This is a genomic window from Flavobacterium sp. DG1-102-2 (genome assembly GCF_033042555.1).
Taxonomy (GTDB): Bacteria; Bacteroidota; Bacteroidia; order Flavobacteriales; family Flavobacteriaceae; genus Flavobacterium.
Genome location: NZ_JAWLIK010000012.1, coordinates 57,050 through 138,072, shown reverse-complemented (window position 1 = coordinate 138,072; position 81,023 = coordinate 57,050). Strand labels below are relative to the sequence as shown.

The 81,023-nt window shown below is 39.1% G+C and carries 76 protein-coding genes and 1 tRNA gene; 34 read left to right on the top strand and 43 right to left on the bottom strand.

Annotation, left to right across the window (positions count from 1 at the left end; translation table 11 throughout):
- Window positions 1-226 precede the first annotated feature (226 nt).
- From R1T16_RS15950 to R1T16_RS15895, 12 genes are all read right to left on the bottom strand, one after another.
- A complete protein-coding gene (locus tag R1T16_RS15950; RefSeq protein ID WP_317502122.1) occupies window positions 227-544 on the bottom strand; it encodes a hypothetical protein in 318 nt (105 codons plus the stop codon).
- A 185-nt stretch (window positions 545-729) separates the two neighbouring features.
- Window positions 730-1,311: a hypothetical protein gene (locus tag R1T16_RS15945; protein ID WP_317502121.1), complete on the bottom strand. Its 582-nt coding sequence runs from the start codon at window positions 1,309-1,311 to the stop codon at window positions 730-732.
- 65 nt (window positions 1,312-1,376) lie between these two features.
- On the bottom strand, window positions 1,377-2,090 hold the full coding sequence (locus tag R1T16_RS15940) for a hypothetical protein (RefSeq protein WP_317502120.1): 714 nt from the start codon (window positions 2,088-2,090) through the stop codon (window positions 1,377-1,379).
- 27 nt (window positions 2,091-2,117) lie between these two features.
- Complete coding sequence (locus tag R1T16_RS15935) at window positions 2,118-2,846, bottom strand: DUF4369 domain-containing protein (protein WP_317502119.1); 729 nt, start codon at window positions 2,844-2,846, stop codon at window positions 2,118-2,120.
- Window positions 2,847-2,996: 150 nt separating this feature from the next.
- A complete protein-coding gene (locus tag R1T16_RS15930; RefSeq protein ID WP_317502118.1) occupies window positions 2,997-3,320 on the bottom strand; it encodes a hypothetical protein in 324 nt (107 codons plus the stop codon).
- A 45-nt stretch (window positions 3,321-3,365) separates the two neighbouring features.
- The gene (locus R1T16_RS15925) at window positions 3,366-5,198 is read right to left on the bottom strand and encodes a peptidase M61 (RefSeq protein ID WP_317502117.1); all 1,833 of its coding nucleotides are present in this window, start codon (window positions 5,196-5,198) and stop codon (window positions 3,366-3,368) included.
- Between the two features lie 85 nt (window positions 5,199-5,283).
- Window positions 5,284-5,592, bottom strand: a complete 309-nt coding sequence (locus R1T16_RS15920) for a DUF3784 domain-containing protein (RefSeq protein ID WP_317502116.1) — start codon at window positions 5,590-5,592, stop codon at window positions 5,284-5,286.
- A gap of 4 nt (window positions 5,593-5,596) precedes the next feature.
- Entirely contained in the window at window positions 5,597-6,988 is a 1,392-nt protein-coding gene (locus R1T16_RS15915) for an alpha/beta hydrolase family protein (protein WP_317502115.1), read from the bottom strand.
- 6 nt (window positions 6,989-6,994) lie between these two features.
- Window positions 6,995-7,573 (bottom strand): YIP1 family protein, encoded by a 579-nt coding sequence (locus tag R1T16_RS15910; protein WP_317502114.1) that lies wholly within the window; start codon window positions 7,571-7,573, stop codon window positions 6,995-6,997.
- Between the two features lie 16 nt (window positions 7,574-7,589).
- Window positions 7,590-7,871: a DUF2089 family protein gene (locus R1T16_RS15905; protein WP_317502113.1), complete on the bottom strand. Its 282-nt coding sequence runs from the start codon at window positions 7,869-7,871 to the stop codon at window positions 7,590-7,592.
- Between the two features lie 130 nt (window positions 7,872-8,001).
- Complete coding sequence (locus tag R1T16_RS15900; protein WP_317502112.1) at window positions 8,002-8,274, bottom strand: TIGR03643 family protein; 273 nt, start codon at window positions 8,272-8,274, stop codon at window positions 8,002-8,004.
- A 206-nt stretch (window positions 8,275-8,480) separates the two neighbouring features.
- On the bottom strand, window positions 8,481-8,834 hold the full coding sequence (locus tag R1T16_RS15895; RefSeq protein ID WP_317502111.1) for a DoxX family protein: 354 nt from the start codon (window positions 8,832-8,834) through the stop codon (window positions 8,481-8,483).
- Window positions 8,835-8,879: 45 nt separating this feature from the next.
- Here R1T16_RS15895 and R1T16_RS15890 point away from each other — a divergent pair, with 45 nt between their 5' ends.
- On the top strand, window positions 8,880-9,836 hold the full coding sequence (locus tag R1T16_RS15890; protein WP_317502110.1) for a hypothetical protein: 957 nt from the start codon (window positions 8,880-8,882) through the stop codon (window positions 9,834-9,836).
- 115 nt (window positions 9,837-9,951) lie between these two features.
- Complete coding sequence (locus R1T16_RS15885; RefSeq protein WP_317502109.1) at window positions 9,952-10,554, top strand: murein L,D-transpeptidase catalytic domain-containing protein; 603 nt, start codon at window positions 9,952-9,954, stop codon at window positions 10,552-10,554.
- Window positions 10,555-10,604: 50 nt separating this feature from the next.
- Here the strand turns inward: R1T16_RS15885 and R1T16_RS15880 are convergent, their stop codons facing one another.
- The gene (locus R1T16_RS15880) at window positions 10,605-11,012 is read right to left on the bottom strand and encodes a DUF2721 domain-containing protein (RefSeq protein ID WP_317502108.1); all 408 of its coding nucleotides are present in this window, start codon (window positions 11,010-11,012) and stop codon (window positions 10,605-10,607) included.
- 157 nt (window positions 11,013-11,169) lie between these two features.
- Between R1T16_RS15880 and R1T16_RS15875 the strand changes: the two genes are divergently transcribed.
- The gene (locus R1T16_RS15875; RefSeq protein WP_317502107.1) at window positions 11,170-11,706 is read left to right on the top strand and encodes a pyridoxamine 5'-phosphate oxidase family protein; all 537 of its coding nucleotides are present in this window, start codon (window positions 11,170-11,172) and stop codon (window positions 11,704-11,706) included.
- Window positions 11,707-11,754: 48 nt separating this feature from the next.
- Here R1T16_RS15875 and R1T16_RS15870 read toward each other — a convergent pair whose 3' ends face one another.
- The gene (locus tag R1T16_RS15870) at window positions 11,755-12,534 is read right to left on the bottom strand and encodes a Fic family protein (protein ID WP_317502106.1); all 780 of its coding nucleotides are present in this window, start codon (window positions 12,532-12,534) and stop codon (window positions 11,755-11,757) included.
- A 100-nt stretch (window positions 12,535-12,634) separates the two neighbouring features.
- Window positions 12,635-14,515 (bottom strand): molecular chaperone HtpG, encoded by a 1,881-nt coding sequence (gene htpG / locus R1T16_RS15865; protein ID WP_317502105.1) that lies wholly within the window; start codon window positions 14,513-14,515, stop codon window positions 12,635-12,637.
- Window positions 14,516-14,877: 362 nt separating this feature from the next.
- Here htpG and R1T16_RS15860 point away from each other — a divergent pair, with 362 nt between their 5' ends.
- The 4 genes from R1T16_RS15860 to R1T16_RS15845 all read left to right on the top strand — a co-directional run bounded on the left by R1T16_RS15860 (window position 14,878) and on the right by R1T16_RS15845 (window position 17,639).
- Window positions 14,878-15,330, top strand: coding sequence for a lipocalin family protein (locus tag R1T16_RS15860; RefSeq protein ID WP_317502104.1), 453 nt, complete (start codon window positions 14,878-14,880; stop codon window positions 15,328-15,330).
- Window positions 15,331-15,356: 26 nt separating this feature from the next.
- The gene (locus tag R1T16_RS15855; RefSeq protein WP_317502103.1) at window positions 15,357-16,055 is read left to right on the top strand and encodes an OmpA family protein; all 699 of its coding nucleotides are present in this window, start codon (window positions 15,357-15,359) and stop codon (window positions 16,053-16,055) included.
- Between the two features lie 107 nt (window positions 16,056-16,162).
- A complete protein-coding gene (locus R1T16_RS15850) occupies window positions 16,163-16,723 on the top strand; it encodes a TetR/AcrR family transcriptional regulator (RefSeq protein ID WP_317502102.1) in 561 nt (186 codons plus the stop codon).
- A gap of 37 nt (window positions 16,724-16,760) precedes the next feature.
- Window positions 16,761-17,639, top strand: coding sequence for an alpha/beta hydrolase (locus R1T16_RS15845; protein ID WP_317502101.1), 879 nt, complete (start codon window positions 16,761-16,763; stop codon window positions 17,637-17,639).
- A gap of 36 nt (window positions 17,640-17,675) precedes the next feature.
- Here the strand turns inward: R1T16_RS15845 and R1T16_RS15840 are convergent, their stop codons facing one another.
- Entirely contained in the window at window positions 17,676-18,293 is a 618-nt protein-coding gene (locus R1T16_RS15840; RefSeq protein ID WP_317502100.1) for an outer membrane beta-barrel protein, read from the bottom strand.
- Between the two features lie 424 nt (window positions 18,294-18,717).
- Between R1T16_RS15840 and R1T16_RS15835 the strand changes: the two genes are divergently transcribed.
- Entirely contained in the window at window positions 18,718-19,677 is a 960-nt protein-coding gene (locus tag R1T16_RS15835; protein ID WP_317502099.1) for an ABC transporter ATP-binding protein, read from the top strand.
- 83 nt (window positions 19,678-19,760) lie between these two features.
- Here the strand turns inward: R1T16_RS15835 and R1T16_RS15830 are convergent, their stop codons facing one another.
- Window positions 19,761-22,175 (bottom strand): prolyl oligopeptidase family serine peptidase, encoded by a 2,415-nt coding sequence (locus R1T16_RS15830; protein ID WP_317502098.1) that lies wholly within the window; start codon window positions 22,173-22,175, stop codon window positions 19,761-19,763.
- Between the two features lie 180 nt (window positions 22,176-22,355).
- Here R1T16_RS15830 and R1T16_RS15825 point away from each other — a divergent pair, with 180 nt between their 5' ends.
- A complete protein-coding gene (locus tag R1T16_RS15825; RefSeq protein ID WP_317502097.1) occupies window positions 22,356-23,369 on the top strand; it encodes a beta-ketoacyl-ACP synthase III in 1,014 nt (337 codons plus the stop codon).
- Between the two features lie 215 nt (window positions 23,370-23,584).
- Complete coding sequence (locus R1T16_RS15820) at window positions 23,585-24,088, top strand: murein L,D-transpeptidase family protein (protein WP_317502096.1); 504 nt, start codon at window positions 23,585-23,587, stop codon at window positions 24,086-24,088.
- Window positions 24,089-24,250: 162 nt separating this feature from the next.
- Here R1T16_RS15820 and R1T16_RS15815 read toward each other — a convergent pair whose 3' ends face one another.
- Complete coding sequence (locus R1T16_RS15815) at window positions 24,251-26,650, bottom strand: outer membrane beta-barrel family protein (protein ID WP_317502095.1); 2,400 nt, start codon at window positions 26,648-26,650, stop codon at window positions 24,251-24,253.
- 357 nt (window positions 26,651-27,007) lie between these two features.
- On the opposite strand from R1T16_RS15815, the gene argS reads away from it, so the two are divergent.
- The 5 genes from argS to R1T16_RS15790 all read left to right on the top strand — a co-directional run bounded on the left by argS (window position 27,008) and on the right by R1T16_RS15790 (window position 34,889).
- Window positions 27,008-28,789 (top strand): arginine--tRNA ligase, encoded by a 1,782-nt coding sequence (gene argS, locus R1T16_RS15810; RefSeq protein ID WP_317502094.1) that lies wholly within the window; start codon window positions 27,008-27,010, stop codon window positions 28,787-28,789.
- Window positions 28,790-28,812: 23 nt separating this feature from the next.
- Window positions 28,813-30,288 carry a hypothetical protein gene (locus R1T16_RS15805; RefSeq protein ID WP_317502093.1) on the top strand — a complete coding sequence of 492 codons (1,476 nt, stop codon included), beginning with the start codon at window positions 28,813-28,815 and terminating at the stop codon, window positions 30,286-30,288.
- On the top strand, window positions 30,275-31,708 hold the full coding sequence (locus R1T16_RS15800) for a GDSL-type esterase/lipase family protein (RefSeq protein WP_317502092.1): 1,434 nt from the start codon (window positions 30,275-30,277) through the stop codon (window positions 31,706-31,708). Before R1T16_RS15805 ends, R1T16_RS15800 begins: the two co-directional genes overlap by 14 nt.
- On the top strand, window positions 31,708-33,375 hold the full coding sequence (locus R1T16_RS15795) for an MBOAT family O-acyltransferase (protein ID WP_317502091.1): 1,668 nt from the start codon (window positions 31,708-31,710) through the stop codon (window positions 33,373-33,375). The genes R1T16_RS15800 and R1T16_RS15795 overlap by 1 nt, the downstream gene beginning before the upstream one ends.
- Before the next feature lie 113 nt (window positions 33,376-33,488).
- Entirely contained in the window at window positions 33,489-34,889 is a 1,401-nt protein-coding gene (locus tag R1T16_RS15790; protein WP_317502090.1) for a peptide-N-glycosidase F-related protein, read from the top strand.
- 61 nt (window positions 34,890-34,950) lie between these two features.
- On the opposite strand, the gene R1T16_RS15785 is transcribed toward R1T16_RS15790, so the two are convergent.
- The 3 genes from R1T16_RS15785 to R1T16_RS15775 are packed head-to-tail and all read right to left on the bottom strand — an operon-like array spanning window position 34,951 to window position 38,948.
- Window positions 34,951-37,482, bottom strand: a complete 2,532-nt coding sequence (locus R1T16_RS15785; RefSeq protein WP_317502089.1) for a TonB-dependent receptor plug domain-containing protein — start codon at window positions 37,480-37,482, stop codon at window positions 34,951-34,953.
- A complete protein-coding gene (locus R1T16_RS15780; RefSeq protein WP_317502088.1) occupies window positions 37,482-38,384 on the bottom strand; it encodes a FecR family protein in 903 nt (300 codons plus the stop codon). Before R1T16_RS15780 ends, R1T16_RS15785 begins: the two co-directional genes overlap by 1 nt.
- Before the next feature lie 42 nt (window positions 38,385-38,426).
- Window positions 38,427-38,948 carry an RNA polymerase sigma factor gene (locus tag R1T16_RS15775; protein ID WP_317502087.1) on the bottom strand — a complete coding sequence of 174 codons (522 nt, stop codon included), beginning with the start codon at window positions 38,946-38,948 and terminating at the stop codon, window positions 38,427-38,429.
- 220 nt (window positions 38,949-39,168) lie between these two features.
- Between R1T16_RS15775 and R1T16_RS15770 the strand changes: the two genes are divergently transcribed.
- The 3 genes from R1T16_RS15770 to R1T16_RS15760 all read left to right on the top strand — a co-directional run bounded on the left by R1T16_RS15770 (window position 39,169) and on the right by R1T16_RS15760 (window position 42,407).
- Window positions 39,169-39,852 carry a hypothetical protein gene (locus tag R1T16_RS15770; RefSeq protein ID WP_317502086.1) on the top strand — a complete coding sequence of 228 codons (684 nt, stop codon included), beginning with the start codon at window positions 39,169-39,171 and terminating at the stop codon, window positions 39,850-39,852.
- A 229-nt stretch (window positions 39,853-40,081) separates the two neighbouring features.
- The gene (gene ffh, locus R1T16_RS15765) at window positions 40,082-41,422 is read left to right on the top strand and encodes a signal recognition particle protein (protein WP_317502085.1); all 1,341 of its coding nucleotides are present in this window, start codon (window positions 40,082-40,084) and stop codon (window positions 41,420-41,422) included.
- A gap of 103 nt (window positions 41,423-41,525) precedes the next feature.
- Window positions 41,526-42,407, top strand: a complete 882-nt coding sequence (locus R1T16_RS15760; protein ID WP_317502084.1) for a bifunctional 5,10-methylenetetrahydrofolate dehydrogenase/5,10-methenyltetrahydrofolate cyclohydrolase — start codon at window positions 41,526-41,528, stop codon at window positions 42,405-42,407.
- Window positions 42,408-42,455: 48 nt separating this feature from the next.
- On the opposite strand, the gene R1T16_RS15755 is transcribed toward R1T16_RS15760, so the two are convergent.
- Window positions 42,456-43,298: an SDR family oxidoreductase gene (locus tag R1T16_RS15755; protein ID WP_317502083.1), complete on the bottom strand. Its 843-nt coding sequence runs from the start codon at window positions 43,296-43,298 to the stop codon at window positions 42,456-42,458.
- A gap of 440 nt (window positions 43,299-43,738) precedes the next feature.
- Here R1T16_RS15755 and R1T16_RS15750 point away from each other — a divergent pair, with 440 nt between their 5' ends.
- Together R1T16_RS15750 and R1T16_RS15745 are read left to right on the top strand one after the other, a co-directional pair.
- The gene (locus tag R1T16_RS15750) at window positions 43,739-44,812 is read left to right on the top strand and encodes a sensor histidine kinase (protein WP_317502082.1); all 1,074 of its coding nucleotides are present in this window, start codon (window positions 43,739-43,741) and stop codon (window positions 44,810-44,812) included.
- A complete protein-coding gene (locus tag R1T16_RS15745) occupies window positions 44,809-45,540 on the top strand; it encodes a LytTR family DNA-binding domain-containing protein (RefSeq protein ID WP_317502081.1) in 732 nt (243 codons plus the stop codon). Before R1T16_RS15750 ends, R1T16_RS15745 begins: the two co-directional genes overlap by 4 nt.
- 60 nt (window positions 45,541-45,600) lie before the next feature.
- On the opposite strand, the gene rluF is transcribed toward R1T16_RS15745, so the two are convergent.
- Window positions 45,601-46,464 (bottom strand): 23S rRNA pseudouridine(2604) synthase RluF, encoded by an 864-nt coding sequence (rluF, locus tag R1T16_RS15740; protein WP_317502080.1) that lies wholly within the window; start codon window positions 46,462-46,464, stop codon window positions 45,601-45,603.
- Between the two features lie 87 nt (window positions 46,465-46,551).
- On the opposite strand from rluF, the gene R1T16_RS15735 reads away from it, so the two are divergent.
- Window positions 46,552-48,198, top strand: coding sequence for a S8 family peptidase (locus R1T16_RS15735; RefSeq protein WP_317502079.1), 1,647 nt, complete (start codon window positions 46,552-46,554; stop codon window positions 48,196-48,198).
- A gap of 50 nt (window positions 48,199-48,248) precedes the next feature.
- Here the strand turns inward: R1T16_RS15735 and R1T16_RS15730 are convergent, their stop codons facing one another.
- The 4 genes from R1T16_RS15730 to R1T16_RS15715 all read right to left on the bottom strand — a co-directional run bounded on the left by R1T16_RS15730 (window position 48,249) and on the right by R1T16_RS15715 (window position 51,443).
- On the bottom strand, window positions 48,249-49,097 hold the full coding sequence (locus R1T16_RS15730; RefSeq protein WP_317502078.1) for an alpha/beta hydrolase: 849 nt from the start codon (window positions 49,095-49,097) through the stop codon (window positions 48,249-48,251).
- A 47-nt stretch (window positions 49,098-49,144) separates the two neighbouring features.
- Complete coding sequence (locus R1T16_RS15725; RefSeq protein WP_317502077.1) at window positions 49,145-49,924, bottom strand: zinc ribbon domain-containing protein; 780 nt, start codon at window positions 49,922-49,924, stop codon at window positions 49,145-49,147.
- Between the two features lie 119 nt (window positions 49,925-50,043).
- Window positions 50,044-51,135, bottom strand: a complete 1,092-nt coding sequence (locus R1T16_RS15720; RefSeq protein ID WP_317502076.1) for a Nif3-like dinuclear metal center hexameric protein — start codon at window positions 51,133-51,135, stop codon at window positions 50,044-50,046.
- Between the two features lie 71 nt (window positions 51,136-51,206).
- The gene (locus R1T16_RS15715; protein ID WP_317502075.1) at window positions 51,207-51,443 is read right to left on the bottom strand and encodes a hypothetical protein; all 237 of its coding nucleotides are present in this window, start codon (window positions 51,441-51,443) and stop codon (window positions 51,207-51,209) included.
- A gap of 163 nt (window positions 51,444-51,606) precedes the next feature.
- On the opposite strand from R1T16_RS15715, the gene lpxK reads away from it, so the two are divergent.
- Both lpxK and R1T16_RS15705 read left to right on the top strand, forming a co-directional pair.
- Window positions 51,607-52,632 carry a tetraacyldisaccharide 4'-kinase gene (gene lpxK / locus R1T16_RS15710; protein WP_317502074.1) on the top strand — a complete coding sequence of 342 codons (1,026 nt, stop codon included), beginning with the start codon at window positions 51,607-51,609 and terminating at the stop codon, window positions 52,630-52,632.
- Window positions 52,604-53,416 (top strand): purine-nucleoside phosphorylase, encoded by an 813-nt coding sequence (locus R1T16_RS15705; protein ID WP_317502073.1) that lies wholly within the window; start codon window positions 52,604-52,606, stop codon window positions 53,414-53,416. The genes lpxK and R1T16_RS15705 overlap by 29 nt, the downstream gene beginning before the upstream one ends.
- A gap of 73 nt (window positions 53,417-53,489) precedes the next feature.
- On the opposite strand, the gene gap is transcribed toward R1T16_RS15705, so the two are convergent.
- The 3 genes from gap to R1T16_RS15690 all read right to left on the bottom strand — a co-directional run bounded on the left by gap (window position 53,490) and on the right by R1T16_RS15690 (window position 56,523).
- Window positions 53,490-54,491 carry a type I glyceraldehyde-3-phosphate dehydrogenase gene (gap, locus tag R1T16_RS15700; protein WP_317502072.1) on the bottom strand — a complete coding sequence of 334 codons (1,002 nt, stop codon included), beginning with the start codon at window positions 54,489-54,491 and terminating at the stop codon, window positions 53,490-53,492.
- Between the two features lie 42 nt (window positions 54,492-54,533).
- Complete coding sequence (lipA, locus tag R1T16_RS15695; RefSeq protein ID WP_317502071.1) at window positions 54,534-55,424, bottom strand: lipoyl synthase; 891 nt, start codon at window positions 55,422-55,424, stop codon at window positions 54,534-54,536.
- 265 nt (window positions 55,425-55,689) lie between these two features.
- Window positions 55,690-56,523: an energy transducer TonB gene (locus R1T16_RS15690; protein WP_317502070.1), complete on the bottom strand. Its 834-nt coding sequence runs from the start codon at window positions 56,521-56,523 to the stop codon at window positions 55,690-55,692.
- 129 nt (window positions 56,524-56,652) lie between these two features.
- On the opposite strand from R1T16_RS15690, the gene bla reads away from it, so the two are divergent.
- A complete protein-coding gene (bla, locus tag R1T16_RS15685; RefSeq protein ID WP_317502069.1) occupies window positions 56,653-57,381 on the top strand; it encodes a BlaB/IND/MUS family subclass B1 metallo-beta-lactamase in 729 nt (242 codons plus the stop codon).
- Here bla and R1T16_RS15680 read toward each other — a convergent pair.
- The 5 genes from R1T16_RS15680 to recF form a co-directional block, all read right to left on the bottom strand.
- On the bottom strand, window positions 57,378-57,944 hold the full coding sequence (locus R1T16_RS15680) for an RNA polymerase sigma factor (RefSeq protein WP_317502068.1): 567 nt from the start codon (window positions 57,942-57,944) through the stop codon (window positions 57,378-57,380). The two genes, bla and R1T16_RS15680, sit on opposite strands and share 4 nt — an antisense overlap.
- The gene (locus R1T16_RS15675; protein ID WP_317502067.1) at window positions 57,935-59,041 is read right to left on the bottom strand and encodes a glycosyltransferase; all 1,107 of its coding nucleotides are present in this window, start codon (window positions 59,039-59,041) and stop codon (window positions 57,935-57,937) included. Before R1T16_RS15675 ends, R1T16_RS15680 begins: the two co-directional genes overlap by 10 nt.
- A gap of 81 nt (window positions 59,042-59,122) precedes the next feature.
- Window positions 59,123-60,145 (bottom strand): UDP-N-acetylmuramate dehydrogenase, encoded by a 1,023-nt coding sequence (murB, locus tag R1T16_RS15670; protein WP_317502126.1) that lies wholly within the window; start codon window positions 60,143-60,145, stop codon window positions 59,123-59,125.
- 38 nt (window positions 60,146-60,183) lie between these two features.
- Window positions 60,184-60,855 carry a DUF2461 domain-containing protein gene (locus R1T16_RS15665; protein ID WP_317502066.1) on the bottom strand — a complete coding sequence of 224 codons (672 nt, stop codon included), beginning with the start codon at window positions 60,853-60,855 and terminating at the stop codon, window positions 60,184-60,186.
- Window positions 60,856-60,928: 73 nt separating this feature from the next.
- Window positions 60,929-62,008: a DNA replication/repair protein RecF gene (gene recF, locus R1T16_RS15660; RefSeq protein ID WP_317502065.1), complete on the bottom strand. Its 1,080-nt coding sequence runs from the start codon at window positions 62,006-62,008 to the stop codon at window positions 60,929-60,931.
- A gap of 145 nt (window positions 62,009-62,153) precedes the next feature.
- Between recF and R1T16_RS15655 the strand changes: the two genes are divergently transcribed.
- The gene (locus R1T16_RS15655; protein ID WP_317502064.1) at window positions 62,154-62,930 is read left to right on the top strand and encodes a tetratricopeptide repeat protein; all 777 of its coding nucleotides are present in this window, start codon (window positions 62,154-62,156) and stop codon (window positions 62,928-62,930) included.
- Between the two features lie 5 nt (window positions 62,931-62,935).
- On the top strand, window positions 62,936-63,427 hold the full coding sequence (ribH, locus tag R1T16_RS15650) for a 6,7-dimethyl-8-ribityllumazine synthase (protein WP_317502063.1): 492 nt from the start codon (window positions 62,936-62,938) through the stop codon (window positions 63,425-63,427).
- Between the two features lie 268 nt (window positions 63,428-63,695).
- On the opposite strand, the gene R1T16_RS15645 is transcribed toward ribH, so the two are convergent.
- Entirely contained in the window at window positions 63,696-64,067 is a 372-nt protein-coding gene (locus tag R1T16_RS15645; protein ID WP_317502062.1) for an iron chaperone, read from the bottom strand.
- 45 nt (window positions 64,068-64,112) lie between these two features.
- A complete protein-coding gene (locus R1T16_RS15640; protein WP_317502061.1) occupies window positions 64,113-64,586 on the bottom strand; it encodes a VOC family protein in 474 nt (157 codons plus the stop codon).
- Between the two features lie 190 nt (window positions 64,587-64,776).
- Between R1T16_RS15640 and R1T16_RS15635 the strand changes: the two genes are divergently transcribed.
- The gene (locus R1T16_RS15635; protein WP_317502060.1) at window positions 64,777-65,640 is read left to right on the top strand and encodes an NmrA family NAD(P)-binding protein; all 864 of its coding nucleotides are present in this window, start codon (window positions 64,777-64,779) and stop codon (window positions 65,638-65,640) included.
- A 45-nt stretch (window positions 65,641-65,685) separates the two neighbouring features.
- Here R1T16_RS15635 and trxB read toward each other — a convergent pair whose 3' ends face one another.
- The gene (trxB, locus tag R1T16_RS15630; protein WP_317502059.1) at window positions 65,686-66,651 is read right to left on the bottom strand and encodes a thioredoxin-disulfide reductase; all 966 of its coding nucleotides are present in this window, start codon (window positions 66,649-66,651) and stop codon (window positions 65,686-65,688) included.
- A gap of 239 nt (window positions 66,652-66,890) precedes the next feature.
- Between trxB and R1T16_RS15625 the strand changes: the two genes are divergently transcribed.
- A tRNA-Pro gene (locus tag R1T16_RS15625) sits at window positions 66,891-66,965 on the top strand.
- Between the two features lie 300 nt (window positions 66,966-67,265).
- Window positions 67,266-68,363: a site-specific integrase gene (locus R1T16_RS15620; protein ID WP_317502058.1), complete on the top strand. Its 1,098-nt coding sequence runs from the start codon at window positions 67,266-67,268 to the stop codon at window positions 68,361-68,363.
- Window positions 68,364-68,473: 110 nt separating this feature from the next.
- Here the strand turns inward: R1T16_RS15620 and R1T16_RS15615 are convergent, their stop codons facing one another.
- The 3 genes from R1T16_RS15615 to R1T16_RS15605 all read right to left on the bottom strand — a co-directional run bounded on the left by R1T16_RS15615 (window position 68,474) and on the right by R1T16_RS15605 (window position 71,887).
- A complete protein-coding gene (locus tag R1T16_RS15615; RefSeq protein WP_317502057.1) occupies window positions 68,474-69,034 on the bottom strand; it encodes a hypothetical protein in 561 nt (186 codons plus the stop codon).
- Window positions 69,035-69,271: 237 nt separating this feature from the next.
- The gene (locus R1T16_RS15610) at window positions 69,272-69,907 is read right to left on the bottom strand and encodes a hypothetical protein (RefSeq protein ID WP_317502056.1); all 636 of its coding nucleotides are present in this window, start codon (window positions 69,905-69,907) and stop codon (window positions 69,272-69,274) included.
- Between the two features lie 261 nt (window positions 69,908-70,168).
- Window positions 70,169-71,887: a hypothetical protein gene (locus R1T16_RS15605; RefSeq protein WP_317502055.1), complete on the bottom strand. Its 1,719-nt coding sequence runs from the start codon at window positions 71,885-71,887 to the stop codon at window positions 70,169-70,171.
- Window positions 71,888-72,315: 428 nt separating this feature from the next.
- Here R1T16_RS15605 and R1T16_RS15600 point away from each other — a divergent pair, with 428 nt between their 5' ends.
- From R1T16_RS15600 to R1T16_RS15590, 3 genes are all read left to right on the top strand, one after another.
- Window positions 72,316-72,696, top strand: a complete 381-nt coding sequence (locus R1T16_RS15600) for a hypothetical protein (protein ID WP_317502054.1) — start codon at window positions 72,316-72,318, stop codon at window positions 72,694-72,696.
- A 258-nt stretch (window positions 72,697-72,954) separates the two neighbouring features.
- Window positions 72,955-74,052 (top strand): Fic family protein, encoded by a 1,098-nt coding sequence (locus R1T16_RS15595; RefSeq protein WP_135525450.1) that lies wholly within the window; start codon window positions 72,955-72,957, stop codon window positions 74,050-74,052.
- A gap of 37 nt (window positions 74,053-74,089) precedes the next feature.
- Complete coding sequence (locus R1T16_RS15590; RefSeq protein ID WP_317502053.1) at window positions 74,090-74,836, top strand: hypothetical protein; 747 nt, start codon at window positions 74,090-74,092, stop codon at window positions 74,834-74,836.
- A gap of 286 nt (window positions 74,837-75,122) precedes the next feature.
- On the opposite strand, the gene R1T16_RS15585 is transcribed toward R1T16_RS15590, so the two are convergent.
- Both R1T16_RS15585 and R1T16_RS15580 read right to left on the bottom strand, forming a co-directional pair.
- Window positions 75,123-77,042, bottom strand: coding sequence for a hypothetical protein (locus R1T16_RS15585; protein ID WP_317502052.1), 1,920 nt, complete (start codon window positions 77,040-77,042; stop codon window positions 75,123-75,125).
- Between the two features lie 616 nt (window positions 77,043-77,658).
- A complete protein-coding gene (locus tag R1T16_RS15580; RefSeq protein ID WP_317502051.1) occupies window positions 77,659-78,945 on the bottom strand; it encodes an NAD(P)/FAD-dependent oxidoreductase in 1,287 nt (428 codons plus the stop codon).
- 269 nt (window positions 78,946-79,214) lie between these two features.
- On the opposite strand from R1T16_RS15580, the gene R1T16_RS15575 reads away from it, so the two are divergent.
- Window positions 79,215-80,057 (top strand): alpha/beta hydrolase, encoded by an 843-nt coding sequence (locus tag R1T16_RS15575; protein WP_317502050.1) that lies wholly within the window; start codon window positions 79,215-79,217, stop codon window positions 80,055-80,057.
- Between the two features lie 144 nt (window positions 80,058-80,201).
- On the top strand, window positions 80,202-81,020 hold the full coding sequence (locus R1T16_RS15570; protein WP_317502049.1) for an alpha/beta hydrolase: 819 nt from the start codon (window positions 80,202-80,204) through the stop codon (window positions 81,018-81,020).
- Window positions 81,021-81,023 lie beyond the last annotated feature (3 nt).

Genomic DNA, 81,023 nt, shown 5'->3' with positions numbered 1-81,023 from the left:
TAGCTCAGCTGGCTAGAGCAGCTGATTTGTAATCAGCAGGTCGTGGGTTCGAGTCCCTCTATCGGCTCAATAAAAAACCGCTTAAGTAATTAAGCGGTTTTTGTGTTTTTTGGTCTTTAGCCCAGCGGTCTCCAATATAGAGAGGACGACTTCAGATGAATTATAGCGGATAGGACCTTGCTGTTTCTTCAGGGATATTTTAACTCCAGTTCATTAACTTCTTTATCTACTTAATCCATCCGGTATTATTTTCAGATTCAAAATCCACCTGTTCTGCTATAATAAGTAAAGAAGCCAACCTGTATGCTTTTACATATCTCTTGGCATAACCGAAAGCTCCTATGTCTCTCATCTGGAATTCTATAGTACTGTTTGTAGAGTTTTTATTCTGATAGGCAATAAACTGAGTTTTCCACCTTCCTTTACGAATAAGGATAAACATTGGGTCTTTAGTATAGATAAACAAAGCCACAAGCGCAGGAATCGTCAGTGCTATACCTTTTTTTAAGCCCTTTCGAAATAAAATAGCGTTTGATGCTATCATTAAAGGAGTTCCTGCCAGTAATCCCCAATATGCAAAAGATTTTAATGGCTCGCTTTTGATTTCTACACAGGTATACTAGTCCGTAAAAAACAGGAAAAGTACAATAGCATAAAGCGAATTAAATAGTATGGCGGCCGTTTTCTTCTTTGGATTCATAGATATAAACTCAATTTGAGATTTTTAGATTATTTATCAATTTCAAAGTGATTTAAAAAATTCTTTTCTCGAATGAACTTTTTCTCTTGATCTTTCTCGATAAATAAGGCTTTTTGCTCTCTGTCATATAAGATTGTATCAGGAATGAAACCAACATTATCATATGGGACTTTTGAAAATATGATAGTGTCGCCTTTAAATTTGTAGTTGCCCTTAAAGGATTCCTCATACCCAAACATGCCTGCACATTGGGTTTCGCATTTGCCACCTTCTCTCAGGATCAAAGTATAGTGATAAAGGTCATCCTTTAGCGTCGCGGAAAGTATTTTGTTGTTTTTGAATAGTTCAGAATCATAAAGGTTAAACACTATGATAAGAACAAATGTAATTAGGTGCATGTTTATTTTTATTCTGCTTTTATAATATCCGCCATCAAATAAATCTGCAACAGCACTGAAAAATGATATAATGTAAATTATTAATAGAGGGACAATAATAAACCAATAACTTAAGGTCCACAATATCATCCCACCAAAGAAATGCGTTGCCATAAAACCAATAATACCCACACAGGCTATAGCTGCTAAGCTATATGATTTTTGTTTTTGCATAGTAAGTTATCTTCTTGATCAAATCTAAAAAAAAACCGCTCAGTTATCTAAGCGGGTAGTACGTTTTATTTCATTATTTGTGGTTTCCCTGTTATGGGATAAAGCACTTTTATATGTTGGTTATATTTATAACCGGCCCAAACATAATGCTGTTTGTTATATGTTTCAGATAGTTTTTTATCCAGGTAGAGTACGTTTTCGCATTTGTAAACCATATAAGGGCTGTAAGTACCTATGTCACCTTTGGTTTTTCTATCAGTATTGAAAATTTCGTAATCATTACGGCAAATAAGTTCAGCCTTACCATCGTTGTCTAAATCTGCAAATTGTATCGGGTTTTGAATGTTGTCATTTGCCAGCTGTATTAATTTACTACCTGTCACGGCAATAACATCAAGCTCATCTCTTCCTGAACCATAGGTAAAGCCAAAAAGCACTATATACGATGTGTCATTTTCTTTATATACAAATATCCGTTTAGACTTCACTGCATTTGCATTGTTCTTTAAAAAGGTTGTGTCAATATCGTCCCACGCATCTTTAGCGGTAAATGTATTTCTTCCGGCAGTACCAAGAGAAATATTTATTTTCCTGAATTGCCCCGGATCTCCTTCAACAGGAGGCATGGAGATAGCAATAGTGTCTGGTATACTGTCGTTATTAAGGTCGGTAATGATGGTTTCAAAAGGAGCATACATGGCGTTTTGCCCATCTTTTTCCTGTGCATTTGCAACTGCAAATACAAAAAGGGAAAGGATGATCAATAGGGTACTTTTCATACTGTAACCTTTAAGGCTCAAAACCGATTATTTAACTTCGGCAGTCTCTGCTTTTTTCCTGTCGGCGATGTATTTTGAAAGCATTTTACCGTAAAGCGATTTAGCCACTTTAGGCGACATGCTTTTTTGAATCGTGTCAAGGTATCTCAGATTGATATCAGGAATTTCCGATAACGCAAGATAAGGAGCCACCTCGCTTTTAGCATTGTTAAGCGCAAAGTTTGCAGTGTACAGGTACCGTCTTTTTATAAGGTGTTCTGATGCTTTAGCGATGCTGTCAAGCTGCTGAACATTACTGTTTTTTGTAGCCTCCATGTTCTTTGCAACAAGGTCAAGGTTCTGGTTACTGAATTTAGATTTTATCTTCAGGAAATCTTCATATAGCTTTTGGTTCTTAGAACCGGTAACTTTAGCTTTATAGAAGAACTCATCGTTAGATGTTTCAATTTTCATTTCTCCCGGTTCTGCAAAGAAAGGGAGGTTATTGTCTACAGAGTTGGTCTGCCCCCTGTCAAGGAAAAGGTACAGCATCTCAGGAGAATCTATTTTCACCCAGCTTTCAAACTCCGATTTTCCGTTTATTACGATAGTATCTACGGCAACAAGCGCAGTGTCTACAACTTTCTGGATATACAGCTTGCCTTGTCTAAGGCCTTTAACGTTCCCGGTAATGTGCAGGTTGGCATCGCCGTGGTCTTCTTTCTGACAGGAAACAAACAGTGTTATCGCAAAAAGGGCAAGAATAATTTTTTTCATATACGTAAGAAAGCGGTTTAAAAAATTTTCCGCAAAGTAATGAAAATAAAATACTTTTTGTTAGGGCAGTTTTAAGAAAATTGCGGATAGGTCTAAAAATATAATAGCTCCCGTAAAGGAGCCATTATAGATTTATTATCGATGCATTCTTTAATCGAGAAGCATATTTACAAGCTTGACGTTACTGCGGTGTACAAAATCGGCAAAGTAGCCGCTAATGCCAAAAGAAGAACGCTCAGGTGTGCTGCATACTTTATTAGTAGCCGTTGGCCTGTGTGCCTTTTCTTTTTTTTCAGTTTCTTTAAATTCTGCGGCAGCTTTTGCAGTTTCCTGTGTTTTTAGTGCCTTGCAGATCGTTTTTTTTGAACCTCCCATTGTCTCGTGATTTTCTGAGGCCGGAGCCGGAGCATCGTCTGTATTGGCAAATGCCACAGATCCAACAACAAGGAGCAGTAAGGTTAATACTTTTTTCATAATGTCAATAATTTTTGTTGCGTAATAGATTGGTTGGTTTTTAGGTTAGCCTTTAAGCCATGCTTCCCTTAGTTTAGCTTTTGCCGATCCTGTAGCGTGATAGCCTTCGCTGTTTTCTACCGGTAGTTTTATTTTGCCCTTTACGGTCTTTTCTGCTCCTTCACGTTTGTAGGTAACAGTAATGTCGTTACCGTCTTTCCATGTTTCGGTAGCACCTATAAGGTCATAAATGTTGTCAAGGTTATACGCAGTTCCGTTAACTGCTGCTATAATATCGCCGCCTTTAAGTCCCAGGGTTGTCATAAATACATTCGGTTCAATGCCCGGTATGATAACGATTTCCTTCGTAGCAGGATTAACAGTGATTAAAGGCTCCTGCATATTTTTAAGCAATGGGTTGCCAGGCGTTTGCAGTGTTGTTTTGGTAACACCCATTTTAGCAAAATAATTTTCGTAAGGAATAGGCGTAGAGCCTGCTACATACGTTTTAAGGAATTCACCTACCGATGGGTAACTTAATCTTGTAATAGTAGCAAACAGGTCTTCGTCATTAAACGGTTTGTTGCTGCCATATTCTTTAGAAAGGTCCTGCATAAGATGAAGGATACCTTTTTGACCGTTGCTTTTCTCCCTTATTTCAATGTCTATGCACATTGCGATAAGTGCTCCTTTTAGATATACATTATAATACGCTTCTTTATAAGGCTGCTGCAATATGTTTTTACTCATATTGGTAAAATCCATAGTGTCATCAAACTGCCTTGACTGCGTAATTTTTTCGGCGATCCTTCTAAAGAAATCATCTTCGTCAATAAGCCCTTGGTTCACCTGAAACAGGTTAGCAAAATATTCGGTAACACCTTCGTACATCCACAGGTGCTCACTCATTTTTGGCGTGTTGTAATTAAAGAAATGAATCTCTTTTGAGTGCACGCTAAGAGGTGTTACAATGTGGAAGAACTCATGAGAAACCACATCTTTAAGTGTAGAGAGCAGCTGCTCAAGCGGATAATCTTCCGGCATTACTACCGTTGTGGATGTAGTGTGCTCTAAAGCACCATAACCGTGTGCATCTGTTTTAGAACCATCTGTAAGGTAAATAAGAACGCTGTATTTTTTTGTGCTGTTTATTGGGCCAAGAAACTTCTTCTGGGCACGCATCATCCTTTCCATTTCGGGTGTAAGGTCTTTAGCGGTTATCTTTCCTTTAGGCGAATACACAGCAATAAGGATTTCCATGCCATCTACGGTAAACGTAGTGTAGTCGGGCTTAGAATACATTATTGGGTGGTCCACAAGGTCTGGGTAGCGCGGCGATTTAAACACATCAATCTCGTTGCCTGCATTAGTATCTACCAGCGATGTTGCTCCCCAAAGTGATGATGGATGCGTAACAGTAACTTCGTAAGGAAGTTCTCCCATATCCTGAAAGTAGCCCACAAAACCATGTATATTCAGTACAAAGTTTTTATCGGCTGCAATGTTAGTACCTGCAGGAGAAAAAATCTCGTGCGTACCTTCTATGTCGTAGGTATCATTAACAAGGTAAGTAACCTTTGCAAGTTTTTTGGCACCTTCAATTTTCCAGGAGTTATCATCTGGTTTGGTAACCTTAAGTTCTTTTCCTTTTTTGTCAAAAGCCTTAAACTCTTCAATATATTTTCCGTAGTTGTCTTCAGAGTAAGTACCCGGAACAATTTTAGGAATAAAGAATGTAGTCGTTTCGGTAGTAAAAACCGGAGTGTTTATAACAACAGAAACCTTGTCGTCTTTTACATTTTTAAGGTCTATAGCAACTTTAATGTCTTTACCGTCCTGGGCAAAAGCAGTGCTGCTAAGGGTTAGCACAAAGGAAAGCGTGCAGATAAATTTTTTCATAGTTTGTATCTTAATACTATGTAAGTCGAGCAGTGCGCGATTTTGTTACAGCATAAAGATAGAAAATATCTTAATATGTTGAAGATTATCTCTTAATCCTATACTTTTTTGAGTTAGATCGTATAATTAAAAGCAAAATGCCAATAAACAGAGTAGGGAAAAAGATATAACCTTCTGCCTCAGGCCAGTTGAATAAGTAGTTAAGCAGGCTGCCAATAAGTATAAGGGCAGCCATGCTGAACATTACAGTACCAAGAAGCGAAGCTATTCCTTTGATGTCATAGTTTGCTTTCTCTTTGGCAGACATGGTGTTGTAGCCTGCAATAAGAAAATACATTTTGGCATATTTTATCCCAAAACCGATGACGATAAAAAAGATAGCTATTAGATACATATCTTTATTGTTTGGTTAACCATTCGGTTATATCTTTCAACACTATCGGCGAAATTGTTTGCTCTATAGTTTCATATTCCTGTATGCTGCCCGTAACTGCCTCCTGAAATAAGTGGTTAAGGTTAGGATAGCTTTTAGTCACCACTTTTTTGTTGCCGCTTTTCTCTGCTGCTCTTTTAATACCATCAAGATTTGCCTTTGCAGCAACCTGTATATCTTTCTCACCGTTAAGAGCTAGCACAGGGCATTTAATTTTTTGGATAACAGGCGCAGGATTGTATCTCAGAAAATAAACAAACCATGGCGAAGTAACCTGTTCAACCTGGCCTAACACCACACGGCCTATATCATCTTTAGGTACACCTTTTGATTCAAAGAAAGGTCCAAATTCTTTTTCAAAGATTTCAGATACCGCTGTTTTTCGTGCAGCCTCATCGTTTTCGGTAAGTATAACATTATATGCCTTGCGCAGGGTATTGCCCATTGTCGTAAGTTCGTTTTCGGGAATACCGTCAGCCTTGCCTACAAGGTAGTTTTGCAATACCATTAGTTCGCTGCCCTGAATCCCCGGACCTGCAAGGGTAACGATATAAGCAATATCAGCATTTTTTTCGGCAAGCATTTGTGCGATCATGCCGCCCTCGCTGTGGCCTATAAGGCCTATTTTCTTTTTATTGGCTTCTTTTCGTGTTTTGATATAGTCAAATGCTGACTGTGTATCTGATGCAAAATCTTCAGATGTGGCATCTGCAGGATTGCCCCCCGATTTACCAACACCCCTGTCGTCATAGCGCAGTACTCCGATACCATTTCGCGTAAGATGATCTGCAATAACAAGGAACGGCTTATGGCTAAATATCTCCTCATTACGGTCTTGTGCTCCGCTGCCTGTAATAAGGATTACAATAGGGTAATTACCTTCTTTTTTAGGAAGCGTAAGCGTACCGCCCAGGGTGATACCGGCTTTAGTGTTTTTAAAGCTTACCTCTTCGGTATAATAAGGGAATGGTGCTTTAGGCTCCTGCGGACGTTTTAATGCCGGCGCCACGTGTGATTCATTTTTGCTAAGTTCCAATGGCAGTACATATTCGCCCTGTGTGAAAGTTCCTTTTATGATACCATTATCATACGTGCCTTTATAGCTTATGCCACCCGATGCAATAGAGAAGGTGAGGGTGTTTGCCGTAAAGTCAACTTTATCTATGGCCACACCTTTAGCACCCTGATCCGGGCTGTCCATGGTTGCAGTATAGCCGTTAAGGCCTTGAGAAATGTTAAGTACCAAACGCAGTTTTCCTCCAGGCACTACAAGGCTTCCATGCCATTTTCCGGCGATATCCTGGGCAAAAGATGCGATGCTGAATAATACTGCAAATAATAAAATGATTTTTTTCATGAGTGTTTATGAGTAAAGAAGGTAGAATGTAATTTTAGATAGTATTTCTGCGGCAATTAATGCAAGTGCAAACGACCATTTATGCTGGGTTGTCTTTAAGTTGGTTGCGGTCTTAAAACCATTATATAGCAATGCGATATACCATATTAAAAGCGGAAGTGTAAGCAATCCAAGCAGTGCAGGCAACCAAAGATCCACAGGGTCAAGATTTTGTAGATTGGGTCCTGCCTCCAGTATTTTTTTTCCAAATTCGTTCATGTACCCGTTAATGTTGGTTAGGGTGTCAAAGTAAAAGGGAAGCCGGGCCAGCATTACAGTTCCAAGTATATCTATGGGCCTTGTTTTTTTGTTGATCATGTATCCTGCAATATAAAGGGCAGCAAACAGGGCTGCTATGTTAAATACATTGTCAGTAAAAGGTTCAACGTAATTTGCACTATCAACAAAATGCATATCTAAAACGCCATCAAAGCGGGCATTAAAAGCATAGCCCAAAGCACTGCCTATGACTGTTGCCAAGAGGCCAAGAACAAGTATCGGGCGTCCGTCATATTTTTCAAACGGGTTGAATAGAAGTTTTTTCATATTGGTTAACTGGTGTTTATTCTGTTGGTGTAAGTTGTTTTATTTTTTCTATAAGGTCATCCACGCGGTTTCTCATGGTGGGGTAGCTGACGCCGGTTTGCGAGGCCATTTCTTTCAGGCTGCCACCCGATAAGAAAAACTGAAGTATAAAAGACTGTTCATCGGCGGGTAGCCTTAGCAACACCGGTAACGGATAATTGCCTGAAACCTGCGTGCTGCACGATGGGCAGGTAAGCTGAGATACGTGCAGTGAGCCGGAACAGCTTGGACAGGCAATGGGGAGTTTATGATGCTGCATGGTAGATTTGTTTAATTTATCACAAATTTATATTAATAAAATTAAACAACAAATAAATAAAGTGAAAATTTATATTATTTTTATTTAAGTTTATGCATAAAAAAAGCTTCCGTTGAGCGGAAGCTACTATTTAAAATTTGTTCTTTATATAATATTTAGAATCCAGTTCATCATCTTCAAAACTGTTCATCGGTTTCGGCTTGGGCTTTCTGGCTGCCACCTTTTTCTTCCACAATTCAAAATCATCCGGAGACAATCTCTTATGCATAATCTCTGTCACTTCCTTTTCAGATAAACCAAATTCTTTTTTGATCTCTTCAAAAGGCTTTTTTTCCTCCTGGGCCAGCGTTACAATCCTGTCTATCGCTTCCCTTTCCAATTCGTTGCGGCTACTTTTTTTCATCAGATGAAAAACTTTAATCAGATAATGTTTTAAATGTTTAAGATTCGTTAATCAATATTACTAAAAAAAACAATTAAATGTAAGACCAGCTTCGTTTTTAGATTTTTTGTAAAAATTTAATGGTTTTGATGAAAAATTTTAATTTGATACGTAAATCATTGAAAATCGTTCAAGGTTATGGTTGATGTTTTAGTATAATTTGCTGTCTATGTGTAACGATAAGCCCAGTAAATAAACAGCAATTGCAGGGGGAGTCGTATGAGCCTTACCCATTTAGGCAGTCCAAGGGCAGCATTTTCATTAGTATACATATATATGTTAGCTGGAAATACAGCGATGAGCAGCGCGATAATTCCCCATGCTCCATAAACAGATGTGGCAGGAATGCAAAGCAGTATACCAAATGCAATTTCGGCAAGTCCGCTTAATGTGTTCAGAGTTTTTGGGGATGGCAGCGAAGGCGGAATCATTTTTATATACAGCCTTGGCATCCTGAAATGATTGACGCCTGCAAAAATGTAAATTGCAGCCATTAGATATAAATGCCAGGGTAATGCCATAAGATAGTGTTTTACCCAAAGTTAATTCTTTTATATCTTTGTTTCATGATAAAAAATACCCTTTACCATATAATTACAGCATTCTGTTTACTGACGGTGCTTTCATGTGCCAAAGAAAAAGAAACCAAAGAGCAGGAGGCAGCGGAGACCACAGAGCAAAAAAAGGCACAAGAAACAAAAGAAGAAAAGGCATACGACTTCTCTAAATTTGCAATAGGTAAAGCTAAACTTGGACCTGTAAAAATAGGGATGACGATTGCCAAAGCAGAAACTTACCTTACCGACTTTACACAGCAGGACGCTGAAGCACTTGATTTTGGTTTTGACGGCGGCGGCAAGGCTTTTATCTATAATTATAAAGGTAAACCGGTGTTGGCACTTGTGCCTGCACTTAATTCCGATGTTATCATCGGTATCGCTGCTATCGACAAAAATTTGCAGACATTTCTTTACACCCATCCTAAAATGGCGATAAAAGATATGCTGCCTGTGTATCCTAACGTAAAAGTTCAGCTAAACCAAATGATGGAGTGGGAAGAGATTTTTGATGATGTGAACGGCTGGAATTATGTTTTTATGACCAACGATAAAAACAGGGTAGGCGCATATAAAAATGAGAGTGAAGCTACATTGCCTGCAAGGCTTACTGCACAATCTGACTGGATAACCATAAGAAAGCCTGCATCTAAAAATGATTGCACACTATTACACAGCGGCACATTTACTTATAAAGACAGCGAAGGAGACGATGTGCTTGTAAAAATAAATGATAAAGTATGGACTGAAGAGCACAAAGGCGGTAAGTACGTAACTCTAGCCCAAATGAAATGGGTTAGCAAGTGCGAATATGAAAATACACTTATCATGTCGTCCATTCCGGGATTTAAGCTGGAGCCGGGTACGGTCATGAATGTGACTATAGACAAAATTAAAGGGTTCGATATCTATTTTACCGCTACTGCAGAGGGTAATAGCTATCACGGGATACTTACTAAAATATAGATTTTGGTAATTCTGTACTCATTTGAAGCGACACAGCACGAATAAACAAATTACCAAACAAATATAATATTCAACTACTTTTATAGTTATAGGTTTAACCCTACGCCTATACTATATGATTCGTCCACTCATTTTATTGCTTTTTGGCCTGATCAACTGTAATGATACAGCTGATTCTGATCCGCTTACTGCCCCTAAAGTCTATACCTCAAAACATGCCGAAGCACTTGCCTTTTGTAAAAAGAACGGCTATAGCCAGGATTATTATTTTCTGGTAGACCTTAGTATTCATTCGGGTAAGAAGCGTTTTTTTGTGTACGACTTCAACCAGAAGAAAGTCAGCGACAGCAACCTTGTTACACACGGCGCCTGCGATGCCTTTGATAATAACGATACCAAATATGAAAAGGTAAAATTCAGCAACAAAAATGATAGTCACTGCTCGTCTGTCGGTAAGTACAAGGTAGGTAAGCGTGATTACAGCTCGTGGGGCATAAAGGTAAAATACTGGCTGGACGGACTTGAACCTACGAATGCCAATGCCCGAAACAGGGTAGTGGTACTCCATTCCTGGGAAGCCGTTGCTAATACAGAGATTTATCCTAAATACACGCCCTTAAGCTGGGGGTGTCCTGCAGTATCTGATGCCTTCATGGAAAAACTGGACGCAAAACTACAAAAAACCGAAAAGCCTGTATTACTTTGGATTATTGAATGATGTGCATTTGTTTCATTTGTGCTTGCGGCTTCATATAACCAAATCCCAAACTATCTATGTGTCTTCGCTTCTTCAATAAGGTCGTTAAGGTGTATGCGCAGCGCTTTTACAGAAATGCTTATCTCCCAGAATGAAACTGCAAGCGAGCCAAGAAGTAGTAAAAGGCTCAGGCCAAAAATATAAGCGCCCCAGTCCTTTATGCCCCCAAAAAGCAATGCCATGGCAAACACCGAAAAGAACAGGCTTAACACCCCATACATTTGCATGTGGCGGATAAGTGTCAGCCTTTTGTTGAGGTTGGCAATTTCAAGCAATATGCTTTTGGTTTGGTTGGCTTCGTAGTTGGCTTTAAGTCCGCGTACTATGGTGGCAATGGTAAGGAAACGGTTGGTGTAGGCTAACAATATAAGGGATGTAGCCGAAAAGAGCAGGGCAGGGGTTTCTATCGGGAGGTTCATTTAATGATGGTTTTTGGATAGGTAAAGTTATGAAACTTTTGAAACGCCGAACATAATCTTGAATATTGTGATACTTTAAGGTTAATTAGGATTGTACTAACAACTGTCTAACGCTAATTGGTTTACTTTTAGGATACAAACAAATAAACAATTAACTATGGACTCTATCAATCAACAACAGAAAGAAGATAATTTTAAAAATCTCATCGGTCAGGAAGCCCTTGATAAAATTAAAGATTTGGCTAAAAAAGCAGGGGGATGCTTTTTCTGCACCAAAATTGAAACCGGACAGCCGTTCCAGACCAGGCCAATGGCACCTGAAAAAATTGACAATGAAGGTAACTTTTGGTTTCTGAGTGCAAACGACTCACACAAAAATAAGGAGCTTGAAGCCGATCCATCAGTACAGCTTTTATTTCAGGGGTCGTCATACAGCGACTTTCTAACCATTTACGGAAAAGCAACCATAAGCACCGATAAGCAAAAGATTGACGAGCTATGGGATGCCCAGATGAAAACCTGGTTTACCGAAGGTAAAGACGATCCAAGGATAACAGTGCTTAAAGTAACGCCAACCCAAGGGTATTACTGGGATGTAAAAACCAATATGGCGGTTGCGATGGTAAAACGACTTTATGGAGCAGCGGTAGGCGAAACCTATGACGACTCGATAGAAGGAAATATAATACCTTAAAGATTAGTGGTATGTTAGTGAAAAAGCCATCCTGAGAGGGGTGGCTTTTTATTTTACTGACGATTGCAGCATTAACAAAAAAGGTAATGCCTTAGTATATTCGAGATCATCATATTCTAAGCCTAATCGTCGTATGTTGTTGTAATAGGTTTGATGATTGTCATAATAATTACTTTCAGATTCTATGAACCAGGCTTTATAGCCTAATTTTTCTGCTAAAAACCATTTTTCCAGCAGGCGTGCTGTTCTGCCATTGCCATCGTTAAGCGGGTGTATCTTTACAAATACCAAATGCAGTAGTGATGCAAAAAAGAAAACTTCTTTAAAATCCAGTTCAGCATCTAACAAACTATTCAGGTCTGTATAAAATTTTTCCATTTCTGCACTTACCTTATCCGGTTCTGTTGCTACATATTCAATTCTTCCGTCATTGGTCATAACAAACATATTCCCGGTGCGGAATTTACCCTGTTGTGACGGTTGCAAGATATTTTTGGTAAGAAGAGTGTGCGCCTGCATAAGTCTATCTGCCGAAATTGCATTCACTTTTGCAAATTCATACGCGTTGTAGAGATCATCAATTTTTTGGGTGTAGTCAGGTTGGTACTGTACCCCCAGCGTTTTATGCTTTAGGTAAGAATCAAGCTCAATATCTTCGCCTTCGATCTTTGAAGAAAATACAGCCGAAACCGATGTGTAAAAACTAAAATCACCTACACTCAAACTGCTTTCATGCAATTTTTCAAAACTGTTTTCGACGGAATCGTCAACAGCTGCTTTGAATTCTTCAAGTAATTGCGTCGGAATTATTTTTAAGGATAGGCTCATAATCTTCAATCTTGACCAAAGGTATAAATATAAACAAAAAAACCTGTAGCGGGAGCTGCAGGTTTTAAGTCTATTATCTAACGTCTAAAATCTAAACGTCTTATTTTATCAATTCAAAACTACGCTTTACAAACGCTGTAAGCTCTTCGCCTTTCAGCAGGTTTTGCGATAGTTTTGCCAGGTCAAGTGCCTGTTTTACCAGTGCTTCCTGATGTGTTTTATCGGTGCTGTTCAGTATCGCTGAAGATAATTCGTGGTTACTGTTCACTACAAGATTATACATATCCGGGAAATTGCCAAACATACCTTGTGCACCGCTTGCGCTCATTTCTTTCATACGGCGCATAAACTCAGGCTGTGTAATCATGAATGGCGATGCGTTGCTGTCCATAGCTTCAACCTGTACAGAATAACCAGAAGAAGGAAGGAATTCCTGAATAGTAGTTTTAAGCGTTGTTTGCTCAGTGTCGCTCAGCATAGAGATCTGCTGCTCGTCTTTTTTGATGATCTTATCAATATGGTCTGCATCTACACGAGCAAATGTAAAGTTCTCGTTATCGGCCTCCAGTTTCTGGATTAGGTGCGATACAATAGGTGAGTCAAGAAGCAGTACTTCATACCCTTTATCCTGTGCAGCGGCAATATAGCTATGCTGCGCATCTTTGTTAGACGTATACAACACTACCAGCTTACCGTCTTTATCAGTTTGCGTAGCAGCAAGTTTTTCTTTAAGCTCTTCAATTGTAAAGAATTTGCCATCTACTGTTGGGTACAATACAAACGATCCTGCTTTTTCGTAAAACTTGGGTTCGCTAAGCATACCGTATTCAAGTACGATTTTAATATCATTCCATTTTTGCTCAAAATCCTCACGGTTTTCGGTAAACAATGATTTCAGTTTATCGGCAACCTTACGGGTAATGTAGTTAGATATCTTCTTAACTGCGCCGTCTGCCTGAAGGTACGAACGCGATACGTTAAGCGGGATATCCGGAGAATCAATCACACCACGAAGCATGGTAAGGAATTCTGGTACGATGCCCTCTACGTTATCGGTAACAAATACCTGGTTCTGGTATAGCTGTATCTTGTCTTTCTGCACCTGAAGGTCTCCTGCAAGTTTAGGGAAGTATAAAATACCTGTAAGGTTAAAAGGATAATCTACATTAAGGTGTATGTTGAATAACGGCTCCTCAAACTGCATAGGATACAGTTCGTGATAAAATGTTTTGTAATCTTCTTCAGAAAGATCAGACGGTTGTTTTGTCCACGCTGGGTTAGGGTTGTTGATGATGTTATCAACCTCTACAGTTTCGGCAACAAAATCTTCAGGGGCATCTTCCGGTTTAGGAAGCGTTTCTGTACGTGTACCAAATTTGATAGGCACAGGCATGAATTTATTGTATTTACTAAGAAGTCCGCCTATTTTGTTGTCTTCAAGAAACTCAAGAGAATCTTCTGCAATGTGCAGGATTATTTCAGAACCTCTGTCGGTTTTGTCAGACGGCTCAAGTGTAAACTCAGGGCTGCCATCGCAGGTCCAGTGTACTGCCGGCTCATCTTTGTATGATTTAGTGATGATCTCAACTTTTTCTGCCACCATAAATGCAGAATAGAAACCAAGGCCAAAGTGGCCAATGATGCCCGAATCTTTAGCAGAGTCCTTATATTTTTCAAGGAATTCTTCAGCACCCGAAAATGCTACCTGGTTGATGTATTTTTCAACCTCTTCGCCAGTCATACCGATACCCTGATCTATAATGTGCAATTTTTTGCCTTCTTTATCAATTTTAACCTCGATAACCGGGCTGCCATATTCTACTTTAGCTTCGCCAATACCTGTAAGGTGTTTCAGCTTCAGTGTAGCATCGGTGGCATTGGAAACCAATTCACGTAAAAAGATCTCATGATCGCTGTATAAGAATTTCTTGATTAAGGGAAATATGTTCTCTACCGAAACATTAATTTTTCCTGTTGTCATAGTTATAAGTGTTTTAAGAAGATTAGTTCGGTTCAAACGCAGTCAAATAAGATACCAATTCTGTTTCGGTGACAAATTGGCATTTGTTTTTTCATGTTCGGATTGTCGTAAATGTGAGTTCTTATGTTAAAGAAAATCTGCTTTAAGAAAAGATTAATAGCACTCCTTCGAAAAATTTGATTGTTGATGATGTTACTTTGTTTACGGGTATTTGCGTAGTATTCAGTTTAATACGGCTTACAATTTATTAAATTAATTCTTATTAAAAAAATGGTACGGATGTTGTAAAGTAGCCTGCATATTTACTACTTTTATAGTACAAAATTACAACAGATAAAACCCTTTAAAACCTCATTAACACTATGAAAAAATTTCTTTTTTTAAGCATGTTTGTCATGATACTGGCATCTTGCGGATCACTAGACCAAAAATCCCAGGTGGGTATTAAAGGAAACTGGACTATAAGCGAAGTTACTTACCCGGGTTCTGATTATATTAAAGTAACATCGTTTGATGTTGCCGACTCAAAATGTTTTGTAGGCAGCAGCTGGAACTTTGTTTCTAACAACAATAAAGGTACAATGAATGTAGGCGGAAGCGGAAGCTGCCCTTCTTTTAGCAGCCCAATCGTATGGACTGTTACCAAGGCAGGCGATTTTACATTAAAAATAACTGAAGGCGAAAAAGCTAAAAGAGTTTCACAGGGCTACTTCCTAAAACTTAGGAATCAGACTGAAACATCTTTTGAACTTACAGACAATGTAAGCGTAGGCGGTAAAACTGTAGAAGTTGTTTACCATTTTTCTAAAGTATAATCAATAAACACAAATAATAATTAATCATGAAAAAGGCAAAAATTTATATGCTTACACTTGCAATGATTGCAAGTTTAGGTTTCACATCTTGTGAGGCAGTAAAAAATACCAACAATACACAAAGAGGTGTTGCTATTGGTGCTGCATCGGGAGCTGTACTGGGCGGTGTTCTTGGTAACAACGTAGGTAAAGGTGGTAATACTGCACTTGGCGCTATCATTGGTGGTGTTGTAGGTGGTGCTGCCGGTGGTGTTATCGGTAACAGGATGGACAAACAGGCACAAAAAATTGACGAAGCACTTCCTGGTGCTGAAGTTGTAAGGGAAGGTGAAGGTATCAAACTAGTATTGGGTGAAAACTCAGTAAACTTTGACCTGGGTAAAGCGACACTTACTGCAAAAGCAAAAACTAACCTTGACAGGCTTGTTCCTGTGTTCAATGAATATCCTGATACAGATATCCTTATCGTAGGACATACTGACAGTTCAGGTGGAGCTGATCTAAACCAGAAACTTTCTGAGCAAAGGGCTGCATCTGTAAAAACTTATCTTGCAAGCAAAGGACTTAAAGGCGGACGTTTTGTAACTAAAGGTATGGGCCCTGCTGAACCTTTAGCTGATAACGCTACTAAAGATGGTATGGCAAAAAACAGACGTGTAGAGTTTGCCATTACTGCTAATGAGAAAATGGTTCAGGACGCAGAAAAAGAAGCTGCTAAGAAATAATCATTTACTGATATAATTTAAAAAAGGCTCTCGCAATTTGCGAGAGCCTTTTTTTGTGCCTAAAATTATTTGGCACTTTTTTGTGTCAAATTTACTATATTTACGACATGATAAAATCGAAGGAAAAAATAATCAGTGCGGCGATAGTATTGTTCAATAAGAATACATCTTTTAATCTAGAAGATGTTGCGCAACTTGCTGGCGTAAGTCGACGAACCCTTCATAGGTATTTTACAGGTAAAGATCAGCTGCTCGATGTCTGTAAAGAGACAACGATGGCTATTTGCAATGCTGCCATGGTTAAAGCTTATTCTTCCACAGATGACATCCTGAAAAAACTCGAAGCTATGCTTTATGCAGTGATAGATACCGGAAGCAATTCTGTATTTGTAAAAAAGTTCTATGAACGAAGTTCGTATTCCGAATCAGAAGGAAATAATGATTTTAAGAATGATGATATTAAATCCAAATGGTTCAACATTATAATGGAATTGCAGGGACAAAACATTATAAGCAGGCAGTTGTCTATAGCTTGGATATTTAATTTTTTTGGAAGTATTGCCGATGTGGCGATACTTGCAGTGGATAACGGAGATATAGCCAAAAATGATGCGAGGCGTTTTGCGTGGTTTTCGTTTAGTAACGGAATAGGTATAAAAAAAGCATAAAGGCAGTCGTGAATAAGTAGTAATCAATCAAAATAGTATGAGTCAGTTAGTATCAGATGAAGAATTGGTAAAATTATTGCCGGGTTTTTCTAATCATTATGTTGAGGTTAATGGCATAACACTCCATTATGTTGAATCAGGTAAAGGGGAGCCTTTAGTGCTTTTGCCGGGGTGGCCACAAACATGGTGGGCTTATCATAAACTAATGCCTGCGCTTTCAGAAAAATATCATGTAATAGCGGTAGATATAAGGGGGATGGGCAGTAGCTCAACCCCGGAAGGAGGTTATGATAAAAAGAATATGGCTAAAGATCTATCTGATCTAATTAAAGTTATTGGCTATAGTAAAATAACTGTCGCAGGTCACGACATAGGAGCAGCTGTAGCATTTAGCTTTGCAGCAAATCATCCTGAGCAAACCGCTAAACTGATTATGCTTGATACTCCGCATCCCGACCAAAATATGTATAAGCTCCCTATGCTTCCCGTTGGTATGCCGGTTTATCCGTGGTGGGTAGCTTTCAACCAGGTAAAAGAGTTGCCTGAGGCGTTACTTGAAGGCAGGTATGCAATATTGCAGGAATGGGTGTTTAATTCCCTCCTTATAGATAGGGATGCGATAAATGACTTTGATAGGCTTGTCTATGCGCATCATTATAATAAAAAAGACAACATACGTGCAAGTAATGGATGGTACCAGTCCTTTGTTCAGGATATAGAAGACGTAAAAATGTATGACAAGATAAATATTCCTGTGGCTGCTATAGGAAGTAAAACTGGCTGTCAAATGCTGGGCTATTTCCTTTCCCCTTTTTCAGATTCAGTTACAATTACAGAAATCGAAAATAGTAGCCATTTTGTGATGGAAGAAAATCCATTACAGGTTATACAAGCTATAAAAGTTTTTTTAGCATAAAAAAGGCTCTCGCAATTTGCGAGAGCCTTTTTTGCATTACCACCAGTCTGATCTGTTTTTGTTTCTTCCAAAATAGTAGGTGATACCTATTGTAGCTGTCATCATTTTTCCTGTGTAGCTTTCACCTATCGGCGAACTGTCAAAACGTACGTGCTGCCTGAAGTTCAGTATTCCCGAAAGATCTCCTCTCAAAGCAAACGAGTCGTTTATGTAAACCTGGGCCGTTCCGCCTATTATAAAATTTCCAATGTTATCGTATCTTTTGTTCTCGTAAGGGTCAAGCCTTGAATAACCCACTCCGCTATGCAGCAGCAGTCCAACAGTACCATTGGTCAGGTCTCTAAAGTTTAGACAGCGCCCGAGGTTGTATACCGCCTGGACAGAACCCCTGTCATAAAGGCTTCCGGTACCACGTTTTCCGGTATCTTCTATCTTATCGTGTGCATAATCTACCTTTACACCCCAGTACTCGTTAACCATATACCTAAAGCCCACGCCTATGTGTTTATAGTCGGTTTGGTTAGGGTTCCGTGTGTAGGTAAGTCCGTAATCTGCCTCAAAAGAAAATTGGTTAAATCGGTTGCGGTTTACAGACATTTGGGAAAAAGCCTGCATAGACAGCGCCAATGCTAAAAATGTGATTGTTTTTTTCATAAATATCAGGCAGAGCCCCTACTGTTAAATTATACAAATACAAGATCCATAGTGCTGACAGTTACGTATATCTAAATATCAGCTTGCTTAAAGTGCTGCGGCTTAAAAAGCAGCATGTATATAGTAAGGGATGTTTATTATTGGTTAGGTTGGTAAAGGCGCTTTTCTTATGGGGAAGCGCCTTTAATAGTTAACCTTTGCCAATAAAAGTTTTTTGAGTATAGGTGATAATTCTACAACGAATTATGTTAATTTATATTGAACGGGAAATAGTTAAAAGAATATTAAAATTTAAGAAAGCGTTATCTCTGCCTGTTTAACAGAACACTTTAAATGCGGTAACAGATTATTTAGGTTTATTATTTGTTAAGCAATGCCTTTGTTATTTAGTAATTGAATATTTTTGCATAATAATAAATTATAGATGCTTGCAGTTAAGAACATATCATTCGGGTACACCGATAAGATAATTCTCCACAATATAAATTTTACAGTAAAAACAGGCCAGAACATTGCTGTCATTGGCGAGAGCGGGTGCGGAAAAAGTACGCTGCTTAAGCTTATTTACGGCTTATATGATCTTAATGAAGGAGAAATAACCTATAAGGGTGAAGTTGTGACCGGTCCTAAACATAACCTTATTCCGGGTATGCCGTACATGAAGTACCTTGCACAGGATTTTGACCTTATGCCTTTTGTTACTGCTGCCGAAAACGTAGGCAGTTTTCTTTCTAATTTTTATCCTGAAGAAAAACAACGACGCATTCACGAACTGCTCCAGATCGTAGAAATGGACGGCTTTGCCGATGTTAAGGCAAAATACCTTAGCGGAGGCCAGCAGCAGCGTATAGCCCTTGCAAAAGTACTGGCGCTAGAACCTCAGGTGTTATTGCTCGATGAGCCTTTTAGCCATATTGACAACTTTAGGAAAAATGCTTTGAGGCGTAACCTGTTTGCCTACCTTAAGCAAAAAGGAGTAACGGTCATTGTGGCAACCCACGATAGTACCGATGCTCTTTCTTTTGCCGATGAAACTATAGTTGTCAAACAAGGGGTTATGTTGGATAAGGCACCTTCTAAAGAAATATACTATCATCCGCGCGATAAATATACAGCATCATTGTTTGGGGAAGTAAACGAGATAAAGCTTGAACTGCTTACACTTACGCAAAACCCGGAAGAAACGGTGCTTATCTATCCGCACCAGTTGAAGATAACAGAGGGCGGTCCGCTAAGAGTAACCGTTAAGCAATGTTATTTTAAAGGTAACCGATACCTGGTAAAATCGGCATTAAACAAACAGGTTATCTTTTTTGAAAACCAAAAAGAACTTGAGGTAAACGAAGAGATAACTCTTGCAGTAGACAGGGAAGCTTTTGGATAATCTCTGAGTTTACAGTTTTAAGTTTCGTATAAATAAAAAAATACCCGCTATTGCAGCGGGTATTTTTTTGGGACGCGGTAAAACTATTTCCTGTTTTTTACATATTTTTCAAGCCATTGGTCCTGTTCCCATAAGAGGTGTAGTATGCTTTCTTTTGCACTGTACCCATGGCTTTCCTTTGGTAATAGTACCAAACGGGTTGGTGCGCCAAAACCTTTAAGCGCATTAAAATAACGTTCACTCTGCATCGGGAAGGTACCCGAATTGTTATCGGCTTCACCATGTATAAGCAATAAAGGTGTTTTCATTTTATCGGCGTGCATAAATGGCGACATCGTATTGTAAATTTCAGGGGCATCCCAATAGTTTCTCTCCTCGCTCTGGAAACCGAAAGGTGTCAGTGTCCTGTTGTAGGCACCGCTTCGGGCTATACCCGCCGCAAAAAGGTCAGAATGGGTAAGCAGGTTCGCAGTCATAAAGGCACCATACGAGTGGCCTCCTACGGCTACGCGTTTCCTGTCTATATACCCAAGGGCATCTACAGCGTCTATAGCAGCTTTTGCATCGGCAACAAGCTGTGGTATAAATGTGTCGTTAGGTTCTTCTTTACCTTCGCCAACTATAGGAAACGAAGCGTCATCTAAGATAGCGTAGCCTCTTGTAACCCAGTATACGGGCGACCCATAATTAGGATATGTAAAATCGTTTGGGTTTGTAGTGCTCTGTGATGCACTGCTTTTATCTTTAAATTCGGCAGGATAAGCCCACATGATCATTGGCAGCTTCTCTTTTTTAGCTTTATCATACCCCGCAGGCAGGTAAAGCGTACCTGTAAGCTCAAGGCCATCCGCCCTTTTATATTTTATAAGTTCCTTGCTTACCTTCTCAATTTTTTTAAACGGATTCTCGAAAAATGTAACCTGTAAGGGCTTCTGTTTTTTTATGTTGTTGATATAGTAGTTTGGGTATTGGCTGCTGGCTTCAAACTGTACAAGCACTTCGCCCTTTTTGATATCAAGTATACTATTGATGGTTTCTTTTTTATCAGTGTACTTAGACTGGTATAACCTGGTTTTCTTTTTGGTCTTCAGGTCAAACTGGTCAATGAAGGGAAACTGCCCTTTAGCTGTAAAACCATCTCCTGTAAGGTAGGCGTTGTTTCCTTGAAGGTTAAGCACGTAACGCCCATACTGATTTCTTTTTGTATCAAAATCTCCGGGGTCGCTGTAAACATCCTGGTAGTTGTAATCAAAAATAACCTCCGGTTTTTGTGCTGCATCTGCAGGGTTAAAAATATAACGTTTTACATTACGCGTGTTCCACCAGTTGTCACTTAGCACAGCAGTATTGTCGTTACCCCATGTAATGCCGCTATAGCGGTTAATGGTTTTTACCATACTTCTTGGGCTGCCGGTAAAGGGAGCAGCCAGTTCAAATACCTCGTCACGATAAGGTACTTCTATAGCAGGGTCGCCGCCATCAAGCGCTTCTGCCCAAACAAGCGTGGCGGGTTTGTCTGCCCTCCAGTTTATGCTTCGCTTTCCTTTTTCGGTAGACATAAAACCTTTAGGCATATCTTCTACAAGCGGTTTTTCGTTAAATGTTGTAAGTGCCTTTCCGTTAGTGTCACAAATAACACTTTTGGTAGGGAAACGATCCAGTGTAACAATGTATGAGAATGGTTTTTGCAGTGTCGTTACCAGTGCATAGCTGCCATCGGGCGAAAAGCTCACTCCCGAATACATGGCGGCAGGCGCCCATACCGATTTTTGCCCGTTCAGGATAACCTTTTGCAGTTCAGATGAGGTAAGGGTTTCAAAATTAGCTTCGTCATTTTTATTTTTTAGCAAATCCTGATAGGTCCTGTTTTGTGCCTTAGTACCATCGCTAACTGTAACAGTGGGACCCGAAGGTACGGCATCAGTAGTGTTTACAAGCGCGGGCCTGTTGGCAGGGAGCATTTTTATAAGTAGTGACTTCCCGTCCCTGAACCATGTTATGGCACTGCCCATATTTGCATTAACAGTGGCATCGGTCAGTTTTTTTGCTTCCAGCAAAGCAATGTCAAGAACCCATGCTTCAACACCTGTTTCGGTGGTATGGGTAAAAGCAATTTTAGTTTCGTCCGGCGACCAGGCAAAGCCCGACAGCTTTGGGTTTTGCGGAAGGCCTTTCACCTGAACGGCATCTTTATCCCTTAGTTTTTTATATTTCAGGTTGTTTGTGTAGGTTGCGGTACTGGAAATATTTGTTTTAGGATTAATGCGCAGCCCGCCCAGCTTCAATTCGGTTTCAGAGAGATCGGCAATAGATCTATAGGCGTTGCGGTACATTAGCAGCATAAAGCTGTGTTTGCTGTCCATAAATACCGATGGTGCCCTTTGTACATCTACCAGCTCCACGATTTCGGCAGGTGGTTGTTGATAGGTAACATTTTCCTGTGCCCTGAGGTTAAGTCCTGCAAGTAAAAAAAGCAGCGAGGTAAAAAGTATTTTCATAAGTGTTGAGCTTTGGTTTACGTATATGTATGTTTTGAAACCGCTATGTTACAATAAATTCGATTTATAATTTTAAAACCGCCAAAAAAATACAATAAGTTAAAAATTAAAGGTGCTTTGCATTTTACTTTTAAGGAATGTTTATTTTTACAGTCTGATTTTTAACAAAATAATCAATACATGTATCATTCAAAAATTTCAGGCTTAGGCTATTACGTTCCCCAGAATGTTGTTACAAATGATGATCTTTCCAAGATCATGGAAACTAACGATGAGTGGATACAGGAGCGTACAGGTATTAAAGAAAGAAGGCACGTTATAAAAGGCCATGGCGACACTACAACCACTATGGGCGTAAAGGCAGCTAAAATTGCCATAGAGCGTGCTAACATAGATAAAGAAGATATCGATTTTATAGTGTTTGCAACCCTTAGCCCTGATTACTATTTTCCTGGGCCCGGAGTACTTGTACAACGCGACCTTGGTATGAAAAAGACCGTAGGTGCTCTTGATGTGCGTAACCAGTGTTCTGGTTTTATCTATGCACTTTCGGTAGCCGATCAGTTCATTAAAACCGGTATGTACAAAAACATACTTATCATAGGTTCAGAGCTGCATTCTACAGGTCTCGACATGACTACGAGAGGCCGTGGTGTTTCGGTGATTTTTGGAGACGGAGCAGGAGCAGCAGTGCTTACCCGTGAAGAAGATACGACTAAAGGTATACTTTCTACCCATCTGCATTCTGAAGGGCAGCATGCCGAAGAGCTTTCTCTTATTGCGCCGGGTATGGGCAAGCGCTGGGTGACAGATATTATTGCTGACGCGGATCCTAATGATGAAAGCTACTATCCATACATGAACGGCCAGTTTGTGTTCAAAAATGCAGTTGTGCGTTTTAGCGAAGTGATAAACGAAGGGCTTAAAGCCAATAATCTTGAAGTGAGCGATATTGATATGCTTATTCCTCACCAGGCTAACTTAAGGATCTCGCAATTTATTCAGCAGAAATTTGGACTTACAGATGACCAGGTGCACAACAACATAATGAAATACGGTAATACGACGGCAGCATCTATTCCTATTGCACTTACTGAAGCGTGGGAACAGGGCAAAATAAAAGAAGGGGACACAGTAGTACTTGCTGCCTTTGGTTCAGGGTTTACATGGGGAAGTGCCATTATTAAATGGTAGTCCTTTTAGTCTAAGTCTTAACAATTGTAAAGTTGTAAAGTTGGCCATCGCTTAGTAAATATAGGTTCCACTTTTTAGTCGTTACGATTAGAAAGTGGAATTTTTTTGGCGTTTGAGTGAAGCTTTCCCTTCTACAGAGAGGTTAGGGTATGTTTTATTTATATTTTTGAAATATAAAATTTAATCTTCAACAACTCAAAACTACAAGAAAATATATGCTTTGGATATTGTTCCTCTTACCTGTAATAGCAATTGTCTGGTATTGGTATCCGGACAAGCCGTTGCCGAAAGACGTGATTATAGATAAACTCGTCGTGCATAAAGCAAAAAGGGTAATGGAGGCTTATTCCGGAAACACAGTAATTAAGACGTACAATATCGCATTGGGTAAAAATCCAATAGGGCATAAAGAGTTTGAAGGCGATAAAAAAACACCTGAAGGCCGTTACACTATCAATGCCAGAAACCCGCGTAGCGGTTACTATAAAAACTTAGGTGTTTCTTATCCTAATGAAGCCGATAAAGTCCATGCGGCAAAACTGGAAAAATCTCCCGGAGGTGATATCAAGATTCACGGACTTCGAAATGATCGCGGATACATTGGAAAATTCCACCGCATGAAAGACTGGACTAACGGATGCATCGCCGTAACCAATGATGAGGCTGATGAGCTATATGTGGCAGTTAAGAAAGATGCGGAGATAGTTATTCTAAAATAGTTTTAAGTCGCAGTCGCAGTTTCCATATTTTTTGGCTTATTCCCCCTTTGGGGTAGGGGGCTGCATAAAAAAACAAAACCCCGGGCGCAACTCCCGGGGTTTTTACTAACCTAAACCTAATTTAATATGGAGATCATATTAATCTGTTTGCAGCAGCGATATTTAAAACATTCCGCCGCTGCCTTGTTTTGTATTGTCATCACGCTGTTTGCGCTGCATAGCCCTGTTCTTGCCACCGCCAAACATATAGTTGATGCCCACATATACGGTACGGCTTTCCCACCTGAATTCACCTTCCTGAGGGAATGGGTTTCTTGAGTCAAAGCCATAACGCATGGTCTTGAACATATCGCTGAAACGAACGCTAAGTGTCATTTTATTGTCAAGCAGTGTGTATCGTGCACCACTGTCTATTTTGTACATATCTCTTGAGTCGTTCTGAACTCCGTTTACCGCCCCCCTGTAAAAGCCAAACAGGTTAAGGCTAAAGCGGTTGTTTACCTTAAAGTTACTGTTTAGCCTTGCATTAAAGGCGTTGGCTGTAATGCTTTTTACTTCAGTTATAAAGCTTCCATCAGTCTGCTCAATGTTAACCACACCTTTTTGTGATATGCTCGAAAAATCGATTGCCGGCTGGATATCCCACCATTTAAGTATTTTATAATTTGCAGATACCTCAAAACCAAAAGCATTGTTATGATTAAAGTTAGCGTAGCTCATTATCTGGTCCTGTGTGTTTTCGGTGCTTTCGTTAGGATATAAAACCCTGCTTATCTCGTCGTTTATCAGCCTGTAGAAAACACCTCCTGTTATAGAAGATCCCTGACCGAACATTTTAGTGTAGTTAAACTCAACTGAATTTGTAAACTGCGGCTTAAGCTCAGGGTTACCTAAAGAAGTTACAAGCGGCGTTGCAAATTCCCTGATAGGCTTTGTCTGGTCAAGGCTTGGCCTGTCTACACGACGACTGTAGCTTAACTGAAGCGTGTTCTTATCGTTAAGGCTGTATGTTAAATATGCCGACGGATAAACTGTGATATAATCGTCTTTAAAAGCAGATGCGCCATTATAGTTGGCATTCACTTTATAGCTTTCAAAACGAGCACCAAGCTGATAGCTGAATTTCTCAAACTTTTGCCCGAAAGTTGCATACGCCGAATAAATATCCTGATCGTACGTATAGCCTACATTTCTTTGATCTTCCGGAATCTGGGTATTTGTAGAATTATAGTTGTTGTCAGAGCGTATAAGCCTGGCCTCTGCACCAAGCTCTAACGTCGACTTGTCGTCCAGCGGATTGATGTAATCAAGGTTAAAGGTTGCATTCTGGCGTTTGTCTATAACATCGTCATTGTAAAGCCTTAGTTCGTTTGCAGTAGTGGTTGCATAGTCAACATGTTGTGTGTCTTTAGAGTCGTTGTAGTTCCCTTCAAAATCAAGTGTATGTCCCTCTTTTTCAAACTTATGCTTAAAGGCTAAGTTATATGAGTTATTGTGGTTGTCGCTGTCCAGTTTAGAAAACTGGTTGATATTTGGCATATTTTCTTCAGGGCCATATTTAATGTCAGTGCCTATGGTGGCCTTACCTGAACCATAATTTTGGTTGGTGTAAACAGATAGTGTGTTGCTATCGTTGATATAATAATCGATACCAAATTTACCAAGTACACTTTCGTTATCGTTTACAACATCAATAAGCTGTTTAGAGTCTATGTCAAGACGATTTACATAGCCTCCGTTAAAATACTTACCTGAATTGCTTCCGGCAGTTCCAAAGAAGTTCACTTTACCTGTGCGGTAGTTCATGTCTATAGAATTGTTCACTTTAGGCGTTTCACCAAAAGTAAGTCCGGCATTAAAGCTTCCGTTAAAACCATCGTTAGCATTTTTATGCAGTACGATATTTATTATACCGCTCATCCCTTCAGGATTGTACTTCGCGCTTGGATTGGTAATAAGTTCAATCTTTTTTATAGAGGTAGAAGGTATTTGTTTTAATAGCTGTGCAGGGTCAAGGTTTGTAGGCCTGCCGTCTACCAATACCCTTACATTGGTATTGCCGCGAAGAGAGATATTGCCATCCTGATCTACGTTTACAGATGGTATGTTGTTCATGATCTCAGACGCTGTGCCACCGGCCGTGGTAAGGTCTCGCCCTACAGTAATAACCTTACGGTCAAGTTTCTGTTCTATAGTGCTTACCTCTTTTACAATGCTTACTTCATCAAGTGTTGTAGCTTCTTCTTTAATAGATACTGTGCCAAGGCTCAGTGTTCTTTGAGATTCGCTCAGGGCAGCAGGTAATGTTTGGGTTTTGTAACCCATGAACTGCACTTCTATACTGTATGTTTTAAGGGGAAGATTTTTTACGGCAAAGGTTCCGTTATCTTCTGTAATTCCACCGCCTACTACGGTACCATTTTCTTTCACTACAATACTAACATAAGGTAGTGCCTCTTTAGTTGTAGCGTCGATTACTTTTCCTGTAATGCTGCCCGGGTTTTGGGCAGTCATAGTCATGATGCTCCCGAGCAGGAGCATGCACAAAAACTTCAATTTCATGTCGATTTGATTTGATTGATGATTGGCAGATAAAACAGCATAAAAAAAAGAATGCTGCCGACACCTGCTTCTATCGATAAGACAACAACACGCTTGTTTTGTTACATAAAAATGTGAAAAAAATATTATTTAGAATAAAACAAAATAATTTTCGTAAAATGTTTCGCTGCTAACTATTCTAATTGTCTTACTTTTAAAGGTAATATAAGGGTGTTGTAAACTGCCTGTTTTCGGTATATTCAGCATGTCTTTTAAATTGGGGGAGAAAACGTTTTAATTAACATTTTTTTTAAAGTTTTTCCTTTCAGCAGGTTGCTAAAATATGCTTATCTTTGCACGCTTAAAAATAATACAAAAATGACATTATCTAAAATCCTCACTTTCCAGATCGAAAAAGCCATAGATGCTTTGTTTGGCGTAACTGTAGAAAAAATAGAACTGCAGGCTACACGGAAAGAATTTGAGGGCGATGTTACCATGGTTATTTTTCCGCTGCTTAAAGTTATAAAAGGCAGTAATCCGGCCGAACTTGGCGGTAAAATTGGTGACTACCTGGTTGCGAATACCGCCGAGGTAGAAAAGTTTAATGTGGTAGGAGGTTTCCTTAACCTCGTTATTGCAGATGCTTACTATATCAACTATTTCAACGAAATAAAAGGAGACGATAATTTCGCTTTTCCTGCACCTGCCGAAAACGGCAAGGCGGTAATGGTAGAATTTGCTTCGCCTAATACAAATAAACCGCTTCACTTAGGCCACGTGCGTAATGTTTTGCTTGGATATTCTGTGGCAAATATTGTTGAGGCATCAGGTAAAAAAGTATACAAAACCCAGGTTATAAACGACAGGGGAATACATATTTGTAAGTCGATGCTGGCTTATGAGAAATTTGGGCATAATGAAACACCTGAAACTGCAGGCCTTAAGGGCGATAAGCTTGCGGGTAACTATTATGTAGAATTTGATAAAGCGTATAAAAAAGAAATCAGCCAGCTTGTAGAAAGCGGCCTTACTGAAGACGAAGCTAAAAAGAAAGCGCCAATATTACTTGAAGCGCAGGATATGCTGCGTAAATGGGAAGCCGGAGATGCCCAGGTAATGGAGCTCTGGAACAGGATGAACGGATGGGTGTACAAAGGTTTTGAAGAAACTTATGCTAATATTGGCGTAAGCTTTGATCAGAATTATTACGAAAGCAATACCTATCTTTTAGGCAAAGATGTGGTAGCTGACGGCCTTGAAAAAGGTGTTTTTGAAAAAGACCCTGATGGATCGGTTTGGATAGACCTAACATCTGACGGCTTAGATCGTAAGATTGTATTGCGTTCTGACGGTACATCGGTATATATAACACAGGATATCGGTACAGCCATTCAGCGTGTAAAAGATTTCCCTGATGTAGGCGGTATGGTGTACACTGTAGGTAACGAGCAGGATTACCACTTTAAAGTGCTTTTCCTTATCCTTAAGAAATTAGGGTACGACTGGGCACAGCACCTGTATCACCTGTCTTACGGAATGGTAGACCTTCCGTCAGGAAAAATGAAAAGCCGCGAGGGTACTGTAGTAGATGCAGACGACCTGATGGCCGAAATGACAGCTACCGCAAAAAGCATCTCAGAAGAATTAGGAAAGCTGGAAGGCTACTCTGACGATGAGAAAGGTAAATTATATGAGACTATCGGCCTTGGTGCCCTTAAATATCAAATGCTTAGGGTAGACCCTAAGAAACGTATCCTGTTTGACCCTAATGAGTCTATCGACTTCAATGGAGATTCGGGTCCGTTTATCCAGATGTCGTATGTAAGGACAAGAGCTATACTGCGTAAAGCAGATTTTGATCTTGACCGTGCTATAACTACCGTGCCGTTGCATGCTAAAGAAAAAGACCTTATAAAACAGGTTGAACTTTTTGCTGCCGTGGTTCAAAATGCGGCGCAGCTTTACAGCCCTGCCATCATAGCTAATTATGCATATGATCTTGCTAAGGAATTCAGTTCATATTACCAGGTTGTATCTATACTTGGCGAAGAAGACTTTGATACTAAAGTGTTCAGGGTACAGCTTTCTAAAAAAGTGGGAGAAACCATAAAAGCGGCATTTGGCCTGCTGGGCATCAATATGCCTGAGCGCATGTAATCTTAAAATCAAGCTATTTTCCTGTGAGCCAGAATAAGCCTTATTTCTTTCAGTCCTATGCCATTATAGTAATTGCTGTAATAGCGCTTATTGGATTTAAGCAAGTGTTGCCAAAAAAGATATTTACCGAAACCCCGGGAAATACCAAAAATGTAGTGGTAGACAGCCTGGCACTGGAAGCAGCTGCCGAGGTGACTGATACCGTTGCAGAAAACGACACGCTTAAGGATAACAGCCAGATTAATTTTGCTGCGGTTAACGGTATAAAATTTGCTGCCGAAAATTTTGACGATTATAAAGGTTACCAGCACCTTGTTATGTTTTATGAAAAGCTGCTTCAGCTTGAAACAAAACAACAGGGTAATGTGAGGATCGCTTACTTTGGCGATTCCATGACCGATGGCGACATGATAGTAAAGGAATTCAGGAGCAGCCTGCAAAACAGGTTTGGAGGAGAAGGTGTGGGCTTTGTTAATATAACCTCAGAGTCGGCACCATCAAGGAGTACGATTTCGCACCAGTTTTCTACCAACTGGAAAACGCTTTCTTACCTTAATGTAAAACATCCTAAAAAGCCATTTGGTGTAAACGGTCACGTTTTCTTTGTGAAAAAAGATACTGTAGATCCTGTTTGGGTAAAATATAAAGCCAGCAACGTTTCGCATTTAACTTCACTCAACAACCCGACGCTTTTCTACGGGAATTCGGGCAACAGACAGGGTGCTGTAGATTTTATTGTGGGTAAAGATACGATTCGCAAAAAACTGAATCCGGTTAGCAGGGTAAACACCCTTGCTGTAGGAATGGGCGACCTTAAGTCTTTTAAAGCTAACTTTTTTGCTGCAGATTCCATTCCATTCTACGGCTTTAACTTTGACGATGGCAAAGGTGTGCACGTAGATAACTTCTCTAACAGGGGGAACTCAGGATTACCGATCGCAACTTTTGATACCAATGTCATGAGGGGCTTTAATGACAGGCTGGGTTACGACCTTATTGTGCTGCAATATGGTACTAACGTTCTTAACTACGGCTCGCTGAATTATACATGGTACGAAAAGAAAATGTCGCGTGTGGTAGAGCACCTTCGCGAATGTTTTCCGGGTGTAGCAGTACTTATCATTTCTACCGCAGATAAGTCAACCAAATATGACCTCGCAATGAAAACCGATTCGGCTGTTGTGCCGCTTACCCGGGCACAAAAGAAGTATGCAGTAAATACAGAGGCGGCTTACATTAACCTCTATACGCTTATGGGTGGCGACGGCTCTATGGTAAAATGGGTAGAAGAAATTCCGGCAAGGGCTAACAAAGATTATACTCACTTTAATTTCAGGGGAGCAAAACAGATCTCTGACCTTATATACAAACAGATAAATAACGGTTACGAAGAATACAAAAGGCTAAGGGGCCATAAGACGCCTGAGCCTAAAAAACCTGAAGTGAAAAAACAGGATTCTATTATCCAAAAACCAGATACTACAAATGCACCGCAATAAGCTGTTTACTTTTTTATGCCTGTTGTTGTGTTTTGCAGCTTCGGCACAAACAGATTCTACCTATATACAGGTAGATTCCATATTTGCCGATATGGTAGATATAGACACCACCGAAATTGTAGGTGGTAACAATATCATTACCAATACATCTGCCATGAAGGTATTCTTCCAAAAGCTCTATCAGCTGGAAGTAGAAAAAAAGGGGAGGGTAAATATTGTACATATTGGTGATTCTCACATACAAGCTGACCTTATGACGGGGTTCATAAGAAAAAGGATGCAGGAACGATTTGGTAATGCAGGTGTCGGTTTTGTATTTCCGCACAGCCTTGCAAGGACAAATGGCAGTTACTACGTGAGGTTCAATTCTAATGCATCATGGCAGGTAAGAAGGAATATTTATCCTGTGGAAGATGATATGAAAGTAGGCCTTAGCGGCATAGCACTTAAAACCAGGGAAAATTTTGCAGTAGAACTAAATGTGCGCGACAGTTCGTATGACTTTAATACCATTAAGGTCATCACGCCTAAAAATGTACCCTCTATAGATCTGGCTACAAGTTCTAAGACCATAGTGTTAGAGTCTAAAGTGCCTAAAAAGATAACGCATAAAATTAAAAATGGCGAGGTTCTGGGTAGCATTGCCAATAAATATGATGTAAGCATCGCTCAGCTTAAAAAAATAAACGGACTTAAAAGCGATAACATACGAGCCGGTCGAACACTAAAAATACCAACGGGCCAGATGCAGACCAGGGAAGTGAAGCGATCAGAGTTTATTCCGCTTGACCTGACTGCTGACGCATTTTCTAACAGTTATCACAGCGATACACAGCTGGATAAAATATACCTGCTGCCGGCTAAGAACTATAAAGAATACACGTTAAGCGGGCTGGTTCTTGAAAAAGATGATGCTGGTGTAGAATATCACAGCATAGGTGTAAACGGGGCTAAATGTTCAGATTATAATAAATATCCTTTGTTCTTTGATCAACTGCCTGCACTAAATCCAGATTTAGTAATTATATCACTTGGCACAAACGAATCTTTTGACAAGATGGGAACTCTGGCGTACAAAGACCAACTGAACTTATTTATTACAAATGTAAGGGCTAAGAATCCTGATGCTGCAATACTTGTAATGACACCGCCGCCATCTTTATTCAGACGCAAATACCCAAATACCTTTGTAGCAGATTATGCTAAAAAGATACTGATACAGGAAACAGAGAAGAATTATGCTACATGGGATCTGTTCTCTGAAATGGGGGGATTGTTCAGTGTTAATCGAAACGCATCCCAGGGGCTTATGAGTGGCGATAGAGTACACTACTCTAAAGCCGGGTATGAGAAACAGGGAGCAATGTTTTGTGAGGCTTTTTTTAAGGTATACGATAATTTTAAATCAAACAGGGACTAATGCAGTTTTCAGATATAGTGCCACAATTTACAGTTGAAAATCTACAGGATTGGTTTTACTATAATCCTGAAGAACCTATGCTTTTTAATACAGCAAAGTTCCTTAGGTTATTCCTGATGTTTTATTTTGTGTATATGCTGGTAAGAAACACCTTTAAGCCAAGGATCGTTATTACAGCTGCATTCTCGATATATTTTTACTTCCTGTGCAGTGGGCCGTTGTTTGTCCTGCTGTTGATATCATCTGTGGTAGATTATACGCTGGGTTTTTTCCTTTATAGGGAAACCAGCTCTGTCAAAAGAAAAATTTATTTGTGGTTTAGCGTTATAATTAATCTCGGCTTTTTGGGATATTTTAAATATGCTAATTTCCTTATAGGTACATACAATGACCTGTCTGGCTCGCATTTTGATTTTTATAAGGTTATACTTCCTGTGGGCATATCGTTCTACACATTTCAGTCCATTAGCTATATCATAGAGATTTACCGCAAGGAGATTGCGCCAACTAAAACATACATGGAGTATTTGTTCTTCGTGTCATTCTTCCCGCAGCTTGTTGCCGGGCCTATTGTAAGGGCAAAAGATTTCCTGCCTCAAATCTACACTAAGCTAAATGTTACTAAAGAAGAAATAAGCTATGCCTTGTTCCTTATCATTGGCGGACTTATAAAGAAAACAGTAATATCAGATTATATATCTATAAACTTTGTAGACAGGGTTTTTGACCTGCCAAATGCCTACACGCCGTTTGAAAACCTCATGGCTGCTTATGGGTACACCATTCAGATTTACTGTGATTTTTCCGGGTATAGTGACATGGCGATAGGTATTGCGCTGTTATTAGGGTTTAAGCTGCCTACCAACTTCCGTACACCTTATAAATCTTCGTCTATAACAGAGTTTTGGAGAAGGTGGCATATTTCGCTTTCTACATGGTTAAAGGATTTCCTTTATATATCGGTAGGGGGTAACCGTTACGGTACTTTTGCGGGATTCTTTTTCCCAGCGTTATTCTTTGTAGCACTTATAATATGGGGAGCTACTTATGGTCCTACAAGTAATGTTCCGTTGTTTTTAGGTATAGGTTCTCTTATTATATTTACCCTGACGTTTGTGCTGTCTAAAGGAAAAGAAAGGACAATGTTTACTAACGTAAACCTTATGACTACAATGCTATTAGGCGGTCTTTGGCATGGCGCGAGCCTTCGTTTCATAATATGGGGAGCGCTGCATGGTATGGCGCTTGCGGTACACAAACTGTTTTCAGAATATTTTCCTGAACGAAAAGACATGCCTAAAACCGGTGCTTTAAAAGTATGGAACTTTATTGCCGTGATACTAACATTTCACTTTGTGGCATTCTGCTGGCTTTTCTTCCGTGCTAAAGATTTTACTACCGCGCTGGATGTAATTAATAACATTAGCCTTGTAACGTTTAGCCCAGACCAGTGGCAAACTATAATTTTAGGTTATAAAAATGTATTTATGCTTATGCTTGTAGGATATGTTTGGCACTTTTTACCGGATAGTTTCTCTACAGGACTTAAGAATACATTCTACAAAATGCCACTTGTAATTAAGGGAATAATTTTAGGGCTCACGATGTGGCTTGTCTATGCAGCCGCGGCCGCAGGCCCGCAACCCTTTATCTATTTCCAGTTTTAAATATAACATTTTGCTTTAAATTCGTTTTTTTACTTAAAAACCTTGTTTAAAGAAAGTAAAGTAAACATTAAGTTAATTTTTTTTGAGTAATTTACCGCACTAAATTAACTATGATGAAAAAAACTTTACTTATTTTATCTCTGTGTGCCTCTATGTTTGCTTCGCATTCGGCAAAGGCACAGGATGAAACGCCTTATACCCTTACGGTATTTAATCAGGCGGTTTACTACGGAATGTATGAAGCCACAGTGAGTGAACCACTTCCTGAAGGTGCTATACGCCATTCAAATTCGTCTTACGGAAAGAAGCTTACGCAAGATCAGCTTGATTCTTTCGGTAATACACTTACTATGACAGTTACCCTAAATCCTCTTTGTGATAATTATGACAGGATAGGAAACGTTAACCTTGCATTTGTTCCTAAAAATGCCGAATCGTATGTTTACGGCGATGTAAAGCGTATCGAGCTTGGCCGTTTTATAACACCTTTCATGGACAAGAATGAAACATCTGTAACAGAAGTTCCTTATGTATATGACCTTAATGAACTGGCTAATGTTTTTCATGATGCCGCTATTACTGCTCAGTATGACTTTTGGGTAGAGCTTGAAGTATATGGCTATCAGGGAGGTCCCGGCCAGGGAGGTGCAGCTGTAGAAATACCTGGCTGCTCTAATCGTAATGACGTATACATGGGATCATTAACTTTTGAATCTACTACAAATCCTGAACTTCCTGCGCCTGCAGCATCTTTTATAGGTCCTCTTTCATTTAAATATGAATTAAAGAATTATACTCTTGACGGAACAGATGAAATAGGTGAAACTACTAAAAGTATATATTTTAATCTTAGCGCACCTGTAGAAAATGCAAAACTGCATGTTATAACTTCTAACCATGGTTCTAATACTAACGGCGAAGAATATATCAGAAGAAATCACTTTGTATACCTTGATGATGTGTTAAAACTTCAATATAAACCGGGAGGCGTATCATGTGTGCCTTACAGAGATTATAACACTCAGATAAACTGTATCTATTACCTGTGCAACGGTACGTCAAATCCTCCTCCAAGGCCTGATAATAATGCATCATGGAGCTGGAACAACTGGTGTCCGGGTGATAAAATCCCAAACCGTGTCATAGATCTTGGTACTTTGGCAGCTGGTGGTCATACTTACAAGATTGATGTTCCGGATGCTCAATTTGCCGGTGGTCAGGGCTATTTCCCTATGTCTGTTTATTTAACAGGAGACGGATCTGCAGTGCTTTCAGGTAAAGCTTTTGAACAGACAGCTGTAAATGTGTATCCTAACCCGGTTAACGATATTGCAACAATCAGCGCCGCAGATCAGACAGTAAAAGCATACGAAGTTGTAAATACTGTAGGACAGACTGTGTTGAAAGGATCATCTGAAACTATCAATATGTCACAGCTGCAAAGCGGTATTTATATTGTTAAAGTTACATTTGACAACAATCAGACTATTACAAAGAAAATTATTAAGAATTAACTATTTTCTCATAGCATAAAAACCGTCGCTTTGCCGGCGGTTTTTTTATGCACATTGATTTCTAAAACGTAAATTTTATCAGTGCATTTGGTGTGCGCTGCAGTGCATACGTGTTTACTTCCTCTACAATGTTTGAACTGTTAATACGATAATAGCGGCTTATTATGTTTTGCCTGTCAAAAATATTAAGAATAGATATGCCCAGTTGTAGCTGCGATTTATCTGTAGCCTTGATGATATACGAGGCTGAGAAATTAACCTGAAAAAAACCTGCAATGTTAGCCGAGTTAGGAGAAGCATAACTTATTTCAGGCCTTGCGAGTGATGTAAACCCAACAGTACTGCTCAATGGCGGTGTAACAGGTCTTCCTGTATTCCATCGTGATCCCAGTGCAATCTTAAAATTATTCCACTCATAGATTGCAGCGCTGTTTATAGTATGGCTGATCTCAAAATTGCTCGGAAATTTTTGAGATGAGAATCCGTCAAATCTGTAGCTGTTGTTATTAAAGCTGTAGCTAAGCCAGGTATAAAATCCATTAAACTGCTTTTGTACCAAAAACTCTGTGCCGTAAACGGTGTAGCTTCCAATATCGCTTCTAAGCTCCAGCTGATCCTGAAAACCCTGCCCGCCTGTCGTAATACCGTTTACTTTTTTATAGAAATTTTCAAGTGAAAGAAGCCATCCATTTTCTTTAAAAGTTACGCCTGCCGATAGCTGCCTGCTTTTTTGTACAGGTAGTTCATTGTTATCCGAAAGTACCCATCTGCGTTTTTCTATACCCAAAAAATCGCCCTGAAGCTCTACAACCTGCGATGTCGACTGGCTTTTCATTTCCGCAAGGGCTTCCAGTTGCCAGCTTGGCGCCAGCATATAGTTAAGCTGTAACCGCGGCTCGGCATACACCATACTAAATTGTTCAATATAATTTAATCGTAATCCACCCCTTGCATGGAGCCTTGCGTTTTCTGAGTCATATTCAAGCTCTCCTATAACCGCATGGTTACGCAATACATCTTTTTCTTTTCTACTGTAAGAAGGTTCGTTAACCTTATCACTATTTGTAATGCCTATTTCATTAAACTGGTAACCTGTATGCAGGTTGTATTTAGTGCTTAGCCTTCTGCTGTCACTTAACTTAAAACCGATGTCTACTATGGAATTGCCTTGTTCCATTATCTGCTGCGACTCTACAGATGCATTCCTTCCGTCTACGTTATAATATGAAGTATAAAATCCCGCTTCGCTGCTGTGTGTATCATTCCATTGGGTTTTCCATCCTGCCGATGCACCCAGCGTAAGCTGCCTGAGGCTGCTTATTTCGGTAACAACAGTTTGTGTATTTATGGTACCCTGCGTAAAATCAAGATTATTATTAATGCCTATTACATCAACATACAGATTATGGTTTTGTCCTATCTTCTGATGATACTGCCCTGTAAAATCGTAAAAATAAAATTCCTTGTCGCTTTTGTAGTTAACATCTGTGCTGTTGTCAAGGCTGGTTACAACAGTATTTTGGAAAATTCTCTTGGAATATTTACTGTAAGTAGGAAAGTCAAACACATCTGTAAATGATCTTCTGGCAGACAGTTCAAAATTTGCCTTTTCAGAAGTTTTTACTTTAGTATAAAAATCGGCATTGATCATGTTTGTGCTTACTGTGAGGTTGCCTTTGCCAATTTCAGGCGTGTGTGAAGAAATATCTACGGCGCTGGAAACGCTCTCGCCATAAAAAGCCGATGTTCCGTTCTTGAAGATTTTGATCTCGTTTGCAAGGTTGGGGTTTAAGGCAGATATAAGCCCAAAGAAATGCCCTGTCTGGTAAAGGCGTATACCATTCCATAAAAAGAGGTTCTGATCGTGCGTGCCGCCCCTTACATTAATGTTTGATACCGTTTCATCAATACTCCTTATACCGGGGAGCTGCTGCATGGTAAGCAGTACATCCGGCTCAATAAGCCCGGGAAGGATACCGAATTTCTTTGGCTTAATGGTAAAGCTGCCGTCTTTTTTCTTGGAGATACCGGTTGCAATGTATCGTTGGGTAATCAGCTCTTCAAGCTCAAGAGACCTTAGTGTTAGTATGACTTCTTTGCAGTCATCGCCAAAATCTTTTACATTTATGGAGGTTGATTCAAAGTTAAGGTGATCAATAAAGATGCTTCCCGTAATGTTTTGGGGTACTTCAAAATAACCGTCATGACGTGTAACGATCTTGGAATTGTCGGGTAATTGTATAACGGCATTATCTATAGGCGAACCAAATTCATCTATAATGTAGGCGCAGCGCTTTTTTCCAGCTTTTGCATCGGAATATAAAATTATATACTCACCCACATTTTTGTAATTAAGCAGTGTCCTGTTTGCTATATAAACCAATTGGGCCTTTAAGGGAAGTTTTGCCGGCGGCGGAAAGATAGAACGTCCTTTTATATCATTTTCAGCATAGCTGAATTTTACGTTGAATTTAACCGCAACAGAATCCAGTATCGTTTTGAGTTCAGCACTTTTTTTTTCGTCCTGGCCAAAAGCATTGGGGACGATGATGATCAGCGATAAGAACAGCAAAAATTGCCGGATTTTTAGCATTATTCAACAGAAAGTATGATTTTATTGCCTGTTTTTTGCGACTTTAAATTGTAAGCAGTTGTAATACTTTCAAGGGCATTGTTAAGATTGTTCATAGGTATATAACCTGTAAATGCTGATAGTTTCTCAGGATGCTGAACGGTAAGTTCTATATCTACACTATACTGGCGTTCAATTTCATTGATTACGCTGGTAAGTTTTTCGTTAGAATAAACAACCTCATAAGTAAGCCATCCCGGCTGTGTTTTCTTGTCTTCAGATGTCTGCATTTTACCATTTTCAAAGGTTATGCTTTTACCTGGTGTCAAAAGAACAGCTTTGCCATTACTTGTTACCCTTACCTTACCTTCAAAACAGGTTACATCAAAACGGTTATCCCTTGCTTTTACGTTAAACTGCGTTCCTACTACGGTTACTTTTCCCATAGCAGTCACAACGTCAAATGTCTTTCCTTTGGCGGCTTTAAAATAAGCTTCGCCATCTAACTGCAATTTACGATTATTTTTCCAATTCCAGGTTTTATAATCAGCTTCAGATCCCGCGTTCAGTGTTACAGAAGAATTGTCCGGTAAAAGAAATTCTGTTCTCTGGCCGTTTTCTGCCAGTTGGGTAGTTGTTTTGTTGATGTATAAAAAATAAGTTGCCCCCAGTGCAATAACCAGCATCGCAGCAATTCTTGATATCCATGGGTTTAATGTCCTCACTTTTTGAGCCGGCTTATTTTTATTTGCACTTATGCGTGCATACAGCGCATCCATATCAGCCTCGGGTGCAGTAAGCTGTGCAGAATATTCTTTTATTTTATTGTAAGTGGCAAACTCCGGAGTGCTCATGAAGGCTTCAAGCGCCTTTGCATCAAGTTCGTTATTAAGCCACTTAGCTAACATTGTATCATCTTTCATTGTGATCCCTTTTTTACTATAACAGCTAACAGGTAAAATTCCCTACCTGATATTGTCAATTTCTTTTCTTAATTCGTTCAAAGCTCCGTGAAGGCGTTTTTCTACCGCCTTAACGCTTATGCCCAGAATCTCTGCAATCTCATGATATTTCTTACCGTCAATGCGGTGCAGCAGGAATGCGGTGCGTTGTGCTTCGGTAAGGTTTGCTATGGCTTTTTGCAGTTTTACCTTAAACTGGTCCTCTTCCATAAGAAATTCCGGACTTTGCTTATCGGTGCCGCTAACCGGATTTTTTTTAGTGTATTCCAACACTACTTTTTGGTGGGCTATCTGGTTAAGGGTAGTATTGTTTGCTACGGTGTAGAGAAACGACTTCGCTTTTTCAAGCGGAACGCTCGCACAGTTCTCCCATAGCTTTATAAAAGCCTCCTGCGTTACATCTTCGGCCTGTTCTTCGTTGCCATATTTGTAAAACAGGTAATTGCGCAATGCTTTTGCGTGGCTTTTAAAGAAATTAGAATATATAATTTCTTCGCAAATACCTTTAAGGGAATTCTCTTTCATTTTGGCTTGTAAAAGTGGGTGTAAATTATAAAAATTTATGATTACGCCAGCAAATCTGCAAAAAAAATACGGTATTCCAATAGCGCGGTATTCTTTCTTTTTTGAAAATGCCACTCATTGCCTTGTGCTGAAAATGAGTAAATTATTTTTTTCTAAAAAAAAGTAAAATAGGGGTAGGGTATTTTTATATCCGCCTGTTATTATAATTATTACCGATACAATGATAAAAAAACTGTTTGCTGTTTTGATGGTGTCGTTTCTGGCGTTTTCATGTCAGAGCGATAGTATTAGTGAAAGCACCGAAGCTTTGGAAGAGGGTTCGCAGTTAACGGAAGTACTCAAGGCAATGTCGTTAAATGAAACAGATGTTGACGATTTTTTAGACAGTACAAGCTGCTATAAGGTCAGGCTTCCGGTTCAGGTTATAGTTTACGGACAAAGGATAAGGATATTGTCTGAAAGCGGTTATTCAGAAGTACTAAATGCCCTTGAAAATGGGAGTGATTACGAAGGAGCCGATTCGCTGTCATTTGTATTTCCGGTAACGCTGCAGGATGAGCACTATTCCGAAGTAACTGTAAATAATCAGAAGGAGCTAACTGCTTTGAGGATACAGTGTACAGGGAGTATTCAGAGTTATATTGGCGATGATTGTGCAGAAATCATGTATCCAATAACGCTATATAATTATAACAGCGGTTTCCAGATGCAGGGAACCAGTGTAGTAAATAATAACCAGGAGCTTTACACAGTAATTAAAAATCTTGGGCTTAAAGAATACTATTCGGTTAAATATCCCGTTATTATAAAAATTAGTCAGGAAAGTAGTATAGAAGTTGCTGATAACGAAGCACTATTAGAAGCGATAAACAATGCACTAAACGCTTGTGGGCAACAAGGGTAAGACAGATTAGGCATCCTTACAGCGATATTAATTATCGCGCATAAACAGTAATAGTTGTGTTTTTTTAAATATTCAAGTTTTTTTCCGAGAGAAACCGGCCACTTCCCAGGCCGGTTTTTTATTTTAGGGTATACAGGGCATATAAATAGCCTATTATTTATAGGCAAAACCCTGTAACTTAAAAATCAAATTCTTAAATTTGCACCTCTATAAAAGAAACCCTGATTTTATGTTTGATAATTTAAGTGAAAAATTAGACAAAGCCTTACATATACTTAAAGGCCACGGAAAGATAACCGAAGTAAACGTAGCAGATACCCTTAAAGAAGTTAGAAGGGCGCTGCTTGATGCCGACGTTAACTTTAAGATTGCTAAAGATTTTACTACCAAGGTAAAAGAAAAAGCAATGGGCGAAAATGTATTGACTACATTACAGCCTGGCCAGCTTATGGTAAAACTCGTGAAAGACGAGCTTACAGAGCTTATGGGTGGCGATGCTGCCGGTATAAACCTAAGCGGTAACCCGTCAATTATATTGATGTCTGGTCTTCAGGGTTCGGGTAAAACCACTTTCTCAGGAAAGCTGGCTAACTTCCTGAAAACTAAAAAGAACAAAAAACCTTTATTGGTTGCCTGTGATATTTACCGTCCGGCGGCTATCAACCAGCTGCATGTAGTAGGGGATCAGATAGGTGTAGAGGTATACTCTGAGGAAGGTAATAAAAATGCTGTTGAGATTGCACAAAACGCAATTAAGTATGCAAAAGCAAACGGATTTAACGTGGTTATCGTGGATACCGCAGGACGTCTTGCTGTAGATGAAGAAATGATGAACGAGATCGCAAACGTTCATAAAGCTATAGAACCGCATGAAACACTGTTTGTGGTAGATGCCATGACAGGACAGGATGCGGTAAACACTGCAAAAGCATTTAACGACAGGTTAGACTTTGACGGTGTAATCCTTACCAAACTTGATGGTGATACCCGTGGTGGTGCCGCTATCTCTATTAAATCAGTAGTAAATAAACCAATCAAATTCATCGGTACAGGTGAAAAGATGGAGGCTATCGATGTGTTCTATCCTAACCGTATGGCCGACCGTATTCTTGGTATGGGTGACGTTGTGTCGCTTGTTGAAAGGGCGCAGGAGCAGTACGATGAGGAAGAAGCAAGAAAACTCCAGAAGAAGATCGCTAAGAACGAATTTGGTTTTGACGATTTCCTTTCGCAAATACAGCAGGTTAAGAAAATGGGTAACATGAAGGACCTTGTTGGCATGATACCTGGTGCAGGAAAAGCTCTTAAGGATGTAGAGATAGAAGACGATGCGTTTAAGCATATCGAAGCTATTATACATTCTATGACACCGGCAGAGCGCAGCAAACCGGCTCTTATTGATGTTAAGAGAAAGAACAGGATTTCAAAAGGATCCGGTACTTCTGTTCAGCAGGTAAACCAATTGCTGAAGCAGTTTGACCAGATGAGCAAAATGATGAAGATGATGCAGGGCGGAGCAGGAAAAAACCTGATGCGAATGATGGGCGGCATGAAAGGTATGAAGCCATAAAAAAAATATGGAGACGCGGTTAAACGCGTCTTTTTTTGTTATACATAACTGCCTACAAGCAGTATTCTATTGAACATCTATTTTCAAAAATAAAACACGAACAATGCAATTACTGGACGGAAAAAAAGTTTCGGAAGACATTAAGAATGAAATTGCCGAAGTTGTAACAAAAATGAAGAAGAACGGCGAGAAGGTGCCTCACCTTGCAGCTGTAATTGTTGGTAATGATGGCGCAAGCCTTACATATGTAGGCAGTAAAGTTAAAGCCTGCGAATATGTGGGTTTTGAGTCTACGCTTATTAAACTGCCAAGCACAATCTCTGAACTTGAGCTTTTAAAGAAAATTGAAGAATTGAACCAGGATGATAACATCGATGGTTTTATAGTGCAGCTGCCGTTACCAAAACAGATTGACGACCAGAAAGTGCTAATGGCCATAGACCCAAGCAAAGATGTTGACGGTTTTCACCCTGAGAACTTTGGTAAAATGGCACTGGATATGACAACGTTTATTCCTGCAACACCATTTGGTATCCTAGAGCTTTTAGAACGTTATAATGTAGAAACTGCCGGTAAACACACGGTAGTTATTGGCCGCAGCCACATCGTAGGCCGCCCAATGAGTATCCTTATGGGCCGTAAAGGTTTCCCTGGTAACTCAACGGTTACATTAACGCACAGCCATACCAAAAACATTGCACAGATAACAACGCAGGCAGATATTATTATCACTGCTCTCGGTGTACCTAACTACCTTAAAGCCGAAATGGTTAAGGATGATGTTGTGATCGTAGATGTGGGTATTACACGTGTTGCCGATGAGTCTCACCCTAAAGGTTATGTTATTACAGGTGACGTTGATTTTGAGAACGTAAGCAAAAAAGCATCTTTCATTACTCCGGTTCCGGGTGGTGTAGGGCCAATGACAATTGCCATGCTTCTTAAGAACACACTTCTTGCAAGAGAGCTTAGAAAAGAAAAATAATAGTAATATTATAGAATTTAACAGGGAGCCAATTGGCTCCCTGTTATTTTAATAATCTGTAGATATGGTTAAGTCTTTCAGAATCTCAAATTCATTCATCTGGCTATCAAACTTAGCTGTTGCCCTGCGATACGCATCGCTTCCCAGTAATAAGTGCAGCGGGGGATTTTCTTCAAAAGCCGTGTCAATCATGATTGCGACACCTTTTTCAGGGTCTCCTGCCTGTTTGCCATCCATATTTTGGTATTTATGTAGTGTTTCGTTGATTGCAGTGTAGCCACCTTCTATTTTTTCGGGCAGTGCTAACGACTCTTTTGAAAGGAAGCTGGTCCTGAATGCACCCGGGGCAGCAATCGTAACTGTAATGCCAAATGGTTTTACGTCCTGCGCCAATGCTTCAGACAATCCTACAACCGCTGATTTTGTTGCCGAGTAAGCCGACCATCCCGATCCCGGTGCTATACCTGCAATCGATGCAATATTAATAATGTGCCCAGACTGCTGTTCTCTCATCAGCGGCAGTATGTGACGTATCGTATTTATAGTGCCAAAGACATTAATATCAAAAGCATCGCGCACGGCAGCATCGCTTATTTCTTCAAGGCTTCCGCCAATACCGTAGCCTGCATTATTTACCAGTACATCGATCCTGCCAAAAGTTGCTGCTGTTTTCGCTACGGCTTCCTTTACAGATACATCATTAGCAAGATTCACCTGAAGTGGAAGGAAATTTTCTGAACTATCACCAACTGCTTTTGTAAGCTCATCTGTAGTCCTTGATGTTGCTGCTACCTTTTGGCCTGCAGCCAGTAATTGTTTTACAAATAGTAAACCGAACCCTTTTGAAGCCCCGGTTATAAACCAAATTTTCTGTTCTTTATTCGTTTCCATATTATTTTGTATTTTTTATAAGGCAAAGTACGTAAACCTACGCGTCGTTACGTTTGCCTGCTTCAAACGCATACTTGTACAAATCAAACAGCTATAATTTGAAATATTTTAAAAATATTTTATGTTTTCCTGTTACATATCTCTTTGCCACTCGTCATATAAAAAATACCATTCGTCATAAATTTCATATTGTAAGAAAAATAATGGTATATATTTGAAGTATCCAACAACCAAAAAATAAAATCAACATGGTAGCTATAGCAATTTACATTTTAGACACAGTAGTGAATGTTTTAAGCTGGGCGGTAGACGCAGTTTTGTCACTATTTTAAAAACCAACAGTATATCATCAATCATCAATCAAAAAACTGTTTACATTTGAGTAGTTAAGCATCAGGCAATGGTAAAAACATTGCCTGATATTTTTTATAAGCATGCCGATGAATTTATTAAAGAATCCGAAATACCATCTTTACGCAGCACTTGCCTTTATGGTTTATGTGCTTTGCTCGCTTACACTGAGTAAGGTCTCATACCAGATAAAATATCCCGAGAAGATGGGAGATTCGTCTATTATACCGTATTACATATGCGAGGGTGTAATATGCGGACTGGTGGCATACGTACTCTCTAATATTCTGCTCTACTTTTTAGAGCGATTAATTGTATTTAACGAGCTAAAAAGATCGGCGGTCATAAAAATGGTTGTAGTTTTTATAGTGGTTGTTTTTGCTTACAGTATGGCAATATGGCCGCTTCTTGATTTTACTTACAGGGTGCTGACTGATAAGTCTATAGATGCGACGCTGTTTATGATGATAATGAACGTACCCTATTTTAGTGCCATATTCACTATATGGCTGTTTATAGTGGTTGCTATCAAGGCTTACAGGCACATAAACCAGGTAAAAATGAACCAGCTGCAATTGGAATCCAACTTAAGGGAATCACAGCTTAATACGCTAAAAGGACAGATCAATCCGCATTTTATGTTTAACAGCCTTAACAACATACGAGGACTGATACTCGAAGATGTGCCTAGGGCAAGGGATATGATTACCCGCCTTTCTGAAATGCTGCGTTACAGCCTTACTAAAAACGGCATAAACACCATTCCGCTTAAAGAAGAACTCCAAACAGTAGATAATTACATAGAAGTATCTAAGATACAGTTTGAAGAGCGGCTCCGGTTCAGTATCAATGTTAACCCTGGGACATTAGCTATTGGCATACCTCCAATGGTGGTCCAGATGCTTGTGGAAAATGCGGTAAAGCATGGTATAGGGAAAATTAAGGAAGGTGGAGAAGTACGCCTACACATAGACAAGACTGATGAAGAATTGGCTATCAGGGTGGAAAATTCGGGCAATCTTTTGTTAAGTGAAGATTCTACCAGGCTGGGACTCGAAAATATAAAGCAGAGGCTTTCCCTGCTTTACGGAAATAAAGCAAGCTTTACGCTTACGGAAAACAGTAATTTTGTAGAAGCTAAAATTTTAATACCGCTGACATGACCACTATCAAAACTGTAATTGTCGAAGATTCACGCTTAGCCCGTAATGAGCTTAAGGAGCTTATAAAGGCACATCCTGAAATTGAGGTTATAGGCGAAGCCGAAAATGTTGACACAGCGTTTGCTATGATAAACGAGCTTAAGCCGCGACTTATTTTCCTGGATATCAATATGCCGGGCAAAGATGGTTTTGAGCTTCTTGAAATGCTTGAAGATGTTCCTGTAACTGTATTTACCACTGCTTTTGACGAATATGCCATTAAGTCGTTTGAGTATAACGCACTGGATTATCTGCTCAAGCCGATCAATTCGGTACGTTTTGCAGATGCTGTTCACAAGATAAAAGACAAGATCGTAAATGACCATCCTGAGAACGCCACAGAAAATCATCTTTTAACCGAAGAGAGTCAGATATTTATAAAAGACGGCGAAAAATGCTGGCTGGTTAAAATAGGGGAGGTATTTCTCTTTGAGATAGTAGGGAACTATACCCGCGTATATTTCAGGGATCAAAAACCTCTTATATATAAATCATTAAACCAGATTGAGGAGCGACTTCCCGAAAATTTGTTTTTCAGGGCCAGCAGGCAGCAAATCATCAATCTTAAATATATTAAGAACGTAGATAACTGGTTTAACGGCAAGCTAAAAGCGACAATGCAAAATGGCGAAGAGATAGAAATTTCAAGGCGTCAGTCGGCATTGTTTAGGGATATGCTTAGCTTATAGAATTTCAAAGTTTCAGAGTTTCAAAACTGTAAACTGCGACTGTAAACTGTAGACTGAACACTATTCCCTTTCAGGGCGCGGAGGCCTTCTGTTTGTGTTAAGGGGTCTTGCCGGTCCATTATTCCTATTTTGCGGCCTGTTAGGATTTGCCGGTCGCCGCGCAGCCGAAATCCTTTGTGTAGGTTCTTCTTTCGGCAGGCTTGCTTCTTCTGTTTTGCTTGAGGGTTCAATAAGCTGGTTCAGCTCTTTGATTTCGGCAGCAGTAAGTTCCCTGTAACGTCCTGCGGGCACATCAAGCGAAATATTTATTATCCTTATCCTTTTTAGTGCAGTAACATCATACCCAAGATATTCGCACATACGGCGTATCTGTCGGTTTAATCCCTGGGTTAACACGATCCTGAAGATATATTTGCTAATCTGTTCCACCTTGCATTTTCTGGTCACGGTGTCAAGAATTGGCACTCCATTGCCCATTCGCTGAATAAACCTGTCGGTGATAGGTTTGTTTACGGTTACGATATATTCTTTTTCGTGATTGTTCCTGGCACGTAGTATCTTATTTACAATATCGCCATCATCAGTCATGAATATAAGGCCTTCACTTGCTTTATCCAACCTGCCAATCGGAAAAATGCGCTTTGGGTAATTGATATATTCGACTATATTATCCCTTACATCAGGATTTGTGGTACATTCTATGCCCACCGGTTTGTTAAATGCCAGATAAATATTTTTCCCTGCTTTTTCTTTAATAAGCCTGCCGTCTATACGCACTTCATCTTCAGTTGTAACTTTGGTTCCCATTTCGGGCACGATGCCGTTTAGGGTTACCCTTCCTTCTTCAATAAGCTTGTCTGCTTCCCTTCGTGAGCAGTAACCGGTTTCAGATATATATTTATTAAGGCGCTTCAATTCTTCCATACTGCAAAAGTAGTCAAATTTATAAAATCTCTGAGTTCATATATTTAGTATATTGGGCCTGAAAAAGTCTAATAAATTGCTATTATCATGAAAAACAAAATTACAATATTACTATTAAGTCTTTTTGCAGGGCTCTCTTATGGGCAGAGCCGAAAGGGTCAGCTGCACCTGACCCCCGAAAGCAAATCGCACAGACTATATGTCTCTTTTATGCCTGAGACAGAGAATAATAATGAAAAATCAGGATTTTCATCTTCGCCACAATTAGAACAGCTTGCGAAAGAGTATCATATCACTGCGCTAAAGGCGGTAGATATTCCGGCAGCAAAACTTGAAGAGTTAAAAAGTGCAGCCATTAAAAATGCAGGAAGCAGTGCTGCTGTAGATAAGCTTGCCAATATATATGAACTAACAATAGATAACCCTTCTAACGAAAGGATGCTGGAACTTGCGCAATCGCTGGAAAAATTTGATGCAGTTGAATACTGCAGCCTTATGCCGCTTAGCCCGGTAAAACCTCCTTACGATATATTCCCGGCTACGCCATCATTTATTGACCAGCAGAATTATGTCTCAGACTATGGCGTCGATATGGCTTATGCATGGGAACTGGGACTTACAGGGCAAAATATAAATATACGTGACATAGAGTTTGGTTTTAATAAAGACCATGAAGAGCTTAACGATCGCAATGTGTATGTTGGGGCAGATATGGTAGTTTCCAGTCTTGCCACGCAAGATTTTACTGAGCACGGAACCGGAGTATTAGGTATTATGTATGCCGACAAAGAAGGAGACTATGGGGTTTCCGGCCTTGCTTATGGCGCTAACGAGCTTGCACTATTTACCGAGTACGAACAAACTACAGGATATAACAGGGTTAATGCTATAATTAAATGTATCAGCAATTCTGTAGAAGGTGATTTTATAATTTACGAATTGCAGGCTACAGGCGCCCTTGGCCAATATGGTCCGGCTGAATATGAGAATGTGGTATGGGATCTTACCAAGGCAGCTACCGATGGAGGTATGATTGTCGTGGCGGCCGCCGGTAACGGTGCTGAAAATCTTGATGCTCCGGCATACAACTCCTATAATAACAGGGGCGACAGCGGTGCCATAATAGTTGGGGCAGGAAGTAACGACGAAAATCACGATAGGCTTGACTTTAGTACTTACGGTGCAAGGGTAGATCTTCAGGGATGGGGGACAGGGGTTCTTACTTCTGGTAGCGGTACTGCTTATACGATAGCTGGTGACTTTAACCAGGCATATGCCTGGTTTAACGGTACGAGTTCTGCTACGCCAATTGTGGCTTCATGCGCCATAGTGTTGCAATCGCATTATCATAGTGTAACCAACGATTATATAAGCGGCCCGGAACTGAGGGAATTGCTTAAAGCTACAGGAAAACCTCAGGGTGAAGGCGAAAATATAGGGCCACTGCCCAATATGCCTGCGGCGCTTGCCGCCATGGACGAGATGCTGGGTATTAATAGTGTAGAGAAAGAAAGTTTCATAGCCTATCCTAATCCTGTATCTGACAGGTTGAAGATAGCAGGAAATTTTTCGGATAAGGTAAGCGTTAAAATATACAATGCTGTTGGGCAGCTAGTGTCTTCTCAGGCTAATGCAGATAACGAAATTGACTTCAGCAGTTTTTCTAAAGGCATTTACATTGTAAAAGTATCCGATAACGGAAAAACGGTGTCAAAGAAAATAGTAAAGAACTAACGATAGCGTAAAAAAAAGCGGAATACATACTCATATGTATTCCGCTTTTTTTATTCTGTATCAAACAAGAATGAATAAATGCTGTTGTAAAGAGCATCACCATGAAGACTATGTCCAAGGCCGGTAGTTGTTATGAATTTAGCTTCGGGCCATGCTTTGGCAATTTTTTCTGCTTCTTTAAACGATACTACGGTATCTTGTGTATCGTGAGCAATGAGCCCTTTTGCCCTGATTTTTGTTACAAAGATGCTTCCTGAAAACTCATGTGTTTTAATCCTGAAATGCTCAAAAAAGTGCTGTTCAAGCAGTTTGAACACATTGCTGTTAAGGCTGAGCATCCCTTTATAGTTGCGTAATATTGTAGTCAGGTCACTGGGTGCGCCCAGCACTGCCATTTTTGTAATGTAATCGTTAGGGTAATGCGACTGAAAGTAAATTGCTGCCGCTCCGCCTAATGAATGGCCTATAAGATATTGTGGTTTTATTTTTTGGACTACGATATTTACAAATTCTGCATACTGCGGTATGTTAAATTCAGCACCAGATGATAATCCATGGGCGGGTGCATCTACCGCAACTATAGTACTGCCGGATTTTTTCAGGTAGCCGATAAGCTGTTCCCATCGAGATGCATTACTTTCCCAGCCATGCATCAGCAACACTTTAGTATCGTTACCTTTCCAGGTATACATCTGGAAAAGAAAATCATTGTGGGTAATCATCTCGGCATCGGCTTCCTTAAGTATATCAGGAAGCGATTCTTTTATGAGCCTGCCGTCGCGAGGATGGCTAAAGAATTTGTACGCAAGCCAGCTTGCCTTTTTAGGATAAATGTAGCCAAGGATGTTAATGTACAGCCCCAGTGATTTTGAAAGGAGAAATGTAAATAGTTTTTGCATCGCGCAGAGACAAAAAAAATCCCCCGCCATGGCGGGGGATCAGGTAATTATATTTTAGAGAACAATTGTTCCATTTTTTCTTTTTCTTCTTCGGCAAGTAAGCTGTCAACAAGAATACGTCCGCTGTGTTCATCTGTAATGATCTTTTTACGTGCAGCGATCTCCATTTGCGTTTGTGGAGGTATCGTGAAGAAAGAACCTGCAGAAGCACCTCTTTCTATAGAAACAACAGCAAGGCCGTTTCTAACACTTCCTCTTATCCTGTTATAAGCAGCAAGAAGACGCTCTTCGATCATTCCCTGGTACTCGTTAGATTTTTCTGAAAGGAAAGATTCTTCTTTCTGAGTTTCAGACATGATAGCATCAAGCTCAGATTTTTTGTGGCTTAAGTGAGATGATTTTGCATTAAGTTTTTCTGAAGACTGAGCAATAGTCTCTTTTTTGTACTCAATAGATGCTTTCATCTCTTTGATGTGCTTTTCAGCAAGCTGTATCTCAAGTTCCTGGAATTCTACTTCTTTTGTAAGAGAGTTGAACTCACGGTTGTTGCGTACATTTTTTTGCTGATCAGTATATTTTTTAATCGCAGCTTTATGATCTTCAATAGCTGTTTTCTTATCCTTTATTTGATCTTCGATAGATTCAAGGTCAGATTTAAGTTTTTCAAGCCTTGTGCTTAATCCGGCCACTTCGTCTTCAAGATCTTCCACCTCTAATGGAAGTTCGCCTCTTACGTTCCTGATTTCGTCGATTCTTGAATCAATTAACTGTAAATCATAAAGTGCCCTTAATTTGTCTTCAACACTTAGTTCCTTGATATTCGCCATATTTATAAGTACTTAACTGGATTTGTATATTCTTCCGATAAAATGAATGCAAAATTAGGGATTTTTTTCGTAAGATAACCAACTATATATTTTTTTGTTTGTAGGTAAATCTAATTTGGCTATAGATATTGTACGGGATTTGTGTCTATACTCGTAACTGCTACCTGAATCTCTAGACGGTTACTAAGAAAATCGGCTATATAGTTTTGTGTAAATCGTTCGCTTTCAAAATGGCCTATATCGGTAAGTAAAAGTTTGCCTTCCGCCTCATAAAACTGATGGTATTTTAAATCGGCAGTAAGAAAAGCATCCGCGCCTGCGGATATAGCATTCTTAATTGCAAAACTACCCGATCCTCCAAGTACGGCAACCTTCTTAATTTGTTTTCCGTTAAACGCACTGTGCCTTATGCCATGTGCCTGCATTTTGTCTTTCACAAATTCTAAAAATGCTTTTTCCTCCATTGCTTCTGTCAGTTCACCTGTCATGCCAAGGCCTATATTCTGATGGCTGTTATTTAGGTTGTAAATCTCATACGCGACCTCCTCATAAACATGGTTGGAAAAAAGGGCTTTAAGTATTTTACCCTCAAGATGTTTTTCAAAGGTAACTTCAACCTTGATTTCCTTTTCCTCTACAAATTCACCGGGTGTACCAATTTTGGGATCACTGTCTTCATTGCCTTGATAGGTACCCAGCCCCTGCGAATTAAAACTGCAATTTTCATAGTTTCCGATGTTTCCTGCGCCTGCATCAAAAAGTGCATTGCGGAGCTTCTCTAAATTTTCGGGGATAGTGTAGGTAACCAACTTACGAATGTAGTTCTCTTTTGGGATAAGTATCCTGGTGTTGGTCAGTCTCAGCGCATCACAAAATATTTTATTTACTCCCTGTTTGTGGTTGTCCAGGGCAGTATGTACAGCATAAATTGCAATATCATTTTTAATTGCTTTTATAACCGCGCGCTCCACATAGTTTTTTCCGGTTATCTTTTTTAGCCCCGAGAATAATATAGGGTGAAAGCAAACAATGAGGTTACTGTTTTTACTGATTGCCTCATCAATGACACTTTCAAGCGCATCATGGCAAACCAATACCCCTGTAGCTTCATCATCGGCATTGCCCGTAAGCAGGCCTACGTTATCAAAATCTTCGGCATAAGCCAAAGGTGCCATTTCTTCAAGTACAGTAAGAATATTTTTTATTTTCATGATTGCATCAGGTTGATGCACAAAATTACTATTTAAAATAACATTTTGAAGATGTAATGCAAAATAGGCTGTTAGTTACAGGTATAGCCTGATGCGAGTGCATTCGATAAGGTGCTATCGTAGGTTTCGCCTGTTTTTGTGCCGCCTACGACTGCCTGTCCTTCATCATTACATAATGTAAAATTCTCTGCCATTTCTTTAATGCAGGTCACGCAGGGTATGCTGGCGCTGTTTTCGTCATCGTTAGAAGAGCACGAATAAAAACCTATTGCAGCAAGCACGGTAAGAGATAAGAATAATTTTTTCATGGCAATTTTTTTTTGGTGTCTTATAAATATAAGCATGAAATAGCGGGAATCCATTCAATTTTACATAAGCTTAACGCTATGGATACCATAATTGCCCTTTGTAAAAACGTAAATTTGTGTGCTTAAAAAATTATCTTTGCTATAATAGCAATCTTAATCGCCAATGAAATTTCTACGCAAGCTGCTGCTGCCATTCTCTCTATTTTATCTGCTGGTAACCGCAGTGCGTAACGTTTTATATAATTTGGGAATCTTTAAATCCCATTCCTTTCCTGTGCCCGTCATTGCCGTAGGCAACTTAAGCACCGGGGGAACCGGCAAAACGCCGCAAACTGAATATCTTATCAGGCTGCTGTCTGATAAATACAAGGTAGCAACACTGAGCAGAGGTTACAAAAGAAAATCTGAAGGATTTGTGCTTGGAAGCAGTGCGAGTGATGCCGCGATACTGGGTGATGAGCCTTTTCAGTTTTACCAAAAGTTTCCACAGATACGCGTAGCGGTAGATGCCAACCGGAAAAATGGCATAGAGCAATTGCTTGCGCTTTCACCTAAGCCTGAAATCATAGTGCTTGATGATGCTTATCAGCACCGCAGGGTAAAAGCGGGATTTTATATATTGCTAACTGCGTACGGGGATATTTATGCCGACGATTTTTTACTGCCTGCCGGAAACCTTCGTGAAAGCAGTCTTGGCGCTGACAGGGCAGATGTTATCATTGTGACCAAATGTCCCGTTGCCCTTACCGAAATGGCAAGGCAGGATATCATAAAAAAGCTCAAGCCAAAGAAATCACAAAAGGTTTACTTTACTTGTATAGAATACGATAACGAGGTATATTCGGAAATAGGCCGTAAGGACGTTGCAGAGATAAAAGGTACCGATAAGGTTCTTGTAGCCGGAATTGCAAAGCCAAAACCTTTTTTTAAGCATTTGCAGCACCAAAATGATGAAACGCTGGCATATCCCGATCATCATGATTTTAGCGAAGATGAACTCGAAGATTTAGAAAAGCGATCACTTGATAAAATAATAGTCACTACGGAGAAGGATTATGTAAGGCTAAGGGGCAGTCTGCCGAAAGATAAGTTGTACTATCTGCCTATACAAAGCCGTTTTTTAACCGATGGTGCCGAATTTGATAAAACTATTTTAGATTATGTGGGAAAAAGTACAGGAAACAGCTAAATACATTTCAGATAAAACAGGATTTGTGCCGCGTTACGGTGTAATTCTTGGCTCAGGCCTTGGTAGCTTTACCGATGAGATTGAGGTGCAGTTTACGTTAAACTATGACGAGATACCTAACTTTCCGGTGTCTACCGTTGAGGGGCATTCAGGGGCACTTGTATTTGGAAAAATAGGACAGAATAATGTCGTGGCAATGAAAGGCCGTTTTCATTATTACGAAGGCTACAATATGGAGCAGGTAACATTCCCTGTAAGGGTAATGAAAGCGCTTGGCGTAGATAAGCTTATAGTATCTAATGCTTCAGGCGGTGTAAATCCGTTTTATAAAGTGGGTGATATAGTGCTGATATACGATCACATCAACTTTTTCCCTGAGCATCCACTTAGAGGGCAGAATGATGAGCGCTTTGGCCCGAGGTTCTTAAACATGAATGAGGCATACAGCCGTAAGATGATTTCTAAGGCAAAAGAGATTGCTGTAGCACAAAGCATTGATGTAAAGGATGGTATTTACCTTGGATTGCAGGGTCCAACATACGAAACCATGTCAGAGTACCGCATGGTGAAGATTCTTGGAGCCGATTGTGTGGGGATGTCTACTGTGCCTGAGGTTATAGTAGCAAGGCACATGAATATGGAGGTGTTCGGGCTTTCTGTAATTACCGATATGGGTAACGAAGAGGGTATCCAGACGCTAAGCCATGATGAGGTGCTCCAGGCTGCAAAAGCAGCAGAGCCAAAAGTGAAGGCACTGATAAAAGAACTGATTATTAAGTACTAAATTTTGCCACGAATTACACAAATTTTCACCAGTTAAAATTAGTGCTGATTTGTGTAATTCGTGGCAGTATATTTTATTTTTCTAAGAAAAGTATAAGGTCTATTATTCTTGAAGAATAACCTATTTCGTTATCATACCAGCCTACTACTTTTACCATCCTGTCTATAACAGATGTAAGCAGTGAGTCAAACAAGCACGAGTTTCTGTTCCCTAATATATCTACTGATACAATAGGGTCTTCGGTATAGGCTAAAATTCCTTTAAGTCCGTTTTCTGAAGCCGTTTTAAAAGCAGCATTTATTTCTTCAATACTTACTTCACGTTTTACATAACAGGTTATATCTGTCAGCGATCCGTCAGGTACCGGTACACGAATACCTCCGCCGCCTATTTTACCTTCAAATTCAGGAAATATCTTAGTAAGCGCTTTAGCAGCTCCCGTAGTGGTAGGTACTATAGACTGCGCTGCACCGCGAGCCCTTCTTAGGTCTTTGTGAGGCTGGTCGTGCAGGCTTTGGTCGGTAGTGTAGGAGTGAACCGTTGTAATGTATGCCTGCTCAATACCGCAAAGGTCGTTTATAACCTTCATCATTGGTGCAGCATTGTTAGTGGTGCAGCTTGCATTAGAGATCACCTTTTCTGTTCCGTCAAGAATATGCTCGTTAACGCCCAAAACAACCGTTTTAATACGGTCGTCTTCTGGTGGGGCAGAAAGGATTACTCTTTTGGCTCCGGCTTCAAGGTGTTTGTTGGCATCTTCCAGGGTTTTAAATTTTCCTGTAGCTTCAATAACAATATCAATGTCCAAAGATTTCCAGTCAAGATTCTCAGCATTTTTCTTTCTTAGAAAAATATATGGCTTACCGTCTATTATCAGGCTGTCTTCGGTATGCGATACTTCGTGGGGCAATATGCCATGAATACTGTCGTATTTTATAAGATGCGCCATAGTACGGGCATCGGCGATATCGTTTATGGCAACCACTTCTATAGAGGGGTGGTTTATTAAAAGCCTGAAAAGGTTTCGGCCTATGCGGCCAAAACCGTTAATGGCAATTTTTGTTTTTTTGTTCATTTCTGTAAAACTGTCAACCGTCAACTGACAACTTTAAACTAATTATAAAATGTGTTTTTGTGCTTTGTAAGATGAACGTACAAGCGCACCGCTCTCTACATGGCGGAAACCAAGCTCAAGACCAATTTTTTCGTATTTTTCAAACTGCTCCGGAGTTATGAACTCTTTTACAGGAAGGTGTTTTTTACTTGGCTGAAGGTATTGGCCAATAGTAAGTACATCAAGGTTTACGCTGCGAAGGTCGTGCATGGTTTGTATCACTTCTTCTTCAGTTTCGCCAAGGCCAAGCATAATGCCCGATTTAGTACGGTTGATACCATTTGCTTTCAGATAGCGCAATACCTCAAGGCTGCGCTCGTATTTTGCCTGGATGCGCACTTCGCGGGTTAACCTTTTTACAGTTTCCATGTTATGAGAAACTACTTCAGGGGCAACTTCAATAATACGGTCTATATTTCTTTCTATTCCCTGGAAATCGGGGATAAGTGTTTCAAGCGTAGTCGTGGGGTTCATCCTTCGGATAGCCTTAACCGTTTCTGCCCAAATTATAGAACCGCCGTCTTTAAGGTCGTCACGGTCTACACTGGTAACAACAGCATGCTTAATATTCATAAGCTTTATAGAACGTGCCACTTTTTCAGGCTCATCCCAATCTACCGTTTCAGGTCGGCCAGTCTTAACACCGCAAAAGCCGCATGAACGGGTACAGGTGTTACCTAGTATCATAAAGGTAGCTGTACCTTCGCCCCAGCATTCGCCCATATTAGGACAGCTTCCTGAAGTACAAATGGTATGCAGCTTGTATTTGTCTACAAGGCCGCGAAGTTCAGTATATTTTTTGCCGGTAGGCAGCTTTACCCTAAGCCACTTTGGCTTTTGAGTCAGCAGTCCGTTAGCAGCAACAGGTCGTACAGTGTCTAAAACAGTTTCCATAAATAAAAACTTTAAGATGCAAAGATACTACTTATTTGTATAAAAGCTGTTGTTTTTGATGTATGTGCACACCCGTCACAATCCTTTGTACAGATGTTATTATTTTTCTTAAAACGCATGGATAATTTTACTCTAATTTAGATTTTTGAAAAAAAAAATTGGTTTTAACATTCATTTAGTATTGGGGACAACAGCTTTTTGTTGAAAAAGAGTGTGTACACTTCAAAAATGGCCATAAAAAAAGCTCCTGAAAAGGAGCTTGATCTTAATTGACCTTTACGGTTATCGGGAGGCTGTAAGCAGTTCTAACTGCTTTACCACCTTTCATGCCCGGCGTCCACTTTGCTTTAAGAGATTTTAAAACCCTTACGGCTTCTGCACCCATACCATAACCCGGGTCGCGTGTTGCTTTAATATTACTTAAGGTTCCGTCTGGCTCAACAACAAAAGAAACATAGACCCTCATAATTGTGGCGTCATTAACTTCGGGAGTCCTGAAGCGTTCACCTACATCTTTACGGAATCTGTCAAGTCCACCAGGATATACAGGAGCTACATCTACAATCGTTTCAATAGTTCCGGGTCCTGTTCCTGTCGACGGTGCTGTTGAGGTACCTTGTCCGTCAGGTGCAGTGCCTGGTTGAAGGTTTATTGTAGTTCCTGTTCCGGCTGTAGTTGACGCACCCGGATCGGCATTTTTAAAATCGTCTGTTGTAGGCAGCACGGGAGTCGGCTCAGATGTTGCAGAAAAAGGTTTAAGCTCAACTGTAGGTGTTACTGATTGTGCCGCCGGAGCTGCTGACTCGACTATAGGTTCTGGTTTTGCTATTGGTGTTTCAGGAATTTTATATGGCTCGACTTCAATAACTGATGGGGTTACATCTATTACCGGTTCGTCCACGAACGGGGGTGGTGATTGCAAAAGATTTATGATAACCGGGACACTGATTAAAAGTGCCACAAAACTGATGCCTGTAAATAGGGCGATCATTGTTGTTCTTGGGTTTTCTTTACGTAATTGATACGCTCCGTAATTTTGGTTGCGGCCTTCAAAAACAAGGTCGATCCATCCCTGGTCTAAAACGTTAACTTTTGACATGGCATGATGATTTTGGTTGTTAATATATTATCTAAAACGTTTTCGTTGATTTTAATATTGTAATAAAAACCGTAAATATTTGCGAATTGAGTATTGTGTAATATCAAACCTTAATTTTTATATTTGAGTATGAAAAAACTAATATCGCTAACCTTAATCATATTTTTATTTACATTTTTGACTGGAGCTCAAAATACTAAGCTTAAGTTTGAGAAGATAAATGACAATATATATCTTTATACAACGTACCAGTTGTTTTCCGGTAAACCATTTCCGTCTAACAGTGCTTACATCGTTACAGATGACGGCGTCGTGTTGTTTGATACACCGTGGGATGAAACTCAATTCCAGCCGCTTTTAGACAGTATAGAAAAAAAGCATAATAAAAAGGTTGTTATGTGTATTTCAACCCACTTTCACGATGATAAAACTGCGGGGCTAGAATATTATGCAGGCAAGGGTATTGCAACATATACAAGTAAATATACTAAAGAGCTTTCTGTTAAAAACAGAAACAAGCTGGCGCAGCACACATTCGAAAAGGATACGCTATTTAATGTTGGCGGACAGCGTTTTGAGACCTATTATCCAGGCGAAGGACACAGTCACGATAATATAGTGATATGGCTCGGCAAATATAAATTCTTGTATGGTGGCTGCTTTCTTAAAAGTGTAGAAAACAATGACCTTGGCTATCTAAAGGATGCAGATACCGCCGAGTGGAAAAAATCGCTTAAAAAGCTGATGGAAAAATATCCTGAACCTGTATATACCGAGGTAGGTCATTTTAAAGGTTCAAAAGGGTGGAAGCCAGTAAAGCATACCTTAAAGCTGCTCAAAAAGAATAAGAAAGCTTAGTCTTTTTTAGTAATTATCTCGGTAAGAAGTTTTTTAGCACGTAGTAGTTTTACCTTTACATTATTAAGCGGCTCTCTAAGCTGATCAGCAATTTCCTGATAGCTCATTTCCTGGAAATAACGCAGCTGAATTACCTCTTGGTATTGTGGTTTTAGCTTTTTGATGCACTCAAGCAAGCTGGAAAGGTTTTGTTCTTTTATAAGTTTATCTTCCGGTGAGGGCGAACTGTCTGCTACATTATAGGCCTGTTGATCTTCTTCGTCGGTTATCTCTACAAATAAAGAAGAGCGCTTTTTGCGCAAAAGATCTATATGAACATTTTTGGCTATAGCTATAAGCCAGGTATTAAATGCATATTCAGGATTATAAGTAGAAATCCGGTCAAACGCTTTTGCGAATGTTTCTATGACTATGTCTTCGGTATCGGCTTCGTTTTCGGTACGCTTTAGCATAAAACCATAAACCTCATTCCAAAAAAAATCGAGCAGGGATGTAAAGGCAACCTGATCGCCCTTTTTTGCCTTTTCTATGTACTGTTGTATAGTTTGGGAGGTTATTTCCAATGTGATGGTTTTGAAAACAAATTGCTAAAGAAAACGTTCAGTTGTGTGAAGGTAAGGATTATTTCAATAAATGGATACCAGTACACCGTATCTTTTTCTTTTAGTTTTGCGGCGCTATAGCCCATTGTAAGCCAGCTGCCGATATAACGTATTGCCACTACAGGCACCATAAACATCCAGTTGTACTGTAGTGCAAAAAGAACAATAGCAAGGGTAATAAATGACAGCTGTGATAACAAAAATAACCTTAGTTGAAATTTATCAGCAAAGCTGAAAAAGCTTGCTGTAAACACCTGTCTTCTCTTTTGTATTCTCCATGCCCCAAACGATTTTTTAGCCTCACTGTACGTGAAGCTTTCGGGAGTATAGCAAATGGTGGTGTTCTTTTTATTTGCTGCCTGATTAATAAACAGGGCATCTTCTCCCATGCGGATATTCATGTGATCAATATAGCCGTTTACCTTAAAGAATTCGTCCTTTTTATACGCAAGATTTCTGCCTTCGCCAGAAAACGGACTGCCTATTTTTCCCCATGCAAAATACTGGGTAGCCGTTAGCATATTGTCAAAGCGGATTATCTTATTCAGGAACGATTTCTTAACCTTTTCATACGCGCCATAGCCTAAAACAATTGTTTTGTTTGTGGTAAACTGAGCAGTCATGTTGGTTATCCATTCTTTAGAATCAGGATGGCAGTCGGCGTCAGTAAAAAGAAGGTAATCTTTACGTGCAGCTTTAATGCCAAGCGTTAGCGCATATTTTTTGTTTCCCCAAAAAGCTTCGTTGTTTGCCACTTTTACAAGGCGGATATTGCTGTATTTTTTTTCGAATTCCTCAAAAAGATCAAGGGTTTCGTCGCTAGACGCATCATCAATAAGTACAATTTCAAAGTCAGGGTAATCCTGCTCCGCTAATAACGGAACAAACTGCTTTACCTTTTCGGCTTCATTTTTTGCGCATACGATTACAGAAACCGGTACCCTTTTGGGACTAATTTCCTGAGCGTGCGCAAAGGCAAACTTTCCAAAAATTATAAGGTAATATACAAGCTGTACTACTACAACAGCAACAAATACATAGAAAATAATGTTCAGCATATAGGCAGGCGGCATTTATTTTTGCGTTGGCAAAATTAGGGAAAATATTTAGTGTTCAGTATTCAGTATTTGCTAATCAGGTTAAATAATGTTAACCTCTGCCTCAATCCTTATTCCAAAGTTATTGAATACCGTTTCCTGTATATTCTTAGATAAGTCAAGAATGTCCTGTCCTGTTGCATTGCCGTAATTTACAAGTACTAAGGCCTGTCTTGCATGCACTCCTGCATCTCCAAAACGTTTACCTTTAAATCCGCTTTGCTCAATGAGCCATCCTGCGGGTACTTTAACTTCTGTATCCGATACAGTGTAATGCGGCATTGTAGGGTGGAGGATATAAGCCACCTCAAATTCTTCTGTTGTGATGATAGGATTTTTAAAGAAGCTGCCACTGTTGCCCAGTTCTTTTGGGTCGGGCAGTTTGCTTTGACGAATAGCCGTAACAGCTTCGCTCACATCTTTTATAGTGGGTATAACAATATCATTTTTAGTCAGCTCGGCAGCGATATCGCCATAGGATGTGTTTATCTTATGACCTTCTGTAGTAAGCCTGAAAGTAACCGATGTAATTACATACTGGTCTTTCAGTTTCCCCTTAAAAATACTTTCGCGGTAAGCGAACTCACATTCTTCTTTAGTAAAGGTCTTTATTTCCTGTGTTACAATGTTCATTGCATCGCACGAAACAAAAGTGTCTTTGATTTCAGTACCGTATGCCCCAATGTTCTGGATAGGGGTAGTACCTACATTACCAGGAATAAGCGAAAGGTTTTCCAGTCCGCCAAGATTGCTGCTTATGCAAAACTGAACGAACTCATGCCAGTTTTCGCCCGCCATGGCTTTAACTTTAGCAAAACCGTTTTTAGATTCCAAGACTTCTTTACCTTTTAGGTCAACATGTATAACAAGGGCGTCTATATCCTGGGTAAGCAGCATATTGCTTCCACCACCAAGGATAAAAAGTTTTTTGCCTTTGTTCTCTTTGAGTACTTCGGCTAGTTCGGCTATTGAATGAACCTGAACGAATTCTTTAGCAAAGGCACTTATGCCGAAGGTGTTGTGGTTTTTTAAAGGGTAATTAGCAACGATTTCCATAGTGAGTATACGGTTGTTTTGAGAAGCAAAAATAAGACTTTAAACTATTATTCTGTAGTAAGGCCGCGGTTTAAAAATTCTACAAAAGGTTTAAGTACCGATAATTTTTTAGAAGTATTGGCTACAAAATCTTTGTTTTCAATCTCTTTGTCAGATAGTTTAGCTGTTGCTGTAAAGCTTTTCAGTTTTAAAAAAGCTATTGCAGGATGGTCTTTTGCGTAGTCTTTAGGAGATGTTTTCAATGTATTATTTTCATCGCTGTCAAGGCTGCCGAATAATTTTTTGAATTCAGGAGCGTCGACAATATCTTCAAGGTCTTCATAAAAACCGGCAATCTCACTGCGTATTTTTTTAAGGTCGGCGGCATCCGGCCAATGGACTCCGGCAGCGATGAAGCTGGCTCCTTTTTCTATATGTACATAATATCCGGCGAGATTTGTGTTTTTGGTTCCTGCACTCATCCAGATACCCATATTGGTTTTATAAGGTGATTTATCTTTAGAAAAACGAATGTCTTTATTAATACGGAAGGAGCAATCTTTAAATTCCAATTGGCTAAGGGTTTCGTCTTCCTTGCTCATTTCGGCAATAAAAGCATCAACCATCTGGCGATAGTCTTTTTTATACTCGTCGTATCGTTTTTGGTTGGCCTGGAACCAGTCACGGTAATTATTTTCTTTTAGGTCTTCAAGAAACTGAAGGCTGGTCTTTGATATCATGATGTACTGATTTGTAGAGTAAATGTATAATTTTTAATTGCAATGTCCAATAATCAGTAACTGTGGAACACTATTACAGATTAAATAAAGTATAACTCTGGTGGGTGTCTTTTACGATTGTTTCTGTTCTTTCAGGATGGGTGTCAGAAATGAATATCTGCCCGAAAACCTTATCGTCTATCATGGTAACTATTTTAGAAACACGTGTTTCATCAAGCTTGTCAAAAATATCGTCGAATAAAAGTATCGGTAACACGCCGCTTTGTTTTTTTATGAATTCAAATTGTGCCAGCTTAAGGGCGATCAGAAATGATTTCTGCTGCCCCTGCGATCCGAATTTTTTTATAGGATGCCCATCAATTTCAAACAAAAGGTCATCTTTATGAATACCTACACTGGTGTACTGCAATACGCGGTCGCGCTGCAGGCTTTCGTCGAATAAATTCAGCAGCTTTTTGTCGTGCAGGTGGCTGTCGTAAACAACACTTACAGCCTCTGCGGAATCGGTAATCGACTGATGGTGCTTATTAAATATAGGTATAAAGTCTTCCAGGAACTGTTTGCGTTTCTCAAACAGGGCATGGCCTAAAGTGTCCAGCTGCTCGTTATATATAGATAAGGTGTCTTTGTCAAATGTATGGTTAAGGGCGAAGTATTTAAGGAGTGCATTGCGTTGCGAAACTACTTTTTGATAATTGATAAGCTCCTGAAGATAAGATGAGTCAAGCTGTGAGATTACGCTGTCTATAAATTTTCGCCTTGTTTCGCTGCCTTCGGTAATAAGGTCATTGTCTGAAGGGGATATGATGACTAAGGGTATAAAACCTACGTGCTCAGAAAATTTATCATAGATCTTGCCGTTGCGCTTAAGTACTTTTTTCATACCTTTTTTAAGGCTGCATACTATTTGCTCATTACGGCTGTCTTTTTCAAAATTTCCGTCAATTACAAAAAACTCTTCTCCGTGCTTAATGTTCTGCACTGCCATGGGGTTAAAATAGCTTTTTCCATAGGCTAAATGGTATATGGCATCCAGTACATTAGTCTTCCCTACGCCGTTTTTTCCTGTAAAGCAATTTATTTTAGGGTCAAATTCATAATTTGCCTCAGCAATATTTTTATAATTGAGGAGTGATAAATTCTTTAAGTACATGGGGTAAACGGAATCCTGATTGTGAGAACCTTGTATAAAAATGGGCTGTTTTACTAAGAAGGCGCAAATTATCGAAAAATATCGACAAAAGATATTTTAATATTCAATAAAAATTTTATTTTTGCCACTCATTAAAATAACATAAATGGCAACGTATAACAAAAGAGGCTATAAAGCTCCCAAACCCGCAGAAATTAACGAGGTTGAACCTGTAGAAGAAACTTTTGACGGAAAAAGCACAACAGCAGAGGTATTTAATACTCTTGATGCAGGTGCTTCCAGAACAGAAGAGTGGGTGGCCAGAAACCAAAAAGGTATTTTAGCAGGGGTTGTTATTATAGCTGTAGCTGCAATTGGTTATTTTGGATATCAAAAAGTAATAGCTGAACCTAAAGAAGTTGCTGCTGCAGAAGATATGTTCCAGGCACAGCAATATTTTGACCAGGCGGTTAATGCACCTGCTGCAAACGATTCGCTATTTAAATTGTCACTCAACGGTGGAGAAGGTAAAAACGGTTTCCTTGGGATTATAGAAAATCATGGCGGGACAGATGCTGGTAACCTGGCACATTATTATGCAGGTACTGCTTATCTTAACATTGGTAAATATAAAGAGGCGGTAGATCAGTTAGAGCAATTCAGCACTAAAGACGAAATTCTTGATGCTATGGCTAAAGGTGCAACAGGCGATGCTTTTGCACAGCTTAAGCAAAACGATAATGCATTGGAGTTTTATGATAAAGCTGCCAAAGCAACTCAAAATGATATGGTAGCACCACGTTACCTTTTTAAAGCGGGACAAACGGCTCTTGCACTTAACAAAAAAGCTGAGGCTCTTAAGTATTTTAAAGAGATCCAGGATAAATACAGTACTTCTGCAGAAGGCGCTTCTATCGATGCGTATGTTGCAATGGCTGAATAATTACTATGGCTACAGTAAATAAAAACTTATCACAATACGATAAAAACACAGTCCCAAACGCGAAAGATTTTCGGTTTGGGATTGTTGTTTCTGAGTGGAACGAGACAATAACAAGCGGCCTTTATAAAGGTGCTATTGAAGCATTGCTTGAAAACGGTACCCTCGCCGAAAATATCATATCATGGGATGTGCCGGGCAGCTTCGAACTTATTTACGGTTCTAAGCGAATGATAGATACTCAAGACGTTGATGCTGTTATAGCTATCGGCAGTGTTATACAGGGAGAAACTAAGCATTTTGATTTTGTATGCGAAGCGGTGTCGCAGGGCATAAAAGACCTCAATGTGCAGACAGATGTACCTGTTGTATTTTGTGTACTTACCGATAATTTTATGCAGCAGGCGATAGACCGCAGCGGTGGAATTCACGGTAATAAAGGTACAGAAGCAGGTATAGTCGCTATTAAAATGGCTTTTTTAAGACAGCAGACAAAATAAATTTATAAATTTATTTTATTGATATTCAATCCCTTCCGAACCGGAAGGGATTTTTTTTATAAAAATTTAAAATTTTTTAAATCCATAAAACTGCACCTTTCGTATATACCTTCAGGAACGGATTTAAAACAGTGGTGTAAATAAATTCGTCCCTCATAAAAAAAAATAAGCCATTTAATTAAAGTAAGGTGTGGTTTTATGGCTTCCCCTTTTTGTCCTCCCTGGATGAAAAGGGTTTTTTTATGCTCGACGGTAATCTTTTACAAAATCATTTTTTCTTTTTTAGTTCCATTTTCTGCCTGTTTTCGTCAGCTCTAAATTTTACGATCTTTTCAATTAGATCAAGGGGCATCGGCCTGTCAAGCGGAAATTGAACAGAGCCTTTTCCTGTCTTGTAAGCACTCAGTTCTTTTTGAAATGCGGCGTTGCCCGATAGCAGGGCATAAAAGCCTATATGGCTTCTAAAAGCAGCAAAGTAAACAAGGTTTCCATAAAGTTTAAAAGCCGGCATACCATAACTTATGGTTTCATGTGCTTCAGGTGCGGCAGTTTGTACTGTTTTGCGCACGAGTTCTAAAAGTTTCCTTACTTCGTGAGGAAAACTTTCAATGTATTCGTTAATGTCTTTCGGTTTATCCATAACTCAAATTTAAAAGTAAAACTTCCCAAACGGAAAGCTTTATGTTTATTCGCCCGTTGCAGCCGCCCTAAGTTTGTTGATGTCGAGTTTTATCATCTGCATTAATGCCTGCATCACTTTATCGGCATTTGACCCGCTGTTTTTGATAAGCTGGTCAAACTCTTCAGGCACCACCTGCCACGAAATTCCGTATGGGTCCACTAGCCATCCACACACGCTTTCGCTGCCGCCGTTGGCTGTCAGGTTGTCCCAGTAATAATCAATTTCTTCCTGGTCCTTGCAGTTTATCACAAAAGAGATAGCTTCACTGTGCTTAAATTGCGGACCTCCGTTCAGCATCATGAACGCCTGTCCCTCAATATCAAATGTCGCTGTCAGTATAGAGCCGGCGGGCATAGGCATGTTCTTGCCGTAGCGTGATATATCATTTACTTTGGAATTTTTAAATATCGAAGTATAAAATTCAAGCGCCTCTTCAACTCTTCCGTTGAACCAAAGGCATGGGGTTAGTTTTTGCATAATAGTTAATTGTTTGTTGTTTACATATCAAAGATACCTAATACGTTATATCCTCAGGCGGTGGAAACCTGACAATAATAGGGGTGTATCGGGACAGGATCCGCCAGGTCGGTTAATGAAAAGATAATTTATAAGGAGTTATGACTAATGATGATTAACTTGATAAGGTAAACCGTAAATAAGGCATATCATGTATATTATATTAGGAGGTACAGGCCATGTAGGCACTGCCGTTACAAGCGAACTTTTAGCCAAAGGAAAAAAAGTAATCGTGATTACACATGATGAAAATAAAGTTGGACTTATAGAAGCAATGGGGGCGAGGGCTGAGATTGCCGATATAACAGACAGTAACCGGCTTAATGAAATATTTAAGATGGGAAGCCACCTTTTTCTTTTGAATCCGCCTGCTCCGCCATCTACAAATACAACCAGGGTAGAACGTGACAGTATGCAGTCTATCATTGCTGCAATCGAAGACTCCGGACTCGAAAAAATTGTAGCCGAATCTACTTATGGTGTCCAGCCCGGTAAAAAGATAGGTGATCTTGGTGTGCTATATGAAATGGAAGAGGTACTAAAGGATATTCATATTCCGGTAAGTATTCAGCGTGCTGCCTATTATTATAGCAATTGGGACTTTTCTCTAGCATCGGCGCAGAAAGATGGTAACGTATATAGTCTTTATCCACCGGATTTTAAATTACCAATGGTTGCGCCTAAAGACCTTGGTAAGTTTGCTGCCGAATTATTGCTTGAGCCTTCAGACGACACCGGACTTTATTACAGGACAGGCCCGGATAACTATTCTCCTGATGACGTAGCCGCTGCTTTTTCGAAAGCGTTGGATAAAACAGTTGAAGCTGTTCAGATTCCGGAAGATAAATGGGAAGTGTTTTTAGAAAAGCAGGGCTTCTCTAAAAAAGCAGCAAGGTCTATGGTAAATATGACACGTTTAACGATAGATCAGGGTCAGGAGTGGCCTGAAAATCCATCCAGAGGTATAACAACACTAGATGAATATATCAGCGATCTTGTTGCTAAGGAAAAATAAAAAGCCGCACATTACTGTACGGCTTCTATATAAATCTATAATTGATTATGCTACTTCGTGGTGGCTCTCTACAGATGTAAGGTAACGTTCTGCGTCAAGAGCGGCCATACAGCCTGAACCGGCAGCAGTAATTGCCTGACGGTAATCTTTATCCTGTACATCGCCAGAAGCAAATACTCCCGGGATGTTAGTCTTAGTAGATTTACCTTCGGTAATAAGGTAACCTGTCTCATCCATATCAAGCTGATCTTTAAAGATATCTGTATTAGGCTTGTGGCCGATTGCAATAAATAAGCCTGTAATAGCAATTTCGTGTTTGTCGCCAGTCTGGTTGTTTACGATCCTAAGACCGTCAACTACCTGGTCACCTATAACTTCGTCAACTTCGCTATTGTAAAGAACAGTGATGTTAGGCGTGTTCTCAACACGGTGCTGCATTGCCTTAGACGCACGCATTGCATCTTTACGTACCAGCATGGTAACATTTTTACAAATGTTGGCAAGGTATGTAGCTTCTTCAGCAGCAGTATCTCCTGCACCCACGATAGCTACGTCCTGATTACGGTAAAAGAAGCCATCACATACTGCACATGCCGAAACGCCGCCGCCTCTTAAACGCTGCTCGCTTGGAAGCCCAAGATATTTTGCAGTAGCTCCGGTAGATATAATAACAGTTTGAGCGTGTACCTCTTTATTGCCGTCAATAATTACCTTGTGCCATCCGCCCGGTTCTTTACTAAATTCAACTTCAGTAGCCATACCGATACGCACCTGAGTTCCAAAACGTTCAGCCTGCTGTTGCAACTGTACCATCATTGTAGGTCCGTCGATACCTTCCGGATATCCCGGAAAGTTGTCAACCTCTGTAGTAGTTGTTAGCTGTCCACCCGGTTCCATACCAGTGTAAACAACAGGTTTCATATCTGCCCTTGCGGCATAAATAGCTGCAGTATAACCTGCGGGGCCTGATCCTATGATAAGGCATTTGATTTTTTCTATTGTCTCAGACATAATTATGTAGGGTCATTAATTTGCTATACAAATGTATGTTTTAATTGAAAAAATAACTACTTAAAGTTATCAGTTTTAGCTATTGAAAAATAATTTTACTTTATTGTTTTGAGAAGTCAGTTTTTGTAGTATATTTGCACCGCTCAAATGGAGTAATCTACTTGACTTTTCGGGTGTAGTTTAGCCCGGTTGTGCTTTCCGCTTGCAGAGGGAAGGTTGCAGATAAAATAACTAACACCCGGGGTGTAGCGTAGCTCGGTTATCGCGCCTGGTTTGGGACCAGGAGGTCGCAGGTTCGAATCCTGCCACCCCGACTTTTAAGACTTTCAAAGTCAGTCAAAACCCCTTAAATCCAATGATTTAAGGGGTTTTTCTTTTTATTCAACTCCAAAATATTCAAGTTGTAGCAAAGGATATGATACCCCATAGGCTACCCATTTTCTTTTTTTATGTTTAGGGTCTCAAAATTCGATTTAGTTCATTAGTAATCAGTCAATTGATGTTTTATTTTTAACATTTATTATTTCTCAATAACTGCGTTTTTTAGTTGACAGTTCGGCTGCATTGAGACCATTTTAAATGTGCAGTTGGTCTGAACATTAAATTTTCGAAATATGAAACGAGCTACTACAACATTCGGGGTACTATTTTACCTAAAGAAACAAAAGACCTCCCTGCAGGGAAAGGCTCCCATCTGTGCCAGGGTTACAGTAAACGGAAAGCGGACCGAGATCTCAGTGAAACGTTCGCTGAATGTAAACGAGTGGAATGAAATGAAAGGCATGGCCAAGGGAAACCGTAAGGAAATCACTGAACTCAACCTGTTCCTTACACAATTCAAGGCAAAGATCATAAATACCTATCAGAATATGCTCCTCAATGATGAACCGATTGATGGGCCTACAATCCGTGATAAAGTAATGGGCACGGACCGCCTTGCCCCAACATTAGTGCTGTTGATGGAATATCATAATGAGCAGCAATTACATAAACTTGCTCCCGGAACCATGAAGAACTACCATACCACCCAGCGGTATGTAAAAAGTTTTCTCATGGAGAAGTTCAAGAGAACTGATATTTTCCTTTCACAGCTTAATTACAAGTTCATTTTGGAATTTGAACGCTTCCTTTTTAATTATATTCCCAAAGATCACCAGAAGCCAATTAACAACAACGGCATAATGAAGCATATTGAGAGGCTGCGCAAAATGATAAATATGGCTGTCAAGCTGGATTGGCTTGACAAAGACCCTTTTGCCAGCTTTAAGAAACGTTTCGATAAAGTAGAACGCGAGTCATTGAACAGCGAGGAGCTTGCTATATTGGCAGACAAAGAGCTGTCTATTGAACGCCTGAGGCATGTTCGGGATATGTTTCTTTTCAGCTGCTATACGGGTCTTTCGTATATTGAACTCGCTGAACTGACTCCAAACAAGATTGTCACAGGTATAGACGGCGGTCTATGGATATCTACAAGCAGGGCAAAGACAGACACGAGAGTACGCGTACCTTTACTGCCTGTAGCGACGGATTTGATGGAAAAATACCGTGATGATCCAAGGGCGCTGAATAACGGCACAGTATTCCCCGTAATTTCAAACCAGCGAATGAACGGATACCTAAAAGAAATCGCTGACGTTTGTGGGATTACGAAAACTTTGACATTTCATATAGCACGGCATACATTCGCAATGACAGTCACGTTCAATTAATTCATCAATACTCAGTTCCAGAATTTTCTTTATTAAGGAGAGGTCTTTTTCAAGAGGTCTTTTCATAGTTTAAAATTTATAAAATAGTAAGCGAATCGTCGGACTTTTTGTTAATTACTAAACCTTCCACTTATGAAATCTTGCTCTAAAAGTAAATGTATCCTCTCAATCTCGTCAATTATAGGAATGATTTTATATTCCAAATGCAAAATTGTGAATACTGCTTCGTTGAGAAAATAGCCGCGAAATATTTGCTTGGCCTCCATGTCAATTCTTGGACCAACATATATGGGAATAATGGTTCCCGCTGTGAATTCAGACAGATACAAGTCGAGTTTTTCGTCGAAGTGTTCGATGAAATTCCTTACCTGTTTATCCTTAAGGCAATTCTGCTCATGAATCTCATACGCTTCGCGTAACCTTTTTCCCCTGCCTTTATGGATCTTGGTTCTGCTAACCGGCCAGAAAAATTTAGAAATTAATGCAGCTTGGGTACAGATATTCTGGACTGCGTCAATAAGAATTTTTTCGTTTTCATAATCTCCTTCCTGAATTTGGTCTAAGACGGTTACCACTACATTTTTTTCAGAAAGAATTGTCCGGGTTATTGACAATAAACCTTCAATGTAGAAAATCTCATGCGGAAACCATATTTTACATTCTTCGCTCATTCGTAGGTTATTTTGAAAATGACTTAAAATTGTACGCCACCGATCTTCGCTTTGAAAAAACGAGTGGAAGTGATTTCCGCTAAGATAAAGTTTTTCGAAACGACAATATAAATTTGCGATTAGTCAAAAAAGATTTAGCGGATACTAGGCATGATTTTCTACTCTACATTTTATAAGTTTTTTTTCTTTTCAAAATCATTTACTATTTGCTCATATGTCATTTCTTTTAATAATATTCTATACTTTAAACATTTTATTGAAATCATTTACAATATTCTCTAGTGGAATTGCTGTTAATTTATTTTTTTGTTTATCAAATTCTCCATTAAAATTCCTTATTGCATAAACAGTTGGTTTATCAAGTTGTCTATAAAATACAATATTGTCATTTATAAATGAATGTTTGTAAGTGTTCGTAATATCATTCACATTCTTTAAAAAATCTTTATAATCAATAAAGAATCTCACATCATCAAATTTTCTCTCATTCCATTTACCCAATAGATTCCCAATAGATTCTATTTCAATTTTACTAGGATAATCACCTAAAACTTTTCTTTTTTCAACAATGTATAGCAAAGCTATAAGCTCATCAACTATCATTCTTAAATCTGACATAACATGTATAATTTCAATATAAGGTGCGATTTTAGTTTTCTTACTAGTTAAACCATTTCTCTCTTTGAAATTGACATTATAAATTTCTACTTTTTCGCATATTGAAACTAAAGTATCATTGAGATAATCTAATCTGCTGAATATAAATAAAAATTTACTACTTAAATTCCCCCAATTTTCAGAACCTGAAAACTCTGGAATATCATCTGCATAGATTTCTTTTGTTGAATCTCGATATATATCAAATTGAATCATATTAAAATATTAAAAGTTAATTAGACCTTTACGAAATTACTCAAAAGTTAATTTAGAAAAGTAAACCGCTGAATTTATTGCAAAAAGTACCTTAAACGTAAGCAATAGAGCCATCCGTTAATAATTGTTTGGCGAGATTGGAGTTTTAGGTTTAATGAAAAGTTCGTTTTGTACTTTGAAAATTCGTGTTTAACTTAAAAATCTAGCATCTTTATTCTTTAACCTCGCCATGCGACTGAACGTTTCCGGAATTTAAACATCTTACATTTTTGGCCTGCCAAGTTTTAATTCTTTTAGAAGTGCATATGCTATAGGTGCCTCCCGTTGTTTCTTTTTATCTAAATGTAATTCATTTTTAAACCCTAGACCAATCGAATATAGTTCATCAAAAAATTTATTCATATCGGGAGACATAATTACCGAGGCGAAGTGATTGCAATAGCTGAAAAAGACTTTTGGCTGCATAAGAAACAGCGCACCAAGATCCAGCTCATCGTAGCAAAATAATCTTCCATGCAGTTTTTCACGTGCAGTAAGATAGGTTACGAATTCCTGAAGATGATTTTGTTTTCGACTCAGCGTAATTAAAAATGTTTCCAAGTCATCGACGGCAATTGCCCAAGGATAATCATTATCATCTTCGACCTCAAGCAAGTGTGCCAAGTTACATTCTATCTGTCCAAACCTTTCCTGTGTTACAACAATTGAAAATACTTCATGAATCTTTCCAGGATATATTTTATCTATAATTTCTCCACGATGATTTTTTATATGAAAAGGTTGTCCAGCTAATACTAATTCTTCCATTTCTCTAGCCTGAAGATAACCTTTACCAATAGATCGTTTAAAATCATCTTTAATTCTGTCGAAGGCCTTTAATGGGTCTCTAAACGGAATACGGTATTTATTAGCTTTACATTCTATGATGAACGCATATTTATTAATTACTACAAGAAGGTCTTTCTCCTGTTTAGTTACGTAATAATTAGTATACACTTTAGCTTTTTTTCCAAAAAAGCTTTTAAAAAGGTCTGCTGTTTTGACTTCGAGGTAATTTTCCCTTTGGTCCAGTACCCTCCTCCCGTCACTGTCTATGGTTGAACAAAAATCAAATAGAAAATCATAAGTAGCATTTATCAACTGTTTAGAAAATATCATTACCAGATGATCCCCATCCATTAGCAATATTGGCTGTAAAAGATAAGGACAGCTATCGCTATAGTATAGGTAATTTACATTTTCTTCCCTTGTTAGCGTGAAAATGGCGAGTAGGGTTTTTATTTTATCTTCAGGTAAAAGCGACTTTACTCTTTCTATAGGAATTCCAAGGTTAAATATGCCGTTATCCGTAATTTCAAGTAAATCAGAAGCTTCTTGCCTTGTTAGATCTTCCGGGTAGTCGCGGGCCTTTAAGATTAAATCCCTTTGCTCATGAGTATGATCATAATATTTTTCGTAGCGCTCAGTTTCCAAATTACACAGCCCAATGTAAAAGTTAATAAAATCGTCAATTGTTAATCCATATTCTTCCACAATCAGAGATTCGAAATGGATAAATGTCTTACGAATTTTTTCAATATCCTGTTCTGTATACGTCAATGGAGCATTAAGATAAAAATTGAGGAAGGTACTATTGCTTATAAATAATTTTTCGGCATTTTCGCTGTTAAAGCCACTATTTTTATACTCTTCAGAAGTAATGGAGTACTGTTCTTCAATGTCGTTCAGCAGGTTAACTATCTTCGTATAGTCGTCGCTGTAAGCCTCAAAACGTTCGTTTCCCCCAAATCCAGTCCTGTGGTACAATGAAATTAAATATGTTAACTGCCGAATGGGAGATTTTAATTCAACTTTTAAAACACTATTGTTTCGATAGTGCATGTTTGTATAAAAGCTCCAATGCGCAATAAAAGTTTTATGTTCATATTTTCTAATTAAATTTTTTAGGTTAGTAGAAAGTGTGGTTACGTTATTTTGCATGAAGGCTTACCAGAAGTTTTAAGATGTTAAAATTAATTATTCTGCTTGAGAAAATTACACATTAAATATAGAATATAATAATAGAGTTGCTATTTGACTAGGGGATTTAGTTGTCATATGTAAAAATAAACAAATTAGAGATAGTTAATAATATCTTCTGAAATTTCTTATGGTATATTATACAGGTTAGGCTTCAAGGACAATTGCCTGGTTATTGCAACAATTGAAAACGAGGCTGTGGGTTTCTTTGCACCCACCAAAAAATATCCTGCTGTTACAATCGATTTAGCCGAAATCCATCCCCTTTTTAGAAAAAACAATATTGCAACAAGAACGTTATCGGCTGTTATTGACGACCTTAAAGACAAAACTTTTATACATTAGATTTAATGTGTGCTCCGGCTAGTTCCGAAAACATTTGGAGAAAGATGGGATTTACCGACATGCCAAAGCAAATGGATCCAAGTGAAAATAAGATGTTATGCCTGACTTTTGGGTTACATCTTCAACCCTCAATAATTCTCTCCGAGCATGAAACTCTTGAAATCTGGGACGATGAACCACATATAACGAAAGACAATCCTCCAAAATGGGTATATAATTTATCTTTCAAAAAAGGTACGAGAGAATTAGAAGAACCAGTGCTGTTGTATATCGATTATGATTGGCGTGTCAGGTGGATAGTGGGGAATAAAGCTATTAAAGACTGTAAACTTAAATATCTGTACAGGGATATGGAATTTGGCAATTGCCTATTTATCGATAAATGCCTGCACCGCCAGAAGTGCATTAATGATCACTTTCTGTAGGGCTCACTGTTTTTTTCGCCCATGCTTGCACCTGAATGTCTTAAGACATTCAGGTGCAAGCATGGCAGTAAGTGTAAGACTGAAGCGCTACGATCGCTTCAGTCAAAGGTAACGTTTTTATTTTAAAAAGTCAATACAAAACATATATCCGACGAGGGCAAAAATTACCCTCATATAATAAACGAGAGTAATTTTTCACTATATTTACTCTCGAATATAAATCAAGGGCGTTTAGCGCCCGTGTCAAAAAATGCCGTCATGAGCCAAAAAAAGAACTACAATCCCGAAATTCCATACAATGCCCTGCCATTACTGCCACCCGATACGGAAATAGAAAATACCATGATTCTAAAGAAGACCATCGCGGCAAGTCGGGCATTATCCGAACTGAAAGGAGCAATTACAAATTTGCCAAACCCAACACTTTTCATCGATACCATAAACCTTCAGGAAGCACAAGCGAGTTCAGCCATAGAAAATATAATTACAACACAGGACGAATTATTTAAGGCTTCCATTGCCGACAGGAAAAATGACAATCCGGCTACAAAAGAAGTAATGCATTACAAAGATGCGCTTTGGTATGGTGTCGGCCAGATAGACAATCGCCCGATTCTGACCACAAATCTATTTATAGCATTGATGCAGATCATTAAAGAAAACCAATCGGGCATCCGAAATGCTCCGGGAACACAGTTAAAAAACCCGGCTACAAATACGGTAGTTTATACGCCACCCGAAGGCGAAAATGTAATCCGGGAAAAATTAAAAAACCTCGAAGATTTTATTCATGCCGAAGATAACATAGATCCATTGGTCAAAATGGCAATCATCCATTATCAGTTTGAGGCGATACACCCATTTTTTGATGGCAATGGTCGTACAGGCAGGATAATACTCTTGCTATACCTGAAAATGACAGAACTAATGGATCTGCCTGCATTATACCTGAGTAACTATATCATCCAGCACAAAGACAAATACTACACCAATCTAAGGAAAGTAACAGAAGAAGGCAACTGGCAGGATTGGATTATGTACATGCTTGATATGGTCGAGCAAACCGCACTGAAAGGCCGGCATCAGATTGCCGAAATCGAAACGTTAATGGCAGAAATGGGAAAAGACATTCAGCAAAAGCTGCCAAAAATATATTCAAAGGATCTGATGGAAGAATTGTTCCGGCTGCCTTATACAAAAAGAAATCAGTTGGAAAAGGCAGGACTTGGAAATTTAAAAACGGTCGGAAATTATCTAAAGGAACTCGAAAGTGAAGGCTTTTTAAAAAGTGAACAGGTGGGCAAAGAAAAACTGTATTTGAATTTTAAGCTGTTACAGGTTTTGAAGGTGAAATAACAGCATTTTCAAAAACTGGAAAAGAATTGTTTAAATTATGGAAAACACCGAACTATCCGAGCACTTAATAAAAACCAATCCGTTCGCAGCATTAGAAAAATTATTTCTATTTATCCAAAAGAACCCAGGTGCAGAAAAAATATCTTTCAATTCATTAGAAAAAGATATGCACTACACCATTCGCTATTGGAGTCGGAAGAAAACCGTTGACTTGCACAAAACAAATCAGCTTACAGGAGAGCACACAACAATTTTCGAAATTTCAACTTTTAAGTTGCTTCGGTTAATGATGAATTTTGGTATGGTGCAGGAATACCTCACAAAAGAAATATGGTTAAACCATAAAATTAATCCCGGAAAACTTAAAAGAAACAATTGCTGGCTGACGGATCTTGACAATAAAAATGAAATGTATAAGGATAGTGTAAAGATCAATAAAACGAGAATGAGGCTAAAAAAAGGGCTTAACATTTTGGATATGGCGAAAAACATAGAATTCCTTTCACCCGATATTTTAAAAGACCAAAACGAGGGTGTCTTTATGGTTTTCAAATACAAAGGCGGTAATCTGATATATCAGGGATTAGTATATAAATTTACCGTGTTAAAAGGAAACTATTTTTTAACCAAGCAAGATTATAACCTCACTTCAAAACTTTCAATGATTGCAATTTACAATCTCACCGCACAAATTACATTTGATAAAAAAGAAGAGGTTCTGGCAGCTTTAAAAACAATCCTTTCCAAAAAATATAAATATCTTAGATGGGTTGAAAATAAATAATCGACCGAACAGAAATTATCTAATTATGTGTCAAAGATCTTTCCTCTAACCATTAAAAAAATACAAATGTTCAATAATATAGAAGAGTATCACTTTTTTAGAAACACAAACTCAATTACTAAAAAACAATTATTTATCGAGTAAAATTTCAAAAATGCGGGAAAATCCTGATGAGAAACAAGCCAGCACTAAGATTACCGTAAGGATCAATGAAGCTTATGCGTTGATTATGAGTCATAGAAAAGCGTCCAGTCCTCATTTTAGTTTTTCATAGGAAATTATTAGGTTACTTCTTTCTTGTGGGTTTCGGGCCGCCCTTCTGAAAATAGTTGTCAATGTCTTGTGAAGTCTTATTTAGTTTGTAGGTGCTTACTTTTTTAAGGGCTTTTTTATCTACCAATTCGTCATTATCTAAGAAATAACCGAGAAAATCAATCTCATCATCTACGTTAATATGAGGATTATTATAGAGTGGTAGGCGTTTTTCCAAGTACTCGATAAAATCATTTTCATTCTCGATAATTTCAGAAAATATAATTAGGTCAAATAGACTACAAGTCCAAGCAAATTCAACATCTTTCTCTACTACCCCTAGCATTTTGAGTTCATGCATATTTGCAATGTAGCCAGAAAGATGCTCTAACGTGATGGTGATTCTGAACAGTTTTTTGCTTTTGTCTATTTTTACCGAATTTCCTTTACCGTCATAAAAATCTGGCGAAGCAGTATTGTAAATATACTTGTACGCACGGTGGCTCTGATATGCACCATAGCCAACAGTGTCAGCAAGTTGTCCTGTAAGGCTTTTTAATGCTCCGCGTTTCGATGGTGCAGACAAACCGCCGGCTTTCATTTCTATTATGTAGTTGGCATTATCAGATACGAGCAAAAGATCGAGTTCTGTTTCTATTTTATTGCCGGCTGCATCTAGTTCGCCTGGCTTGTATTTCAGGTTCAAATATGACTTTGAGTTTGGGATAAAGGCGCTAAATAAATCAGCAGTCTTATTCTCCAGATAATTATCTCTCGATTTACTAAACTTATTACCTAAAAAGTTTTGTTCGTAGTAAACTTTATCAGCATCAAGTATTAATTTCTCTGCAATTGAAAATAGATTTCTTGTCAAAAGATTGAAGGCAAATAGGTAGTACGCACCGTTAAATAACATTACAGGCTTCAAATTTGACAGACTATCATTTAGCGGTAAGCCCGGGAATTTAGGATTCAAAAATTCTGAATTATCACCAAATTCAATCGCTAGTGCTTCAATTACTTTTTGATGCACTGGTTTTCTCGCACGAACTTTATAAAGTTCCATAAATTCAGAGATATCATCAATTCTACGCCCACCACTTTCGCCTGCGTCATCAGCCATATCAGGATTATCTTTTAGAAAATCTAGCAAGGGTTGTCGATCATCCGCTCGGAAAGAATGTACGCCTTTCGTTTTCTGCCATTGTTCAAACCTCTCAAAAGACTTCCAATGTGGCATTCCGTTTGGTAATACCGTTCTACAATAAAATGAATCTTCAAATTGAATTATCGCTTCGAGCAAATCGCTCGCGGTAAATCCGTAATGTTTTTGGAACATCGCATCATGACCGGAGAATAATTCTCCAAAGGTTTGGTAAATATGTTGCATATATCCGTCACCACGCATATACAATGATTCCAAAATGGTTTTAAATCTCAAATGACTTTCCAATTCAGAATACTTAGCATCCACAAACTCAGTCATCACGTACTGATTGTACAATTGTCTTGTCGCGAAAAGTAAATCAATTAGCTCATTGAGGATTTCAGATGTCACACTTTTTGTTCCATTTCCAGTTATTGCTGTGGCAAAACTCAATCCGTATTCAATCATTAACTCGGAAGCGCCGTCATCCTCAGGGCTGTCGTGCTTTTCAAATAAATTGTACCCAAGCCCACCGAGCAATTGAAAATTATCGTATTCAGAAAAAATTTCGACGATTTGGACAATTGAATCATTAACCGATTGTAGTATCTGAGGTCGGTGTTTTTTGATTTCATCAAGAAGTTGTTGCTGTTGTTCTGGAGTTCTATTTGTTCGTATAAAAACATTTTTACCTTGCCTATACACTTTAGTCCCGCTAGCACTGAACTCTTCGTAATTTGAATTGCTTTTTCCTTTTTGTTGTGGCTTTTTCTTTTTCTTTCCTTTTCTACCTCGGCTTAACGGCATAACAATTTGTTTTTATCTTGAACAACAATTAAATATTTTGAAATTTTAAAAGGTATTTTTACTTTCTTCTGATAAATAGCATACTATATAAGGATAAACAACTAGATGACACTTTAAGAAAATAAATAGCAGATATAGTAATACTTGAATCTTGAGGACAAGAAAATTCAGGTTCTTTAGTATATAAAGCTGTTACAAATATGTAAAAGAAAACCAATATACCTGAACATACACTTTGTTTTTTATTTATTGTATTTCATCTTGATTACTCGTTATTTTTGAGCATTGGCAATAGGAACAAATAAACACAATGCGTATTTAGTTTATAACCAACGCTTAGTATTACAAAAATACAAATTAAATCCTTTGCTATTAATTTGTATTACGCCAAATCCTGCCTTCCAGAGCCAAACCCTGCCACCCCGACAAAAAGCAGAACAGCAATGTTCTGCTTTTTTCTTTTGAAGCCTCCCCTGTATATTTTGTGTATTTTCTCTACAGTATTTCGAAATCAAGATATTATGGAATCAGACTAACAATTCATGACAGATTAAAAAAGCATAATTCGGAATAGCTTCGAATAATTCTTTCATCAAACCTGACCTTAATATACCGATTACAAATTTTGATGTTCTTCTGTTTTAATGATCGTTGGCCTTACGATAACACGCATTGACTGGTCTTTACTAAAAAAGGCAATGGTCCAGTTTAGCAGTGTCTTGATCTTATTCCTTACATTGATCAATGAAATGAGGTGTACAAATAACCATGCTACAAAAGCAATAAAACCTTTAAAAAACAACTTTGGTTTAGGTATTTCAGCAACAGCCTTACTCCGTCCGATTATCGCCATAGTACCTTTGTCGTGATAGGCAAAAGGGGTCAGTTTCTTGTTTTGCTGTAGGGCAATAAAATTCTTGGCAAGCTTTTTTCCCTGCTGTATAGCTACCTGAGCCAGCTGCGGATGGCCTTTGTCAAATTTCTTATCAGTAGTCTGCAGGCAGGTATCGCCGATGGCATATATATTTTGCAGGCCTGTAACCTGGTTAAATTCATTAACGAGTAATCGTTTCCCCCTGCCATAGCTTTCTTCAGGTAAGCCCTCAAAGGTTTTGGCAGCTACACCGGCTGTCCATATCAGGAGTTTGGTTGGTATAGTAGTGCCATCGGCAAAAAATACCGTGTCGTCTACATAATCCTTAACCTGTTTGCCCAGCATTACCTTTACACCCATTTTTACAAGAGTATCATGTGTATACTGCTGAGACTTTTTGCTCATGGGGCCCAGTACAACATCTATGGCATCTACAAGGTAAATAGTTACCTGCTGTGATGCAAGTTCTGGATATTCCTTACTTAACACATTCTTTTTGATTTCAGACAACATTCCTGCTAATTCAACACCGGTTGGTCCTCCTCCGGCAATAACTATCGTTGTTAGTTTGGCTCTTTCCTCCGGATCTTCAATGCGTGTAGCAAGTTCTGCTTTAAGCAGGATAGTATTACGAAGGTTTACGGCATCGTCTATGGTTTTCATAGGAATACCATTTTTTCTGATGTTTTCAATACCAAAATAATTGCTTTCTGTTCCTGTGGCTATAACAAGCTCATCATACTGAAGCTGGCCGTTATCAAGTATAATACGTTTGTCTTCGGGAATGATTTTTTCAAGTGAACCCATCCTGAAGCTTATATTTTTCTTGCCTGCAAAGAGTTTCCTGAATGGGTAAGTAATGTTAGAAACTTCTATAAAACCTGTAGCAACCTGGTACAGCAGCGGCGGAAAAAAATTGTAGTTATTTTTATCAACTAGTGTTACATGTATGCCTTCTTTATTGGCTAATTTCTCTGCAAGATTTACACCTGCAAACCCACCACCAATTATAACGATCTTTTTTGTCATGGTAATTTTAAATTAAATTAGTACAGTAAACCTATAGCAGACTGCACCTCTATAAAATTAGAGATACATTCCGCTAAATAGTATTAATGAACTGTTATATTAAATTATGTATTGTTAACTCGGCAGTAACGATACTTCCTGCTATTACTTATTATGATTTGTTTATAAAAATGTAATTAACTCGGGCACTTTTTTATTTATAAATAGGGATATTACTTACATTTACGGCGTTCAATATTTTGTAATATTTTGCTTAACAAACCAGTTAAATGAAACACCTTTTAACCTTACTGTTCGTTACATTTTCGTTAAACGCACAAGACCTACAGCCATCAGCAATGCTGCTGCAAAAAGGGCACATAGTTAAATCAACATCAAACGGAAAAATATACCAGTTGTATGTGTCACTTCCTGTTGGGTACGACGCTGATGATTTTGCGAAATATCCTGTTTTATATGTCCTTGATGCATATTATAGCTATCCTTTACTATATTCTATGCATAAATTACTAGATAATAGCGGTGATATAGAAAGAATAATTATTGTTGCCGTAGGTGACGAAGATCAGTCTAATCAGCAATGGCTAATTAGCAGGACACTGGATTATACGCCATCTAGTGATTCTTTTGCAGATACAGATATTGCACGTGGGGCTGGCTTAGATATCTTTGCAATCAAGTCTGGCGGGGCAAGGGCATTTTTGAAAACAATCCGCGAGGATATTATGCCATTTATTGAAAAGGCATACAGAACTACTGCCGACAGGGGTATTGCAGGACACTCACTAGGCGGCTTGTTCGCTGGTTATTGCCTTTTAAATGAACCTGATCTTTTTACCAGATTCGGGATGAGCAGTCCCTCTTTTTTATGGGATAGAGGAGAGATTATAAATTCATTAAAATTTGCACGCATTGATTCCAAGGCTAAAATTTTCATTTCAGAGGGAAGCCTTGAACCCAAAGTAATGTCTCCCTTCATAAAATCTTTCATAGACGGAATAAAGGATAAAAATCTTTCATTAACATACCATCTTTTTGAAAACGAAACACACGCGTCGGTAATGGCAGCCTCAATGAGCCGAATGCTTAGGGTTTTGTATAGTGCAAAATAAATTTACGATATACCGTAAGTTGTACTTATTGTTTCTTAGATTAAGGTGTTGACTATTAGTTTTTTATGTTTCAGGTTTTAAAATTGTTTATCTTAGAGTACGATTATCATCTATCTAAAATTTATTAATCTTAAAACTTAAAAAATGAGCACAATTACAGTAAAAGACGGAACAGAAATTTATTACAAAGACTGGGGAACAGGGCAGCCTATTGTTTTTCACCATGGGTGGCCACTATCTGCCGATGACTGGGATGCACAAATGATGTTTTTCCTTAAACAGGGATACAGGGTTATTGCGCACGACAGAAGGGGACACGGACGCTCAGGACAAAGTTCTGAAGGCAACGATATGGAAACTTACGCCCAGGATGTAGCTGAACTGACGGCTGCGCTTGACTTAAAAGATGCTATTCACATAGGGCACTCTACAGGTGGGGGAGAAGCTATACGTTATGCTGCTAAATACGGAAAAGGGCGTGTTGCAAAGGCGATCCTTATTAGCGCTGTACCGCCGATTATGGTACAAAGCGAAAGCAACCCTGAAGGTGTGCCATTGTCAATATTTGATGAGATACGCAAGGGAACAGGTTTTACAAGGGCACAGTATTTTTATGATTTCCCAATAGCATTTTATGGCTGGAACCGCGAAGGCGCAAAAGTACAGGAAGGTATTAAGCACAATTGGTGGCGCCAGGGGATGATGGGCTCTGTATTGGCTCATTACGAAGGTATAAAAGCATTCTCTGAGTCTGATTTCAGGGAAGATCTTAAGAGCGTAGATATCCCTGTACTTGTAATGCATGGCGAAGATGACCAGATTGTACCGTATAACCAGGCTCCAAAATCGGCAGCACTATTAAAGAACGGAAAACTAATTTCGTATCCGGGCTTCCCTCACGGAATGCCTACTACCGAAGCTGAAACGATAAATAAAGATATCCTTGAGTTTATAAAATCGTAATTG

Coding starts and splice junctions, on each gene's coding strand:
- R1T16_RS15915 (WP_317502115.1), bottom strand. CDS start 6,988: ATGAAAAAAATCATTTTATTATTTGCAGTATTATTCAGCATCGCATCT.
- R1T16_RS15760 (WP_317502084.1), top strand. CDS start 41,526: ATGCAATTACTGGACGGAAAAAAAGTTTCGGAAGACATTAAGAATGAA.
- R1T16_RS15580 (WP_317502051.1), bottom strand. CDS start 78,945: ATGACAAAAAAGATCGTTATAATTGGTGGTGGGTTTGCAGGTGTAAAT.
- R1T16_RS15845 (WP_317502101.1), top strand. CDS start 16,761: ATGAGTCAGTTAGTATCAGATGAAGAATTGGTAAAATTATTGCCGGGT.
- R1T16_RS15840 (WP_317502100.1), bottom strand. CDS start 18,293: ATGAAAAAAACAATCACATTTTTAGCATTGGCGCTGTCTATGCAGGCT.
- R1T16_RS15925 (WP_317502117.1), bottom strand. CDS start 5,198: ATGAAAAAATTTATCTGCACGCTTTCCTTTGTGCTAACCCTTAGCAGC.
- R1T16_RS15815 (WP_317502095.1), bottom strand. CDS start 26,650: ATGAAATTGAAGTTTTTGTGCATGCTCCTGCTCGGGAGCATCATGACT.
- R1T16_RS15905 (WP_317502113.1), bottom strand. CDS start 7,871: ATGCAGCATCATAAACTCCCCATTGCCTGTCCAAGCTGTTCCGGCTCA.
- R1T16_RS15655 (WP_317502064.1), top strand. CDS start 62,154: ATGGCAACGTATAACAAAAGAGGCTATAAAGCTCCCAAACCCGCAGAA.
- R1T16_RS15830 (WP_317502098.1), bottom strand. CDS start 22,175: ATGAAAATACTTTTTACCTCGCTGCTTTTTTTACTTGCAGGACTTAAC.
- R1T16_RS15750 (WP_317502082.1), top strand. CDS start 43,739: ATGAATTTATTAAAGAATCCGAAATACCATCTTTACGCAGCACTTGCC.
- R1T16_RS15665 (WP_317502066.1), bottom strand. CDS start 60,855: ATGATATCAAAGACCAGCCTTCAGTTTCTTGAAGACCTAAAAGAAAAT.
- R1T16_RS15745 (WP_317502081.1), top strand. CDS start 44,809: ATGACCACTATCAAAACTGTAATTGTCGAAGATTCACGCTTAGCCCGT.
- R1T16_RS15790 (WP_317502090.1), top strand. CDS start 33,489: ATGAAAAAAACTTTACTTATTTTATCTCTGTGTGCCTCTATGTTTGCT.
- bla (WP_317502069.1), top strand. CDS start 56,653: ATGAAAAAACTAATATCGCTAACCTTAATCATATTTTTATTTACATTT.
- lpxK (WP_317502074.1), top strand. CDS start 51,607: ATGAAATTTCTACGCAAGCTGCTGCTGCCATTCTCTCTATTTTATCTG.
- R1T16_RS15950 (WP_317502122.1), bottom strand. CDS start 544: ATGATAGCATCAAACGCTATTTTATTTCGAAAGGGCTTAAAAAAAGGT.
- R1T16_RS15570 (WP_317502049.1), top strand. CDS start 80,202: ATGAGCACAATTACAGTAAAAGACGGAACAGAAATTTATTACAAAGAC.
- R1T16_RS15620 (WP_317502058.1), top strand. CDS start 67,266: ATGAAACGAGCTACTACAACATTCGGGGTACTATTTTACCTAAAGAAA.
- R1T16_RS15720 (WP_317502076.1), bottom strand. CDS start 51,135: ATGAAAATAAAAAATATTCTTACTGTACTTGAAGAAATGGCACCTTTG.
- R1T16_RS15795 (WP_317502091.1), top strand. CDS start 31,708: ATGCAGTTTTCAGATATAGTGCCACAATTTACAGTTGAAAATCTACAG.
- R1T16_RS15635 (WP_317502060.1), top strand. CDS start 64,777: ATGTATATTATATTAGGAGGTACAGGCCATGTAGGCACTGCCGTTACA.
- R1T16_RS15725 (WP_317502077.1), bottom strand. CDS start 49,924: ATGGCGAATATCAAGGAACTAAGTGTTGAAGACAAATTAAGGGCACTT.
- R1T16_RS15895 (WP_317502111.1), bottom strand. CDS start 8,834: ATGGCATTACCCTGGCATTTATATCTAATGGCTGCAATTTACATTTTT.
- R1T16_RS15780 (WP_317502088.1), bottom strand. CDS start 38,384: ATGAAAGATGATACAATGTTAGCTAAGTGGCTTAATAACGAACTTGAT.
- rluF (WP_317502080.1), bottom strand. CDS start 46,464: ATGGAAGAATTGAAGCGCCTTAATAAATATATATCTGAAACCGGTTAC.
- R1T16_RS15640 (WP_317502061.1), bottom strand. CDS start 64,586: ATGCAAAAACTAACCCCATGCCTTTGGTTCAACGGAAGAGTTGAAGAG.
- R1T16_RS15645 (WP_317502062.1), bottom strand. CDS start 64,067: ATGGATAAACCGAAAGACATTAACGAATACATTGAAAGTTTTCCTCAC.
- R1T16_RS15890 (WP_317502110.1), top strand. CDS start 8,880: ATGATAAAAAATACCCTTTACCATATAATTACAGCATTCTGTTTACTG.
- R1T16_RS15575 (WP_317502050.1), top strand. CDS start 79,215: ATGAAACACCTTTTAACCTTACTGTTCGTTACATTTTCGTTAAACGCA.
- R1T16_RS15820 (WP_317502096.1), top strand. CDS start 23,585: ATGCTTTGGATATTGTTCCTCTTACCTGTAATAGCAATTGTCTGGTAT.
- gap (WP_317502072.1), bottom strand. CDS start 54,491: ATGAACAAAAAAACAAAAATTGCCATTAACGGTTTTGGCCGCATAGGC.
- R1T16_RS15880 (WP_317502108.1), bottom strand. CDS start 11,012: ATGAACCTCCCGATAGAAACCCCTGCCCTGCTCTTTTCGGCTACATCC.
- htpG (WP_317502105.1), bottom strand. CDS start 14,515: ATGACAACAGGAAAAATTAATGTTTCGGTAGAGAACATATTTCCCTTA.
- ffh (WP_317502085.1), top strand. CDS start 40,082: ATGTTTGATAATTTAAGTGAAAAATTAGACAAAGCCTTACATATACTT.
- R1T16_RS15690 (WP_317502070.1), bottom strand. CDS start 56,523: ATGTCAAAAGTTAACGTTTTAGACCAGGGATGGATCGACCTTGTTTTT.
- R1T16_RS15940 (WP_317502120.1), bottom strand. CDS start 2,090: ATGAAAAGTACCCTATTGATCATCCTTTCCCTTTTTGTATTTGCAGTT.
- lipA (WP_317502071.1), bottom strand. CDS start 55,424: ATGGAAACTGTTTTAGACACTGTACGACCTGTTGCTGCTAACGGACTG.
- R1T16_RS15715 (WP_317502075.1), bottom strand. CDS start 51,443: ATGAAAAAATTATTCTTATCTCTTACCGTGCTTGCTGCAATAGGTTTT.
- R1T16_RS15755 (WP_317502083.1), bottom strand. CDS start 43,298: ATGGAAACGAATAAAGAACAGAAAATTTGGTTTATAACCGGGGCTTCA.
- R1T16_RS15835 (WP_317502099.1), top strand. CDS start 18,718: ATGCTTGCAGTTAAGAACATATCATTCGGGTACACCGATAAGATAATT.
- R1T16_RS15610 (WP_317502056.1), bottom strand. CDS start 69,907: ATGATTCAATTTGATATATATCGAGATTCAACAAAAGAAATCTATGCA.
- R1T16_RS15605 (WP_317502055.1), bottom strand. CDS start 71,887: ATGCAAAATAACGTAACCACACTTTCTACTAACCTAAAAAATTTAATT.
- R1T16_RS15730 (WP_317502078.1), bottom strand. CDS start 49,097: ATGCAAAAACTATTTACATTTCTCCTTTCAAAATCACTGGGGCTGTAC.
- R1T16_RS15945 (WP_317502121.1), bottom strand. CDS start 1,311: ATGCAAAAACAAAAATCATATAGCTTAGCAGCTATAGCCTGTGTGGGT.
- recF (WP_317502065.1), bottom strand. CDS start 62,008: ATGTACTTAAAGAATTTATCACTCCTCAATTATAAAAATATTGCTGAG.
- R1T16_RS15770 (WP_317502086.1), top strand. CDS start 39,169: ATGATAAAAAAACTGTTTGCTGTTTTGATGGTGTCGTTTCTGGCGTTT.
- ribH (WP_317502063.1), top strand. CDS start 62,936: ATGGCTACAGTAAATAAAAACTTATCACAATACGATAAAAACACAGTC.
- R1T16_RS15585 (WP_317502052.1), bottom strand. CDS start 77,042: ATGCCGTTAAGCCGAGGTAGAAAAGGAAAGAAAAAGAAAAAGCCACAA.
- R1T16_RS15615 (WP_317502057.1), bottom strand. CDS start 69,034: ATGAGCGAAGAATGTAAAATATGGTTTCCGCATGAGATTTTCTACATT.
- R1T16_RS15920 (WP_317502116.1), bottom strand. CDS start 5,592: ATGTATCTAATAGCTATCTTTTTTATCGTCATCGGTTTTGGGATAAAA.
- R1T16_RS15595 (WP_135525450.1), top strand. CDS start 72,955: ATGAGCCAAAAAAAGAACTACAATCCCGAAATTCCATACAATGCCCTG.
- R1T16_RS15850 (WP_317502102.1), top strand. CDS start 16,163: ATGATAAAATCGAAGGAAAAAATAATCAGTGCGGCGATAGTATTGTTC.
- R1T16_RS15775 (WP_317502087.1), bottom strand. CDS start 38,948: ATGAAAGAGAATTCCCTTAAAGGTATTTGCGAAGAAATTATATATTCT.
- R1T16_RS15910 (WP_317502114.1), bottom strand. CDS start 7,573: ATGAAAAAACTTCTATTCAACCCGTTTGAAAAATATGACGGACGCCCG.
- R1T16_RS15785 (WP_317502089.1), bottom strand. CDS start 37,482: ATGCTAAAAATCCGGCAATTTTTGCTGTTCTTATCGCTGATCATCATC.
- trxB (WP_317502059.1), bottom strand. CDS start 66,651: ATGTCTGAGACAATAGAAAAAATCAAATGCCTTATCATAGGATCAGGC.
- R1T16_RS15600 (WP_317502054.1), top strand. CDS start 72,316: ATGGGATTTACCGACATGCCAAAGCAAATGGATCCAAGTGAAAATAAG.
- R1T16_RS15930 (WP_317502118.1), bottom strand. CDS start 3,320: ATGAAAAAAGTATTAACCTTACTGCTCCTTGTTGTTGGATCTGTGGCA.
- R1T16_RS15875 (WP_317502107.1), top strand. CDS start 11,170: ATGGACTCTATCAATCAACAACAGAAAGAAGATAATTTTAAAAATCTC.
- R1T16_RS15855 (WP_317502103.1), top strand. CDS start 15,357: ATGAAAAAGGCAAAAATTTATATGCTTACACTTGCAATGATTGCAAGT.
- argS (WP_317502094.1), top strand. CDS start 27,008: ATGACATTATCTAAAATCCTCACTTTCCAGATCGAAAAAGCCATAGAT.
- R1T16_RS15675 (WP_317502067.1), bottom strand. CDS start 59,041: ATGCTGAACATTATTTTCTATGTATTTGTTGCTGTTGTAGTAGTACAG.
- R1T16_RS15825 (WP_317502097.1), top strand. CDS start 22,356: ATGTATCATTCAAAAATTTCAGGCTTAGGCTATTACGTTCCCCAGAAT.
- R1T16_RS15870 (WP_317502106.1), bottom strand. CDS start 12,534: ATGAGCCTATCCTTAAAAATAATTCCGACGCAATTACTTGAAGAATTC.
- R1T16_RS15735 (WP_317502079.1), top strand. CDS start 46,552: ATGAAAAACAAAATTACAATATTACTATTAAGTCTTTTTGCAGGGCTC.
- R1T16_RS15885 (WP_317502109.1), top strand. CDS start 9,952: ATGATTCGTCCACTCATTTTATTGCTTTTTGGCCTGATCAACTGTAAT.
- R1T16_RS15800 (WP_317502092.1), top strand. CDS start 30,275: ATGCACCGCAATAAGCTGTTTACTTTTTTATGCCTGTTGTTGTGTTTT.
- R1T16_RS15900 (WP_317502112.1), bottom strand. CDS start 8,274: ATGAAAAAAAGTAGCCGCAACGAATTGGAAAGGGAAGCGATAGACAGG.
- R1T16_RS15705 (WP_317502073.1), top strand. CDS start 52,604: ATGTGGGAAAAAGTACAGGAAACAGCTAAATACATTTCAGATAAAACA.
- R1T16_RS15590 (WP_317502053.1), top strand. CDS start 74,090: ATGGAAAACACCGAACTATCCGAGCACTTAATAAAAACCAATCCGTTC.
- R1T16_RS15935 (WP_317502119.1), bottom strand. CDS start 2,846: ATGAAAAAAATTATTCTTGCCCTTTTTGCGATAACACTGTTTGTTTCC.
- R1T16_RS15860 (WP_317502104.1), top strand. CDS start 14,878: ATGAAAAAATTTCTTTTTTTAAGCATGTTTGTCATGATACTGGCATCT.